Origin of the sequence: Marinobacter sp. MMG032 (genome assembly GCF_040112695.1) — a bacterium.
GTDB lineage: Bacteria > Pseudomonadota > Gammaproteobacteria > Pseudomonadales > Oleiphilaceae > Marinobacter > Marinobacter salsuginis.
This window is the reverse complement of sequence record NZ_CP157802.1, coordinates 1,261,252-1,373,877: the sequence shown is the minus strand read 5'-3', so window position 1 is coordinate 1,373,877 and position 112,626 is coordinate 1,261,252. Positions and strand designations below refer to the sequence as shown.

105 protein-coding genes, 3 tRNA genes and 1 pseudogene (2 of these 109 cut by a window edge) are annotated in these 112,626 nt (G+C 58.2%); 64 read left to right on the top strand and 45 right to left on the bottom strand.

What is annotated here, in order from left to right:
* Nucleotides 1-262, top strand: partial view of a thymidylate synthase gene (locus ABNF92_RS06355; RefSeq protein WP_136629752.1) — the 3' portion only. 578 nt of this gene lie to the left of the window's left edge; the window shows 262 of its 840 coding nt (coding positions 579-840); its start codon lies beyond the left edge, outside the window; the stop codon is at nt 260-262.
* A gap of 23 nt (nt 263-285) precedes the next feature.
* Nucleotides 286-795, top strand: a complete 510-nt coding sequence (locus ABNF92_RS06350; RefSeq protein ID WP_153634593.1) for a dihydrofolate reductase — start codon at nt 286-288, stop codon at nt 793-795.
* Here ABNF92_RS06350 and ABNF92_RS06345 read toward each other — a convergent pair.
* Nucleotides 792-2,306, bottom strand: a complete 1,515-nt coding sequence (locus ABNF92_RS06345) for a DEAD/DEAH box helicase (protein WP_069183977.1) — start codon at nt 2,304-2,306, stop codon at nt 792-794. The genes ABNF92_RS06350 and ABNF92_RS06345 overlap by 4 nt on opposite strands.
* A 197-nt stretch (nt 2,307-2,503) precedes the next feature.
* Between ABNF92_RS06345 and ABNF92_RS06340 the strand changes: the two genes are divergently transcribed.
* Nucleotides 2,504-3,292: a thioesterase family protein gene (locus ABNF92_RS06340; protein ID WP_349343751.1), complete on the top strand. Its 789-nt coding sequence runs from the start codon at nt 2,504-2,506 to the stop codon at nt 3,290-3,292.
* A gap of 13 nt (nt 3,293-3,305) precedes the next feature.
* On the opposite strand, the gene ABNF92_RS06335 is transcribed toward ABNF92_RS06340, so the two are convergent.
* From ABNF92_RS06335 to ABNF92_RS06325, 3 genes are all read right to left on the bottom strand, one after another.
* Nucleotides 3,306-4,205 (bottom strand): haloalkane dehalogenase, encoded by a 900-nt coding sequence (locus ABNF92_RS06335; RefSeq protein WP_349343750.1) that lies wholly within the window; start codon nt 4,203-4,205, stop codon nt 3,306-3,308.
* Between the two features lie 147 nt (nt 4,206-4,352).
* Entirely contained in the window at nt 4,353-4,601 is a 249-nt protein-coding gene (locus ABNF92_RS06330; protein ID WP_069183974.1) for a hypothetical protein, read from the bottom strand.
* 75 nt (nt 4,602-4,676) lie between these two features.
* Nucleotides 4,677-5,027 (bottom strand): hypothetical protein, encoded by a 351-nt coding sequence (locus tag ABNF92_RS06325; RefSeq protein ID WP_069183973.1) that lies wholly within the window; start codon nt 5,025-5,027, stop codon nt 4,677-4,679.
* Nucleotides 5,028-5,154: 127 nt separating this feature from the next.
* On the opposite strand from ABNF92_RS06325, the gene ABNF92_RS06320 reads away from it, so the two are divergent.
* Both ABNF92_RS06320 and ABNF92_RS06315 read left to right on the top strand, forming a co-directional pair.
* Nucleotides 5,155-6,270: an AI-2E family transporter gene (locus tag ABNF92_RS06320; protein ID WP_349343749.1), complete on the top strand. Its 1,116-nt coding sequence runs from the start codon at nt 5,155-5,157 to the stop codon at nt 6,268-6,270.
* A gap of 122 nt (nt 6,271-6,392) precedes the next feature.
* Complete coding sequence (locus ABNF92_RS06315) at nt 6,393-6,815, top strand: peptidoglycan-binding domain-containing protein (protein WP_069184017.1); 423 nt, start codon at nt 6,393-6,395, stop codon at nt 6,813-6,815.
* Nucleotides 6,816-6,888: 73 nt separating this feature from the next.
* Here ABNF92_RS06315 and ilvD read toward each other — a convergent pair whose 3' ends face one another.
* Complete coding sequence (gene ilvD / locus ABNF92_RS06310) at nt 6,889-8,724, bottom strand: dihydroxy-acid dehydratase (protein WP_349343748.1); 1,836 nt, start codon at nt 8,722-8,724, stop codon at nt 6,889-6,891.
* A gap of 160 nt (nt 8,725-8,884) precedes the next feature.
* On the opposite strand from ilvD, the gene ABNF92_RS06305 reads away from it, so the two are divergent.
* Both ABNF92_RS06305 and ABNF92_RS06300 read left to right on the top strand, forming a co-directional pair.
* Nucleotides 8,885-10,141, top strand: coding sequence for an HDOD domain-containing protein (locus ABNF92_RS06305; protein WP_349343747.1), 1,257 nt, complete (start codon nt 8,885-8,887; stop codon nt 10,139-10,141).
* Between the two features lie 49 nt (nt 10,142-10,190).
* Complete coding sequence (locus tag ABNF92_RS06300; RefSeq protein WP_136629760.1) at nt 10,191-10,769, top strand: LON peptidase substrate-binding domain-containing protein; 579 nt, start codon at nt 10,191-10,193, stop codon at nt 10,767-10,769.
* A gap of 3 nt (nt 10,770-10,772) precedes the next feature.
* Here the strand turns inward: ABNF92_RS06300 and ABNF92_RS06295 are convergent, their stop codons facing one another.
* Genes ABNF92_RS06295 through ABNF92_RS06285 form a run of 3 tightly spaced genes read right to left on the bottom strand, consistent with a single transcriptional unit; the run spans nt 10,773 to nt 14,232 of the window.
* Nucleotides 10,773-12,224, bottom strand: coding sequence for a bifunctional DedA family/phosphatase PAP2 family protein (locus tag ABNF92_RS06295; protein ID WP_291909824.1), 1,452 nt, complete (start codon nt 12,222-12,224; stop codon nt 10,773-10,775).
* Entirely contained in the window at nt 12,221-13,219 is a 999-nt protein-coding gene (locus ABNF92_RS06290) for a diguanylate cyclase (protein WP_069183967.1), read from the bottom strand. The genes ABNF92_RS06295 and ABNF92_RS06290 overlap by 4 nt, the downstream gene beginning before the upstream one ends.
* Nucleotides 13,216-14,232 carry a GGDEF domain-containing protein gene (locus tag ABNF92_RS06285; RefSeq protein WP_069183966.1) on the bottom strand — a complete coding sequence of 339 codons (1,017 nt, stop codon included), beginning with the start codon at nt 14,230-14,232 and terminating at the stop codon, nt 13,216-13,218. The genes ABNF92_RS06290 and ABNF92_RS06285 overlap by 4 nt, the downstream gene beginning before the upstream one ends.
* 186 nt (nt 14,233-14,418) lie before the next feature.
* Here ABNF92_RS06285 and ABNF92_RS06280 point away from each other — a divergent pair, with 186 nt between their 5' ends.
* The 10 genes and pseudogenes from ABNF92_RS06280 (at nt 14,419) to lipB (ending at nt 23,454) form a co-directional block, all read left to right on the top strand.
* On the top strand, nt 14,419-15,675 hold the full coding sequence (locus tag ABNF92_RS06280) for a glutamate-5-semialdehyde dehydrogenase (protein ID WP_069183965.1): 1,257 nt from the start codon (nt 14,419-14,421) through the stop codon (nt 15,673-15,675).
* Between the two features lie 5 nt (nt 15,676-15,680).
* Complete coding sequence (gene nadD / locus ABNF92_RS06275) at nt 15,681-16,331, top strand: nicotinate-nucleotide adenylyltransferase (protein ID WP_349343746.1); 651 nt, start codon at nt 15,681-15,683, stop codon at nt 16,329-16,331.
* A gap of 70 nt (nt 16,332-16,401) precedes the next feature.
* Complete coding sequence (gene rsfS / locus ABNF92_RS06270; RefSeq protein WP_064227041.1) at nt 16,402-16,752, top strand: ribosome silencing factor; 351 nt, start codon at nt 16,402-16,404, stop codon at nt 16,750-16,752.
* A 2-nt stretch (nt 16,753-16,754) separates the two neighbouring features.
* Nucleotides 16,755-17,225 (top strand): 23S rRNA (pseudouridine(1915)-N(3))-methyltransferase RlmH, encoded by a 471-nt coding sequence (rlmH, locus tag ABNF92_RS06265; RefSeq protein WP_069183963.1) that lies wholly within the window; start codon nt 16,755-16,757, stop codon nt 17,223-17,225.
* A gap of 9 nt (nt 17,226-17,234) precedes the next feature.
* Nucleotides 17,235-19,124: a penicillin-binding protein 2 gene (gene mrdA / locus ABNF92_RS06260; protein ID WP_209398857.1), complete on the top strand. Its 1,890-nt coding sequence runs from the start codon at nt 17,235-17,237 to the stop codon at nt 19,122-19,124.
* Nucleotides 19,124-20,266 carry a rod shape-determining protein RodA gene (gene rodA, locus ABNF92_RS06255; protein WP_153634581.1) on the top strand — a complete coding sequence of 381 codons (1,143 nt, stop codon included), beginning with the start codon at nt 19,124-19,126 and terminating at the stop codon, nt 20,264-20,266. The genes mrdA and rodA overlap by 1 nt, the downstream gene beginning before the upstream one ends.
* Nucleotides 20,267-20,390: 124 nt before the next feature.
* Nucleotides 20,391-21,284, top strand: coding sequence for a septal ring lytic transglycosylase RlpA family protein (locus ABNF92_RS06250; protein WP_349343745.1), 894 nt, complete (start codon nt 20,391-20,393; stop codon nt 21,282-21,284).
* Nucleotides 21,285-21,341: 57 nt separating this feature from the next.
* Nucleotides 21,342-22,510: pseudogene (locus tag ABNF92_RS06245) on the top strand (D-alanyl-D-alanine carboxypeptidase family protein).
* A gap of 30 nt (nt 22,511-22,540) precedes the next feature.
* Complete coding sequence (locus ABNF92_RS06240; RefSeq protein WP_069183958.1) at nt 22,541-22,810, top strand: DUF493 domain-containing protein; 270 nt, start codon at nt 22,541-22,543, stop codon at nt 22,808-22,810.
* Nucleotides 22,811-22,815: 5 nt separating this feature from the next.
* The gene (gene lipB, locus ABNF92_RS06235; protein ID WP_349343744.1) at nt 22,816-23,454 is read left to right on the top strand and encodes a lipoyl(octanoyl) transferase LipB; all 639 of its coding nucleotides are present in this window, start codon (nt 22,816-22,818) and stop codon (nt 23,452-23,454) included.
* A gap of 1 nt (nt 23,455) precedes the next feature.
* Here the strand turns inward: lipB and ABNF92_RS06230 are convergent, their stop codons facing one another.
* Nucleotides 23,456-24,547: a GGDEF domain-containing protein gene (locus ABNF92_RS06230; protein WP_349343743.1), complete on the bottom strand. Its 1,092-nt coding sequence runs from the start codon at nt 24,545-24,547 to the stop codon at nt 23,456-23,458.
* A 252-nt stretch (nt 24,548-24,799) separates the two neighbouring features.
* Between ABNF92_RS06230 and ABNF92_RS06225 the strand changes: the two genes are divergently transcribed.
* Nucleotides 24,800-26,245, top strand: coding sequence for an AarF/ABC1/UbiB kinase family protein (locus ABNF92_RS06225; RefSeq protein ID WP_069183955.1), 1,446 nt, complete (start codon nt 24,800-24,802; stop codon nt 26,243-26,245).
* On the opposite strand, the gene ABNF92_RS06220 is transcribed toward ABNF92_RS06225, so the two are convergent.
* Entirely contained in the window at nt 26,185-26,628 is a 444-nt protein-coding gene (locus ABNF92_RS06220; protein ID WP_064227051.1) for a YqaA family protein, read from the bottom strand. The genes ABNF92_RS06225 and ABNF92_RS06220 overlap by 61 nt on opposite strands.
* Before the next feature lie 60 nt (nt 26,629-26,688).
* Between ABNF92_RS06220 and ABNF92_RS06215 the strand changes: the two genes are divergently transcribed.
* Both ABNF92_RS06215 and ABNF92_RS06210 read left to right on the top strand, forming a co-directional pair.
* Nucleotides 26,689-28,815 carry a methyl-accepting chemotaxis protein gene (locus tag ABNF92_RS06215; protein ID WP_349343742.1) on the top strand — a complete coding sequence of 709 codons (2,127 nt, stop codon included), beginning with the start codon at nt 26,689-26,691 and terminating at the stop codon, nt 28,813-28,815.
* 118 nt (nt 28,816-28,933) lie between these two features.
* On the top strand, nt 28,934-29,188 hold the full coding sequence (locus ABNF92_RS06210; protein WP_064227053.1) for a GrxA family glutaredoxin: 255 nt from the start codon (nt 28,934-28,936) through the stop codon (nt 29,186-29,188).
* Between the two features lie 85 nt (nt 29,189-29,273).
* Here the strand turns inward: ABNF92_RS06210 and ABNF92_RS06205 are convergent, their stop codons facing one another.
* A complete protein-coding gene (locus tag ABNF92_RS06205) occupies nt 29,274-30,536 on the bottom strand; it encodes a 6-phosphofructokinase (RefSeq protein ID WP_069183953.1) in 1,263 nt (420 codons plus the stop codon).
* A 155-nt stretch (nt 30,537-30,691) separates the two neighbouring features.
* Here ABNF92_RS06205 and mpl point away from each other — a divergent pair, with 155 nt between their 5' ends.
* From mpl to ABNF92_RS06180, 5 genes are all read left to right on the top strand, one after another.
* Entirely contained in the window at nt 30,692-32,086 is a 1,395-nt protein-coding gene (mpl, locus tag ABNF92_RS06200) for a UDP-N-acetylmuramate:L-alanyl-gamma-D-glutamyl-meso-diaminopimelate ligase (protein ID WP_349343741.1), read from the top strand.
* A gap of 46 nt (nt 32,087-32,132) precedes the next feature.
* On the top strand, nt 32,133-32,780 hold the full coding sequence (locus tag ABNF92_RS06195) for a flavin prenyltransferase UbiX (protein ID WP_349343740.1): 648 nt from the start codon (nt 32,133-32,135) through the stop codon (nt 32,778-32,780).
* A 122-nt stretch (nt 32,781-32,902) separates the two neighbouring features.
* Nucleotides 32,903-34,042: an acyl-CoA dehydrogenase family protein gene (locus ABNF92_RS06190; RefSeq protein ID WP_069183950.1), complete on the top strand. Its 1,140-nt coding sequence runs from the start codon at nt 32,903-32,905 to the stop codon at nt 34,040-34,042.
* A gap of 82 nt (nt 34,043-34,124) precedes the next feature.
* Nucleotides 34,125-35,867: a protein adenylyltransferase SelO family protein gene (locus ABNF92_RS06185; protein WP_349343739.1), complete on the top strand. Its 1,743-nt coding sequence runs from the start codon at nt 34,125-34,127 to the stop codon at nt 35,865-35,867.
* A gap of 115 nt (nt 35,868-35,982) precedes the next feature.
* Entirely contained in the window at nt 35,983-37,866 is a 1,884-nt protein-coding gene (locus tag ABNF92_RS06180; protein WP_349343738.1) for a hypothetical protein, read from the top strand.
* A gap of 113 nt (nt 37,867-37,979) precedes the next feature.
* Here ABNF92_RS06180 and ABNF92_RS06175 read toward each other — a convergent pair.
* Nucleotides 37,980-38,066: transfer RNA gene (locus ABNF92_RS06175), tRNA-Leu, on the bottom strand.
* A gap of 252 nt (nt 38,067-38,318) precedes the next feature.
* On the opposite strand from ABNF92_RS06175, the gene rnr reads away from it, so the two are divergent.
* The 8 genes from rnr to alr all read left to right on the top strand — a co-directional run bounded on the left by rnr (nt 38,319) and on the right by alr (nt 46,643).
* Nucleotides 38,319-40,895, top strand: coding sequence for a ribonuclease R (gene rnr / locus ABNF92_RS06170; protein ID WP_349343737.1), 2,577 nt, complete (start codon nt 38,319-38,321; stop codon nt 40,893-40,895).
* Between the two features lie 15 nt (nt 40,896-40,910).
* The gene (rlmB, locus tag ABNF92_RS06165; RefSeq protein WP_349343736.1) at nt 40,911-41,648 is read left to right on the top strand and encodes a 23S rRNA (guanosine(2251)-2'-O)-methyltransferase RlmB; all 738 of its coding nucleotides are present in this window, start codon (nt 40,911-40,913) and stop codon (nt 41,646-41,648) included.
* A gap of 246 nt (nt 41,649-41,894) precedes the next feature.
* The gene (gene rpsF, locus ABNF92_RS06160; protein WP_069184037.1) at nt 41,895-42,311 is read left to right on the top strand and encodes a 30S ribosomal protein S6; all 417 of its coding nucleotides are present in this window, start codon (nt 41,895-41,897) and stop codon (nt 42,309-42,311) included.
* 25 nt (nt 42,312-42,336) lie between these two features.
* Nucleotides 42,337-42,567: a 30S ribosomal protein S18 gene (gene rpsR / locus ABNF92_RS06155; RefSeq protein ID WP_007154918.1), complete on the top strand. Its 231-nt coding sequence runs from the start codon at nt 42,337-42,339 to the stop codon at nt 42,565-42,567.
* A 26-nt stretch (nt 42,568-42,593) separates the two neighbouring features.
* Nucleotides 42,594-43,460 carry a hypothetical protein gene (locus ABNF92_RS06150; protein WP_349343735.1) on the top strand — a complete coding sequence of 289 codons (867 nt, stop codon included), beginning with the start codon at nt 42,594-42,596 and terminating at the stop codon, nt 43,458-43,460.
* A 20-nt stretch (nt 43,461-43,480) separates the two neighbouring features.
* The gene (gene rplI, locus ABNF92_RS06145; RefSeq protein ID WP_064227062.1) at nt 43,481-43,927 is read left to right on the top strand and encodes a 50S ribosomal protein L9; all 447 of its coding nucleotides are present in this window, start codon (nt 43,481-43,483) and stop codon (nt 43,925-43,927) included.
* Between the two features lie 233 nt (nt 43,928-44,160).
* Nucleotides 44,161-45,567 carry a replicative DNA helicase gene (gene dnaB, locus ABNF92_RS06140; RefSeq protein WP_041644976.1) on the top strand — a complete coding sequence of 469 codons (1,407 nt, stop codon included), beginning with the start codon at nt 44,161-44,163 and terminating at the stop codon, nt 45,565-45,567.
* Complete coding sequence (gene alr / locus ABNF92_RS06135) at nt 45,567-46,643, top strand: alanine racemase (protein ID WP_349343734.1); 1,077 nt, start codon at nt 45,567-45,569, stop codon at nt 46,641-46,643. The genes dnaB and alr overlap by 1 nt, the downstream gene beginning before the upstream one ends.
* 17 nt (nt 46,644-46,660) lie before the next feature.
* Here alr and ABNF92_RS06130 read toward each other — a convergent pair whose 3' ends face one another.
* Complete coding sequence (locus tag ABNF92_RS06130; RefSeq protein WP_136629773.1) at nt 46,661-47,017, bottom strand: hypothetical protein; 357 nt, start codon at nt 47,015-47,017, stop codon at nt 46,661-46,663.
* A 149-nt stretch (nt 47,018-47,166) separates the two neighbouring features.
* On the opposite strand from ABNF92_RS06130, the gene ABNF92_RS06125 reads away from it, so the two are divergent.
* Nucleotides 47,167-48,048 (top strand): sugar nucleotide-binding protein, encoded by an 882-nt coding sequence (locus tag ABNF92_RS06125; protein ID WP_069184040.1) that lies wholly within the window; start codon nt 47,167-47,169, stop codon nt 48,046-48,048.
* A 24-nt stretch (nt 48,049-48,072) separates the two neighbouring features.
* On the opposite strand, the gene fnr is transcribed toward ABNF92_RS06125, so the two are convergent.
* The 3 genes from fnr to ylqF all read right to left on the bottom strand — a co-directional run bounded on the left by fnr (nt 48,073) and on the right by ylqF (nt 51,245).
* Nucleotides 48,073-48,822: a fumarate/nitrate reduction transcriptional regulator Fnr gene (gene fnr, locus ABNF92_RS06120; RefSeq protein ID WP_349343733.1), complete on the bottom strand. Its 750-nt coding sequence runs from the start codon at nt 48,820-48,822 to the stop codon at nt 48,073-48,075.
* 139 nt (nt 48,823-48,961) lie between these two features.
* The gene (fabB, locus tag ABNF92_RS06115; RefSeq protein ID WP_209398845.1) at nt 48,962-50,170 is read right to left on the bottom strand and encodes a beta-ketoacyl-ACP synthase I; all 1,209 of its coding nucleotides are present in this window, start codon (nt 50,168-50,170) and stop codon (nt 48,962-48,964) included.
* Nucleotides 50,171-50,306: 136 nt separating this feature from the next.
* Nucleotides 50,307-51,245 carry a ribosome biogenesis GTPase YlqF gene (ylqF, locus tag ABNF92_RS06110; RefSeq protein WP_349343732.1) on the bottom strand — a complete coding sequence of 313 codons (939 nt, stop codon included), beginning with the start codon at nt 51,243-51,245 and terminating at the stop codon, nt 50,307-50,309.
* Nucleotides 51,246-51,487: 242 nt separating this feature from the next.
* On the opposite strand from ylqF, the gene ABNF92_RS06105 reads away from it, so the two are divergent.
* Nucleotides 51,488-51,952 carry a Spy/CpxP family protein refolding chaperone gene (locus ABNF92_RS06105; protein ID WP_349343731.1) on the top strand — a complete coding sequence of 155 codons (465 nt, stop codon included), beginning with the start codon at nt 51,488-51,490 and terminating at the stop codon, nt 51,950-51,952.
* A 415-nt stretch (nt 51,953-52,367) separates the two neighbouring features.
* Here the strand turns inward: ABNF92_RS06105 and ABNF92_RS06100 are convergent, their stop codons facing one another.
* From ABNF92_RS06100 to ABNF92_RS06085, 4 genes are all read right to left on the bottom strand, one after another.
* Entirely contained in the window at nt 52,368-54,872 is a 2,505-nt protein-coding gene (locus ABNF92_RS06100; protein WP_349343730.1) for an MMPL family transporter, read from the bottom strand.
* A 48-nt stretch (nt 54,873-54,920) separates the two neighbouring features.
* A complete protein-coding gene (locus tag ABNF92_RS06095; RefSeq protein WP_349343729.1) occupies nt 54,921-56,141 on the bottom strand; it encodes a methyl-accepting chemotaxis protein in 1,221 nt (406 codons plus the stop codon).
* Nucleotides 56,142-56,150: 9 nt separating this feature from the next.
* The gene (gene lipA, locus ABNF92_RS06090; RefSeq protein ID WP_222466233.1) at nt 56,151-57,203 is read right to left on the bottom strand and encodes a lipoyl synthase; all 1,053 of its coding nucleotides are present in this window, start codon (nt 57,201-57,203) and stop codon (nt 56,151-56,153) included.
* A gap of 129 nt (nt 57,204-57,332) precedes the next feature.
* On the bottom strand, nt 57,333-58,610 hold the full coding sequence (locus tag ABNF92_RS06085; protein WP_222466234.1) for an aminotransferase class I/II-fold pyridoxal phosphate-dependent enzyme: 1,278 nt from the start codon (nt 58,608-58,610) through the stop codon (nt 57,333-57,335).
* A 486-nt stretch (nt 58,611-59,096) separates the two neighbouring features.
* Between ABNF92_RS06085 and istA the strand changes: the two genes are divergently transcribed.
* The 4 genes from istA (at nt 59,097) to ABNF92_RS06065 (ending at nt 63,610) form a co-directional block, all read left to right on the top strand.
* A complete protein-coding gene (gene istA / locus ABNF92_RS06080) occupies nt 59,097-60,641 on the top strand; it encodes an IS21 family transposase (protein WP_349343554.1) in 1,545 nt (514 codons plus the stop codon).
* 14 nt (nt 60,642-60,655) lie between these two features.
* Nucleotides 60,656-61,411 (top strand): IS21-like element helper ATPase IstB, encoded by a 756-nt coding sequence (gene istB, locus ABNF92_RS06075; RefSeq protein ID WP_349343555.1) that lies wholly within the window; start codon nt 60,656-60,658, stop codon nt 61,409-61,411.
* A 562-nt stretch (nt 61,412-61,973) separates the two neighbouring features.
* Nucleotides 61,974-62,717 (top strand): transporter substrate-binding domain-containing protein, encoded by a 744-nt coding sequence (locus tag ABNF92_RS06070; protein WP_349343728.1) that lies wholly within the window; start codon nt 61,974-61,976, stop codon nt 62,715-62,717.
* Between the two features lie 149 nt (nt 62,718-62,866).
* Entirely contained in the window at nt 62,867-63,610 is a 744-nt protein-coding gene (locus ABNF92_RS06065; RefSeq protein ID WP_349343727.1) for a transporter substrate-binding domain-containing protein, read from the top strand.
* Nucleotides 63,611-63,688: 78 nt separating this feature from the next.
* On the opposite strand, the gene ABNF92_RS06060 is transcribed toward ABNF92_RS06065, so the two are convergent.
* From ABNF92_RS06060 to ABNF92_RS06020, 9 genes are all read right to left on the bottom strand, one after another.
* A tRNA-Met gene (locus tag ABNF92_RS06060) sits at nt 63,689-63,765 on the bottom strand.
* Nucleotides 63,766-63,856: 91 nt separating this feature from the next.
* Nucleotides 63,857-64,948 carry a redox-regulated ATPase YchF gene (gene ychF / locus ABNF92_RS06055; RefSeq protein ID WP_305966632.1) on the bottom strand — a complete coding sequence of 364 codons (1,092 nt, stop codon included), beginning with the start codon at nt 64,946-64,948 and terminating at the stop codon, nt 63,857-63,859.
* A gap of 36 nt (nt 64,949-64,984) precedes the next feature.
* Entirely contained in the window at nt 64,985-65,572 is a 588-nt protein-coding gene (gene pth, locus ABNF92_RS06050) for an aminoacyl-tRNA hydrolase (RefSeq protein WP_349343726.1), read from the bottom strand.
* A gap of 30 nt (nt 65,573-65,602) precedes the next feature.
* Nucleotides 65,603-66,253 carry a 50S ribosomal protein L25/general stress protein Ctc gene (locus ABNF92_RS06045; protein ID WP_136630231.1) on the bottom strand — a complete coding sequence of 217 codons (651 nt, stop codon included), beginning with the start codon at nt 66,251-66,253 and terminating at the stop codon, nt 65,603-65,605.
* A gap of 166 nt (nt 66,254-66,419) precedes the next feature.
* Entirely contained in the window at nt 66,420-67,370 is a 951-nt protein-coding gene (locus ABNF92_RS06040; RefSeq protein WP_008176348.1) for a ribose-phosphate diphosphokinase, read from the bottom strand.
* Nucleotides 67,371-67,422: 52 nt separating this feature from the next.
* Nucleotides 67,423-67,497 (bottom strand) — tRNA-Gln (locus tag ABNF92_RS06035).
* Nucleotides 67,498-67,516: 19 nt separating this feature from the next.
* A complete protein-coding gene (gene ispE, locus ABNF92_RS06030; RefSeq protein WP_153634558.1) occupies nt 67,517-68,380 on the bottom strand; it encodes a 4-(cytidine 5'-diphospho)-2-C-methyl-D-erythritol kinase in 864 nt (287 codons plus the stop codon).
* Nucleotides 68,377-69,009, bottom strand: coding sequence for a lipoprotein insertase outer membrane protein LolB (lolB, locus tag ABNF92_RS06025; RefSeq protein ID WP_153637261.1), 633 nt, complete (start codon nt 69,007-69,009; stop codon nt 68,377-68,379). The genes ispE and lolB overlap by 4 nt, the downstream gene beginning before the upstream one ends.
* The gene (locus tag ABNF92_RS06020; protein WP_349343725.1) at nt 69,006-70,754 is read right to left on the bottom strand and encodes a tetratricopeptide repeat protein; all 1,749 of its coding nucleotides are present in this window, start codon (nt 70,752-70,754) and stop codon (nt 69,006-69,008) included. The genes lolB and ABNF92_RS06020 overlap by 4 nt, the downstream gene beginning before the upstream one ends.
* A gap of 247 nt (nt 70,755-71,001) precedes the next feature.
* Between ABNF92_RS06020 and hemA the strand changes: the two genes are divergently transcribed.
* From hemA to ABNF92_RS06000, 4 genes are read left to right on the top strand one after another with little or no spacing between them, the layout of a single operon-like run.
* Complete coding sequence (gene hemA, locus ABNF92_RS06015; protein WP_153634555.1) at nt 71,002-72,291, top strand: glutamyl-tRNA reductase; 1,290 nt, start codon at nt 71,002-71,004, stop codon at nt 72,289-72,291.
* Nucleotides 72,288-73,376 (top strand): peptide chain release factor 1, encoded by a 1,089-nt coding sequence (gene prfA, locus ABNF92_RS06010; RefSeq protein ID WP_069184058.1) that lies wholly within the window; start codon nt 72,288-72,290, stop codon nt 73,374-73,376. The genes hemA and prfA overlap by 4 nt, the downstream gene beginning before the upstream one ends.
* Complete coding sequence (gene prmC, locus ABNF92_RS06005) at nt 73,366-74,262, top strand: peptide chain release factor N(5)-glutamine methyltransferase (protein ID WP_349343724.1); 897 nt, start codon at nt 73,366-73,368, stop codon at nt 74,260-74,262. Before prfA ends, prmC begins: the two co-directional genes overlap by 11 nt.
* Nucleotides 74,252-74,998, top strand: coding sequence for a molybdopterin-synthase adenylyltransferase MoeB (locus ABNF92_RS06000; RefSeq protein ID WP_349343723.1), 747 nt, complete (start codon nt 74,252-74,254; stop codon nt 74,996-74,998). The genes prmC and ABNF92_RS06000 overlap by 11 nt, the downstream gene beginning before the upstream one ends.
* Nucleotides 74,999-75,067: 69 nt before the next feature.
* Here the strand turns inward: ABNF92_RS06000 and phrB are convergent, their stop codons facing one another.
* Nucleotides 75,068-76,471 carry a deoxyribodipyrimidine photo-lyase gene (gene phrB / locus ABNF92_RS05995; protein ID WP_349343722.1) on the bottom strand — a complete coding sequence of 468 codons (1,404 nt, stop codon included), beginning with the start codon at nt 76,469-76,471 and terminating at the stop codon, nt 75,068-75,070.
* 165 nt (nt 76,472-76,636) lie between these two features.
* On the opposite strand from phrB, the gene ABNF92_RS05990 reads away from it, so the two are divergent.
* The 11 genes from ABNF92_RS05990 to ABNF92_RS05940 all read left to right on the top strand — a co-directional run bounded on the left by ABNF92_RS05990 (nt 76,637) and on the right by ABNF92_RS05940 (nt 89,869).
* The gene (locus ABNF92_RS05990) at nt 76,637-77,446 is read left to right on the top strand and encodes a hypothetical protein (protein WP_291909903.1); all 810 of its coding nucleotides are present in this window, start codon (nt 76,637-76,639) and stop codon (nt 77,444-77,446) included.
* A gap of 51 nt (nt 77,447-77,497) precedes the next feature.
* On the top strand, nt 77,498-78,358 hold the full coding sequence (locus tag ABNF92_RS05985; protein WP_136630237.1) for a mechanosensitive ion channel family protein: 861 nt from the start codon (nt 77,498-77,500) through the stop codon (nt 78,356-78,358).
* The gene (locus ABNF92_RS05980) at nt 78,339-78,836 is read left to right on the top strand and encodes an ATP-dependent zinc protease (protein WP_349343721.1); all 498 of its coding nucleotides are present in this window, start codon (nt 78,339-78,341) and stop codon (nt 78,834-78,836) included. The genes ABNF92_RS05985 and ABNF92_RS05980 overlap by 20 nt, the downstream gene beginning before the upstream one ends.
* Nucleotides 78,833-79,741 carry a 30S ribosomal protein S6--L-glutamate ligase gene (rimK, locus tag ABNF92_RS05975; protein ID WP_069184064.1) on the top strand — a complete coding sequence of 303 codons (909 nt, stop codon included), beginning with the start codon at nt 78,833-78,835 and terminating at the stop codon, nt 79,739-79,741. The genes ABNF92_RS05980 and rimK overlap by 4 nt, the downstream gene beginning before the upstream one ends.
* 3 nt (nt 79,742-79,744) lie before the next feature.
* Nucleotides 79,745-80,809, top strand: coding sequence for a succinylglutamate desuccinylase/aspartoacylase family protein (locus ABNF92_RS05970; protein ID WP_069184065.1), 1,065 nt, complete (start codon nt 79,745-79,747; stop codon nt 80,807-80,809).
* 14 nt (nt 80,810-80,823) lie between these two features.
* On the top strand, nt 80,824-81,249 hold the full coding sequence (locus tag ABNF92_RS05965) for a secondary thiamine-phosphate synthase enzyme YjbQ (protein ID WP_069184066.1): 426 nt from the start codon (nt 80,824-80,826) through the stop codon (nt 81,247-81,249).
* A gap of 234 nt (nt 81,250-81,483) precedes the next feature.
* On the top strand, nt 81,484-82,461 hold the full coding sequence (locus ABNF92_RS05960) for a TAXI family TRAP transporter solute-binding subunit (protein ID WP_069184067.1): 978 nt from the start codon (nt 81,484-81,486) through the stop codon (nt 82,459-82,461).
* 89 nt (nt 82,462-82,550) lie between these two features.
* Complete coding sequence (locus ABNF92_RS05955; RefSeq protein ID WP_069184068.1) at nt 82,551-84,740, top strand: TRAP transporter permease; 2,190 nt, start codon at nt 82,551-82,553, stop codon at nt 84,738-84,740.
* A gap of 123 nt (nt 84,741-84,863) precedes the next feature.
* On the top strand, nt 84,864-86,675 hold the full coding sequence (locus tag ABNF92_RS05950; RefSeq protein ID WP_349343720.1) for an ATP-binding protein: 1,812 nt from the start codon (nt 84,864-84,866) through the stop codon (nt 86,673-86,675).
* A complete protein-coding gene (locus ABNF92_RS05945; protein WP_349343719.1) occupies nt 86,672-88,024 on the top strand; it encodes a sigma-54 dependent transcriptional regulator in 1,353 nt (450 codons plus the stop codon). The genes ABNF92_RS05950 and ABNF92_RS05945 overlap by 4 nt, the downstream gene beginning before the upstream one ends.
* Nucleotides 88,025-88,174: 150 nt before the next feature.
* Nucleotides 88,175-89,869, top strand: a complete 1,695-nt coding sequence (locus ABNF92_RS05940; protein ID WP_349343718.1) for a methyl-accepting chemotaxis protein — start codon at nt 88,175-88,177, stop codon at nt 89,867-89,869.
* 77 nt (nt 89,870-89,946) lie between these two features.
* Here the strand turns inward: ABNF92_RS05940 and ABNF92_RS05935 are convergent, their stop codons facing one another.
* From ABNF92_RS05935 to ABNF92_RS05925, 3 genes are all read right to left on the bottom strand, one after another.
* A complete protein-coding gene (locus ABNF92_RS05935; protein WP_069184072.1) occupies nt 89,947-91,302 on the bottom strand; it encodes a PhoH family protein in 1,356 nt (451 codons plus the stop codon).
* A 54-nt stretch (nt 91,303-91,356) separates the two neighbouring features.
* Nucleotides 91,357-91,848, bottom strand: coding sequence for a CBS domain-containing protein (locus tag ABNF92_RS05930; protein WP_008176308.1), 492 nt, complete (start codon nt 91,846-91,848; stop codon nt 91,357-91,359).
* An 82-nt stretch (nt 91,849-91,930) separates the two neighbouring features.
* Entirely contained in the window at nt 91,931-92,665 is a 735-nt protein-coding gene (locus ABNF92_RS05925) for an START domain-containing protein (protein ID WP_069184074.1), read from the bottom strand.
* A gap of 137 nt (nt 92,666-92,802) precedes the next feature.
* Here ABNF92_RS05925 and ABNF92_RS05920 point away from each other — a divergent pair, with 137 nt between their 5' ends.
* Nucleotides 92,803-93,810 carry a DUF2804 domain-containing protein gene (locus ABNF92_RS05920; protein WP_349343717.1) on the top strand — a complete coding sequence of 336 codons (1,008 nt, stop codon included), beginning with the start codon at nt 92,803-92,805 and terminating at the stop codon, nt 93,808-93,810.
* A gap of 51 nt (nt 93,811-93,861) precedes the next feature.
* On the opposite strand, the gene minE is transcribed toward ABNF92_RS05920, so the two are convergent.
* The 5 genes from minE to ABNF92_RS05895 all read right to left on the bottom strand — a co-directional run bounded on the left by minE (nt 93,862) and on the right by ABNF92_RS05895 (nt 96,426).
* A complete protein-coding gene (gene minE, locus ABNF92_RS05915) occupies nt 93,862-94,113 on the bottom strand; it encodes a cell division topological specificity factor MinE (protein ID WP_064227083.1) in 252 nt (83 codons plus the stop codon).
* 3 nt (nt 94,114-94,116) lie between these two features.
* A complete protein-coding gene (gene minD, locus ABNF92_RS05910; RefSeq protein WP_069184076.1) occupies nt 94,117-94,929 on the bottom strand; it encodes a septum site-determining protein MinD in 813 nt (270 codons plus the stop codon).
* Between the two features lie 77 nt (nt 94,930-95,006).
* The gene (gene minC, locus ABNF92_RS05905; RefSeq protein ID WP_349343716.1) at nt 95,007-95,762 is read right to left on the bottom strand and encodes a septum site-determining protein MinC; all 756 of its coding nucleotides are present in this window, start codon (nt 95,760-95,762) and stop codon (nt 95,007-95,009) included.
* Nucleotides 95,759-96,148 (bottom strand): HopJ type III effector protein, encoded by a 390-nt coding sequence (locus ABNF92_RS05900; RefSeq protein ID WP_153634546.1) that lies wholly within the window; start codon nt 96,146-96,148, stop codon nt 95,759-95,761. Before ABNF92_RS05900 ends, minC begins: the two co-directional genes overlap by 4 nt.
* Complete coding sequence (locus ABNF92_RS05895) at nt 96,148-96,426, bottom strand: DUF1244 domain-containing protein (RefSeq protein ID WP_069184079.1); 279 nt, start codon at nt 96,424-96,426, stop codon at nt 96,148-96,150. The genes ABNF92_RS05900 and ABNF92_RS05895 overlap by 1 nt, the downstream gene beginning before the upstream one ends.
* Before the next feature lie 115 nt (nt 96,427-96,541).
* On the opposite strand from ABNF92_RS05895, the gene dinB reads away from it, so the two are divergent.
* Entirely contained in the window at nt 96,542-97,606 is a 1,065-nt protein-coding gene (dinB, locus tag ABNF92_RS05890) for a DNA polymerase IV (RefSeq protein WP_209398756.1), read from the top strand.
* Here the strand turns inward: dinB and ABNF92_RS05885 are convergent.
* A complete protein-coding gene (locus tag ABNF92_RS05885) occupies nt 97,603-98,151 on the bottom strand; it encodes a phosphatase PAP2 family protein (RefSeq protein WP_209398755.1) in 549 nt (182 codons plus the stop codon). The genes dinB and ABNF92_RS05885 overlap by 4 nt on opposite strands.
* Nucleotides 98,117-99,325 (bottom strand): glycosyltransferase family 1 protein, encoded by a 1,209-nt coding sequence (locus tag ABNF92_RS05880; RefSeq protein ID WP_349344065.1) that lies wholly within the window; start codon nt 99,323-99,325, stop codon nt 98,117-98,119. Before ABNF92_RS05880 ends, ABNF92_RS05885 begins: the two co-directional genes overlap by 35 nt.
* 126 nt (nt 99,326-99,451) lie before the next feature.
* On the opposite strand from ABNF92_RS05880, the gene ABNF92_RS05875 reads away from it, so the two are divergent.
* The 4 genes from ABNF92_RS05875 (at nt 99,452) to ABNF92_RS05860 (ending at nt 103,857) form a co-directional block, all read left to right on the top strand.
* The gene (locus ABNF92_RS05875) at nt 99,452-100,489 is read left to right on the top strand and encodes an NADP(H)-dependent aldo-keto reductase (protein WP_349343715.1); all 1,038 of its coding nucleotides are present in this window, start codon (nt 99,452-99,454) and stop codon (nt 100,487-100,489) included.
* 224 nt (nt 100,490-100,713) lie between these two features.
* Nucleotides 100,714-101,037, top strand: coding sequence for a hypothetical protein (locus ABNF92_RS05870; RefSeq protein WP_069184083.1), 324 nt, complete (start codon nt 100,714-100,716; stop codon nt 101,035-101,037).
* 139 nt (nt 101,038-101,176) lie between these two features.
* Nucleotides 101,177-103,387: an acetyl-CoA hydrolase/transferase C-terminal domain-containing protein gene (locus ABNF92_RS05865; RefSeq protein ID WP_349343714.1), complete on the top strand. Its 2,211-nt coding sequence runs from the start codon at nt 101,177-101,179 to the stop codon at nt 103,385-103,387.
* Nucleotides 103,387-103,857, top strand: coding sequence for a peptidylprolyl isomerase (locus tag ABNF92_RS05860; protein ID WP_008176279.1), 471 nt, complete (start codon nt 103,387-103,389; stop codon nt 103,855-103,857). The genes ABNF92_RS05865 and ABNF92_RS05860 overlap by 1 nt, the downstream gene beginning before the upstream one ends.
* On the opposite strand, the gene ABNF92_RS05855 is transcribed toward ABNF92_RS05860, so the two are convergent.
* Entirely contained in the window at nt 103,775-104,635 is an 861-nt protein-coding gene (locus tag ABNF92_RS05855; RefSeq protein ID WP_349343713.1) for a lysophospholipid acyltransferase family protein, read from the bottom strand. The genes ABNF92_RS05860 and ABNF92_RS05855 overlap by 83 nt on opposite strands.
* Nucleotides 104,636-104,652: 17 nt before the next feature.
* Nucleotides 104,653-105,414, bottom strand: a complete 762-nt coding sequence (locus tag ABNF92_RS05850) for a GNAT family N-acyltransferase (RefSeq protein WP_069184087.1) — start codon at nt 105,412-105,414, stop codon at nt 104,653-104,655.
* A 247-nt stretch (nt 105,415-105,661) separates the two neighbouring features.
* Here ABNF92_RS05850 and ABNF92_RS05845 point away from each other — a divergent pair, with 247 nt between their 5' ends.
* The 3 genes from ABNF92_RS05845 (at nt 105,662) to glpK (ending at nt 109,781) form a co-directional block, all read left to right on the top strand.
* Nucleotides 105,662-106,399: a response regulator gene (locus tag ABNF92_RS05845; RefSeq protein WP_069184088.1), complete on the top strand. Its 738-nt coding sequence runs from the start codon at nt 105,662-105,664 to the stop codon at nt 106,397-106,399.
* A gap of 22 nt (nt 106,400-106,421) precedes the next feature.
* A complete protein-coding gene (locus ABNF92_RS05840; RefSeq protein ID WP_349343712.1) occupies nt 106,422-108,041 on the top strand; it encodes an ATP-binding protein in 1,620 nt (539 codons plus the stop codon).
* 258 nt (nt 108,042-108,299) lie between these two features.
* Nucleotides 108,300-109,781, top strand: coding sequence for a glycerol kinase GlpK (gene glpK / locus ABNF92_RS05835; protein WP_136631311.1), 1,482 nt, complete (start codon nt 108,300-108,302; stop codon nt 109,779-109,781).
* Between the two features lie 9 nt (nt 109,782-109,790).
* Here the strand turns inward: glpK and ABNF92_RS05830 are convergent, their stop codons facing one another.
* Together ABNF92_RS05830 and argF are read right to left on the bottom strand one after the other, a co-directional pair.
* A complete protein-coding gene (locus ABNF92_RS05830; RefSeq protein ID WP_136631310.1) occupies nt 109,791-110,864 on the bottom strand; it encodes an ABC transporter ATP-binding protein in 1,074 nt (357 codons plus the stop codon).
* A 3-nt stretch (nt 110,865-110,867) separates the two neighbouring features.
* The gene (argF, locus tag ABNF92_RS05825) at nt 110,868-111,782 is read right to left on the bottom strand and encodes an ornithine carbamoyltransferase (RefSeq protein ID WP_349343711.1); all 915 of its coding nucleotides are present in this window, start codon (nt 111,780-111,782) and stop codon (nt 110,868-110,870) included.
* A gap of 238 nt (nt 111,783-112,020) precedes the next feature.
* Here argF and grxD point away from each other — a divergent pair, with 238 nt between their 5' ends.
* Nucleotides 112,021-112,347 (top strand): Grx4 family monothiol glutaredoxin, encoded by a 327-nt coding sequence (gene grxD / locus ABNF92_RS05820; RefSeq protein ID WP_008176261.1) that lies wholly within the window; start codon nt 112,021-112,023, stop codon nt 112,345-112,347.
* A gap of 12 nt (nt 112,348-112,359) precedes the next feature.
* On the opposite strand, the gene ABNF92_RS05815 is transcribed toward grxD, so the two are convergent.
* On the bottom strand, nt 112,360-112,626 hold the 3' portion of the coding sequence (locus ABNF92_RS05815; RefSeq protein ID WP_349343710.1) for an energy transducer TonB. 486 nt of this gene lie beyond the right edge of the window; the window shows 267 of its 753 coding nt (coding positions 487-753); the start codon falls outside the window, past its right edge; it ends in the stop codon at nt 112,360-112,362.

Below are 112,626 nucleotides of genomic sequence, written 5' to 3'. Positions count from 1 at the left end.
CTATGCCTTGCTGACGCACATGATCGCTCAACAGTGCGATCTGGAAGTGGGGGAGTTCGTCCATACCTTTGGTGACTGTCACCTGTACCAGAACCATCTGACCGATGACATCGTCTTTGAGCAGCTCAAGCGCGAGCCGCGGGGCTTGCCGACGCTGGTGATCAAACGCAAGCCCGAGAGCATCTTCGAGTACGAGCTGGAGGACTTCGAGTTTGCGGGGTATGACCCGCATCCGGGCATCAAGGCGCCGATTGCCATCTGATTCAATTTCAAACAGGCGAGTCCATGAGAAAAGCACTGATTGTCGCCATGTCCCGCAACCGGGTCATCGGCCGGAACAACAAATTGCCCTGGTATTTGCCGGGTGATCTCCGTTATTTCAAACAGGCCACCATGGGTAAGCCCATAATCATGGGGCGGAAAACCTGGGACTCCATCGGTCGACCGTTACCGGGCAGGATGAACGTGGTGATTTCCAGGAACGAAACCTGGGAAGCACCAACCGGAACGGTCGCCGCCAAGTCATTGCCCGAGGCGCTGGTGAAAGCTGAAGCCCAGGCCGAGCTTGAGGGTGGCGACGAGGTGATGATCATCGGTGGCGGGCAGATCTACGCCGAGGCATTGCCGATGATTGATCGGATGTACATCACCCAGGTGCACGCTGAGGTGGACGGCGATGCGTTTTTTCCGGAAGTGAACTGGGATGAGTGGGAGGAAATCGGACGGGAGGATTTCTCCGCGTCCGATAACAACCCTTACGACTACAGCTTCGTGGTCTATCAGCGCCAGGCTTAAGCCTGGCGAGGTGGGCGCTTGCCAGCGGGCTTGCCGCCCTTACCGGGAGACTTGCCTTTGGGCCCCGGGCCGCCGCGTCCCTTCGGTCCTTTCTTGAATCCGCCTTTCGGGCCTTTGCGGTTATCGCCCGGGCGGCCACCCTTGCGGTCGCGACGCGGCGGAGGCGTGGCGGAGACCACCGGCAGTGCCTCGGGCTGCTCCAGAGGCAGGGAACCGGGTTGGGCCGCTTCCATCCAGCAGGCCAGGGCACCCGCCACCATGGCCATATCCATCTCGTTGCGCTCGGCGATCTCGTCCAGCAGGGCCATGGTCTTGGCCAGCTTCTTGTCTTCAGCGAACGCCAGCAGCTGGGTTTCAAACTGCTGCTCGCGCATTTTCTTCAGTTCAACCGGTGACGGCAGCTCATAGGCCTGCATAGGGGAGTTGGTGGCACGTTCCAGCGTGCGCAGCCAGCTCCGCTCCCGAGGCGTGACCAGCAGAATGGCCTTGCCTTCCCGACCGGCGCGGCCGGTACGGCCAACACGGTGGATGTAGGCTTCGGTGTCGTAGGGCACATCGTAGTTGATCACGTGGGTAATGCGCGGCACGTCCAGACCGCGGGCCGCCACGTCGGTCGCCACGATAATGTCTTTCTTGCTGCGCTTGAGATCTTCAACGGTCTGCTCGCGCTGGCGCTGGTTCAAATCGCCGTTCAGTGGTGCCACCGCGTGCCCGCGTGCCGACAGTTTCTCGGCCAGCAGTGTGGTTTCCGCCTTGGTGCGCACGAAGATGATGGAGGCGTCGAACGGCTCCACTTCGAGAATCCGTGTCAGGGCGTCGAGTTTACGCTCGGCGTAGACCGGCAAAACAAACTGGGAGATGCGCTCGACCGTGCGGGTTTCGCTTTCAATGCGAACTTCCGTGGCGTTGCGCAGGTAAGTCTGGGCCACTTTCTTGATTTGCGGCGGCATGGTGGCTGAAAACAGGGCGCGTTGGCAGTTCTCCGGTGTTTTCGCCAGGATCGCTTCCACGTCGTCGATAAAGCCCATGCGCAGCATTTCATCGGCTTCATCCAGAACCAGCGCCTTCAGGCCGTCCAGTTTCAGAGTGCCTTTGCGCAGGTGGTCGAGCATGCGGCCCGGGGTGCCCACGACGACCTGGGCACCGCGGCGGAGGCCCTTGATCTGGGGGTAAAAATCCTGGCCGCCGTAGATGGGCAGCACATGGAAATTCCGGAACTTGCTGGCATAGGTGGTAAAGGCTTCAGCCACCTGGATGGCCAGTTCCCGTGTTGGTGCCAGCACCAGAATCTGGGGTTCGGTAACAGAGGCGTCAATCCGGCTCAGCAGGGGCAGTGCAAATGCCGCGGTTTTACCGGTACCTGTCTGGGCAACACCCAACAGATGGTTGCCGGCAAGCAGCGCGGGAATAGACTGGGCCTGGATGGGAGACGGGGTTTCGTAGCCAACGGCGGACACAGCTTCAAGTACGGCTGGATCCAGCCCCAGTTCGGCAAAGGACAATTCAGACATTGATTCACTCGGAATTCGGGAGGTAGAGCATTGCCGGGCAATGCATGATGTGCGGGCATTATAGCGGTTTTGTTGATGTTTTAATACGCAAAACCCCGGAGGCGCTGTAGGTACTTGCCGGGGACCGGTTATTGCGTTGCCGTCCGATCTTGGGCAGGCTTCGTATTATCCCGATAGGTTGCTAACAGGAACTTGAGATGACCTTTGACGAATTATTGCGGGCGGCCCGTGGCAGCGAGGAACTGATCATGCCCGGCAGCTGGTCCCAGGGAAGAGCTACATTCGGTGGTCTTACGGCTGCATTGATGTTCGAGAGAATGGAGATGCTTGTTGCCGAGGGCCGCGCCATGCGGTCATTGCAGGTCTCCTTCGTGGGACCGGTGGAGCCCGAAGTGCCGGCCAGATTCGAGGCCGAGATTCTGCGTGAGGGAAAAGCAGTCAGTCAGGTGCAGGGGCGCATTGTCCAGAAAGGAGAAACCCGGCTGGTCTGTCTGGCCAGCTTTGGCGGCGACCGGGAGTCGGAGGTACAGGTGGACGCGCTTCCTGCGCCCGAGGCACCTCCGATCGGTCAATGTCACGGGCTCGACTATATCGAGGGTGTGACACCGGAATTCATCCAGCAGATTGAGATGCGATGGGCGTTCGGAAACCTGCCGTTCAGTGGCAAAGGCGGTCGTGAACTGGGCGGTTGGATGCAGTTCCGGAAAACTCCGGAGTCGTTCTCTGACGCCCATATCGTTGCCCTCGTTGATGCCTGGCCCCCGGCAGTACTGCCGTATGTCAAGCAGCGGGTACGAACCAGTTCCCTGAGCTGGGCTCTGGACATCGTGCATCCCAGGCCGGCCATGGAACCGGGAGACTGGCTGTTGTACAAGGTCTCTATCGATCAGGCGGGTGCCGGTTACGGTCATACCCAGGCCGGTATATGGACTGCCAAAGGCGAGCTTGTGGCTTTGAGCCGCCAGACGGTGACCGTGTTCGGGTGATGGAAATGGCGGCTCAGGCCGCCATTTCCGATTTCAGGGCATCGATGATAATGCGGGCGAAGTCTTCCGGTGAATCTTCCTGCAGGAAGTGCCCGCCCCGGAGCGTGATGTGGGGTTGGCCATGGGCACCGGGAATCCGACGCTGCATATGCCTGTCGCCGCCCCGGGTAATAGGGTCGCCACTGCTGAAACAGGTGATAAACGGCTTTTTCCAACGTTCAAGCACCTGCCAGGCGGCCTTGTTTGCATCGCTGTCCGGTGTGCCAGGCTCAGTTGGAACCAGCTTCGGAAACGCCCGGGCTCCGGCCTTGAACTCTGCTGATGGAAACGGAGCTTCGTAGGCGGCCAGTTCAGCCTTGCTCAGCGTGCGATCGGTGCCCAGCTGCACAATGCGCCCAACCGGAAACCAGGGGCTGTGTGTGGCAAAGGCTTTCCAGACTGAGAATACCGCAGGCACAGGCGCCTCCCCGGTTGGCAGCATGCCATTGCCCACGATGATGCGACTGAAGCGCTGTCGGTGTTCTGCTGCCAGACGCAGGCCCAGCAGCGATCCCCAGTTCTGGCACACCAGGGTGATGTTGGTGAGGTCCAGCTGTTCCAGCCAACTAGTCAGCCATGCCAGGTGGCGGCCATAACTGTAGTCGGTCACCGAGGCCGGCTTGTCGGATTTGCCAAAGCCGATCAGATCCGGAGCCAGTACCCGATGTCCGGCGATTGCCACGAGGGGAATCATGTGCCGGTAAAGGTAGGACCAGGATGGTTCGCCGTGGAGCATGATTACCGGCGACGCGCCTCGCGGGCCCTCGTCAACGTAGTGCATCCGGAGCCCGGGTTCTACGTCGAGATGGTTTGGAGTAAAAGGGTAATCCGGAAGACCTGCGAAGCGGGCTTCATCGGTTCTCAGAATACGCATGCCATCGACTGTCCTGACTGATTGGTTGCGTGATTGCCGGGCGGCATCCGGTGATCAGAATGCCCTACTACAATCGTCGAATATCAGGATAAAGCAGATGGAAAATTTGTGTGTTTGAGTTGCGTAACAGAGCGTTGCCGCTTTGAATCAGGACGCGATGCCGAACAGGCGTTCGGGGTTGTCAACGCGGGCCAGAGCCTCGTCGCAGCAATTGACTGCACCGCAATCGTCAGCTGAACAAAGGCCAATGGTGCGGCATTCCATGTCCTGCTGGTGGTCACCCTGATTGTTGAAAATCCGGGCCCTGGAGAGAATCGAATGGCAGTGGCCGCACAGCAGGGTAGGAACCGCGCTGCCCTCAGCCAGAAGTGCCGTGTAATGCTGTGTTTGAGTCATAAATATCCTCCTGATACTGCCCAACATATGGGCCAAGTATGACATTTCAAAGTCGGGTTGCCGGATTTATACGGCTTAACTGTCTGGATCGACCAGTGGCCGACGGTTGGATCGCTTGTCATCCCAGTCCAGCTCCTTCGGGTCATACCAGCCAATCGCCTCCAGAACTCTTTCCCGTGTCTGTGGCGACAGTGTGGGCCAGAGCTCCTGGAAGTCCTCCAGGCCAAGGTCCCGCTGCTTCTGTTGCTTGCTCTGAAGTCGGTTGATGATACGTGGCAACTGCAGGGCTTCGCCAAGCTGACCGGGCACCACGACTTCCTGGCCCATCACCTTGCGCCGGTGCGTTCTGGCGGCCAGTACCTTGCGCAGCTCGGTGGCCGCGTCCAGGGCTGTTTCGACAGTGAAGGTTTCCAGTTCCAACAACATGACCTGTCTATTAGTTGAACAACAACCGTCCACTATAACCCGAAGAGAGCTACAGTGGCCACGCCAGCGTGGTAGGGTAGAATGCATTCGTTAACATGCAGAACCACATCAGGGAACCGCAAAAATTATGTACGCAAAACTTGAAACACGGACTTTTCTGGCGTTGCTGGTCGGCGTTTCCCTTGCCTTTGTATTTCTGATGAAGCCCTTCTTCGGGCCCATATTCTGGGCGGTCGCCATCGCCCTGATTTTTCACCCGGTGCAGCAACTGCTCGTACGTAAACTGGGTGACCGGCCAAACATCAACGCGCTGATTACCCTGTGCATCTGCATGTTCATTGTGGTTATCCCGGTTCTGGTTCTGGTGACATCTCTGGTTGCAGAGGGCGTGGCGCTCTACCAGCAGATCCAGAGTGGCGACATTCGGCCCGGGGAATACATCGATCGGGTCAATCAGTCTTTTCCGGCTATTCAGGCGTTCCTGGCACAGTTTGACATCAGCTTTGCCGAGCTGAGGGACCGGGCGGTGAGTATTTTTGTCGGCGGCAGTCAGTTCCTTGGCAAGCAGGCCCTGGGCGTTGGCCAGAACACCTTCCAGTTTTTCCTCGGCCTGGCCTTGATGGTGTATCTGGCGTTCTTCCTGCTGCGGGATGGTAGTGCACTGGTGGAGTTGATCATCCGGGCGCTGCCACTGGGCGACGAACGGGAGCGGTTGCTGTTCGCCAAGTTTGCAGAGGTAACCCGGGCGACCGTCAAGGGAAACCTGCTGATTGCAATCATCCAGGGGGCCCTGGGCGGGCTGATTTTCTGGGTCCTCGGGATCTCCGGGGCCCTGCTCTGGGGTGTGGTCATGGCGATCGTATCGCTGTTGCCGGCGGTTGGTGCCGCTTTGGTCTGGGTGCCCGCTGCCATCTACCTCGCGGCGGTTGGAGACGTGATCGAGGCGGCGGTTCTGACGGCCTTTGGAGTGGTGGTCATAGGGCTGGCGGACAACCTGTTGCGCCCGGTACTGGTTGGTCGCGATACCAAACTGCCTGATTACATTGTCCTGCTGTCGACTCTTGGCGGCATCGTCATGTTCGGCATCAACGGGTTCGTGATGGGGCCGTTGGTGGCAGCCCTGTTCATGGCGTTCTGGGGGATTTTCATCCGCGAGTTCAGCGAAGAGGCCCACCGCCAGTCGGCCACTGTGGAAGATGAGGCGCATGAGTCTGACAGGTCAACGGGACATGATGTCCGGTAAGGCGACATACGACAAAAGTATGGTAGGCTTTTAACCGTTTGCCCCAGCCTGTGGAGATAGGCACCACATAACAAGAAAGAAACGGATATCGAAGAGATATCAGGAGTTAGCAGGTGAGTACCATGAAAAAAGCAACTTCCCGACTGGGACGCCTGACCGCCGCGGCCGGACTGGCGGTCACACTGGGCTTTGCCCCTGCAGCCTTCGCTGATGAGATCGTTGCACTCAAGAATGCACTTTATGGAGCCGGGTACGATATTAACAATGTCAGCCCGCAGATGGACGACTCTACCCGGTCTGCGTTGACCCGGTTCCAGCAGGATAACGGTCTCCAGTCTACCGGTATTCTGGACGACCCGACCAAGGAAGCCCTGGGCATGATTTCGGTTCAGGTGGCTGCGTCGGCGCCAGCACAGTCCACCGGAACCAGTAGCGCTCCGGCTCAGGAGTCAGCGTCTTCCGCAGCGGAGGAGACTTCGGCCCCGGAGCCTGAGCAGGACGACGCCATTGAAGAAGATGACGACGGCGGCTGGTCGCTCTGGTAATCGGAGTCTTCTGGACAGAAAAAGCCCGCCGGGTTCCCCGCCGGGCTTTTTTGCTGGCCAGCGATCAGGATTTTCAGTCGAGCTTTTCCAGATCCCGAACGGCACCCTTGTCGGCACTTGTGGCCAGTAGCGCGTAGGCTTTCAGGGCTGCAGATACCTTGCGGTCCCGCGGCAGTTCCGGTTTCCAGCCCTTGGCATCCCGGGCTTCCCGGCGACGATCGAGCTCGCGCTGGTCGACTTCAACGTTGATGCTACGGTTCGGAATGTCGATGCGGATTGTATCGCCGTTCTCGATCAGGCCAATGGCTCCACCGGCGGCTGCCTCCGGCGACGCGTGGCCGATGGACAGGCCCGAAGTGCCGCCTGAGAAACGTCCGTCTGTCAACAGTGCGCAATCCTTCCCGAGGCCCTTGGATTTCAGATAGCTGGTCGGATAGAGCATTTCCTGCATGCCCGGGCCACCACGGGGGCCTTCATAGCGGATGATCACAACCTCACCCGGCTTGACCTCGTCTGCGAGAATGCCGGCAACGGCAGAATCCTGGCTCTCGAATACCCGGGCCTTGCCTTCGAATACAAAGATGCTTTCGTCCACCCCCGCGGTTTTGACCACGCAGCCGTCAAGGGCAATATTGCCGTAAAGCACCGCCAGGCCGCCCTCGGAGCTGTAGGCGTGCTCAACCGAGCGTATGCAGCCGGTTTCCCGGTCGCCATCGAGTGTTGGCCAACGGGTGCTCTGGGAGAAGGCCGTCTGGGTGGGAATGCCGGCCGGCCCGGCTTTGTAGAACTCGACCACTTCGGTGGTCGGCGACCTCATGATGTCCCAGGTCTCCAACGCTTCTTTCATGGTTTTGCTGTGCACCGTCGGAAGATCGGTGTTGATCAATCCGCCTCGTTCCAATTCGCCGAGAATACCCATGATGCCACCTGCACGGTGCACGTCTTCCATATGGTATTTGGGCGAGTTGGGCGCGACTTTGCACAGCTGCGGAACTTTGCGCGACAGCTGGTCGATTTCGTTCAGGGTGAACGGAACGCCGCCTTCCTGGGCGGCCGCCAGCAAGTGAAGGATGGTGTTTGTCGAGCCGCCCATGGCGATGTCCATAACCATGGCATTCTCAAAGGCTGCCATTGAGGCAATGCTCAGAGGCAGTACGCTGGCGTCGTCTTCCTCGTAATAGCGCCGTGCATTCTCCACAATCTGTCGACCGGCCTTCAGGAACAGTTGCTCCCGATCGGCGTGCGTTGCCAGGAGTGAACCGTTGCCGGGCAGTGCCAGACCGATGGCTTCGGTGAGGCAGTTCATGGAGTTGGCGGTGAACATGCCGGAACAGGAGCCGCAGGTGGGACAGGCGCTGCGCTCATACTCTTCCACCTGTTCGTCGGAGGCGTTGGGGTCTGCAGCAATGACCATGGCGTCCACCAGATCGAGCTTGTGCTCGGACAGTTTGGTCTTGCCTGCTTCCATGGGGCCGCCGGAGACGAAGATCGTGGGGATGTTCAGGCGCATGGCGGCCATCAGCATGCCCGGGGTGATCTTGTCGCAGTTGGAAATACAGACGAGAGCGTCGGCGCAGTGGGCGTTCACCATGTACTCTACCGAATCCGCAATGATTTCCCGGGATGGCAGGGAGTACAGCATGCCGTCGTGGCCCATAGCGATGCCGTCGTCGACCGCGATGGTGTTGAATTCCTTGGCAACACCCCCGGCGGCCTCGATTTCGCGGCACACCAGCTGACCGAGGTCTTTGAGGTGCACATGGCCCGGCACGAACTGAGTGAAAGAGTTGGCAACCGCGATAATGGGTTTGCCGAAATCTCCGTCTTTCATACCGGTAGCGCGCCAAAGGGCACGGGCGCCGGCCATGTTGCGACCTGCGGTGGATGTCCGCGAACGATACTGAGGCATGGTGTTCTGTTCTCTCTGTTGTTACCTGATGACGGTGATCAAAAAAACAGAGGATACCAGATTAGACTCGAGGCGCATGGTTGTTTTCAGAGTCGCTGTTTACAATAGTTAACACAATTGCCAACTTATTTTCCGGTTTGAACCGACAAGGAGTATGCCTATGGCCGGCCAGGAAAGCCTGCCGCTTCGTCGCCTGAAAGAGTTTCAGCCATTAAACCGGCTGACCGATGATCAACTGGTCCTGCTTGCCAGCCGCGCCGAGCGACGGACTCATGGGCCCGGACAAAGGGTTCTGGAGCGGGGTGTCCGGGATGGTCTGGACTTTTTCCTGGTAGCGGGAAAGATCGAACTTGAATCCGTGGATGGCCGGAAAACAATCATCGAAGCTGAAACCGAGAAGGCCCAGAACCCCATTGCCCGGCTCCAACCCCGTATGTATGACGTTACGGCTGTCAAACCCTCTGAATTCCTGGTTGTCGAGCAGGAAATCCTCAACCAGCTGCTGCGCTCTGCGCCAGTGGAGCAGGTTGAGATGGATTCCGGTGAGAGCACTGGCGGTATAGATAGCGAGGAGCATCATCTGTTGATGGAGTTCCTGTCGGAGTTGAGGTCGAACCAGGTCAAGCTGCCCAGTGTGCCGGATGTGGCGTGGAAAGTTCGGCGTGCGGTCGATCGAGAGGAATCAACGGCGGATCAGGTAGCGCTGGCGGTGTCAGCGGACCCGGCTATGGCGGCCAAACTGGTTCGTGCCTGTAACAGCCCTCTGTACAGAGGATTCAGCGACGTCCGGAACGTCCGGGAAGCCGTGGTTCGCCTTGGCATGCGAACCACCCGTCAACTGGTGACGGTGTTTTCAATGCGGGAGGTGTTCAAGACCCGCCAGGCGTCACTTCAGAAAGAGATGGAAAAGCTCTGGCGGCATTCCCGGGAGGTGGCAGCCCTGTGCTGGGTGCTGGCGGATCACGCCACAAAACTGAATCCGGAAGAGGCGTTGCTGGCGGGCTTGCTCCACGATATCGGCGTGGTGCCGATACTCGTCCAGGCTGAACACCATGTGAACCTCTTTGCCGATGAGGCCAACCTGAGTCATGCGATCAGGGAACTCAGGGCAGACGTCGGAACGGCGGTACTCGAGAACTGGTCCTTCCCGCCGGCCTTTGTGGAAGCGGTCCGCCATGCCGAAGACTGGGGTTATGAATGCCGCGAGACGACGCCCCAGCTCGTGGATGTCGTTATCGTGGCGCAATTGCATTCGATGATAGGTTCCAGCCAGAATGCCGAGCTGCCCCCGTTCGATCAGGTGCCGGCGTATCGGCGTCTGGGTGAACTTGAACTCAATGCCTCCCGCAGTTTGCAGCTCCTGACGGAGGCCAGGGCCCGGGTCGAAGAAGTACAGCAATTGTTAGCCATCCGATGATCCGGGCCGTGTAAACTGTGGAGTCTGCTTTCCGGTGACTGTTGCGCTTATGAATGTACCTTTGTTCCCCCTGAATTCCATCGTCCTGCCCAGGGGGAGGATTCCATTGCAGCTGTTCGAGCCGCGCTACATCGACATGCTGACGCGTTGTCTCAAGGAGGATCGCGGGTTCGTTGTGGTGCTGTTGCAGGAAGGCGGAGAGACCGGGCGCACCGCAGCCTTTTACGACATTGGCACCTATGTGCGAATTATCGATTTCCAACAGCTTGATAACGGCCTTCTGGGGATTACTGTTGAGGGCGAATCCAAGGTGTCGGTGGTCCGGAGCTGGCAACAGGAAGACGGGCTGAATGTTGGCGACGTGGAGTGCCTGCTGGAAGAGGCAGAGAGTGAGGTGCCGGCGCGCTATAGCGAACTGCCCTCCGTGCTCAAGGCGCTGTTCCGGCATCCGGTCATCCGCGATCTGAACATGGACATTGATTATGGCGATGCCCGGGATGTTGGCTGGCGGCTTACGGAGCTATTGCCTCTGGACAAACAGGAAAAGCAGAAACTGGTAGAGTTGCAGGACCCGCTGGAACGGCTCAGCCGACTTCAGGAGCTTCTGGAAGCGCTCGAGGAGGGCTAGGTTCTAGCCGATCGGACGGAAATTCAGTACGGCTTCGTCCCATGACAGCACGATATACCCGCAAGCAAATACCGCCCATACAACTGCTGCAGCCACGATGGTTATATCCGGTGCCAAAGGGACCTTGTCGTACCGGCTGTAGCTCGCCCGTACGGCTCCGGTGACAGCCAGCGCCAGTAGCAACCCGCCAATCACGTCAGTGAACCAGTGAACCCCCAGGTAAAGCCGGCTTAGAGCCACAGGAACCAATGGGAGAGACAGCAGGACATAGTAGTGCCAGCGCTTTCGGTGCCGGCTTTCACCGGCAACGAAGCTTGCCAGCAGGGTAACCAGCAAGGTAATACCTGCCGTATGGCCGCTCGGGAAGGCGCCGGAATTCGGTGGCCCCATGACTTCTTCCGGCCGGGGAACGCCGAGCAGAGATTTCAGGGCCCAGACCAGAACCACCGTTAAAACGACGGCCACCACAATATGGACAGCAGCGGCGTAGTAGCCTCGGAACATCAGTGCTGCGCATGCCAGGGCACCGGCAGCCACAAGTACCGGGGCGTCACCAAGCAGCGTGATGGCAATGAAGGGACCGTCCAGCAGCGGCTGGCGGAGTTGCTCGAACCAGAGAAGAGTCGCCCGGTCGAACCCATCAAGCAGGTGAGTCGCTGTGGCCAGTTGTCCCCAGAGTAACAGCAGGGCGGAAGCGCCCAGTGCGAGCATGAATGAGGCCAGCGGAAATTCACCTTCCCGGGCCGGGCGCTGATTGGTATACAGGCGCCAGAATCGGTGAGTGGCGTCGTACTGTGCCATCCACTGTTTCAGCCATTGGTAGAAGCGGCTGCTTTCGCCAAGCCCCAGCTGGAACCGCAATAGCACGAAATAGACCACGGTCAGGGCCGCGAGGCTGATGCCGATCACCGCATAGAAGTGCGCAGGCGGCCTGATCTCGCTAGCCAGGGCACTGCCCACGAGAAATCCCGGGAAGATATAAACCGGTGCCCAGGCGATCGCCGAGCCGATGTTGAAGGCCAGAAAGCGACGCCAGGACATCATCAGGGCCCCGGCCACGAGTGGAATAACCGGTCGTACCGGCCCGACAAAGCGACCTATGATCACGCTTTTGCCACCGTGACGGTTAAAGAAGCGCTCTCCAGTGCTTATGATTTTGGGGTAACGGCTCAGCGGCCAGGACGTTGTGAGGCGACCCTGCAGCAACCGCCCGAGACCGAAGCTTGCCGTATCGCCTGCAATGGCGCCCAGTCCCGCCCAGAGCAGTGCTTCTGGCAAGGGCATCCCGGTTTCACCGGCCAGCACAGCGACGGCAAACAGGATGGCAACACCCGGGACAATAATGCCGGCGATGGCAAGGGATTCGATAAAGGCGGTTGTAAACAGCGCCGTAGCAAGCCAGCCGGGATGCAGGCTCAGCCATGCCGACAGGTCATTCAGCCAGGCACTGCTCATGTTTCGATGGTTTCTCCCGGGCTGAACCAGACCGAATCCGTGCCGCGTCTGCGAGCTTCCTCCATGGCCTGGTGGGCCCGATTGCGGAGTGTGTCGGTTCGGGTGTCGCCGCTGCCCCGGGTGGTGCAGCCCAGGCTGACAGTAGCTTTGCCTACCACAGGCCAATGGTGTTCAGCGATGGTCCGGCGAATCCGCTCGGCTATCACCCTCACCCCTTCCTCCGGCGTAAATGGCAGGATCAGGAAAAACTCGAAGTCTTTCAGGGTATACAGGGTGTCACCGGCACGAATCACGCCAAAGAGGTGTTCGGTCATATCCCGGAACAGGCCCTGGACCTGATCTCTGCCGTGGAGGTCGGCTACCTCATCCGCGTAATCGATGCTCAGGTCGATCACTGAGAGGCAATGGCCGGTGGCTATGGCGCGGCTGATTTCTTTCTGCAAGGTTTCATCGAGGAAGCGCGCGTTGTGGGCGCCGGTCACCGGATCGGTGATGGCCAGATCCTCGGCCGACTGTGCCATATGATCGTAGTGCCAGATGTACAGGGCGGCGACCGCCAGAAGAATAAACAGCCCCCCGGTAATGGCAATGGCGTCAGCCGGCGCCTGTTCCAGGAACAGGAGGATCGTCATGGGCACCAACAGCAAAAGGGAGAGCCCCACACCCTGCCGCAACGGCAGGATCAGCAGGTTCAGTACGAGCAGGGGCATTGCCCAGTGGCTGATGCCGGGTGCATCCATGGTCAGCAGTGCTGCCAGCATGCCGCTGTTCAGGCCGGAGAGAATGATAAGGTGCCCTGGCGCTGACAGTTGGTGCCGGCGACAGATAATGGTGTAAATGGCGCCAGCCAGGGTCAGGACCGCCATCCCGGAGGCCAGATAGAAAAGCTCGTAGAAGCCGTAACGCAGGTTCTGCATGGCCAGGGTGAAAATGAACAGGCAGGCGATGCCATAGCCGAAGGCGTGGGTCCAGGTTCGGAGTCGGGTCTCTGTCATGATGCCGGTCCCTGTGCCTGAGGTTGGCCCGGTTGCGCCGGCTGCGACCATGAACTGTAGGCCTGGCTCCGGTTGCCACCCTGCTGCTGGGCCCGGCGCAGGGCATTCGCTGCGCTTTGCTGAAGGCTGTTGGCATCGTCACCGATATTCAGGCCGGCGATCCCGGTGCTGACAGTGAGGTTCATGCCGTGGGACTCGAGAAGTGTTGCCAGGCCCTTGCGGATCGTCTCGGCACGGGTGATGGCGTCGCTGGTGGAGATGCCTGGCAGGATCACCAGAAACTGAAGATCGGCCACCCGGTAATAGGTATCGAAGTCACGGATCTGGGAGTGCAGGTAGCGACCAATGCGAGGAAGTATCGAGCGTATGTCTTCGTCGGGATCATTGTCGCTGAGGTGGGTGTCCAGTCCGATCATGATAACGGACATGTCCGTACCTTCCCGCTCGCTGCGCTGGATTTCCTTGTGCAGATCAGCGGAAAGATATTCCCGGCTGGCAGCCTGGGTAAGTTCATCGGTCCGACGCAACGGGGCCAGTTGCCGGGCTTTGTAGTCGCGAAGGAAGACCAGCAGCGCAGAGAGCAGCATGGTGAGCAGAAAAGCGCTGATCATTTGGTGGCGGTCGGCAAGGCCAACGGCCCATTGTGTCGCGATCATCGCCAGAACAGCGATCAGCAGCGTCACCAGTACAGCGGCCGCGGGCGGAACCAGTGCGAAAGCGGCCAGTGGAAGTGCGTAGAGCCAGTGGCTAAGCACCCAGGGGCCGGTCCAGAAGCCGGCCAGAAGAATCAGCAGAAGAATGGCAAAAAAGACCTGCTGGACTCGGGGCCAGGGCTGATTCACCCGGCTGGGGTGGAAGGTTTTGCCAGAGATTACAATGCCTGAGGCCGCAGCTGCGGCTGCTGCAACCATGGGCTCTCCCAGCAAGGCACAAAGCGTCGCAATGGCGATCAGGGCCGCGAAACCTGCCCGTGACAATTTGCTTAACAGGAATTTTTCGGCCATCTGGGCCATGGTGTCCTTCCTTTTCCTGAGCTCCCTGAAAAAAAACGTCCCCGGGGAGTTGATCAAAAGCTCCTTCAGGATCCGAGTATGGCATATCGCAGCGGTATAATATCTGTTTGGGATGCGTACTTGAAACGGGAAAGGTAAAGTTAGGCACTTATTCCTGATTCCGCTTGAAAACAGAAAGGTATTTGAATGGATATTGCAGCGTACATGGCTGAGGTTGGGCAGCAAGCCCGAGCAGCGGCAACCGGAGTGGCTCGTTCGACCACGGCCGTGCGTAATCAGGCGCTCCTGGCGACGGCCGAGGCTCTGGATGCAGCCCGGGAAGAACTGGGCCTGGCCAATGGCAAAGACCTGCAGAGGGGTCGTGAAAATGGCCTGGATGCGGCGATGCTCGATCGTCTGGAGCTCACGCCCCAGCGAATCGATACGATGATCGAGGGCCTTCGTCAGGTCGCGTCGTTGCCGGACCCGATCGGTGCCATTACCGACATGGCCTACCGTCCCTCCGGTATCCAGGTGGGCAAGATGCGTGTTCCGCTTGGCGTCATCGGTATCATCTACGAGTCCCGCCCCAACGTGACCGTCGAGGCTGCCAGTCTGTGCCTCAAGTCGGGCAATGCCACCATTCTTCGGGGCGGCTCCGAGTCGATCCATTCCAACCAGGCGATTGCCCGCTGTCTTTCCGAGGGGCTTGCAAAAGCAGGGCTGCCCGAGAACGCGGTGCAGGTGATAAAGACAACCGACCGTGCGGCAGTGGGTGAGTTGATCACCATGCCGGAATACGTTGATGTCATTGTGCCCAGAGGTGGCAAGGGGCTGATCGAACGCATCAGTCGAGATGCCCGGGTGCCGGTCATCAAGCACCTCGATGGTGTCTGTCATGTCTACATCGACAGCCACGCCGATCCGGAAAAGGCGTTGAAAGTGGCGATCAATGCCAAAACCCATCGGTACGGTACCTGCAACACCATGGAAACCCTACTGGTCGACAGTGAGATCGCAGAAGACATGCTGCCCCTGCTGGCTCAGGCTTTTATTGAAAAAGGCGTGGAACTGCGAGGCTGTGAACGAACCCGGGCCATCGTAGACGGTGTGGCAGAAGCCACCGAGGCGGACTGGGAGGCCGAATACCTGGCTCCGGTGCTGGCGGTGCGCGTGGTTGACGGGCTGGATGGCGCCATTGAGCATATCAACCGTTACAGTTCCCAGCATACCGACAGTATCATCACCGAGAACTACACGCGGGCGCGTCGGTTCATCACGGAGGTGGATTCCAGTTCGGTGATGGTTAATGCGTCCACGCGCTTCGCGGACGGCTTTGAGTATGGTCTGGGGGCTGAAATCGGAATCTCCACTGACAAGATCCACGCCCGTGGTCCGGTGGGGCTCGAGGGGCTCACGTCCCAGAAGTACGTGGTCTTCGGTGACGGGCATATCCGGACCTGATGCCCATGCATGTCATTTATGGCGGAACCTTCGATCCGGTGCATCATGGCCACCTGAGGCTGGCCCTTGAAATCAGTGACCGTCTTGGCGTGGAGTACGTCAGCCTGGTGCCCTGTCATATTCCGCCGCATCGGGGCCAGACCGGGGCTTCGTCTGGCCAGCGCCTGGCGCTGCTGAGGCTGGCGGTGGCCAACGAGCCCCAGTTACGGATTGACGACCGGGAACTGGCGCGGGAGGGGGCCTCCTACACGGCCGATACCCTGCGTCAGCTGAGGGCCGAGCTGGGACCCCGTGAGCCCCTGGTGATGGTGGTTGGCACCGATGCCTTTGCCGGGTTCGATCGCTGGCGGGAATGGCAGCAGATTCCGGAACTGGCCCACGTGGTGGTAGTCCGCCGGCCCGGTCCGGCACTGGACGCCGCGGGCGAACCTGCCCGGATGCTCGCTGAACGGGGCGTGAGCGGTCCCGAGGCTCTGCACGAGAGGGCCTTTGGCCATTTCCTCGAGCTGGATCCACCACTCTTGGATATTTCCGCCACCGGCATCCGGGAACGGATTGGTGACGGGCGGTCGCCACGCTACCTGATGCCGGATCCCGTATGGGCAGAAATTCGTCGCCTGGGGCTCTATGGTGCATGCCCCGACGGGAACTTTTAGTGCTACAATCGCGTCTGAATATGACATTTCGGGCGGCCATACCGGCAAACGCCCGTCCAACAGGGTGATTATGCAGGCAGAGCAACTGAAAGATCTGGTAATTAATGCGCTTGAAGATGTGAAAGCACAGGACATCAGCGTGATTGATGTCCGTGACCGCACCAGTGTCACCGACTTCATGGTTCTGGCATCCGGAACGTCCAATCGACATGTAAAATCTCTCGCCGACTCCGTGGTTATTGAAGCCAAAGAGCAGGGTGTGCGAGCAAGCAATGTTGAAGGCGCTGGCGTCAGCGACTGGATCCTCGTGGACCTGGGCGATGTGGTTGTTCACGTAATGATGCCTGCCACACGGGAGTTTTACGATCTGGAGCGCTTCTGGCGCGATGCTCCCGATCTTGGTGTTGCGGGCAGCGAATAATCATGCGGTTACGTCTGATCTGCGTGGGGCAGAAAATGCCCGACTGGGTCAGTACCGGATTCGGAGATTACGCTCGCCGCATGCCGCCGGAGCTACCCGTGGAACTGGTTGAAATTCCCGTCGCCCACCGGGGCAAGAATCCCGACATTCCCAGACTGATGCAGCGTGAAAGTGACGCCATCCTCGCGGCGACTGGTCCGAAAGACCGGGTGATCGCACTGGAGGTTGGCGGTCGCCCCTGGTCGACGGAAAAACTGGCGACCCAACTGGAAAACTGGCAGCAGGATGGCCGAGATGTGAGCTTTCTGGTTGGCGGACCAGACGGCCTTGCCGAAGATTGCCGGAAGCGGGCCGACCAGCAGTGGTCGCTGTCCGCGCTCACCTTGCCCCACCCGCTGGTACGCATTGTTCTGGCAGAACAGCTGTACCGGGCCTGGTCGATCACCCGCAATCACCCGTATCACCGGGCCTAGGGGCTAGTTATGCCATGGGGTGAATTCAAGGATACAGCGGCAGAACGCCGGCTCTTCCAGCGCCGGACCCTGGTAATGCTGGCTTTTGTAATGCTGGCGATTGGCGGCCTTATTGCGCGGATGTACCAGCTTCAGGTCGTCGAACACGAGGTATACACCACCCTTTCGGACAAAAACCGCGTCCAGGTTCAGTCAGTGCCACCCCCGCGGGGGCTGGTGTACGATCGTAATGACACCCTGCTAGCCGAGAACCGGCCCGTTTTCAGCGTAACGCTCGTTCCTGAGCGGGTGCAGGGCATGGATGATACCCTGGCTCAGCTTGGCAAAATCCTGGAGATTTCCGACGAAGACCGCGAACGTTTCCAGCGCCGGCTTCAGGAACCCCGTCGACCCTTCCAGGAAATTCCCCTCCGCTACGACCTGAATGAACAGGAGATGGCCCGTCTCGCTGTGCATCGTCATGAGCTTCCTGGGGTAGAGGTCAAGGCTGAGCTTGTTCGTTTCTACCCGCACAGTGAATTGACGGCCCATGCCCTTGGCTTTGTCGGGCGTATCAACCGCGACGAGTTGCAGCGGATCGATCCGGTCAACTATGCCGGCACCAACTACATCGGCAAGTCGGGCATCGAACGTTTCTATGAAGAGATCCTTCACGGTCAGGTCGGCTACCAGCACGTTGAAACCAACGCACGGGGTCGAACGCTGCGAGTTCTGGAGCGGGAAAACCCTGTGCCTGGAGAAGATCTGCAGCTGCACCTGGATCTAAGGTTGCAACAGCGCGCTCACGAGCTATTGGACGGTCGCAGGGGTGCCATTATTGCGATTGAACCTGATACCGGTGGCATTCTTGCCCTGGCCAGTGTGCCGGGTTTCGACGCCAATAAATTCGTTACCGGGATCAGCGTCAACGACTATCGGGAGCTGAGCGACAGTAAGGACAAGCCTCTGTTCAATCGGGCGCTGCGGGGGCAGTACCCTCCGGGTTCGACGGTGAAACCGATGCTCGCAGTAGCCGCCCTCGATAGCGGGGCCACCACCCGGGATTACACCATCTGGGATCCCGGGCATTTTCGTCTGCGTGAAGGCGGCCGGCTATGGCGGGACTGGAAGCGTACCGGACATGGCTGGGTTGATCTGAAGGATGCGGTGGCCGAATCCTGCGACGTTTATTTCTACGAGGTGGCCGTGGAGATGGGTGTGGATACTATGCACAGTTATCTGTCCCATTTCGGTTTCGGAGAAGACGCTACTCTCGATGTCTCGGGTGCCCTGAGCGGTTTGCTGCCTTCCCGGGACTGGAAACGGGCGGTCCGGAATGAGCCCTGGTATCCGGGGGATTCCGTCAATATGGGCATTGGTCAGGGTTTCATGTTGGCTACACCCTTGCAGTTGGCCACGGCAACCGCCTTGATAGCCAACCGTGGCCGATGGGTAGAGCCAAGGCTGCTGAAAGACATCAAAGGGGACCGGCCGGTCGAGGAATTCCTGCCTGCCGAGACTCACGAACCGCTCAATCTCAAGAACCCCGACGACTGGGAATACGTCGTCGACACCATGGTTGAGGTCATGCATGGGCCGAAAGGAACGGCACGCTCTGTCGGCCGGGGTGCGTCTTACAAGATGGCGGGCAAGACTGGTACAGCGCAGGTTTTCAGTCTTGCAGAAGATGAAGAATACGATGAAGAGGAAATCCGCGAGCGGCTCCGGGATCACGCGCTTTTTGTCGGTTTTGCGCCGGCGGATAAACCGGAAATCGCGGTTGCTGTGATTGTCGAAAACGGGGGCAGCGGCAGTGGTACCGCCGCGCCGGTGGCCCGGGCCCTGTTTGATTCCTGGCTGCTTGAGTACAACCAGGCCGATGGCGCACTGGTCAGTGGGGTTGGTGAGGTGGCCAACTGATGGCTTTCAAGGCGTTACTGGATTCAACCGCGAGCAATCCACTTGGCCGGCACCGAAGTATCTGGACCGCGCTGCATCTGGATCCAATTCTTTTGCTCCTGCTGCTTCTGCTGGTTTCCGGCGGGCTGTTCGTTCTGTACAGCGGCGCTGACCGGAACTTCGAAGTCGTCAAGGCCCAGGGCATACGCCTGGGTGTCGCGTTTGTGGTGATGCTGGTGTTTGCCCAGCTGGATCCTTCGGTGTTCCGCCGATGGGCGCCCTGGCTATACGCAGCGGGCATTGTTGCATTGATTGCCGTCATGCTGGTTGGTGTCGGTGCCAAGGGCGCTCAGCGTTGGCTGGCGATACCGGGGCTGCCTCGTTTCCAGCCCTCGGAGCTTATGAAACTGGTGGTTCCCATGATGGCGGCCTGGTACCTGTCCAGGCATTTCCTGCCACCGAGGTTCCGGCATGTAGCTGTGGGGCTCGCGATCGTTCTTGTGCCCATGATCATGATCATGCAGCAGCCGGATCTGGGGACGTCCCTGCTGGTGGGCATGGCGGGCATTTTCGTGGTGTTTTTCGCAGGCATCAGCTGGAAACTGATCACCGCTTTTGTTGCCCTGGTGTCCGTGTCGGCTCCGCTGATGTGGTTTTTCGTCATGAGGGAATATCAGAAACAACGGGTACTGACACTCCTCGATCCGCAAAGTGACCCCCTGGGTGCTGGCTGGAACATCATCCAGTCCAAGACGGCGATTGGTTCCGGGGGTGTGGACGGGAAAGGCTGGCTGCAAGGGACCCAGTCACACCTTGAGTTTCTTCCGGAGAGCCATACCGATTTTATCGTTGCGGTGCTGGCGGAGGAATTCGGTTTTGTAGGTATGCTGATCCTGATGACGGTGTATTTCCTGATTATCCTTCGTTGCCTGTACATTGCCGTCACGGCTCAGGACTCGTTCAGTCGGCTGCTGGCCGGTGCGCTCACCATGACGTTCTTTATCTACATCTTCGTGAATGTCGGGATGGTGAGCGGACTTTTGCCCGTTGTTGGTGTGCCATTGCCCCTGATCAGCTATGGTGGCACTTCGGGTGTGACCCTGATGGCAGCGTTTGGCGTTCTGATGTCGATCCATACGCATCGACGAATGATTGGTGCCTGACCGGTGGTCAATCGAACCATGGCGGTCGGGTAATGGTGATTGCGGCGCAGAACCCGTTACAATGATAGCCAGAGCGCCGAACACCTGACGGCGGTGCCAGCGAAGTGAAGAGGAACTCCGGACAGTGAACTTCAAGCCCTCATTCTTTCTCCTGCTGACGGTTGTGGTGTCCGTGATACTCGGCGGCTGCGCGTCAGCTCCGGAAACCGACCACTCCTCTCGCTATACCCTGGCGACCGACAGGGCGCCCTCGGGCAATTTTGATGTCTCCGGGCTTGATGATGCGGTCCCGGTTTATGAGGCGCCCCGCAGGGCCGGTAATAAATCGCCCTACAAGGTCTGGGGAAAGCAGTATCACGTCCTTGACAGCAACGACGGTTATGTTGCCCGGGGTACGGCCAGCTGGTACGGCGAAAAATTCCATGGCCACAAGACGTCCAATGGCGAAACCTTTGACATGTATGCCATGTCCGCCGCGCACAAATCCCTGCGGATTCCTGGTTTTGCCCGGGTAACGAATCTGGATAATGGCCGCTCGGTGATCGTCCGTGTCAACGATCGTGGGCCTTTTCACAGCGACAGAATCATCGATCTGTCCTACGCTGCCGCTAAAAAGCTGGGCTACCAGGCCCGGGGCACGGCGAGGGTGGAAGTCGCCGCCATTACGGTCAGGCCGGATGGAGCCATGTTCATCGCCGGCCAGCCCTTTTCTCCGGGAGACGCGACCCCATCCGCAGAAAGCCGGGTGAAGGCGAGCGGCGACATGGCGATGAGCAACCGGTCATTGTTTGTTCAGCTGGGCTCCTTTAGCAGCCGGGACCCGGCCGAGAAGCTGCTCAGCCAGGTAAGGTCGGTGCTGGAAAATCCGATGCGTGTTCGGGCTGTTGATACCTCCTCGGGGCGATTTCACCGGGTTCAGGTGGGCCCGTTCAGCGATGAAGACAGCGCCAGGCGCACCCAGAGCCTCCTGGAAGCTCGGGGTTTCGATCAGTCCATCGTGCTGACCGATACGCACTGAGCATGGCAAACAAGACACCTTCATAAGAAACACACTTAACGACGAATGAATGGACCCATGGCCTTAAACTCTGTTTTTCGAACCCTATCTATTGTCTTTGTGTTGATGCTTGCTCTGACAGGCAAGGCGATGTCCCAGGCGGTACTGATTCCGTCGCCGCCGCAGATTGCTGGCAGCTCTTATGTCCTGATGGATCCCAAGAGCGGACGGATCATCATGGAGGAGAACAGTCACGAGCGTTTGCCGCCCGCCAGTCTGACCAAAATGATGACCGCGTATATCGTTGAGCGGGAGCTTGATGAGGGCCGGATCGCCATGTCCGACATGGTTCCGATCAGCGTGAATGCCTGGAAAACCGAGGGGTCCCGAACCTTCGTCCGGGAAGGCACTCAGGTGTCGGTTGAGGATCTGCTCAGGGGCGTGATCATTCAGTCGGGCAACGATGCCTCAGTCGCCCTTGCGGAATTTGTTGCCGGTAGCGAAGACGCCTTCGTTGATATCATGAACCAGCAGGCCCAGTTGCTGGGCATGAAAGACACCAACTTTGAAAACGCTACCGGTCTGCCGTCGCCGGATCATTTTTCAACGGCCTATGACCTGGCCATGCTGGCGCAGGCAATCATCAATGATTACCCGGAAAACTATCCGCTGTACGCTGAAAAGCACTTCACCTATAACAATATCCGCCAACCGAACCGGAACAGCCTGCTCTGGCGTGATGACAGCGTCGATGGTCTGAAGACCGGTCACACCGAGGAAGCTGGCTACTGTCTGGTTGCTTCGGCCAAGCGCAACGACACCCGCCTTATTGCGGTCGTCATGGGTACCAACAGCTCAGAAGCTCGGGCTCAGGAAATCCAGAAGATGCTGAATTACGGCTTCCGCTACTACGAGAGCGAACGCCTGTTCCAGTCCGGCCAGGAGCTGATTGAAGCCCGTGTCTGGGGTGGCCAGACTGACCAACTGTCAGTCGGCATGACCGAAGACGTCTATGTCACCATCCCTCGGGGTTCAAGAAACGATCTGGAGTCTACGGTTGACCTTGATTCTGTGATCAAAGCACCCATCAAGGTCGGGGATGAGCTGGGCCGGGTCAAGGTGTGTCCTATAACGGTGAGGTACTGGTTGATCAGCCGGTGCTGGCCCTGACCGAAGTTCCGGAGGGCGGATTCTTCAAACGCATCTGGGATGCCATTAAGCTCTTTTTCGTTCAGTTATTTCAGTAGGGTGATGTTGATCCCGGGGAGTAAAGCGGCATGAGTCAGCCGAAAGCACCAAAAATTGAGTTTCCTTGCGACTACGTGATCAAGGTGATCGGCAATGCAGCGCCGGATTTCACCGAGTTCGTGGTTGAGGTTGTGGAGCAGCATGCGCCCGGGATCAGCGAAACCGACATTACGGTTAACGACAGCAGCAAGGGCCGGTTTTCCTCGGTCCAGCTCAAGATTGTGGCAACGGGTGAAGCACAGCTCAAAGCCCTGTTCGAAGATCTCAAGGCCAGCGGCCGCGTGCACATGGTGCTCTGAGCCCGATGCCTGACCTGATTGTTCGATCCCTCGGGGAGCAGCCCTACCTGGAAACCTGGGAGGCCATGAAAGCGTTCACCGCCGACCGCGATGACAGCGTGGCGGACGAGTTATGGTGCCTTGAGCACCCCCGGGTCTATACCCAGGGCCAGGCGGGTAAGGCGGAGCATATCCTCGCTCCGGGCGATATTCCGGTGATCCCGGTTGATCGGGGCGGGCAGGTGACCTATCACGGGCCCGGTCAGTTGGTGATTTACCTGATGATCAACCTGACTCGAAAAAAAATGGGTGTGCGTTCCCTGGTGGATGAGATTGAACAGTCCATAGTCCGCACCCTGGCCGATTTGGGTATTGAGGCCGCCCCCAGGCCCGATGCGCCCGGTGTTTACGTGGGAGATGCCAAGATCGCTTCCCTCGGCCTCAGGGTTCGCCGTGGTTGTTCTTTCCACGGACTGGCATTGAACGTGGATATGGACATGGAACCCTTCCAGCGGATTAATCCCTGTGGCTATGCCGGCATGGCCATGTGCCAGGTGCGGGACTTTGTTCCGGGTATAACCCTGGCCGACGTGCAGCAACGACTGTCAGAGCAACTCGTCAACGGCCTGGCCCGCGGGGATGTCGAGTTCTGCCAGGGTTGGTAGTTCAGGCCGCCGCTTCATCCTCATAACCGCAGGCACGGTTTCGGCCCTCGGATTTGGCCCGGTACAGGGCTTCATCTGCCCGCTGAAGGAGGCGGTCGATGGACTCGGATCCCCGGATTGATGCCACGCCCACACTGATCGTGGCCTGCACCTGACCCTGCTCGGTGCTGACGGATCTTACGGAAAACGCTTCCCGGATCCGGTTGGCAGAGGACATGGCCTCCTCGGTGGTTGTCTCGGGCAGCAGTACCAGGTATTCCTCACCGCCCCACCGGGCCAGGGTGTCAACCTTGCGACATTGCTCCCGCAGTGTTCTGGCAACCAGGGTGATCAATTCGTCGCCGACGTGATGTCCGTAGTTATCGTTGACGCTCTTGAACAGGTCGATGTCCATCAGCAGTACAGAAAACGACCGGGCGTTGCGAAGGTAGCGCTGGTATTCGATGTCCAGCTGCTCGAGGGCTTCCCGTCGGTTGGCAAGGCCGGTGAGTGCATCATGCTTGGCCGCATACTCGAACTCTGCGGCCAGCTTCAGCAGGCCCAGTTTGCTGCGCCGGCGGCTCTGGTCAAGGATGTAGCAGGTGACCATTTCAAAGCCCAGTACCGCCACCATGGTAATCCGGAAGCTGGCGCTGTGAGGAGGCTCGAACAGCAGGTCTCCCAGCGGGCTGAACAGCAGAATGACGGCGGCGAAGCCGCCGCTGCAGGCGAGTACGCCAACCCGGGATTCGCTGATGTAGAAAATAATGGGGGGGTAGGCGAACAGCCAGATAATGGCGGACCCGTCCTCAACCGCATGGATCGCCAGGTAGGTGAACAGCACCGTGATAAGGGTAATAAAAGCCCGGCGTTGCAACGTTCTGTTGCCAAACAGTAAATAGGTCAGAGAGTTGGCCGTCAGAAGCACGGCAAAGCCAATCAGCAATGGCGGTGTAATCGGGTCATTCTGCAGGCTTGAGCGCCAGGCGAAGAAGAACAGCAGGGGAACGGCAACGGCAGTCAGCCAGTTGATCAGAATCGGGACAGGAATCTCGCCGTTGACCCGGAACTGGGACAGTTCCGTATCCGGCGTTTTTCTGGCGGATTGCGGCATGTTCGGATCTTGTTCTTGTGATAATCGTTGCTGGACCTTACGTATGTAGAAATACTAGACCGGTTTCCTGCCAGAAACTGTGTCGAAACGTAAACGATCCGGTTGCCCAGATGTAAACCGGGGGCGGTGTTGGCACATTGGCCCCGTGGCCGCAGATAGCCGGTCGACTCGGTTAGGTCAGCTTCCCTGACTATCCGTATAATGGCGTTAGACGCCAAACTTGGTGAAATTCTCTGATCCGAACAGGTCATTATGTCTTCCAGACGTTCAGGAAATTCGGTTTCCCGCATCAAGACAGGCAGTTTCGAGCGCAGGTTGAGCCTGACCCGTGCCGGGTTGTTTGCGGGTACCCGTATGGCTTCTCATATGGCAACCAACTGGTTCAGCAGCCGGGAAAACCGGGAGAAGCGGCACCGCGCCATGCTCTCTAACCAGGCGCGGTTCCTGGTGGATGAGCTGGGGCAACTGAAGGGTAGCGTGGTCAAGATCGGCCAGGTCATGGCCCTGTATGGCGAGCATTTCCTGCCCGAGGAAGTCACTGAAGCCCTTCACACCCTGGAAGACCAGACCACGTCACTGGAATGGCCGGCCATTGAGCGCGTTCTTAAAGACGAGCTGGGAGCAGATCGCCTGGCTCAACTGGATGTGGAACCCGAACCCATTGGGGCTGCCTCGCTGGGGCAGGTGCACCGGGCCTGGCGCAAAAGCGACGGCCTGGAGCTGGTGCTGAAGGTTCAGTACCCCGGCGTTGCTGATGCGGTTGATAGCGATTTGAATGCGGTTGCCCAGTTGTTACGGGTGGCAAGGTTGGTCAGTTTTGGCCCGGAATTCAATGACTGGCTGGAAGAAGTCCGGCAGATGATGCACCGGGAAGTGGACTATCGTCTGGAGGCGAAAACCACCGAGAAATTCCGCACCATGCTGGCCTCGGATCCGAGGTTCATCGTACCCAGGGTGCTGCCGGAATTCTCAACGGCGCACGTGATTTGTTCGACCTACGAACATGGCCATTCGGTCAGTTCCCAGGCGGTAAAAGACCTTCCTCTGGAGCGTCGGAGCGCCCTGGGCAAGGCTGCCCTGGAGCTGTTCTTCCGCGAGCTGTTCGTCTGGGGTGAGATACAGACCGATCCGAACTTCGGCAACTACCGCATCCGGATTGCTGGCGAAGAAGGTGATGACCCGGGTTACGACCGCATAGTCCTGCTTGATTTCGGGGCTGTTCAGGCCTACTCGGATGACTTCCTCAAACCGGTTATCCAGATGATCAGGGCGTCCTATGAGAACGATCTGCAGGCGGTGATTGATGGAGGTGTCAAGTTGCGCTTCATGAGCACCGAGTGGCCCGACGAAGTGCTGGAGAAATTCGGCCAGGTGTGTATGTCGGTGCTCGAGCCGCTATCCAGTGACAAGGACGCCTGGCCGGATTATGCGGTAAACAGCCACGGCGAATATCGCTGGAAGCAGAGTGAGTTGCCGTCCCGGGTAGCAAGACAGGCCGCCCGATCGGCTATCAGTCGCTATTTCCGTGTGCCTCCGAAGGAATTTGTTTTCCTTAACCGGAAACTGATCGGGGTCTACACCTTTGTTGCGGTGCTGAATTCCGAGTTCAACGGAGAGCCACTGCTCAGGAAATACCTCTACGGTGAGGGTGATGACGCGCCGGATGCCTCGGCAACAAGCCAGAGCACGAAGGCGTAGCGGGCGCCCTTGCCAATCCCCACCAGAATGACAAAGTTGAGCCAGGGCACGCGCATGATCCCGCCAACGAGGGTCAGCGCGTCACCCCCCAGGGGCAGCCAGCCCATCAACAGTGACCACTGGCCATAACGGTTAAATCGGTTCCGCGCCTTGTGCAGCTGCATTTCGCTGACCGGAAACCAGCGCTTATGCTTAAAGCGATCCACCTGCCGGCCGATAACTCCATTAACGACCGAGCCCAGCGTGTTGCCCAGCGTTGCCCAGAACCAGAGCCACCACCAGGAGTAGCCCTGGGTTATCAGGGTGCCAAGCAGGACTTCCGAGTAGGCAGGCAGCAGCGTGGCGGCAGCGAACGCGGTCAGAAATAGCGTCAGGTAGGCCACCGTGCCCTCCGTGCTTTAAGATGAAACGAACCTCCAACATTCCGCAGGTCCGGCCTTACCATGAAACAGTTATCGCTGCGCTTCAAGCTCTATGCCCTCGTTGTGTCACTGCTCCTGATCATGGGCATCAGCATTGTAGTCACGGCCCAGTTATCCCTCGGCGACATGGAAGAAAGACTGACGGCAGAAACCCGGGATACGGTGCAGGGTATTGTGATGGATCAGCTCGGCGCAACCGCCGGCAAATATGGTGAGCTGGTCAGTGGCCAGTTTGCGACCGCTTTTCGCACGCCGGAAGTCGTTCGCAACGTTATCATCCGCAATATTCAGGCCGACAGCTCCGGGCGTATCAGCCGGTCAGCCCTTCAGGAGACCGTTGGCGCGGTTCTGGAGGAGCAGAAAAGCCTGAGCTCGATCTACGCCCAGTTCGAACCGGATGGCTACGATGGCCAGGATCGCTATTTCACCGGTGGTGTTGAAGAGCACAGCAGCGACGAGGGCACCCTGGAGATTTACTACTACCGGGAGCCGGACGGGCAGGTCCAGTTCAGCCGCACAGAGGACCCCTCCACCAAGTATCTGGATAACCTCAACGAATTCGGGATCAGGGAAGCCGAGTGGTATCTCTGTTCGAGGGACACCAAAGCGCCTTGCATTATGGAGCCCTACGAATATGAAATCAGTGAGGGCTATTCCGAGCTGATGACCAGTCTGGTGGTTCCGATTCTGGATGACGGAACATTCGCCGGTGTGGTGGGTGTCGATATCAATCTTTCGACCCTGCAAAAAACCATTGCCGGTGTCAGTCAGGAGCTGTTCGGAGGCCAGTCCAGGGTCACGCTGATCAGTGAACAGGGGCTTATCGCGGCCTCCAGCCATTATGAGTCGCACCTTGGCCGGCCCCTGCAGGAAGCCGTGCCCGATCACGGCAGCACCTTCGCAGGGCTGCACCAGGGTAAGGGCACCTTTGATGACGGTCAGACCCTGGCCGTGGCCTATCCCGTGGAGATCCGGTTGCCGGATGCCGAGTGGTCGCTGCTGATCGAGTTGCCCCGGGATGCCGCGCTGGCAAGCGTTTCGGAAATTACTGGCCTGTTGTCGGACGAAGTTGCCGCCACCGCCACTCGCCAGAGCCTTGTGGGTATCGGTGTGGTTGTCCTGGCCATTGTGGCCCTGGTGCTGCTGGTGCGCTCGGTGACCCGCCCGCTGGATGAAATTCGGGATCGGATGAAGAACCTGGCCAGCGCCGAAGGAGACCTGACCCGTGAACTGGAAATCGACACCCACGCCGAACTGATCGAGCTGGCCGGCGGGTTCAATGCCTTCCTGGCGCGTCTGAGAGAGATGATCAATGATCTGAAGGACGTGAATGTAAAGGTCCGCGAACAGGCCGGGGATGTAGGCAGCATTGCGGTCGAGACCGATGAACAGACAGGTCGACAGCACCAGGACATCGACAGCGTGGTCACCGCCATGAACGAAATGTCCGCCGCTGCAGGAGAGGTGGCAGGGTTTGCCGGCGAAGCGGCCGATAACGCCCGGATGGCCCAGGACGGCATCCGGTTTACCCAGGATACGCTGTCATCGGCGGTGAATGGAGTAAGCGCGGTGGCCAACGATATGGGCGAGGCCAGTACGGCAATCGGGCAGGTGGCCAATCGCAGCGAGGATATCAATCGCATCCTGGATGTCATCCGAGGCATCGCCGAGCAAACCAACCTTCTTGCCCTCAACGCTGCCATCGAGGCCGCCAGGGCTGGCGAACAGGGACGCGGATTCGCCGTGGTTGCCGATGAGGTCCGCACGCTGGCCTCCCGCACTCGGGAATCCACCGATGAAATCAGTACCATGATCGACGGCCTCAAGCAGGATGTGAACGGTGCCGTTTCGGTGATACAGAGCGGCGTTGATCGCGCCACCTCGGCGGTTGATGGCACCCAGGAAGCGGCCCATTCGCTGGCCACGGTAGTCGACCGGATCGGGACCATCGTGGAGCATGTAACCCAGGTGGCCACTGCGGCGGAAGAACAGAGCTCGGTGAGCGAGGAAATCAACCGCAACCTCACTCATATCGGCGATGCGGCCAACGATCTCCGGGAGCTTGCCGGCAGGGTCAAGGGCAGTGGTCAGGCCCTGGACCACGAGGTGCAGGTTCTGGAGCGTGAGCTCAGCCGGCTCAGAACATGATGGCTCGCTACTATGGCGGCGATTCAAAGCATCAATTTTCAATTACCGGGTGCCGTGTCATGATTCGCTCATACGATTTTAATCCCGGAATTTACCGCCAGAGATCTTGGAGGTGTTTATGGAGCAGGTCACGATTTACGGCCGCTCAAGTTGTGGGTTCTGTGTGCAGGCCAGGCACCTGTGTGAGGCCAGAAACATTCCCTATGTGTGGGTCGATATGATCGAGAAGGGTATGAGTAAGCAGGATATTGCCGACAGGATCGGCCGGCCAGTTTACACAGTGCCGCAGATTCTTGTGGGGAGCCAGTATGTGGGAGGTTTTGATCAGTTCTACGCCTATGTTCGAGACCATCAGGCGGAATTGGCTCGCTAGCACACAGCGATGACTCTTCAAGCAACCAAAAAAGCCTGACAGCGTAAACTGTCAGGCTTTTTTATTCGCTGAGTCCTGCAGTGGACTAGAGTTCAAAATCCGTTTTCAGCTTCTTCTCGGTCAGCGTGTTCTGGAGCCTGGCAACCCGAGGCAGGCCATTATCGAACGGCGGGAAGCTCTCTCCGGCAATGAGGGGCTCCAGGTAGTCCCGGCAATCCTGGGTGATGCCAAAGCCATCATCGGTGATGAAGTGGATCGGCATCTTCTTTTCCTGGTTTGCCACCTCACTGAGGGGCGCTTCGCCAATCTTCCAGCGGTACGGCTTTGCCTGCTCGCGCACGATGGTGGGCATCAGCGCCTGTTTGCCTTCCAGGGCCATTTCCACCGCTGCCTTGCCAACCGCATACGCCTGTTCAACGTCGGTAGCGGCGGCAATGTGGCGGGCGCTGCGTTGCAGGTAGTCGGCAACGGCCCAGTGGTATTTGTGGCCCAGGGCCTGCTTGACCATGTTGGCCAGGGCGGGGGCAACACCACCGAGCTGGGTGTGGCCGAACGCGTCCTTGGCTCCGGCATCTGCCAGGAAGCGGCCATCTTCATACTGGGCACCTTCGGAGGCGACGACAACACAGTAGCCGTATTCCTTCACACAGTGGTCTACGCGCGCCAGGAAAGCGTCGCGATTGAAAGGAATTTCAGGGAACAGAATGATGTGGGGCGGCTCGCCCTCGCCCTGTCCCGCCAGGCCGCCGGATGCGGCAATCCAGCCGGCATGACGGCCCATCACTTCCAGGATGAACACCTTGGTGGACGTCTCGCACATGGATTTGATGTCGAGGCTGGCTTCCAAAGTGGACGTGGCAATGTACTTGGCAACCGAGCCGAAGCCCGGGCAGCAGTCGGTGAACGGCAGATCGTTGTCCACGGTCTTGGGCACGCCGATACAGGTAATGGGATAACCCATCTTGTCTGCGATCTGGGAGACCTTGTAGGCGGTATCCTGTGAATCCCCGCCGCCGTTATAGAAGAAATAGCCAATGTCGTGAGCCCGGAATACCTCAATCAGACGCTCATACTCGCGGCGGTTTTCGGAAATGTTCTTGAGCTTGTGGCGACAGGAGCCGAAAGCGCCGCCCGGGGTATGAATCAGTGCCTGGATGTCATCGTCGCTCTCGAGGCTGGTATCAATCAGTTCTTCCTTCAGCGCCCCGATAATGCCGTTGCGTCCGGCAAACACTTTGCCGATTTTGTCCGGATGCTTGCGGGCAGTCTGGATGACGCCACAGGCACTGGCATTGATGACGGCGGTGACACCGCCGGACTGAGCGTAGAATGCGTTCTTGATGGCCATCTCGGGCTGGAGCCTCCTGCTGGTTCGACAATGGCGCAGATGATACGCCAATCGCCGGCAATTTTCATGAGCAGGATTGCGGATAGCATGGCTCTTGACGGGGTGGGGCGGATACGGGAGGCTTGTCGGGTTTCAACTCAGAGGACAGTTGCCGAATGCACATTCATATACTCGGAATCTGTGGCACCTTTATGGGCAGCCTGGCCGTTCTTGCCCGGGAGCTTGGCCACACCGTGACTGGCTCTGATCAGGGTGTCTATCCGCCCATGAGCACACAGCTGGAGGCTCAGGGTATCAGCCTGATGGAAGGTTACAGCGCGGATCACCTTGAGCCCAAACCGGATCTGGTTCTGATCGGTAACGCCATGTCCCGGGGCAATCCGGAAGTCGAAGCGGTGCTTAACCGGAACATTGACTACATGTCCGGGCCCGAGTGGCTGAGCCGCGAGGTGCTTCGGCATCGTTGGGTGATGGCGGTGGCCGGTACCCATGGCAAGACCACAACCACGTCCATGCTGCTCTGGATCCTGGATCAGGCCGGGTTCGAACCGGGTTACCTGGTGGGCGGTGTTCCCCGGGATTTTCCCGTCTCGGCACGGCTGGGCAACAGCGATTTTTTTGTGATCGAGGCGGATGAATACGACAGCGCCTTCTTCGACAAGCGCTCCAAGTTCGTTCATTACCGTCCCCACACCCTGATCCTGAATAATCTGGAGTTTGATCACGCGGATATTTTCGACAACGTCGAAGCGATTGAGCGACAGTTCCATCATCTGGTTCGGACTGTCCCCTCCCAGGGCCTGATCATTCGTCCCGCAGTAGATCGCCACCTGGATAATGCCCTGGAATTGGGCTGCTGGAGCCCGGTCCAGGACACCGCCATTGGCAGCGAGACTCCTCGCATGTCGGATTGGCGCGCCGAGCTGCTCTCGGAGGATGGCAGCCGGTTTCTGGTTATTCACCACGAGCAGCCGGTGGCAACGCTGAAGTGGGATCAGACCGGTCTGCACAATGTCCGAAATGCCCTGTCTGCCATTGCTGCTGCCCGCCACGTGGGTGTCACTCCCGATCATGCCGTGGCGGCACTTTGCCGGTTCTCTGGCGTCAAGCGGCGCATGGAGTTGCTGGCAGACATCGACGGCGTGCGGGTCTACGATGACTTCGCCCATCACCCGACCGCCATTGCCACCACCCTTGAGGGTTTGCGTAATCAGGTGGGTGAGGAGCCTATCCTGGCGTTGATTGAACCGCGCTCGAACACTATGAAGCAGGGCGTTCACCAGCAGACGTTGCTGCCAAGTGCAGAAACCGCCGATCGGGTTCTGTGGGCCAACCTGAACAATATGGACTGGCTGCCGGAACTGATTGCCGGATGGCAGGCGCTCAACGCTGGCTCCGAGAGGCACAGGGTAGAGGCCTCGGTGGAAGACTTGCTGGCACGTACTCTGGAAGATCTGCCCAGCCCCTGTCACATTGTGATCATGAGCAACGGTGGCTTTGGCGGTATCCACAGTAAACTCATTGCCGAGCTTGAGCGTATTCGTGGCTGATCCGGCGTGGCCGGTGACTTTTCCTGACTGACAAGTGGCGACATCCATGAGCAACGACCAGAACCGGCCGTCAACCGTCAACCTGGCCTTCACAGGCGCCTCGGGCGCCCAGTATGGCCTGCGCCTGCTGCAGTGCCTCGTGTCAGCGGGTTGCAGGGTGAATGTGATGGTCAGCCGCGCTGCGCAGGTGGTGATCGCCACGGAAACCGACCTTAAGCTGCCGGGAACCCCGCCGGCAATGCAGGAAACCCTGTCTGCCTATGCCGGCGCGGAGCCGGGCCAGGTTCTGGTGTTTGGCCGGGAAGACTGGTTTGCACCGCCGGCCTCCGGCTCCGGGGAAAAAGCGCCGCTGGTGGTTTGCCCCTGCAGCACCGGCACGCTCTCGGCTCTGGCAACCGGAGCCAGCAACAATCTGATCGAGCGGGCCGGCGATGTGGCCCTGAAGGAACGTCGCCCGCTGATTCTGGTACCCCGGGAGGCGCCATTCTCTGAGGTGCATCTGGAGAACATGCTGAAACTGACCCGCATGGGTGCGGTCATCATGCCGGCGAGCCCCGGCTTCTACCACAAACCCCAGGCAGTCGAGGACCTGGTGGACTTTATTGTTGCCCGAATCCTTGATCATCTGAATCTGCCCCAGGATCTCATGCCCCGGTGGGGCGAAGCCCGAGCCCAGGACAAGCGCAAGGGCTGACCCTGCTCCGGGCGATGGTTTTGGTCAGCCCGATTGATGCTTTTCATCATTGAGCAAACCGGGCTCCGGGCAGAGACTTGGTGAACGACAATCACAACACAGGTCATTCACCGAGGTTCACCATGATTCCACGTACTCTCTTCGACGCCGACCTTGAAGGCTTCCGCGATTCTGTCCGCAAGTTTCTGGAGCAGGAGGCTGCGCCTTACCATGATCAGTGGGAGAAAGACGGCCAGGTCAGCCGCGAACTCTGGCAGAAGGCCGGCGAGCTGGGTTTTCTGTGTCCCTGCCTGCCGGAGGAGTTTGGCGGTGTAGGCGCGGACTTCCGGTACAGCGCGGTGTTGATCGAAGAGGTCGCCAGGGCCGGCTTGACGGGGATAGGCTGGGGCCTGCACTCTGACATTGTTGCGCCTTACGTGCTCAACTACGGCTCGGACGAGCTGAAAAATCATTATCTGCCCAAACTGGCCAGTGGTGAAATGATTGGCGCCATCGCCATGACCGAGCCGGGGGCCGGCTCGGATCTGCAGGGTGTGAAAACCACGGCGGTCAAGAACGGCGATCATTACGTTCTGAACGGTTCGAAAACCTTTATTACAAACGGTCAGCTTGCCGATGTGGTTATTGTGGTCGCCAAGACCGACCCGAAGGAAGGCGCCAAGGGTATCAGCCTGTTCATGGTGGAGACCGCCTGGGAAGGGTTTGAGAAAGGCCAGAACCTGAACAAGGTGGGTATGAAGGCCCAGGACACCTCCGAGCTTTTCTTCCAGGACGTAAAAGTACCTGAGAAGAATCTGATAGGTCCGGGCGAAGGCCAGGGCTTTTTCCAGCTCATGCAGGAGCTGGCGGCCGAGCGCCTGCAGGTGGCGCTGGGGGCTGTTGCCGCCGCTGAAGCCGCCTGGCAGTGGACCCTGGATTACGTCAAGGAGCGTAACGCCTTCGGGAAACCGGTGATTGCGTTTCAGAATACCCGCTTCAAGATGGCGGAAATGAAGGCGGAAATTACCGCTGCCCGGGTGTTCACCGATCGGTGCCTGGAGCTGCATCTTGACAAGAAGCTCGACATCCCCACCGCGGCGATGCTCAAGCAGCTCACTACAGACCTGCAGTGCAAGGTAATGGATGAGTGCGTGCAGCTTCACGGGGGCTACGGCTACATGTGGGAGTATCCGATCGCACGGGCCTGGGCAGACTCGCGGGTGCAGCGGATCTACGCCGGCACCAATGAAATCATGAAGGAAATCGTTGCCCGCTCATTCTGAACCCTCGCCATATGGGCTGGTCATAAGGGCAACGAAGGGCAGTGCTGGCGCTGCCCGGTTCCTTTGATCAAGAGAGGCACAGATGAACAAGCCGTTGGGGCGAGAAACCCGTTTCGATGTGAGCAACCTCGAAGAACTTGCACCGATGGCTGACTATTCGCTCATGGATAGTCTGATCTGCGATCCGGATGCCACGTCCGATGGTGTTGATCACCGGCCAAGGCAGGTCTTTTCGGGGCATTATGTCCCGGTCAGGCCCACGCCCATCGAAACCCCTGAATACGTTGCCCACAGTGAGGATTTGTTCCGCGAACTGGGTTTTGCCGACAGCCTGGCCCAGTCCGACGACTTTATCCGGATGTTCTCCGGAGACCTCACACAGGTGCCGGCGCCCATGAGCAATGTTGGCTGGGCCTGTGGCTATGCCCTTTCCATCTACGGCACCGAATACACCCAGCAGTGCCCGTTCCAGACCGGTAACGGTTATGGCGACGGTCGTGCCATTTCGGTGCTGGAAGCTGTTCTGAATGATCAGCGTTGGGAAATGCAGCTCAAGGGGGGCGGACAGACGCCGTATTGCCGTGGTGGTGATGGCCGTGCGGTCCTGCGTTCCAGCGTTCGTGAATTCCTGGCCCAGGAGCACATGCACGCATTGGGTGTGCCCACCTCCCGGTCGCTGAGTCTCTACGCTTCGAAAACAGAGAGAGTGCGGCGCCCCTGGTACTCTCCGGGCTCCCATTCCCTGGATCCGGACCAGCTCATTTCGGAGCCGGTTGCCATCTCCACACGTGTCGCCCCGTCCTTCATTCGGGTGGGCCAGCTGGAACTTTTCGGGCGCAGGGCTCGAAAGCAGGAGCACCCCCGCGCCCATGAAGAACTCGAACAGCTGGTGCTGCACCTGATTGATCGGGAGTACCACGGCGTTATTGACCAGTCCCTCGATACGCCCACAAAAATCGTGATGCTCGCGCGGGAGTTTCGCGGCCGCCTTGCCTCGCTGGTGGCGAACTGGATCCGGGTTGGTTACTGCCAGGGCAATTTCAACAGCGACAATTGCGCCGCTGGCGGTTTCACGCTGGATTACGGGCCTTTTGGCTTCTGCGAACTATTCGAGCCGTTCTACCAGCCCTGGACCGGTGGCGGGCAGCACTTCTCTTTCCTTAACCAACCCGCAGCGGCGGAACGGAACTTCAAGAGTTTCTGTTCGGCCCTTCAGCCGCTGCTGGCAGATCACGAGAACGAACAGGCGCAACTCCAGGAGATTCACGCTGGATTTGCCAAGGTAATGCAGGCTGAGCTGGAAATGATGTGGGCAGCGAAGCTGGGCCTTGGCACTTTTGACGCCGAACTCTTCAGGGAACTGATTACGCTGATGACCCGGACCCCAGTGGATTATACGATGTTCTTCCGGGAGCTTTCCTCCCTACCCGAAGACATCGAACCCCTCAAAAACAGCTTCTACAGATCATTGGATGAGTCAGCAGCGGCCGATCCGGAAGGGCTACTCAACCGCTGGTCAGAGTGGTTTGCCAGATGGAAATCGCAGATTGGGATCGATGGCTCTACTGGCAGCTCCCAATTCCGTGAGGAGCTATCCCGGAACATGAAGCTGGTGAACCCCAAATACACCATGCGTGAGTGGTTTGTGGTTCCTGCCTATCAGCGAGCAGCAGAGGGCGATTACCAGCCCCTGCGTGCTTTGCAGGGTATTTTGACGCAACCCTACGCAGAGCAGTCGAATGCTGTTGAGGCGCAATACTACCGGCTGAAGCCGTCGGAGTTGTTCAATCTGGGTGGGGTTTCACACTACAGCTGCTCGTCGTGACTGAAGCCCCGCCTGGTTACCAAACTTTACAAATTGCCAAACCTATCAAGGTCTACAGCCACCACATCCCCTAAAGTAGCGGCACAACCTCTAACAAGGATAAACGGTTGCCGCGATGAAACGCCTGATTGGTCTGCCTGTTACTGCTGTCTCCCTCATCCTCGCCGGTTGCGGTGAGGAATCCGACCAGTTGCCCGTGGGCGGGCGGGATTTCGATGGCGTGGAATACAGCGAACCTGCGCCTTACACGGGTAAGGTCATCGACGGCTACCTGAAGAACGCCCGGGTCTGGCTCGACATGGATGGGGACAGTCAGTTCACCCCGGGGCCTCTGGTTATCGAGCTGGATAATGGCAGGGAGGTTACTCTTGCCTCGGGGGAGCCCACCGCCATGAGTGGTGCCGGCGGTCGTTTCGCGATGGATATTTCGGAACTGGTCCTGGATCCTTCAGTGGGGCCGGATCTTGATCCACGGGATTATGCGCTGCATGCCGTAGCCCTTCCGGGTAAAACCCTTGAGGAAACGCGCAACGGGGAAGTTCCGGTGGTCAGTGCCTACCTGATGTCGGCGCCTCCGGGTGTCCGCAATATCACGCCATTAACCACGCTGGCCCGTTACCGGGGCATCGTCGGCCTTGGTGCCTTCCTGCAAACACCTTCCGGCGCGGCAGCGAGCCTGGCGGACCTGAATCTGGTGCGGGACTATATCCTCGCCCAGGACGAGCGCTCACATGCCTATGCCCGGGCACTGGCAAGGTTCATGGCCAGCCAGATTCCCTCTGCCTACAACGACCTGCTGGCGGCCGGAGACAGTGACGGCACGGAGCGATTCCTGAGCAGGGAAGCGGCGTTTCTATTGGGCGTATCGCTGGTGCAGAACGCTGCGGATGTGATCGCGGTGGTTGATGATGTCGCCCAGGGTGATTTTGCCAATGTCGATGTGGACGCCCTGGTGCTCCCCGAAGTGGATGTGGAATTGAGCGACCCGGTGCTGCTGACCAGCCAGAAGGTATACGCCGAGCCCTCCAATCAGGACAGCCTGCCTGCCAACCGCTCCGGCCTGCAGATCTCCGCCGAGCTGGCATTCGCTTACAGTGAGAGCGGGCGCCTGCTATCCGTCTCCGCGAACGGCTGCCTGTCACCCTCCATGCCGGAGCTGGCACGACTGATCGGTGTTAACGGCTACATGGCGGACCTGGAAACCCAGTGGTTGCCCTCCGCCGCGCTTTCGGAGCAAAGCCGTCTGAATTTCGACGAAGAGGGCACGGATGAGCGGCTGGTTTTCGATTGGGGCAATCGCCGCATTCACTTCGAGACCAGCACCACCTGTCATGAACACAGGGGAATTGCAGCGGATTCAACGGAATTGGGCGGCCCTCCAGAGGTCACCTACAGCTGGACGACGGACAGCGGCGATCTGGTGGAACTGGTTGCTGAGACCAGCGGTGGCGCAAGGCGCACGCTGGTTCCGGAAACCGACAATTCCTCGTCCGTTTTTCCCGGATACCGGATTTCAGAGCAGGGCGTTGAGGTGGAGGCCGTAACCTTTTCGGCGGGTATAGACAGCTGCGCTCCACAGCAGGATGCTGTCGACGCAAGTCAGGTCGTGACAGGCGTTCAGGCGTACCAGTTTTCCGGCTATGATCCCCAGCCTGCGGGTTTCACCGATCCGGTGCTTGAATTTGATCGACGGGAGTTTTCGGGGCCCGAACAACCGAATCTCCGGCTGTTGCGCTATGGATTTCTGGATCCGGATCTTCTACAGCTGCCCCGGGTGACTGGCGATGACAGTTTCGAGTGGGCGATAAACTATCCGCCAGCAGACGGGCCAGGCTTTGTTGCAGAACAACCGAATCTTATCCGCGATGCCTATCTGAAAAACTACAATTCGTCCGGAGAATGCGGCCGCGAGTTTGAGGGTGTGCCCAATTCAGCTTATGCGAAGGTAGAGTTTGGTTACCAGAGGTTGTCTGAGTATCTGGTGGGGCTGCTGGAATAGACGCGATCAGTGGCAACCTGGCTTCTGGCAAGAAGACTGCGCGGATCGGATGCTATTTGAGGAAATTAACGACTTCGCCGGTTGGCTGTCTTGCCATTTCCTGAGGGAGGAAATGGTGCCGAGGAGAGGACTTGAACCTCCACGGGGTTGCCCCCACTAGCACCTGAAGCTAGCGTGTCTACCAATTTCACCACCTCGGCAGGTGATTTGCAGAAGCTTAGCTTGTTGAAAACTAAACGTTTCTGCCAGCGTTGAGGTGTGTCCCTCAACCGATGGCGCGTACTTTAATAATTCCCGCCGAGGCTGTCAAACATTTTTTCGCAAAAAGAATGGCAGGTATTTGTGCCTATTCCTTGCAGGTTGATAGGCAGGAGCTCCGTCCCAACGTTATACTCCATTGCAAACGAATCTGAACTGTGCCGCGTTGGTACAGCCTCTTAACAAGGATCCGAATGGTTTCCAGGAAGAAAAACGACCGGGATCCTCACGCCAGCCGTGAGGCCCAGAAATACGAAAATCCTATTCAAAGCCGGGAATTTATCCTCGCGCATCTCAAAGAGCGTGGCGCTCCCGCAACCCACGAAACACTGTGTTCAGAACTTGGTCAGTCGTCAGAGGAGGGCATTGAAGCCCTTCGTCGGCGATTGATTGCCATGTGTCGGGACGGGCAGTTGATTTGTAACCGGCGTGGCGCCTATCTTCCCATTGAGGAAGCCGACCTGGTGACGGGGCGGGTGATTGGGCACAAAGATGGCTTCGGCTTTCTGGTGCCGGATGACGGGGGCTCCGATCTGTTTCTAACTGCCCGACAGATGCGTCAGGTGTTTCATGGGGATCGGGTGGCCGCTCGGGTTGATCGGGTTGATGATCGAGGCCGGCGCGAAGGTGTGATCGTTGAAGTTCTGGAATACCGGACCAGCCAGACGGTGGGACGCTTTTTCCAGGAAAGTGGTATCAACTTCGTTGTTCCTGAAAACGCGCGGATCAATCACGAAGTACTGATTCCCCAGGAGAATTGCGGCAATGCCCGCCACGGCCAGTATGTTGTGGTGGACATAGTTCGCCAGCCCACCGTGCGCACTCAGCCACTGGGCAAGGTTGTTGAGGTGCTTGGCGAACACATGGCACCAGGGATGGAAATTGACGTTGCCATCCGTTCCTATGACATTCCCCACAGCTGGCCGCCCGCTGTCGGTGAGCAGACGGCACAGATTCCGGAAGAGGTCACTGAGAAAGACAAGGCTAATCGGAAGGACATCCGAAATCTCAGGCTGGTAACCATCGATGACGAAACGGCCCGGGACTTCGACGATGCTGTCTATTGCGAGCCAAGGCCTCGTGGTGGCTATCGCCTGATCGTTGCGATTGCCGACGTGTCCCACTACGTCCGGCCCGGTTCCCCACTGGATGAAGAGGCGTTAAACCGCAGTACGTCGGTTTATTTCCCCGACCACGTTGTGCCAATGCTGCCAGAAAAGCTGTCCAATGGCCTTTGCTCGTTGAATCCTGGCGTCGATCGCCTCTGCATGGTGGCCGATATGACCATTAGCGCCGCCGGTAACATCAGCAGCTACAACTTTTATCAGGCGGTCATGTTCAGTCATGCGCGGCTTACCTACAACAAGGTAAGTACCATGCTGGAGCATCCGGACACCGAGCAGGGCTATAAGCTGTGCGAGCAATACGCCAACGTGCTCCCGCAGTTGCACAATCTTTATGGTCTCTACCAGTTGTTGCGCAAGGCGCGTACCGAGCGTGGTGCAATTGATTTCGAAACCACCGAAACCAAGATCGTGTTCGACGCCGACCGGAAGATAGAAGAGATCGTGCCGGTACAGCGTAACGATGCCCACAAGATCATCGAGGAGTGCATGCTGTGTGCGAACGTTGCTACAGCGCGATTCCTGAAAAAACACAAACTGCCTGCCCTGTATCGGGTGCATGATGGCCCGTCAGAAGAGCGGCTCAATGCGGTTCGTCTGTTCCTGGGTGAGCTGGGTCTGCAACTGGGCGGCGGTGATAACCCCACGTCTGCGGACTACCAAGAGCTTCTGAACAGTATCAAGGACCGCTCGGATGCCAATGTTATCCAGACGGTGATGCTGCGTTCACTCAGCCAGGCCGTTTACAGCCCTGAAGAGGGCGGCCATTTTGGCCTTGGTTATGCGGGTTATGCTCACTTCACGTCGCCAATCCGACGTTATCCGGACCTGATCAATCACCGGGCCATCAAGTCGGTTATTCACGGAGGGAAGCCTTCCAAGGATGTGGTTCCGCCTCCCAAACCGGATCCCGAGCTCGCCGAGTACCCCTATGATATGGCCCGGATGGAGCAACTGGGTGAGCATACTTCAATGGCGGAACGCCGTGCCGATGATGCCACCCGGGATGTCATGGCCTGGCTGAAGTGTGAGTACCTCAGTGATCATGTCGGTGAGGAGTACGATGGCGTCATTGCCTCCGTCGTGCCCTTCGGTTTCTTTGTGGAGCTTTCTGGCGTCTACATAGAAGGTCTGGTGCACGTGTCGACGCTAAGCGGTGACTTCTTCCATCACGATTCAGCCAAGCATCGCCTCATCGGTGAGCGCACAGCAATGAGTTTCCGGCTCGGGGATGAGGTCCGTGTGAAGGTCGTTCGGGTTGGAATGGAGGACCGCAAGATCGACCTGGAGCTGATCAGCGAACCGGTCCACCGACAGGCTGATCGCGACGCGCTTGCGGTTCCTGATAAAGGCGAGCGAGGAAAGGCCAGGCGTAACTCCGGCAAAGGCGGCAAACCGCCGGGCAAAGCCAAGCCTGCACGAAAGAGTGCATCATCCGGCGAACCTGGCCTGAAGCGCCCGAGGAGGCGCCCGGCGTCGACGTCATCGAAGAAAAAGGGGCCTGAGGCCTTCGATGATAATGAAACGCCTTCTGCCAGGGATGAGCTGGTTGCGAAGGCTGCGAAGCTCGCCCTGAAAAAAGGCAAGAAGGGCAGCGGCGCTGGCAAAGGCGACAAGAAAGGCAAGCCGCGCAAATCAGGCAAGTAACAGGAAGCAGAATCAGTGTCCGGAGAATTTGTGTTTGGCTGGCACGCGGTTGAGGCTGTCCTCAAACGCGAGCCTGGGCGTCTGCAGCAGGTCTGGATCCAGACCGGCAGGCAGGATAAGCGGGTCAAGAGTATTACCGATACCCTGGATAGCCTGGGTGTGCGATGGAAGGTTGTGCATCGCAGAGAGCTCGACGAGCGGGTGTCCGGTGTTCACCAGGGTATTGTCGCGGCCGTAAGTGAAAGCCGGGAATGGACCGAAGACGATCTGCTGGCGCAGTTGGCCGGCAGTGACAAGCCGCCTTTCCTGCTTGTGCTTGATGGTGTGACCGATCCCCATAATCTTGGCGCCTGCATGCGCACCGCCGATGCTGTGGGTGTTCAGGCGGTCATTGTTCCCAAGGACAAGTCCGCTTCGCTGACTCCGGTTGCCCGCAAGGTTGCCTGTGGTGCTGCCGAGACGGTGCCCTTTGTACGGGTCACCAATCTCGCACGTTTTCTGCGCAGTTTGCAGGATCAGGGTGTTTGGCTGATCGGTACTGCCGGTGAGGCAAAGGCAACGCTATACCAGGCCGATTTCAAGGGCCCGGTGGCGCTGGTGATGGGGGCCGAAGGCAAAGGGATGCGCCGACTGACCCGGGAGCACTGTGACCAGCTGATCAATATCCCTATGCTCGGCCATGTCGACAGCCTTAACGTGTCCGTGGCTACGGGTGTTTGCCTATACGAAGCCCTGCGCCAACGGCTTGGTTAACCCTTGCACACAAGGGCTTCCCCGCCTAGAATACGTGACCCCTTTTTTAAGGGGTGGTTTTGTATTGTCTGAATACCGGCAATCCGAAGCCAAGCTTTTGATCAAGCCTTTCTTGTAAAGCCTTATTGATAAAGCAAAAAGAAACCGGCAGCAGAATGCTGTCAACTCCTTGCTTTCATGTTTGTCGGTCGCGGGTTCAGATCCGTGCCGGGAAAAAGGAAGCTGTTTAAACCGTAGGGAGAACTCATGCGTCACTACGAAATCGTTTTTATGGTACATCCGGATCAGAGCGAGCAGGTGCCCGCGATGATCGAGCGTTATACCGGCGTCATCACTGAAGATGGCGGCAAGGTGCATCGCCTGGAAGATTGGGGCCGTCGTCACCTGGCATACCCGATCAACAAGATTCACAAGGCTCACTACGTACTGATGAACGTTGAATGTTCACAGGCCGCAATGGACGAGCTGACTCACAACTTCCGTTTCAACGATGCAATCATCCGCGACATGATCCTGCGCCGCGATGGTGCGGATACAGAACTGTCCCCGATGAAAGCTTCCGAGTCCCGTGAAGACCGTCGTGGCGGCGATGATCGCCCGCGTCGTTCAGCCGAGTCTGACGAGCCACGTCAGCGTGCTGAAACCCAGGACGAAGAAGAGTAATTAACCGGAGTTGAGGAGTTAAGTTATGGCTCGTTTTTTCAGACGTCGTAAGTTCTGCCGCTTCACGGCAGAGGGTGTCAAGGAGATCGATTACAAAGATCTGGACACCCTGAAAGGCTACATCACTGAAACCGGCAAAATCGTGCCCAGCCGCATCACCGGCACCAAAGCACGTTATCAGCGTCAGCTGGCTACCGCTATCAAGCGTGCCCGCTACCTGGCACTGCTGCCGTACTCGGACAGCCACGATAACTAAGTAACAGAAACACAGGACTTGGGACCATGCGTGCACTTGCACAGTATGTAATGCGCGGTCCCCTCCAGGCCGGTGGGGTAGCAGCAGTCACAACTGCCGTACCCTTGTTGTTCTGGATTGGCGCAGCCGTTGTTGGCCTGGTAATTCTCAGGCTTGGCATCAGTCAGGGGCTCAATATTGGGCTCTGGGCATTACTTCCGGCGCTTGGCTGGAGCATTTTCGGGCAGGACCCGACCGCTCTGGCTGTGTTGCTTCAGGTGATGCTTATGGCGTCATTGATCAGGACAACGCTGTCCTGGGAAAAAGCTCTGCTTGCGGGAAGTTTTCTCGCAATCGTCACGGGCCTGATGTTGCCTGTGGTGTACCCGGGGCTGCTGGATGATCTGGTCCAGGCCGGGGTGAGTTTTTACCAACAGTACAATGCCGAAATTGCGCAGAGTCTGGGCGATGACCTCGACAGGGTGATCCGGGACACGATGAATGCGAGCATGGCGGGCACTTACCTGGCAACGGGTGTAGGCATGACCATGCTGGCGCGGGCCTGGCAAGCGGGGCTTTATAACCCCGGTGGATTCCGCAAGGAATTCCATGGCCTGAGGCTATCACCGCCTATTGCGGTGTTGTGCGCGGTGACCATGGTAGTCGGTCCGTTCCTCGGGCTGAATTCCATGCTGCTGGCCTGGGCCGCGGGAACGCCGCTGTTTCTGGCCAGCCTGGCGCTGGTGCACGGCGTTGTTGGTTTGAAAAAGCTCAGTGGGAACTGGTTGGCGATGTTCTATGTAGCGCTGATCCTTCTGGGCCCAAGTCTGATGATTCTGTTAGTGGTTCTGGCTTTTGTGGATAGCTGGCTGGATATCCGGAGGCGTATAAGCCCTGCCGGGCCGGCTGAATAAAGCACGAAGAGGTTAACGAGATGGAAGTTATTCTGCTCGAGAAAGTTGCAAACCTTGGCTCACTGGGTGACAAGGTGAAGGTTAAGGCCGGTTACGGTCGTAATTTCCTGCTTCCTTATGGCAAGGCTGTACCTGCCACCGAAGCAAATCTGAAAGCGTTCGAAGAGCGTCGTGCCGAGCTTGAGAAAGCGGCTGCTGAGAAGCTGTCTGCTGCCCAGGCCCGCGCCGAGGCCCTCGAGGGTGCTGCTTTCACCATCAGCTCCAAGGCCGGTGAAGAAGGCAAGCTGTTCGGCTCTATCGGTGTCCGCGACATTGCTGACGCGATCACTGCCGGTGGTACCGAAGTCGAGAAGAGCGAAGTTCGTCTGCCGGAAGGCCCGATCCGGGTGACTGGCGAGTACGAGATCGAGCTTCAGCTGCACTCCGACGTTGAAGTTACGGTCAAGCTGGCGGTCGTTGCCGAGTAAGCCGTTTTCCCTGAAAACGGCGTCGGGGTTGCCCGGCTCTGGTAATACGCTGGTGGCCCTCGCTGTCTCTGTATAAGGTCCAGCGCTGGCCAACCTGACAGGCCCGAACCGCATCTCGCGGCTTTCGGGCCTGTTGCTTTCTGGTATGCTGTTAAGTCCCTGTAACCCTCTCCCATTGCTGCGACAGGTCGCTTAAACTGTCGTGGTTGTGATGTGCAACTGAAGATGTGTTCATGGCCAAGCCCAATCTGAAGCCCGCGAGTACTGATCTCGAAACCAGCCGTATCAAGGTGCCTCCCCACTCTGTGGAAGCAGAGCAGGCGGTATTGGGCGGCCTGATGCTGGATAACCGCCGGTTCGACGAGATCTCGGAAGTGATTTCGGCCGCCGATTTCTATCGGCAGGACCACCGCCTGATTTTTGGCGCCGTGGAGCGTCTTGCCAGTGAGAGCGAGCCACTGGATGTTGTTACCCTGGCGGAATTCCTGGAGCGCGCCGGCGATATTGAGGATGCCGGTGGCTTGTCCTATCTGGCGGAATTGGCTGAGAAAACTCCGGGCGCGGCAAACATCCGTGCCTACGCGGATATTGTCCGCGAGCGGTCCATTCTGCGACAGCTGGTGGAAGTGTCCGGCAAGATTTCCGATTCGGCTTTCAACCCGCTCGGCAGGAACAGTAATGAAATTCTCGACGAGGCCGAGCGAAGCGTCTTCCAGATTGCTGAAGCGAGGGTCAAGGAAGGTTCCGGGCCGCAGGCAATCAACCCCATACTGGCCAAGACCCTCAGCCGTATCGAGGAATTGTTTGAGTCTGGCGAGCAGACCACCGGACTGACGACGGGCTTCAAGGATCTGGACGAACAGACCTCGGGCATGCAGCCCTCGGATCTGATCATTGTGGCGGGTCGTCCCTCCATGGGTAAGACGACTTTTGCCATGAACATCGTGGAGAATGCCCTGATCAGCACCGGAACGCCGGTGCTGGTGTTCAGTATGGAAATGCCGGCGGATGCCCTTGCCATGCGGATGCTCTCGTCGCTCGGGCGCATTGATCAGACCAAGGTCCGTGGCGGTAAGTTGGAAGAGGACGACTGGCCCCGGCTGACGTCGGCGGTGAGTCTGCTCAAGGACAAACCTCTTTATATCGACGATACGCCGGGTCTGAGTCCCACGGAAATGCGCTCCCGGGCCCGACGCATTGCCCGGGAAAACGACGGCAAGATAGGCCTGATCATGGTCGACTACCTGCAGTTGATGCGGGTCCCCGGCAACACCGAAGGCCGGACGGCCGAGATTTCGGAAATCTCGCGGTCCCTGAAGGGCATTGCCAAAGAGCTTAGCTGCCCGGTGGTGGCGCTGTCCCAGCTCAACCGGAGTCTTGAGCAGCGGCCCAACAAGCGCCCGGTTAACTCGGATCTTCGGGAATCGGGCGCCATCGAGCAGGACGCCGACGTCATCATGTTTGTATACCGGGATGAGGTCTATAACGAAGACACCCCGGACAAGGGAATTGCCGAGATCATCATTGGCAAGCAGCGGAACGGCCCCATCGGCACTATCCGCCTGGCCTTTATCGGCAAGTACACCAAATTCGAGGACCTGGCCCACGGCGATTACAGCGATTATGGCGGGGAGTATTGATGCCCCGCAGCACTGTTGCCCGGATTGATCTCGACGCCCTTCGCAGGAACTACCTTACAGCCCTGAATCGGGCCGGCGGGGCGCAGGTGATGGCCGTGGTCAAGGCCGACGGCTATGGCCACGGCATAGGGCCGGTGGCCTCGGCCCTGGATAGCCTGGCCCCGAAGTTTGCGGTGGCGTGCATCGAAGAGGCGGCGGCCATACGGGAAACGGGCCTGACACAGCCGGTAGCCCTGCTGCAGGGAGTGCACGCCGAAGCGGATATTGATGAGTGCGCCCGGCAAAGGTTTGAGCCGGTTTTCCACAGTTTCCAGCAACTGTCGTGGCTGGAGCGCCTTGAAGCACGACCGGCGTTCTGGCTGAAAGTGAACAGCGGCATGAACCGTCTGGGCTTTCATCCGGACGAGCTGGCCGGAGTTATGAGCCGACTCCAGGCCATGAGTGCGGAGAAGGGACTGCTGGGCTTTGTGACCCACTTCGCCTGTGCCGACGATCCGGATAGTGCCATGACGGCGCAGCAGACATCGGTGTTTGAGAAGGCTACCTCTGCGTTTCCCGGGCTGATGAAGAGTGTGGCCAATTCGGCCGCCCACTTTCATCCGGGCCAGCCGATGTTTGACTGGAGCCGACCGGGCATCATGCTGTATGGCGGTTCGCCAATGGTTGGCAAAACCGGCCCGGAGCTTGGTCTGGAACCGGTGATGTCGCTGGAGGCACCGTTGATCAGCACCCGACTGGTGCCAGCGGGAAAGTCTGTTGGGTACGGAGCCGGCTGGGTCGCCGATCGGGACACCCGGATGGGTATGGTGGCCATTGGTTATGGCGATGGTTATCCCCGGCATGCGGGCACCAACACACCGGCGGCGATCAATGGACAGCGGATCCGGCTCATCGGTCGGGTATCCATGGATATGCTGGCGGTTGATCTCACCAATGCTCCGGATTCGAAGGAGGGCGACACTGTCGAACTCTGGGGGCGCACAGTTGGTGTTGATGAGGTGGCGACCTGTGCCGGCACCATCTCCTACGAGTTGATGACCGGCATCACCGGGCGGGTACCGCGGCAATACCGGTAGCATTCAAGAGCGCCTCGTCAGCCCGCTTCCGGTTCGTGAATGATTTCCTCGATAAAGTCGAGGATGGCAGCGAGGCTGCGGTCGTCCAGCTTTTTGAGCACCTTGTGTACGACCATCTTGCTGCCCTTGAGCATGCTGCTGATGCCCATTTTGGCCATGCCCATCATCATGTTGCTGGCATGGAGGCGGCGAAGCGGCTCCAGGAAAAAGAAGTCCAGACCTTCTTCGGTCATGTCCACAATCAGGTTGAAGAGCTTGTCGATGGCCTCCTTGTCGGCCTTGCCCCGCTCGCGCAGTTCGCCGACGGTGTATAGGGCCCGGGTTCGCAACTCGTCGGGGATCGGCGCCACAATGTGGCTCTGTTGTTTCAGCATGAAAGTTCCTGTTGTTGTATGCTCTTGAAAGAAATAGCAAAGCATTAAGTTCAGACTGCATCAGTGTAGGCGCCGGAATCCAGAAGCCATTGGCCAGACCGGTTCCGAAATACCGTCACATAAGTGATACCAGGAGGCATTGAATCCTCGTGCATGTACTTGTTGTCCACGATTACGGCCCTTTGGGGAAGGTTCTGCTGGAGCGTTTGCGGGCTACGCACCTGCACGTCAGCCCATTGCTTGTCAGTGACCCCTCCAATGCCGACCTTGATGCACTGGAGAACTGGATTCCCGAGGATACCGATCTGATTGTTAACGCACTCTGGATGGCCGATCCCGAGGTCGCCGAGAAAGACCCAGAGGGCGTCCACATGGCTGCGTTTTCGCTACCCCTGGCCATGGCGGAGTTTGCCCGTGATCGCGGTATGGCGCTGCTACAGCTTTCCTCCTGTTACGTATTCGATGGCCGTAAGCAGAGTGGATATATCACCTCTAACCCCGGGCAGCCGGTGAACGAATTGGGGAACTGGCAATGGGAGTGCGAGCAGGCTTTGCGCACCCTGCTGCCGAGACACATTATCCTGCGAACCGGCTGGAGCCTGGCGCGATTTATACGAAAGGTTCAGGCCAGCACTGCTGCCGGTGAGGTGCTGTCATTACCTGGGCGGTGCCGTGGCCAGCCTGTGGCGGTTCGGGATTTGGCCCGGGTGATCGAGGCGGTGGTTCTTCAGCTTGATTGTGGGGCCGAAGTGTGGGGCACCTATCAGTACGCCGGCGCCGAGGAAATCAATCTCTACGAGCTCGGCCTGGCAATCGCCGGCCTTCCAGGGATCCCGGAAGGTATTCGGGTCGTGGATGAGGTGCCGGAGTGGGGGCATCTTGAACCGGTGAATACCACGCTGATCTGCACCAAGATCCGAAACACATTCGGGATCAAACAGATGCCATGGCGTTCGGGCCTGGTGGATGAGCTGGCCATGTTGAAAAAGAATAACGGGAGGGAAGTGGAGAGCGAGCCCGCCGGTTCATGAAACCGACGGACACAAAGCAGCTTCTCAGTTATTGCACTGGCGAGAAAATTCCCGGCTGACCATCTGCAGGCCTTCGATATCCATGAGTTCGACTTCCCGGCCCCTGGCCTTGATGAGCCCCTGATTCTGGAAACGCGTGAAGACCCGGCTCACGGTTTCGACAGCCAGTCCCAGGAAGTTGGCGATGTCGTTACGTGCCATGGGCAGACTGAAGTTGGTCGGAGACATGCGTCGGCGCTGGAAGCGGCTGGACAGCGATAACAGCAGTGCGGCAATGCGCTCTTCGGCGGTATTCTTGCTTAGCAGCATGGCCAACTGGTGACTGTTCTGGATCTCCTGGCTCATCAGGTGATACATGTGATGCTGCAGTTCCGGCAGCTTGCCAGTGAGCTCCTCCAGTTTGTCGATCGGAAACTCGCAGATGCTGGTCCGCTCCAGAGCCTTGGCGGTGCACGCATAGTTCTCACTGCCAATGCTGTCCAGACCCACCAGTTCACCGGGCATGAAAAAGCCGGTTACCTGTTCTTCGCCACTCTCGGTGATAATCGACGTCTTGATGGAACCACTTTTCACCGCAAAGCACGCGCGGTAGGGCGTGCTCTGGTCAAAGATATGTTCGCCGCGGTTGAAGATTCGCCCCTGCTGGACAATGTCTTCCAGCCGATCAAGGTCGTTCTCTTCAACTGCCAGGGGAAGGCAAAGATTGCTCAGGCTGCACTGGTGGCAAGAGGCCTTGAGGGGAGAAGCCTGACGAAACGGAATTGCTTGAGCCATACGTGATGATCCGTCCGATTTGATCCATATCAACTATGTACCTTAATACGGATAGCGGTCTTTGCCAATAATCAAGCTTAATGATCTGAGAATATAATTGTTAAAAATAAGGGCCCGAAGGCCCTTGTGCCACTCATGCTTACAGTTTTTCAAATACCAGAGACGCGTTCGTCCCACCAAAGCCGAAACTGTTGGACATCACGGTGTTCAGTGCGCCTTCGCGACTTTTCGGGCCGACTAACGGCATGTCGCTGATTTTCTCGTCCGGATCGCTGAGGTTTCTGGTGCCTGCAATGAAGCCATTCTGCAGCATCAGGAGCGAGTAGATCGCCTCCTGCACGCCTGCAGCACCAAGGGAGTGGCCGGTCAGTGATTTGGTAGATGAAATGGCGGGGATGTCGGAACCAAAAGTTGAACGCACCGCGCCCATCTCGGCAACATCGCCAACCGGGGTGCTGGTGCCGTGCGCGTTGATGTAGTCGATCTTGCCACGGATCGTGGCCATCGCCTGTTTCATGCAGCGCTGGGCGCCTTCGCCCGAGGGGGCGACCATGTCGTAGCCGTCTGAGGTGGCGCCATAGCCGGTAAGTTCGGCAATGATGTTGGCACCGCGTTTCTTCGCATGCTCCAGCTCTTCCAGTACCATCATGCCGCCACCGCCGGCGATCACGAAACCGTCTCGGCCGGCGTCGAAGGGGCGCGAGGCTGTCTCGGGAGCGTCGTTGTACTTGGTGGAAAGGGCGCCCATGGCGTCGAACATCATTGTCAGGCTCCAGTCCTCTTCTTCTCCGCCGCCGGCGAACACGATGTCCTGCTTGCCCGCCTGGATCTGCTCCATGGCATGGCCGATGCAGTGGGCACTCGTGGCGCAGGCCGAAGACATGGAGTAGTTCACGCCGCGGATTTTGTATGCTGTGGCCAGACAGGCGGAAACCGTGCTGGTCATGATGCGGGGCACCATATACGGCCCGATGCGCTTCACGCCTCTCTCACGCATGATGTCGGTGGCTTCAACCTGGCTGGAACAGGACGCGCCGCCTGAGCCCGCGATCAGACCGGTGCGGTCATTGGAGATCAGCTCCTCGGTCAGCCCTGCCTGGGCAATGGCCTGCTCCATGGACAGGAAACTGTACATGGCCGACGGGCCCATGAACCGGCGGATCTTGCGGTCGATAACGGATGTGTCGACATCCACCGAGCCTGCAATCTGGCTGCGAAAGCCCATTTCCTTATAGGTTTCGTTGAAACGGATGCCGGACTTTCCATTTTTAAGGCTGTCCCTGACTTCATCCAGTGAATTGCCAATGCAGGACACAATGCCCATACCGGTGACGACGACGCGTCTCATAAGTTCCTCCTTACCGACCGGCCGATGCGGCCGACCTTGCGATCAATAACGTTATTTAACAGTCTAGGCGCTTTGGCCCGGATACGATATTTGACCTTGGTAAGGGGAGAAGGCCGGATAAAGCCCCACAGAGTGTTCAGCGCTTGCCGCTTCGACCCTTTCTGGCGCCCTTCTTTGCGCCGCTGGCCTCCTCGCGAGCGGCTTTCTCAGCCGCGGCTGCCTCGGCTTCCCGGGCTTCGCGCTCGACCATCTCAGGGGTTTCCAGCGAGATGCGTCCCAGAGTTCCGGCCCGGAATTCGTTGAGCAACACCTCCGATACTTTGTGCAGATCCGGGATGCCACCGCGGCCGAAGAATCTCCGCTTCTCGGCAATTCCGTCCATCAGCGCCAGGGCACCTTTCGGTAGTTCCTCGAAGCCGTAGCGGGTTTTGACCAGCTCTGGATAGGCTTCCAGAAGGTACTCGGCCTCGAACATGGCCACATCCTCAAAGTCCAGCACCGCGCTCCGAATCGCCCCGGTTACCGCCAGACGATAACCACAGGCTTCGGGAGACAGTTTTGGCCAGAGGAAGCCGGGCGTGTCGTAGAGCAGAATGTTGTTGGGCAGTTTGATGGCCTGTTGCGCCCTGGTTACGGCTGGCTCGTTCCCGGTCTTGGCCGCAGGGCGCCCTGCCAGGGTATTGATCAGGGTGGATTTACCGACATTGGGAATGCCCAGAATCATCACCCTCAGTGCACTCTTCTGGCGATCATGATCGGGCGTCATCTCCTCCGCCAGTTTGAGGATAGCCAGCGCTTCATTGCGTTGGTTGTGGGTAAGCGTAATGGCGCGGACGCCACGCTCTTTTTCGAGCCAGGCTAACCACTGCTCAGTGATTTCTGGATCTGCCAGGTCGCGTTTGTTCAATACCTTGATCAGCGGGGTATCACCGCGCAGGGCAGGTACCAGCGGGTTTTCGCTGCTGAAAGGAATGCGCGCATCAACCACTTCGATGATGAGATCCATCTGTGGCATGACTTTTTTGATCTCCTTGCGGGCCTTGTGCATGTGCCCTGGAAACCAGTTGATGGCCATCGTATCTGCTCCGGATTGGTTTGAACGGCGCCATTATGAAGGGGAATGACCAAACTTTCACATTTGTTTGAATCCCCGTGTGTGGCGGCTTTTGGCGTGGAAGACTGAGAAGTATGTACAAAAAGAGGGCTGATCGGGGTGAAAAACCGTATCCGTATGTTTTAGGGTGTAGTCCCTGAACGATGAAACCAATGTATGTCGGTGGTATTTCAATTGTGGCCACCTTGTTTATGGAGAGAGTTATGAAGCTTGCAAAATTGTTTGGTACTGCCCTGGTTGCCCTGAGCCTTTCGGTCCCGGCCGTGGCCCAGCAGTCCGGCGGCCAGCCTGATCAGGTTGACCAGTTGGCCCAGATGGTAGGGCTGACCGAAGAGCAGCAGACCGAAATCCGCGCCATCATCGACGAGATGCAGGTCGAAATCGGCGAGCTCCGCCAGGAAGCCCGCGCGCTGCAGCAGCAGATGCAGGGTGAGATCAAGTCAGACTTTGATGAAGCTGCGATTCGCGAGCAAGCCAAAGAGCTGGGCGAAGTGACCGGCGAGATCGCGGCGCTGTCCACGCTGATGCAGGCGAAGGTAGACAGCGTGTTTACCCAGGAGCAACGCGACGAGCTGGATAAGCGTATGCAGCAGATGCAACAGCAAATGCAGCAGCGTCGTCAGATGCAACAGCAGATGCAGCAGGGGCAAGGTCAGGGCATGCAATGATCCTGCTTTCCCTCTGACTTTGTTGGAGAAGGGCCGCATCCTTGGGTGTGGCCCTTTTTTTGGTCTGTAGCCTGCTGGTTTTGGGGGAGGAACAGTGGCGTGGCGCCCTCCCAAAAACCGCTACGAGCACATCCATGTGCGCTTGGCTGTGGCCATCCTTGGCCACAGACATTTTTGGGAGGGCACCACACCCCTGTTCTTCGAACGGTTCAGTAATCGGCTACTGATCATAAGGTTGGCTGAAAGATTTGGCGCGGAGTGTCTTCCGATAACTCCTATTTCTGAAGCTTGGCGGGTGTGGGCCTTTGACAGAATGTCGGCGGCCAAGGATGGCCGACGTCAAGCGCACATGGATGTGCTCGTAGCGGTTCTGGCAAAGGCCTACACCCGCCGAGCCACCCCCGAAACCAGAAGGCTAGGAGCCCAAGCCCGAAGCCCCGCTAGAGCCAAAGGGTTTAACCAGAACAATAAGCCGGGGAAGCAGGGTAAGCGCCCCCACCAGAGCCATGAACATGGCAAACCCGGTGAACAACCCGAAGTAGATGGTCGGGATGAAGTTTGACAGCACCAGTATCGAGAACCCGGAGATGATGGTCAGCGAGGTGAAGAACATGGCCTGGCCGATGCTTCGGTGGCACCGGTGCATGGTGGCGATGTAGTCGCCGTCTTTCTGGAACTCGGTTTTGAACCGATGAATATAGTGGATGGTGTCATCCACGGCGATGCCCACGGTGATGGCCGCCACGGTGATGGTCATCATATCCAGGGGGATGCCCATCCAGCCCATCAGGCCGAGTACGGAGCCTGCGGCGATCAGGTTGGGGGCGATGCCGATCAGGGCCAGTTTTAGCGAGCGGAACAGGATCAGGAACATCGCCATGATGGCGGCGAAGACCACGCCGATGGTTTTGATCTGGGAATCGAACAGGCTTTGCAGCATGTTGTTGTACATCACGGTCATGCCGGCAAAGAGCACCTGGTCTTTCGAGTAGCCCAGTTCCGTGGTCAGGTGTTCGTGGATGCGGTTCAACAGCTCCTGTCGACGCAGTTCCGGCATGGTCTCCAGGATCCGGATGCTGAATCTCGCCTGGTCGTGCTCCTCGGAGATGTAGGGCGTCAGCAGGGTGTCCTGCAGGTCGTCCGGCACGGCCGCCGGTACAAACGCCAGCTCCAGGGCGTCCAGAGGCTCGCCCTGGTTGATTCTGGCGAGGATCTCCAGGGTGGTGTTGATGGACAGTACCTTGCCGGTTTCGGGTAATCCGTCCAGATACTCATGAACGGCTTCCAGTTCCTCCATTTTCTGGTAGGTGTACCAGGTATCCCGGTATTCCTCGCCGGCGCCGCAATCCTCCACAAACGGATCACAGTCGCTGGCAAACGGGTCGCCGCCGTTCGCGCCTTCTGGTGGAGGGTCGTCGGTAATCACTACGTCCAGGGGGGTAGTACCGCCCAGGCGGTTGTCGATGGTGATCATGCCCTGGTGGATTTCGGTGGAGGATTTGAAATAATCGATGAAGCTGTTTTCCACCGTCAGCTTGCTCAGGCCGACCACGCAGAGCACCGCAATCACGCCGGAGCCGACCAGTACCGTTTTGCCGAAGTGCTCCGTGAAGCGGGCAAAGGCATCGGTGAAGGGAACCCGATCAGAGGTTACCCGGCTATCCAGTGGTGGCGGCACCAGGATCAGCAGGGCCGGGAATATGACGAAGGTAATGAGGAAGGCCACCGTCAGCCCCAGGGTCATCATCCAGCCAAAGTCGATGACCGGGCGAATGCCGCTGAAGGTAAGGGACCCGAAGGCGACAATGGTAGTGATGGCCATGTAGAAGCAGGGTTTGATCATCGCCATCACGGTGTTGCGCAGAGTGTCTCTGGGGCTGGCGTCCGGTTCGTCGTGCTGGAATTCCCGGTAGCGTACGATCAGGTGAATGGTGAGCGACAGGGTCATGATCAGCAGCAGGGAAATGAAGTTGGAGGAGATTACCGTCACCGGCCACTGGGCCCACCCCAGAAAGCCAATCATCAGCCAGACCGTAAAGCCGCAGCACAGCAGTGGCACCAGCACCCAGCGCCATTGCCGGAAGATAATGGCCAGGGTGAGTAGCAGAAATGCGAGCACGCCCAGCCCGAAGGTCGAGAGGTCGTTTTCGATAAACCGGATCATGTCCGCCACAATCATGGGCACGCCGCCCAGGTGGATCTCTGCGCCATCCCGGTACTTGTCCAGTATGGAGCGAACGGTGCGGATGGTGGCATCGCGTTCCACACCGAGGGTTTCGGTAAAGTCGATGAACTCCTGCTTTACATGCTCCAGTTCTGCCAGCTCGGCTTCGGAGGCTTCGCCAGCGTCGGCCTTGTCTCTCAGGTCGTTGCGTTTTCTCAGCAACTCGAAATATCGATCCGGCGTGGGCAGGTTGACCTGTATCGCCGTGGTGCGGCCATCTTCACTGATCAGCAGGTTGGGGTAGAGCGGGTTGTTCAGCAGCGCCTCGCGGGCCGTCTCTGGGGCCACACCGTGTTCGTCGAGGGTCTTGATCTCGCTGTCCACGGTGTCCAGCGTCAGATTCGGGCTATGCAGGAGCGGCACATTCAGGATGCTGTTGGTGGAGCCTACTGCGTCCAAACTCTGCAGCTCATCTCGCAACGCGCCCAGCCGGGCGAGGCCCTCTTCCGAGAACAGTTCACCCTCGGGGGTATAGGTGACGATCAGGAAATCATCCGAGGTGGTGAAGCGGCGGTTTACCTGACGGTATTGCTCCAGGGAGCGGTCGTTTTCGAGTACCAGGGATTCGGCAGAGGCATCCAGCCGGAACTCGCCGAATTTGATAGCGGCGAGCGCCAGCAAAACAGCAAAGGCCGAGAGGATGATAAACGGGTGTGGAAAAACCAGGCGATCATACAGGGCGCGAAGACGATTCATGAACAACTACTCTGCCAGTTCAAACGAGTGCAGAGTGTGCCACAAACCTCAGTGAACCGTGACCTTTGACGAGGCTTCTTCCAGGGAATCGATCAGCATTTTCAGGCGTCGGCTCATTTCCGCGCTCTCGGCGAGCTGGGTCACCATGCTCTGGGTGGTTTCGCGAATGCCCTGCACGTTGGCTAGCACGTCGTCGGTGCCAGCGGTCTGTTCCGCGGAAACATTGGCGATTTCCTGGTTGGTATGATCGATTCGACTGACCACCTCGTTGATGGCTTCGAGGGCACGGCGGCCTTCTTCGGATTCCTCGACGCAGCGGGTGGCGTCATCGGAGCTGCCGGTCATCTGGTTTACAGCCGTGTTAATGGCATTGAGAAGTCGGTCGATGGTGCCCTGAATCTGATCAGTGGAGTCCTGAACCCGTTGAGCCAGTTTGCGTACTTCATCAGCCACCACAGCAAACCCTCGGCCCTGTTCGCCGGCCCGAGCGGCCTCGATGGCTGCGTTCAGGGCCAGCAAATTGGTCTGTTCGGCAATACCCCGGATCTCGGTGATGGCGTGGCTGATTTCATGGCTGTTCTCGGCCAGGGCTTCGACGCTGCTGGCGGAGTTGCGCACCACGTCAGCGAGTTTTCGGATGCTGTCGGCGCTCTGGCCGACTTGGGTGCTGCCGTCACGGGCCGCATCGCTTGCTTCGTGGGAGAGGGTCTTGGCAATGCCGGCCTGTTCGGCAATGCCGGTGAAGCTCTGCAGCATGGTTTCGATGACCTCCGCGGACCGGTCGGCGCCTTGCTGTTGACGGCCCAGATCATCCCGGCGGGCTTCGGCAGCCGAAGTGAGTTCTTCAACTTCGCGATGCAGCCGATCGATGGCTTCCTTCATGCTGCGTACTACTGCCACGGTGCGGTCCTGCATGGCATTGAAGGCGCTCGCCATTTCGCCGATTTCGTCGTTGGAGTCCACCACTGCCCTCTGGCTCAGATTGCCCGAGGACTGAACGTCGACCATGGTGTTTTTCAGGCGATTCACGTGGCGCTCGATAAACGAGATCAGCAGTTGGGAGCCGGCCATCTCCAGCACCATGAGTACCGCAACCACCAGCGCAAAGCCGGGCGCTGTATCAGCGAAGACCTGGTCGAAACTCTTGCCGGTCTGCCCCGCAATGGTCTGCATGGCGTAAAGAACCAGCAAACAGAGAACTGCAAAAACGACAATGTTCAGCAACCAGAATTTGTACTTCAGCCGGGCATTTCGCAGCAGTGTCAGCATGAATCGTTCTCAGTCGATGGCCTTCACCGGAATCTGCATGGCATTGGAGGTCTGGGGAACCTCAGGCACGGCGAGGCCAAGATTGTTTTTATCGAATACCTTATCGGCCCGGTAGCTGGAGCGGACCATAGGGCCGGAGGGTACTTCCATGAAGCCCTTCTCCAGGCCGATTTCCCGGTAACGGTTGAATTCTTCCGGAGTGACGTAGCGTTCCACCGGCAGGTGATTCGGGGTGGGGCGCAGGTACTGGCCCAGGGTCAGGATATCCACACCGATGGCGCGCAGGTCGTCCATGGTTTCCAGGATTTCCTCCTCGGTTTCACCCAGGCCCAGCATCAGGCTGGTCTTGGTGAGCACATCCGGGCGGTGCTTTTTGGCATGTTCGAGAACCCGCAGGGTTTTTTCATACCCGGCGCGCGGGTCCCGGACCCGGCTGGTCAGCCGTTTGACGGTTTCCACGTTCTGGGCAAAGACATCCAGCCCGGAATCCACCACCTTCTCAACGTCAGACATGACCGCGTCGAAATCAGGCGTTAGCGCCTCAACGGCGACTTCGGGGGTGCGCTGTTTGATGGCCGAAACGCAGGCGGCATAGTGGGCAGCGCCACCGTCGTCCAGGTCGTCACGGTCTACCGAGGTAAGCACGATGTAGCGAAGGCCCATGAGCTCCACGGACTTGGCCGTGTTCTCCGGCTCTTCATGATCCAGCCAGCCTTTCGGGTTGCCGGTGTCTACCGCGCAGAATTTGCAGGCGCGGGTGCAGACAGACCCCATCACCATGATGGTAGCCGTACCGGCAGTCCAGCACTCACCGATGTTGGGGCAATGGGATTCCTGGCAAACGGTGCTCAACCGGTGCTCAGTGACGTTCTTGCGCACCGCTTCATAGCGTTCACCCCCGGGCATGCGTGCCCTGAGCCATTTTGGCTTCGGCTCTCGCTTTTCCGCGGTTGTGGCTTCCTGCTTCGACGACCGCTTGACGCCATCCTTGATGGCTGAGAAGCCATGTTCATTGCGGAATTTGGAACCACTGGTAATGCGGGTTTTTGCGCTGTCGCTCATTGCAACCGGACTCTCGATTCGGGCATGGGGAACACTAAAGAGTAATGGGCTGGCGGGGGAGTTACAAGACAGATAGGGGCAATCACGGGGGTGCCGGGCACGACATTGGTCGTACCCGGTTGACCCTTATCAAGCCTGGGCTTTGTCCAGGGCCTGACTGATGTCGGCAATGATGTCGTCGACATGTTCGATGCCGATGGACAGACGCACCAGATCCTCGCTCACCCCGGCACTCTTCAGTTCCTCCGGGTTCAGCTGGCGGTGGGTGGTGGTGGCCGGATGGCAGGCCAGGGACTTGGCGTCACCGATGTTCACCAGACGCAGGATCATATCCAGGGCATCAATGAACTTCGCACCGGCTTCCCGGCCACCCTTGATGCCAAAACTCAGGATGCCAGACGCCTTTCCACCACAGATCTTGTCGCAGGTCGCCTTGTAGGGGCTGTTGGCAAGAGTCGCGTAATTCACCCACTCCACAGACGGGTGATCCTGCAGGAAGTTGGCGACTTTCTCCGCGTTCTCGCAGTGACGTTCCATGCGCAGCGCCAGGGTTTCCAGGCCCTGCATGATCAGGAACGCATTAAACGGGGCCAGGGCAGCACCGGTATTACGCAGCGGCACTACGCGGCAGCGGCCGATGAAGGCGGCAGGGCCCAGGGCGTCGGTGTAGACCACGCCGTGGTAGGATGGGTCCGGCTCGTTCAGCATCGGGAATTTGTCGGCGCTGGCTTTCCAGTCGAACTTGCCGGAATCCACTACTACGCCAGCGACGGTAGTGCCGTGGCCACCGATGTACTTGGTGAGCGAGTGGATAACGATGTCGGCACCGTGCTCAATCGGGCGGCACAGGAAGGGGGTGGCTACCGTATTGTCCACCATCAGCGGAATACCGTGCTTGTGGGCGATCTCGGCCCAGCGCTGGATGTCGACCACATTGCCCGCCGGGTTACCGATGGACTCGCAGAACAGGGCGCGGGTGTTTTCATCAATGGCCTTTTCCACGGCATCGAAATCGTCGTGGGCGACCATCTTGCACTCAATGCCCTGGTTCGGCAGCGAGTGGGCAAACAGGTTGTAAGTGCCGCCGTACAGCTGGCTGGTGCTGACGATGTTGTTGCCCACCTTGCAGATAGTCTGCAGGGCATAGGTGATGGCCGCCATGCCAGAAGCTACGGCCAGGGCTCCAACGCCGCCTTCCAGCTCCGCCATCCGCTCTTCCAGAACCGCATTGGTGGGGTTCATGATGCGGGTGTAGATATTGCCCTGAACCTTCAGGTCGAACAGATCGGCACCGTGCTGGGTGTCGTCGAAGGTGTAGGACGTGGTCTGATAAATCGGCGTGGTCGCCGCCCGAGTAGTGGGATCGCTTTTGAAGCCTGCGTGCAGCGCGAGGGTTTCCGGTTTCATGTCAACGGTCCTTGCTGGTGTGTTGTTCTTTATGGGTTTCAGCCCGTGAGTATGCCACAGAGTTTCTTGTGAGAGGATCGTTGGAGCTTGGAAGGAAAAGAATCGGGGTGAGGGGTGGTCCCGAAGCACACTAGTCGTCGCGCTGCCTGCTTTTAGCCTTCAGAAAGTCGCTGATGGATGGATAGAAAAAGATCCCCAGGCAAGCCCAGAAAACGCTGATCGACACGATGGCCGCCTTCACGCTCGCGCCGGCTGCATATTCCGGCCCATCGTGACCGGCCATTCCGTTTGAACGTGACCGCCTGTTCCGGGTGATCGTGACCGCTCATTCCGTTTTATCGTGACCGATTTTGGACATTTTTCCGGAATCGCCGGTCACGATGCCGGAATCATCGGTCACGTTCCTCCGGAATCACTGCCAACACGCTGGAATTCTTCCACTTTATCCGGCATACCCCTTCCTTTTTCTATCACGAGGAAGGGTGGATGCCGGCAGCGAGGATTTCCATGCGACAAATCATCGAGGTCTTGCGCCTCAAGTACGAAGCGGGCCTGAGCCATGAGCGCATTGCACGCGCCTGTGGCCTTTCCAAGGGTGTGGTCGGTAAATACGTCAGCCTGGCCACCGCTCAGGGCATCACCTGGCCGTTGCCGGAAGGCACGGACGAAGCACGGCTGGAAGCCCTGCTGTTCCCGGCCAAGACGCCGCCTGCACGCTTTGCCGAGCCCGACTACTTCCAGGTCCATCAGGAGCTGAAGACCAAGGGCGTCACCCTGCAACTGTTGTGGGCCGAGTACGTGGAGCGCCACGGCGACAAGGCCCGCCGGTACAGTCAGTTCTGCCATCACTACCGGCTCTGGCGCGGCCGGCAGAGGCGCAGCATGCGTCAGGTTCATCGGGCCGGGGAAAAGATTTTTATCGACTACTGCGGCCCCACCGTGCCGGTGGTGGACCGCAGCACCGGTGAGATGCGTAAAGCCCAGGTCTTTGTGGCCGTGCTGGGCGCGTCCAGCTACACCTTCGCCGAGGCCACCTGGAGCCAAAGCCTGCCGGACTGGATCGCCTCCCACCAGCGGATGCTGGCGTTCTACGGTGGGGTGCCGGAACTGCTGGTTCCGGACAATCTCAAGGCAGCGGTCACCAGGACAGACCGATACACGCCCCAGATCAACGAGACCTACGCGGAACTGGCGGCCCATTACCAGACGGCGGTGTTGCCGGCACGTCCCTACAAGCCCAAGGACAAGGCAAAGGCTGAAGCCGCTGTGCTGCTGGTTGAACGCTGGATCCTGGCGCGGTTGCGGCACCGAACGTTCTTCTCATTGGCCGAACTGAACTCGGCGATTGCAGACCTGCTACCGGCACTGAACCAGCGCCCGTTCCAGGGACGCTCCGAGAGCCGCCAGAGCCTGTTCGAAGCGCTGGACCGACACGCGCTGAAGCCACTGCCGGCAACGCCCTACGTCTATGCCGAGTGGCGTAAGGCACGGCCGGGCATCGACTACCACATCGAGATCGACAAACGGCTGTACAGCGTGCCTCACGCTCTCGTGGGCGTGAAGCTGGAAGTACGGGTGACCGACACCGCCGTGGAAGTCATGCACAAGGGCCAGCGGGTGGCGTTGCATCCCCGCCACGGCAAGAACCGCTTCGTCACCCTGACCGAGCACATGCCCAAATCCCACCAGGCCCATCAAAACTGGTCACCGGGCCGGTTCCTGAACTGGGCCGCGGACATCGGCCCCGCCACGCTCGATGTGGTGCAGCAACAGCTTAAGGATCGCCCCCATCCCGAACATGGCTACCGGGCCTGCCTGGGGCTGTTGAACCTGAGTCGACGGTACAGCCGTGACCGGCTGGAGCAAGCCTGTGCCCGGGCGCTGTCCATCAACTCGGCCAGCTACCAGAGCATCACCTCGATCCTGAAGCAGGGCCTGGATCAGCTTCCCCTACCACTGACCGAGGAAGAACCGGAACTGGCCGATCTGCCCGTTCACACCAACGTTCGCGGCCCCCGCTACTACCACTGATCCCGGAGAAACTGATGTTGACTCAAAACACCCTCGATACCCTGCGCCAGCTCAAGTTGACCGGCATGTGCGATGCCCTGGAACAACAACGGGCACAGCCCGACACCCACGACCTGGCGTTTGAGGAACGCCTGGCCTTGCTCATCGACCGGGAGGTGCTGCATCGGGAAAATCGCCGATTAGAGCGGCTGCTGAAGGCGGCCCGGCTGCGGGTGCCGGCCTGCGTGGAAGACATCGATTACCGACATCCACGGGGGCTGGAACGCTCCCGCATGGCGGGCCTGGCCAGCTGTGACTGGATCCGCCAATCCCTGAACCTGTGCATCACCGGCCCGACCGGTTGCGGCAAGACCTGGCTGGCGTGCGCCCTGGGCAACCAGGCCTGCCGGCAGGGGCTCTCGGTTCGCTACCTGCGAGTACCGCGCCTGTTCGAACAACTGCGCATCGCCCACGGCGATGGCAGCTACGCACGGCTGATGAACCAGTTGCTGAAGACCGACCTGCTGATCCTGGACGACTGGGGTATGCAGAAGGTCACGGCGCAACAACGGCAAGACCTGATGGAGGTGATCGAAGACCGGCACGGGCGAGGCTCAACGCTCATCGCCAGCCAGTTACCAACCGAACACTGGCACGACTACATCGGCTCCGCCACGCTCGCCGACGCCATCCTGGATCGGCTCCTGCACGGCGCTCATCGACTCAATCTGAAGGGGGAATCACTGCGAAAAGCGAAAACACAAAAGACGGAACCGGTTGACCCATCGTGACCGCTCAGAGTACAAAATCGACTCCAGCGTGATGGCCGTGTGCAAATCGGTCACGATCCCCGGAATGACCGGTCACGTTCGCCGGAATACGCACCGGCGAAGCCAAGGGCAATGGGAACCAGTATAACGGCCAGGAACACCGTAAGTGCATGGCGAGACTTCATGATGCGATACAGCCTTGAAACGCATTGGGGCGAAGTCTCTATCTTATCCGACTCTCGGCCCCGGGATTGTCAAAGTTTGTTTAAGTGGCGTTGGGTTTCTTGGCGTCCGTGTCAGGAAATATGGTGCCGTAACACCAGGTGAATACGAACGCATGCACCAGATAGAACACCACGAATGCAACATCCAATGTCCGCGCACAAAAGACCATGAATTTCGACAGTCAAAGCCCGTTTAATGACGCAGAACATGAAAAAATGGCCAGAAAATGGGCAATTTGTCTGTTTGATCACTATCCTTGTGCGTAGTGGTGATCTGTCTACCATTGAATGACAGCGTTTTAGCGACTTGATGCAGTCAAAAAGCACGTACCGGAACCGCGTGCTTCGGAGGTGGAAACATGGATCGGCTTCTTTCACCCAAACTTATCCAGTTTGTTTGGTTGTCCTTATTTTCCCTATCCCTGTTTGCTGACTCGAAACGCCCCCATGTCATTGGGGTTTTCGAAGGTATCGATAGGGAAATAGCTGTTGAAGATGGCGAGCTCGTGGGACGGTTTGCGCCTTATTATCAGTGTGTTTTTAGCCGAGTGCAGGGCGATTTCCAATTCGTTGAAATGCCATTGGCCCAGATGCTTTACCGCTTGGAGAAAGGTGGTATTTCTGCTGGTTTGCCGATGGTTCAGACGGCCGAGCGGGATGAATACGCTGATTTTGGTGGGCTGCTGTTCCAGACGGAGTACGTCTATCTGTTGCTTCAGGATTTACCTCCCCTCGATAGTCTGAGTGGCCTCAGGTTCGCCTTTGTCCGGCAGTTCGTTGGAGACAAGCTCTTGAGAGGCGCTGATCCCCAGGTGATTCATGTCTCTGACTGGGGGCAGGCCGTGGAGATGCTCAAGCGTGGTCGTGTGGATGTTGTTGTTCTCCCCTGGGTTCTCATCGACACCTATATAAAGGGGTATGACAAGCCATACTTCGATAGGACCGCCGCCTGGGTGGACCTCTCTATGTATATTTCACATCGATTGGACGATAGTGATTTGACGGAAGATCTCCGAAAGGCAATCAGAAAATGCCGGTTTATTGCGGAGCAGAACCAGGGAGGCTGGGATATTCCTGTCAGACGTCAGGATCTGAAAAATTGACCATGATGCAGTCAAATAGATGAGCGCAGTGCCGATACGACAGCTACCATGAAGAGAGCGTTTTAAGCTAAGGATTAGTTAACTTTCACCGTTGTTCGCTTGAATGCTTTGGATAGTGCGCACTGTATTCGCACGATTGGGAGGGAGGCATGCGAAGGCTGGTATTGCCCAAGCTTCTGAATTTCTTTTTATTTCTGTTTTTTTCTCTATCCCTGTCCGCCGATTCAAAACGCCACCACATTGTGGGAGTCTTTGCCGATATAGAGCGCGAAATTTCGGTAGAAAATGGAAGGCTCGTGGGTCGTTTTGCGCCTTACTACCGGTGTGTTTTTAGCCGCGTAGATGGGGAATTCAAATTCGTTAACATGCCACTGGCCCAGATACTTCGACAGCTGGAAAAGGGTGGTATTTCGATTGGATTGCCGTTAATTCAAACGGTAGAAAGGGACCAGTATGCGGACTTTGGTGGTCCGTTGTTCCAACTGGAATATGTGTATCTCATGGTTCAGGATTTGCCGCCTTTGGAGAGCATGACGGGCCTCAGGTTTGGATTTGTCCGAAAATTTGCTGGTCTGGATCTTTTAAAAGGCGATAGCCCTAACGTGATACATGTCTCTGATTGGGCGCAGGCGGTCGAAATGCTAAGGCTCGGTCGTGTGGATGTCGTGGTTCTACCTTGGATGATGCTGGATCTCTATCTCGAAGGTTATGGCGGGCCACATTATGAACGGACCGCCGCCTGGATAGATTTATCCATGTATATTTCCCACAAAGTGAAGGATAGCCGGCTCAAGGACGACTTCAGGGATGCAATACGAGCCTGTCGCTTGATTGGCGAGAAGAGTCATGATGCCTGGGATATCCCCGGGAGACAGCGAGATCCGGAAGGCTGACTTGGCGTCGATGGGTTGTCTGCCGACCTTTCAGGCATTAAAAAAGCCCGACTCTCGCGAGCCGGGCTTTCTAAATACTGGTAGCAAGGGGCGGAGTCGAACCGCCGACCCCAGCATTATGAGTGCTGTGCTCTAACCAACTGAGCTACCTTGCCATTTCGCTTTGGGTATCGCCCCAAACGAGGCGCGTATTTTCAGTAAATGGGCCCTTCCTGTCAAGGCTTGGGCGCAGTTTTTCCTGAAAAATTACACGTTGAAGCGGAAGTGGATAACGTCGCCGTCTTTGACGACGTAGTCCTTGCCTTCCAGACGCCATTTGCCGGCATCCTTGGCCCCGGCTTCACCGTTGTACTGAACGAAATCGTCGTAGCTCACTACTTCTGCCCGAATGAACCCGCGTTCAAAGTCGGTGTGGATTACACCGGCTGCCTGGGGCGCTGTGGCGCCGATTTTCACGGTCCAGGCGCGGACTTCCTTTACCCCGGCGGTAAAGTAGGTCTGCAGGCCCAGCAGGCCGTAGCCGCCGCGAATTACGCGATCCAGGCCAGGCTCTTCCATGCCCATCTCCTCCAGGAACATGGATTTTTCATCGTCTTCCAGTTCGGAGATTTCGGCTTCGATCTTGTTGCAGATGGGCACAACCACGGCATTTTCCGACTCGGCGATCTTGCGCACCGTGTCCAGATGCGGGTTGTTCTCAAACCCGTCTTCGCTGACGTTGGCAATGTACATGGTGGGCTTCACGGTCAGCAGGCAGAGCTCCCGGATCAGCGCCATCTGGTCCTTGTCGAGGTTCATGCTGCGCACCGGCTTACCCTCGTTGAGCACGGGCAGCAGTTTCTCGAACATCTCCAGCTGGGCCTTGGCTTCTTTATCACCGCTCTTGGCGACGCGCTGAACCCGCTTGATGGCCTTTTCGACGGTTTCCAGGTCGGCCAGGGCCAGTTCGGTGTTGATCACCTCGATGTCGGAGGCTGGGTCTACCTTGTTGGCCACATGAATGACGTTGCCGTCTTCAAAGCAGCGGACCACGTGAGCGATGGCATCGGTCTGGCGGATATTGGCCAGGAACTGGTTGCCCAGGCCCTCGCCCTTGGACGCGCCTGCGACCAGGCCGGCGATGTCGACGAATTCCATGGTGGTAGGCACGACCCGCTCCGGCTTTACGATCTCCGCCAGCTTGTTGAGGCGCGGATCAGGCATGGCGACAACGCCAGCGTTGGGCTCGATGGTGCAGAACGGGAAGTTCTCCGCGCCAATACCCGATTTGGTCAGTGCGTTGAACAGGGTGGATTTGCCGACATTGGGAAGGCCGACGATGCCGCAGTTAAATCCCATGGAGTGCCTCTGCTGGTACTGGAAAATTTGGGCGGATTATACCGGTTTGAAGCTGTGCAGGCGATTCATGGCGGCTGGTAGTTTGCCGCTGGCTGCATTCGGTAATACCCGCATGACTTCGTCGATTATGGCGTTTAGTTCCTCGGTTTCCTGTTTGCCCAGGCGGCCGAGTACGTAGCCTGTAACCCTGCGGCTGTCGCCGGGGTGGCCAATGCCGATACGCAGTCTCTGAAAATCGTTGGTGCCCAGGTGGGCGATGGTGTCACGTAATCCGTTATGTCCGCCGTGGCCACCACCTTTTTTCAATTTGGCGGTACCCGGTGGCAGGTCGAGCTCGTCGTGGGCAATCAGGATCTGTTGGGGCTGAATCTTGAAGAAGTCTGCCAGCGCCTTGATGGCCAGGCCGCTGCGATTCATGAAGGTCGTAGGATTCAGGAGGTGCAGGTCCAGGCCCTGCCATTGAATGCGGGCGTAGAGCCCGTGGTATTTCTTTTCGGGGCGGAGCGTCTGGCCCGCACTGCGGGCCAGAGCTTCGACGAAAAGGGCGCCGGCGTTGTGGCGGGTATTCTCGTAGTCAGCGCCGGGATTTCCCAGTCCAACCACCATGACAATATCCTGCGCCATTCGCCATTGCCCTCCTCAAGCCAGGAGTGATTACTCCTTGTCTTCGCCGCTTTCTTCGCCTTCTTCGCCGTCTTCGGCTTCGTCATCAACCTTGGCGCCACGCGGCTTGTGGATAGCCACAACCGGCAGGTCGTGATCTTCACCCTGGAGCAGGGCGGCGATCTTGACGTCTTTCGGCAGCTTCAGGTCGCTCAGGTGAACTACCTGGTCCATCTCGACAGTGGTCATGTCCACTTCGATGAACTCGGGCAGGTTCTGCGGCAGACAGATCACTTCAACTTCGTTGATCTGGTGGTTCGCTACGCCGCCGTGGAGCTTGATAGCCGGTGCGGTATCTTCGTTGATGAAGTGCAGCGGTACGTTGACGTGGATCTCGTGGTCCTTGTCAACGCGCAGGAAGTCAGCGTGGGTCAGGATCGGCTTGTACGGGTGACGCTGCAGATCCTTCAGGATTACGCTTTCTTTCTTGCCACCGAGCTCGATGGTCAGGATGTGAGAGAAGAAGGCTTCGTTTTCCAGGGCCTTTTTCAGCTCGTTGTGCCAGATGGCAACCGGAGTAGCGTCTTTTCCGCCACCATAGATGATGGCCGGAATTTTACGCTCCTCACGACGCAGGCGGCGGCTCGCACCTCTCCCCTGATCGTCGCGAGGAAATGCTTCTATAACAAATTCCTGAGACATGGTAATAACCTCATTCGTCACCTGAACTGCCCGCGACCAGGCGTTGGATCAGGTGATGTTTCTGAAAAGCCGGATTTTTCCGGCTGACTAAAAGAGTCGGGAGCCTGTGTAGGCTCCCGACCCGGTAACTGCTTGTAATGCCTTGATATTACGACCGTCAGGTCACTCAGGCATTCTCGAACATGGCGCTGATGGACTCTTCGTTGCTTACGCGGCGAATAGACTCCGCGAGCAGCCCGGCCATTCCGAGGACGCGGATTCTATCACAATTATGTGCTTTGTCACCCAGCGGGATGGTGTCGCAGACTACCAGTTCGTCCAGCTGAGAGGCATTGATGTTATCAATGGCCGGGCCGGAGAGAACCGGGTGGGTGATGTAGGCAACCACGCGGGCCGCGCCGTGCTCTTTCAGGGCGTTGGCGGCTTTGCACAGAGTGCCGGCGGTGTCGATGATGTCGTCTACCAGAATACAGGTCTTGTCTTTGACATCACCTATGATGTGCATGACCTGGGAAACGTTCGCTTTCGGGCGGCGCTTGTCGATGATCGCGAGATCGGCGTCGTCCAGACGCTTGGCCACGGCACGGGCACGGACCACGCCGCCAACGTCCGGAGATACCACTACGAAGTTCTCGAAGCGCTGCTTGAAGATGTCTTCGAGCATGACCGGCGTGGCGTAAATGTTGTCCACCGGAATATCGAAGAAGCCCTGGATCTGATCAGCGTGCAGGTCGACGGTCAGAACCCGGTCCACGCCGATGCTGGAAATCATGTCGGCTACTACCTTGGCGCTGATGGCAACACGGGTAGAGCGTACCCGACGATCCTGGCGCGCATATCCGTAGTAGGGGATAACGGCGGTGACTCGTGTAGCGGAAGCACGGCGAAGTGCGTCGGCCATCACGATCAGTTCCATCAGGTTATCGTTGGTGGGGTAGCAGGTCGGCTGGATGATGAACACATCATGGCCGCGGACATTCTCATTGATCTCGACGGTGGTTTCCCCGTCGCTGAAACGGCCTACAGTAGCCTGACCCATGGGAATGTGGAGTTTGCGGGCAATCGCCTGAGCCAGTTCAGGGTTGGCGTTACCAGCGAAGATCATCAGTTTGGACACGACGGCATCCTTCTCAGTATCGGCGTTTGATTCAGAAGAAGCGGGAGAAAGGTGGCTGGGGTGGCAGGATTCGAACCTGCGCATGACGGGATCAAAACCCGTTGCCTTACCACTTGGCGACACCCCAGTATCGTGCTTTTTTGGCATCATTTCAGCTCTGTTAGCTTTTTGTGTAGAGGTGATATGTTCACCCCTTTAGCTACGAACCCCGTGACGCCGGAGGGTTTGCTTTCCCAGATGATCCGGGCTGCGGATTCTGTCGGGAAACGTCCAAATATGCAAGCCCCGGTTCCGGTTAATCTTGCAGGTCCGAATTGTGAAAGCCATTCCAGGCTCTGGTTAACCTCAGGATACAGTTTGCGAACTACATCCTCACAGTCGTTTCGGTACCTCGAGGCGTCTCCCTCAAAAGCGGGCGCTATTTTGATTCTCGGGGTGTTCCTTGTCAACCCTTGCTCGGAAAAAATCTTGCCAGTGTTTATGTTGCAGCCAGGCTTGAGAACAACAAACCAGTCTTCCGGCGGATTGGCATTGGTCAGTGTTTCACCAACACCTTCACCGAAGGCGGCATGGCCACGGACAAATACGGGAACATCGGCGCCCAGCCTCAGGCCGATCTCTGCGAGTTCATCGGTGCTCAGCTCGAGTCGCCAGAGATGGTTGAGTCCCAGCAGGGTGGTTGCGGCGTTGGAGCTCCCGCCGCCAAGACCGCCGCCCATGGGTAGCCGTTTGTTAATGCCGATGGTGACTCCGGGCAGCTCGCATCGGGCCCGTTCAAGAAGGGCCCGAGCCGCGCGGATGATGAGGTTGTCCTCGTCGTTAACACCAGGGACGGGCTCCGCGAGCCTTGTGCCGGGCTCTCCGGGCGTGAGGGTGAAGCTCAGATCGTCACCGTAGTCGAGAAACTGGAACAGGGTCTGGAGCTCGTGATAGCCGTCGTCCCGGCGCCCTACAATGTGCAGAAACAGATTCAACTTGGCTGGTGATGGCAGTATCAGGTCGGGTGTCATTCAGGCTGCTCCTGCCAGTCGCTCACCACCAATCGAACCCGTTTTTCTTCCTTGAGTGCGGTAATGCGGGCGGGGAGTGCGGGATAGCTGGAGAGAAAGGCCTGCCAGCGGTCGTAGCGGATCTCCCAGCCGTTCTGGCGGATGATGGCGAGGGTGCCCTGATCATCAAACAGCAGACGGTAGTCGCTGGCCGGTGATGGCAGGCCGCGAATCCACCAGGTCAGGTTCTCCAGGGGCAGTTGCCAGCCCGTGGCAGCCTCAACCAGTGCTTCCGGCTCGCCCGATCGGTAGGTTTCGCCATTTGGCAGGGTCAACTCAATAAAGCCGGGCACGCCTTTGAGGGTTGTGCTGCCCATGCCGAGAAAGGACGAGGAAAGAGCCAGGTCGTAGGCCTCGCCGTCCTGAATCCAGTGATTGATGATGGCGGTGCCGCTGTCGGAAGGTTGTCGGACGGCCAGCTTGCCCGTCAGCTTCCAGTGATCGAGCTCACCGAGACTGGCGGCGCGAGTGGTCCAGCCCGCCGGAGGCTGGTCGGTCATGCCCTCCGGCAATGGCTCGATCTGGATCGTGGTGCAGGCGCCGAGGCTGGCAAGCACTGTCAGTGTCGCCAGGATTCGGGCCAGTCTCATTCCGACTCACCCCCGTTGGTCAACCGGTCGATGGTTTCCCTGAGTACTTCGTGGTCGCTGTCCTGCTCCAGACCTTCCTGCCAGATGATCCGGGCCTGCTCTTCGGCGCCGTTCATCCAGAGTGCCTCACCGTAGTGGGCGGCAACTTCGGGGTCCGGGAAGGCGGCCCAGGCGCGGGACAGGTAGTCGAGCGAAGGTTCAATCTGGCCCTCCAGGAAGAGGACCCAGCCCATGCTGTCGAGGATGGCCGGGTTATCCGGGTCCAGTTGGAGCGCTTTCTCGATATAGCCGCGGGCTTCCCTGAGCCTGTCGGTCCGGGTGGTCAGGATGTAGCCCAGGGCATTCAGGGCCACGGCGTTTTCCGGCTCCTGCTCAATAATCTGCCTGAGGTCGGCTTCGGCGTCGGCAGTCTGGCCAATGCCGTCGTACAGCATGGCCCGAGCGTACCGTATCTCAATATTGTCCGGATGCGCTTCGAGGGCTTCCGTGGCGGTACTCAGGGCCTCCTGTTGCTGTTCCTGATCCAGAAGCAGGTTTACCTCCAGCAGCCAGAAGTTCTCTGCCTGCCGGGGGTTGGCTTCGCGGAGCCTGCGGATGCGGTCAGTGGCGTCTTCGAGCCGGCCGTTCTCGGCCAGCAGGGAGCTGGCGCGGGCCAGGGCCGGGAAATAGTAGTTGCCCTGTTCCACGCTCTGGTAGTAGCCAATGGCCTGCTCGGTGTTGCCCGCCTGGTCCTCGATGCGACCCAGATAGTAATGGGCTTCGCTGGTGTGATGGCCCTGTTCGGCCAGTTTTGTCAGTTCTTCCCGAGCAAGGTCGGTCTGTCCATTCTCAAGGGCAACCAGGGCGTGGGAAAGCCGCAGGCCCGGCGTTTCAGGGTATCGCTTGACCAGTCTTGCAAATTCATCCTGGGCAGCCTGTAATTCGCCTTCATTTATGAGCATGCGGCCGTAAAGCGTGCCCATCTGTCGGTTGGCAGGAAATCGGCGAGTGTTGGTCAGCAGGTAATCCAGGGCGCTGCTTTTCTGGCCAGTCTGATAGAGCAGGTCACCCTTGAGAATGATGGCTGGCTGGAAATTCGCATTCTCCTCCAGGAGCGGTTCAAGCCTGTCGAGCGCTTCCTGCGGCTGCCCCGTGACTTTTAGTAGCAGTGCGATGCTGTATTCGAGTTCCGGTGTGTCGGGATGGCGGCCCGACATTTCTTTGTAAAGTGCCAGCAGCTCCTGCTGTTGTTCCGGTGGCAGGTTTGCGGCCATGGCCGCCAGGCTGTCAAAGTCAGCATCGCCCCCCTGATCCATGATCCGTTCCATGTGATGGATGGCGGTCTGGAGGTCGTTTCCTTTTACGGCCTGGATGGTAGAGATCCGATGTGCCTGGAGGTTGTCCGGATCGATTTCCAGCCAGAGTTCGGCCAGCTGCTTCTGGGCGTTATCGCCGTTCAGGGACTGGGCAATTCTCATGGCCCGTTCGATAACCGCCTGGTCGCGGGACTGCTTGGCAGCTTTCAGGTAATTAACGAGGGTAATGTCGTAGCGGCCGCGCTGGGCCGCAATTTCGGCAGACAGTAACAGATAAAGGGTTTCGGGCTCGAAATCGGCGTATTCAACCGGCAGCTGTGGCCCCGTTTTCGTCTCGGTGGCGGCTTTTTCGCCAGGAGCAGGCGCTTCCTCAGTGCCGGTAAGGCTGGCACACCCTGCCAGTGTGAGGCCAAGCAGGCAGGTAACCAGAAACGGTACGGACTTGTGCATGCAACTTCCCATGGTCTGTCGAAAACGCATCAATAATAACCACGCTCCAGCCCCTTTCTTGAGGTAGATCGGGTCCCGGCCTCGGCCGAATCCCTATAATGGCATAAGCGTCTGTTCTTGCCCAACCTGTCCGCACTTGCCGAAGCGATGGCGGTTTCGGGTGGCAGCTCAGGCCGCTGACCGTTAAAATGTCCAGTAATTGCGCGTATCTGCACCGCTCATCGGCAAAGGGTTGTAAAACCACGAAATGGCACTGGTAACGCTGGGAATCAATCATCGCACGGCCCCCGTTGAATTACGGGAGCGAGTTGCGTTTACGCCTGAGCGTATGGCGGAGGCCTTTGCCGAGCTAAGGGCAACCTCTGGCGCCTCCGAGGCAGCGATCCTGTCCACCTGTAACCGGACCGAGCTATATCTGGCGGGCGATGACGACTGCGCACCCATGGTGTTGCGCTGGATGGCAGGGTTCCACGGCCTGGATGCCGCAGAGCTGGAAGATGCGTTGTATGTGCACCGGGATGGTGATGCCGTCAGGCACATGATGCGCGTGGCCGCTGGCCTGGACTCCATGGTGCTGGGCGAGCCGCAGATTCTCGGGCAGTTGAAGGATGCCTACACCCTGGCCCGGGAGCACGGCGCCAGTGGCTCGTTCCTGTCCCGGCTGTTTGAACACACGTTCTCGGTCGCCAAGCGCGTGCGGACCCAGACTGCTATTGGCGAGAATCCGGTCTCCGTTGCTTATGCAGCGGTGAGCATGGCGCACCATATTTTTGCCGATATGTCCCGTAACAAGGCTCTGCTGATTGGTGCCGGCAAAACCATTGAACTGGTAGCCCGGCATCTTGCAGATGCAGGCGTGAAAGATTTCCTGGTGGCCAATCGTACTCTTGAGCGGGCGCAGGCATTGGCTGAATCCCGTGGCGGCAAGGGCATCGTGTTGTCCGAGATCCCCGAGCACCTGGCGGATGTTGATATCATTATTTCCTCCACCGCCAGTCCACTGCCGATTCTGGGTAAAGGCGCCGTTGAACGGGCACTGAAGAAGCGCAAGCATCGTCCCTATTTTATGGTGGATATTGCCGTGCCCCGGGATATCGAGCCGGAAGTCGCCTCACTGGACGACGTCTATTTATACACGGTTGACGACCTGCGCCAGGTTATTGAAGAAAATATACGATCTCGCGAGGGCGCGGCCCGGGAAGCGGAGAACCTGGTGGCGTCCGGGGTGCAGGATTTCCTGAACCAGTTGCGGGCGCTGGATGCGGTGTCCACCCTCAAACAGTTCCGTCAGCGGGCCGAATTGCTGCGCGATGCCGAGACCGAAAAAGCCCTGCGCGCCCTGCGTAACGGCACAGATCCCGAAACCGTGCTGCGCAGTATGGCGCGCGGCCTCACCAACAAGCTCCTGCATGAACCCTCTGTGCAGGTTCGAAAGGCCACTACAGAAGGTCGCACCGAGGTGACAGAGTGGCTGCGTGAGTTGCACCAGCTGGATGCACTGGACGCGGACACGACGACTACCCCGGAAAAACTATGAAGCCATCGATCCAATCCCGCCTCGAGCAGCTCACCGACCGCTTCGAGGAAGTCAGCGCATTGCTCAGTGACTCTTCCATTATTTCCCAGCAGGACAAGTTCCGGGACCTTTCCCGGGAGTTCGCCGAGATTGAACCCATCGTTCAGTGCTTTCAGGCCTGGCAGCAATCGCTCGATGACATCGAGGCCGCCCGTGAGCTGGCGAAAGATGGCGACGCCGATATGCGGGAAATGGCCGAGGAAGAGCTGCAACTGGCCGAGCAGAAAAGCGAGGAGCTGGATGAAGAGCTCCAGCGCCTGATGCTGCCCAAAGACCCGAATGACGGCAAGAACGTTTTCCTGGAGATCCGTGCAGGCACCGGCGGTGATGAAGCCGCTATCTTTGCCGGCGATCTGTTCAGGATGTACCTGCGCTATGCCGAGCGGCGGCGCTGGCAGGTCGAAGTGCTGAGCGAGAGCGAAGGTGAGCACGGGGGCTACAAGGAGCTGATTGCCCGTGTGGCTGGCGATGGGGTGTACGGTGCCCTGAAGTTCGAGTCCGGGGCCCACCGGGTGCAACGTGTACCGGAAACCGAATCACAGGGGCGTATTCACACCTCCGCCTGTACCGTGGCGGTGATGCCGGAGGCCGATGAAGCCGAAGCCATTGAACTGAACAAGGCAGACCTGCGGGTGGACACCTTCCGCGCGTCCGGTGCCGGCGGTCAGCACGTCAACAAGACTGACTCTGCAATCCGGATAACTCACCTGCCAACGGGCATTGTGGTGGAGTGCCAGGAAGAGCGGTCGCAGCACAAGAACCGGGCGAAAGCTCTGAGCCTGCTGGCCTCGCGTCTGCAGAACGCTGAGACTGAGCGGCAGCAGAAGTCCATGGCCGAAACTCGCAAGAGCCTGGTGGGCAGTGGCGACCGGTCTGAGCGCATTCGCACCTACAATTTTCCCCAGGGGCGGGTCACGGATCACCGTATTAATCTGACCCTATACAAACTCGACGAAGTTATTGCCGGCGATCTGGACGCTGTGGTGGTGCCCTTGCAGCAGGAGCATCAGGCCGAGTTGCTTGCCTCCCTTGCCGATGACCAGTAAATCCTCACTGACCTGCGAAGCCCTTTTGCGAGATGCCTTGGCTCGAATTAAGAGTGATTCACCGAGGCTGGATGCCGAGCTTCTTCTCAGCCACGTAACCGGGCTGAGTCGGACCAGTTTCCGGGCCTGGCCAGAACGGGAGATTCCCAATGCTCACGCCGAGGCCTTTGAGGCGCTTTTGCAGAAGCGGGTGGCCGGCCGACCGGTGGCACACCTCTTGGGGCAGCAGGAATTCTGGTCGCTTCCGCTGAAAGTCAGTGCCTCAACCCTGATCCCGAGGCCCGATACCGAATGCCTGGTGGAAGTTGCTCTGGGTTTGTCGTTGCCCAGGCACGCCCGAGTACTGGATCTGGGGACGGGAACCGGTGCCATCGCCCTGGCGCTCGCCAGCGAGCATCCGGACTGGCAGATCACTGCCTGCGATGCGGTGGCTGAGGCCGTTGAGCTTGCCCGTGAAAACACCGAAACACTGGGTCTGGCAGTTTCCGTGGTTCAGAGCTCCTGGTTTTCCGAGCTTGAGGCTGGCCGGTTTGATCTGATTGTTTCCAATCCGCCCTATATTCCGGATAGCGATCATCATCTGACGGAAGGTGATGTCAGATTCGAGCCTGCCTCGGCCCTGGTTTCCGGCAGCGATGGCCTGGATGACCTCAGGCTCATTGTTGATCAGGCGCCAGACTGGCTGATTGAAGACGGGTGGCTTCTGGTGGAGCATGGTTTTGACCAGGCGGAGGCCGTCGCAGGGTTGTTCCATGCCCGGGGCTTTAAAGACGTTGAGACCCGCCAGGATTATGGCAACCGGGACCGGATGACGCTTGGGCGATGGAGCTCCGGTGCTGCGGTCCCTGATCCGGCATTAAACAGGGGAGATGCAGATGCTCAGTGACGACGAATTATTGCGCTACAGCCGGCAGATCCTGATGCCACGGTTCGACATTTCCGGCCAGGAAAAGCTGCAGTCTGCCCGGGTTCTGGTGCTGGGTGCGGGTGGCCTGGGATGCCCCGTCGCTCTCTATCTCGGTGCCGCCGGCGTCGGGACGCTGACCCTGGTGGATGATGACAGTATTGAACTGGCCAACCTCCAGCGCCAGATCGGTTTCGAAACCGCGCAGTTGGGGGAGTCAAAGGCGGAAAGCCTCGCCGACCGGATTCGGCGGATCAATCCTCTGGTATCCGTGAATGCCCTGAATCAGCGCCTTGAGGGTGAGGTTCTGGCGCGCATGGTTGCAGAGGCGACCCTGGTGGTCGACTGCACGGATAACTTCAACACCCGCTTCGCTTTGAATCGGGCCTGCGTGGCTGCAAAAGTGCCGCTGGTGTCCGGTGCGGCCATCCGTGGTGAAGGCCAGGTTTCTGTTTACGACAGCCGGCGTGAGGACAGCCCCTGTTATCACTGTCTGTATCCGGAGCAGGGCAATGAGGATCTGACCTGTTCAGAGGCGGGGGTGATTGCGCCTCTGGTTGGGATGATTGGGGCGACCGAGGCCATGGAGGCGATCAAGGTGATTTCCGGGGTGGGGACGCCGTTGATCGGGCGGTTGCTGATTCTGGATGCGTGGGAGATGCAGTGGCGGGAGATGAAGTTGGCTCGGGATCCTTCCTGTCCGGTTTGTTCTGGCTGACTTTGGTGCTGGCGGGCTTGGGAGCTTTCGGGCTGCAGCGCCTTGGAGTAGCCCGCCCCGTTGTGTTCCTCAGTTTTTCAATTCCTGAAACTTCGCTATAGCTTCTTTCCTGCTTTCTTTCAGATCAACGATCTGGCGCGGATATCCCTTCGGAATCACGCCCCCTTTCGCCCCCGGATCGTGAATCCGTTTGCGATCCAGTCTCGCTAGCTCTGGTACCCACTCCCGGATGAAATCCCCATCGGGGTCGAAACGTTCGCTCTGGGTAACCGGGTTGAAAACCCGGAAGTAGGGCGCTGCGTCGGTGCCGGTGGAGGCGCTCCATTGCCAGCCGCCGTTATTGGAGGCCAGGAAGCCGTCGATCAGTTTTGACATGAAGTAGGCTTCGCCCAGGCGCCAGTCGATGAAGAGGTTTTTGGTCAGGTACATGGCAGTGACCATGCGCAGGCGGTTGTGCATCCAGCCAGTCTGGTTGAGCTGGCGCATGGCGGCGTCGACGATGGGGACGCCGGTGTTGCCGGTTTTCCAGGCTTCGAACTTGTCGCCCGGGGTGTTCCATTCCAGAGCTTCGGTTTCCGGTTTGAAGGCGCGGTGCATGCTGACCCGGGGGTAGTGATACAGGATGTTGATGTAGAAATCCCGCCAGGCGATTTCGGTGATCCAGGTTCCCAGGCCTTCCTGGTTGCCGCCTGCGCCCTGCGCCTGTCTGCCTGCTATCAGGCACTGCCGGCCTGAGAGAACGCCGTTGGCGAGGTAAGGGGATATCAGGCTGGTGCCGTCGATTGCCGGGAAGTCCCGTTTTTCCTTGTACGCGCCTCCGCGTTCGTCCAGGAAGCGTTCGAGCCGGTCGTGGGCAGCGCTTTCACCGGTTGCCACCAGGGGTTCCGGGGCGTCTTGAAAGGCATCCGGTATGGTGTCTATCTGTTCCGGGCTTACTGCGTTGCCCCTGGCTTTCGGGGCCCGAAACAGGCCTGGATGGGTCTCGTCTATCCAGCTGCGCCAGCGTCTGGAGAAGGGCGTAAATACTGAATAGGGTTCGTCCTGTTGGGTGAGGATTTCGCCTACCGGCGCAACCGTCTGGTCCCGGTATTTGCGAACGGCTATTCCTAGCTCGTCAAATCGGTATTTGACGGCTTTGTCGCGTTTGCGTTCGTTGACACCATACTCCTCGTTGAAGTGCAGTGTTGTCACCTTGTGTTCTTCACAATGGCTCTGCAGTTTCCCGATACTGTCGTCGAAGCGGTTGGCGTAGATAAAGGACAGCGGAATGCCGAGCCGGGCCAGTTCTTCCGCCAGGGCATTGGCGTGGGCGACGACGAACTGCACTCGGGCAGGAGACCAGTCGTGTTCCTGCCATTGGTCCGGGGTGAGAATAAAACAGGCTCGCACTCCTTCGCTGCTCTCGCAGGCGGCGGTGAGGGCGGGGTTGTCGGCAACCCGGAGATCGTTTCGGAACCAGACCAGTTGTGTCATCCGTAATCCATTGTCGTCTGAGGGATTGATATAAGTGTAAATACAGCCCGGTGTTTCAATAAAATCACCAACTTGGATATTCGCCCGAGCTGCCTGATTGGATTATAGTTAAGGCACTTTTACAGCAAATCAGTCGACCGATCTCGAGGGAGTTCTGTGGCAGGAATGGAGAACAATACCGAAGGTCGTCGTGATGGCGTGTGGGCCCAGCCGTACGTTCTGGCTTCCGGCCAGACCCAATTTCATGAGTTGGGGCATATTCGTTTATGGGTCACCCTGCTGGATCAGGAATGGCAGATTCGTTCCGAAATGCTGGACCTGGATACGGACCCAGCCAGCTGGACAGAAACCATCGGCCATACTTTGCCATCTGCGTCTGTTCCGCTGCAGCGGTTCATTCGGGAAAACCAGTCATCAACCGTCATGTTCCTGCCGGCTCTCGCTAACCGGCCTACCGTCATTCGGCCATTCCAGCCACTGACTATTCCCGCTGGCGGGCGATGCACAATCTATGTGGGAACCCTGCTCTGGATGAAAGTTTGCGTCGGCGACAAGCAAACCGTTCTGACGGAGATTCCTCTGGCGTCGCCGTCCATGACCTGGGTGGGCCGGACTACCATGGAAGGCGAGCTTTGTTATGCCTCGCCCAGTTTTGCCAGATTAGTCCTCGAGGCCGTACCCAAGCGTCCCTGGCGAGCAGTTACCCCGGTCACGCTCATCAACCGTCGGGAAGAGCCCCTGTTGCTGGAGCGGTTCAGTCTGCCAACACCGTTGCTCTCATTGCACCAGAATGAGCGAGGGCAGCTTTGGACGCCCGGTGTAACGGTTGAAGTAGAGACCGATATGAATTCCGCCAGTCTGCATGTGGAGCCGTCATTGTTGGCTGCAGCCGGTGTTTGCAAGCATGTGGCGGATGCCCGTGAGAAGGTTGCCCGTGGCCGGTTGGTGCGCGCTTTTGACCGGATGTTTGGCTGAAATGGACCAGAGGGAGTCGATGCTTTGCTCGAAACAATAGAGACCGGTGTGATGAAGGTGTTTACCGATATCGCCTGGGGGCAGTGGATCAGTTCCGCTTTTCTTGTCGTGCTCGGGCTGTTTCTTGGTTCCCTGGCCGCCCGCAGCGTTGGCCGTTTCATGGCCCAGCGCACGTCCCGCCACCATACCGTCATGGTCCGGCGGCTGGTGTTCTATGTCATCGTTCTCTTGTTTTTCGTGGCGGCACTGCGGGAGGCCGGGTTCTCCCTGGATGTGGTGCTTGGAGCTGCCGGTATCCTGACCGTTGCCATCGGCTTTGCCTCCCAGACCTCCGCCTCGAACATGATCAGCGGCTTGTTTCTGCTGGTGGAAAAACCATTCGAAATCGGTGACTTCATTGAGGTAGATGCCACCATCGGCGAGGTAGTCGCAATCGATATGCTCAGCGTGAAATTGCGCACTCCAGACAACCTGTACGTTCGGATTCCGAACGAAACCCTGATCAAAACCCGGGTTGTCAATCGTTCCCGGTTTCCAATCCGCCGGCTCGACCTGACCGTGGGAATTGCCTACGCTGAAGATGTAGAACGTGTAGAAAGCCTGCTGCTGGACCTTGCGGAAAAGAACCCGGTCTGTCTCGAAGAGCCCAAGCCGTTCACGCTGGTAACAGCGTTTGGCCCCTCCTCTGTGGATTTGCAGTTCTCGTATTGGGTGCCCAAGGAAAAGGTGCTTGAGGGGCGAAGCGGTATGATGGTTGCGATCAAGAAAACCCTGGATCGGGAAGGCATTGAAATTCCGTTCCCGCATACCAGCGTGTATGCGGGTAGCCATTCAGAGCCGTTCCGTGTTCAGCTGTTGGGGCCGGAAAAAATCACTGAAAAGGATCTCCCGGATGTCGACAAAGACAGCTGAAGTTATCAAAACCATCCCGCCGACCCCAGCCGAGAACAAGATGAGTCTTGGCTGGCGTGAATGGGTGGCGTTGCCGGATCTGGATATCAGCCGTATCAAGGCGAAAATTGACACGGGAGCTCGAACTTCCTGCCTCCACACATTCCGGACCGAGCCCTACACAGAAAATGGTGAACGTCGCGTACGCTTCTGGGTGCATCCGGTGCAAAACGATTTGCATCAGGTTGTCGAGTGCGATGCCAAGGTGCTGGACGAGCGGAACGTCTCCGACTCCGGTGGCCACAAGGAAATGCGCCTGGTTATCGGAACCACGCTGCTGATTGGCGGCCAGCAATGGCCCATTGAAATGACGTTGACCAACCGAGATTCCATGCGGTTCCGGATGTTGTTGGGCCGCACGGCTATGTCCGGGCGCTCACTGATCTATCCCGAAGCTTCTTATCTTGCCGGCGAACCGGCCTTAAGGACTGAAAAATGAAAATTGCGGTACTGTCGCGAAACCGTCATCTCTACTCGACCCGTCGGCTGGTAGAGGAAGGCATCAATCGTGGCCACGAAGTGAAGGTTATTGACTGCCTGCACTGCTCCATGAACATCACATCCGCCAACCCCCAGATCCACTATCACGAGGAGGTTCTGGAGGATTTTGATGTGGTGATCCCCCGTATCGGCGCATCGGTGACCTTCTACGGCACGGCGGTATTGCGCCAGTTCGAGATGATGGGCGTGTTTCCAGTGAATGAGTCCGTGGCCATCAGCCGTTCCCGGGACAAGCTGCGCTCGCTGCAACTGCTGGCCCGGAAGGGTGTGGGTATGCCGATTACCGGTTTCGCGAACAAGCCGGACAACGTTCCAGAGTTGCTACAGATGGTGGGCGGGGCGCCGGTAGTGATCAAGCTGTTGCAAGGCACCCAGGGCATCGGTGTGGTGCTTGCAGAAACCCGCAAGGCTGCGGAAAGTGTGATCGAGGCTTTCATGGGCCTGAAGGCGGATATCCTGGTGCAGGAATTCATCAAGGAAGCCGGCGGCGCTGATATCCGGTGCTTCGTAATTGGCGACAAAGTGATTGCCGCCATGAAACGTCAGGGTGCTGAGGGCGAGTTCAGGTCGAATCTTCACCGGGGAGGCACCGCTTCACTCATTCGCATTACCCCGCAGGAACGCAGTACTGCGATCAAAGCCGCCAAAGCCATGGGGCTGAACGTTGCCGGTGTGGACCTTCTGCGCTCCAGCAGGGGGCCGCTGGTAATGGAGGTGAACTCATCGCCGGGACTGGAAGGTATCGAGAATGCTACCGGCAAGAACGTGGCGGGCATGATCATCAACTGGACCGAGAAAAATCAGAAGCCCTGGAAAACGGGCACCAAGGGCGGGAGAGGCTGACCGATGGCCCGAGCGCCCTTTGAAATTGCTGGCACCGAGATTAAGGCAGGCACCCGTCAAACCGTGGAAGTGCCGGTGGCTAAGCTCTACACCCACACTCCCCTTCACATTCCAGTGGAGGTGGTACACGGCCGCCGGAACGGTCCGGTCCTGATGGTTTGCGGCGCGATTCATGGTGATGAGATCAATGGCGTCGAAATCGTCCGTCGGGTGCTCACCAATTCGGCACTGAGGCATCTTCGCGGTACCTTGGTTGCGGTGCCAATCGTCAATATATTTGGATTCGTGCAACGCACCCGCTACCTGCCCGACCGGAGGGATCTGAACCGCTGTTTCCCTGGCAGCGAGACCGGGTCTCTGGGCGGGCGCATTGCCTATCTGCTGCGCACCCAGATCATGGAGCGGGTAACCCACATCATCGACTTGCACACCGGCGCGATCCACCGGTTCAACCTGCCACAAATACGTGCCGAGCTGAAGAACTCGGAAACTGTGCGGATGGCCGAGGCTTTTGGTGCACCGATCATTATCAATTCCGGGCTGCGCGAGGGCAGTCTTCGTGCGTACGCCGATTCACAGGATATTCCGGTGATCACCTTTGAGGGGGGCGAGGCGCTGCGCTTTGATGATGTCGTGATTGGCAGCGGTGTGAAAGGCGTGATCCGGGTTATGCGTGAGCTGGAAATGATTCCGGCGAAAAAAGGGCCCAGGGCACCGAGAAAACGGTCTGAAACCGCTGCCAACTCCCAATGGGTGCGGGCAGATATCGACGGCATCATGCGGCCGGTTGCCCGGTTGGGCCAGAAGGTGCGCAAAGGCCAGAGGCTGGCGATGGTGGCGGACCCCTTCGGCGAATCAGAAACCGCAGTGGTGTCGCCCTGCTCGGGTATCGTAATCTGCGTCAACAACCTGCCACTGGTGAACGAGGGCGAGGCCATTTATCACGTTGCCCGGTTTGACGAGCTGAGCGAGGCGGAAAAGGCCATGGATTATTTTCGTAGCAGCTATGAAGGCGATGTCGGCGACGACGTTGTTCCGGTTCACCCCTGGGATGATCGGCAGAAATAGACGGGAGGGTCACCATGATCTGGGATCAGTCGTTGATCGAATTGGCGCCTCTGCCCAGGGGCTTCCATCTCGTAACCAATGAAATCGTGGCCCAGGCGCCGGATATGACCAACTGCGAGGTTGGGCTACTGCACCTTTTTATCCAGCACACGTCTGCCTCCCTGGCGGTGAATGAAAATGCGGACCCGGATGTACGAGGCGATCTGGAACGCCATTTCAATGTCATGGTTCCGGAGAATGCGCCGCATTATGAGCATGTGATGGAAGGGCCGGACGATATGCCGGCCCATATCAAAAGCATACTGATCGGTCCCTCCCTGACCCTGCCGGTCAGTCATGGTCATCTGGCCCTGGGAACCTGGCAGGGGCTTTACCTCTGCGAGCACCGGGACCGGGCCGGAAGCCGACGTATCGTGGCAACCTTGCAGGGACGCTGGTAACCCTGCGCTTGTGCTGCCCCGATGCCGTGGAACGTGTTGGTCTTCACCCATTGGCTCTTGCTGATGGGTGGATATCCACCCATTTTCAGCCCTGAATCCTCTCCTGAATTCACTAATGCTCTGTTTTAAATAATTAATTCGGAACTGGTCTGCTCCTTGCTCTTGGGAGTACCCACCGAGGCAACATAGCTTCGTTGAGCACCCAACAAACAAAATGAAACGGGAGCATTCTCTATGAAAACCCAAGCCGTAATGGCGGTAGCATTCGCCTCCACCTTCGCCGTCGCAACCCCCGCAGCAGCCCAGGACCGTTCAGACTGGCCCACCAACTTCACCGTTGGTACTGCCAGCCAGGGTGGGACCTACTTTGCCTATGGTTCCGGTTGGGCGAACTTTGTGGCTGAAAACCTGGGCGTCTCCGGTGGCGCAGAAATCACCGGAGGTCCGGTGCAGAACATGGCGCTCGTGCATACCGGCGACCTCAAATTCGGCCTGACCACCATGGGTCCCGCCCGTGAGTCCATGGAGGGTAATAGCCCGCTGGCTCCGGGTATGATGATGGACAATGTCTGCGCCATGTTCCCGATGTACGAGACGCCGTTCTCGGTAACCGCGCTCTCCAGCTCCGGCATCACCTCCATTGCTGATATTCCGGATGGCGCGACCATAGGCTTCGGACCGGCCGGTTCCACCTCCGATACCTACTTCCCGCGCATGATGGAAACCCTGGGTGTGAACTTTGAGCGCCGTAACGGCAGCTGGTCCGATCTGGGTGGTCAGCTCCAGGATGGCCTGATTGACGTGGTGGCTTTCGCGGCAGGTATCCCTATTCCGGCGGTCAGCCAGCTGGAAGTCCAGACTGATGTGAATATCATCGGTATGACCGATGCCGAGGCAGAAACCATTATCAATAACTTCCCGGTCTCCGAATTCATCATCCCTGCGTCCACCTACCAGTCCCTGGATGCACCTTCCCGCGTGGTGTCCATGTGGAACTTCGCGATGGTTAACTGTGATGTGTCCGAAAGCTTCGTGTATGAGATCACCAAGCTGACCATGGAGAACAATGACAAGATGGTTTCCATCCACAAGGCGGCCCGCAATTCGGTTCCCGAGAACTACACAAAGAACAACGTTCTGCCCTGGCACCCGGGCGCGGCACGTTGGTTTAACGAGAACGGTTACCCGATCGAAGACAGCAAGATCAAGTAACAGTGCTCAGGCGGGGGGCGGCCTGGCGGCCCCCGCAAATTAAGACCAGCAGGGTTCTGGTCCCGATTTGCCTGCAAGCAGGGTGTGTCATGACTACCGAACAAAACTCGAAAGATCTTCCGGACATCGAAGTGGGCGAGGACCATGTGCTCGCACACAACGTGGATGATGAGCCGGTCGAAGCCAACCGTCGCCTGTTTGAAGGCGGCTTGCTGAAATTTGTCGCCATGCTGGCGATCGCCTATTCAGCCTTTCACCTGTATTCCCTTAACATAGCGCCCCTTGAGACCTGGTCGTTCCGGATCGTTCACATCGCCGGCGCTCTGGTACTGGGTTTCGTGCTGTTTGCCGGCGCCCGGTTCGTATCATCCGAAGAGGGTGGTGCCCGCCATCGGTGGACGACCTGGATCAGTGCTGGCGCCATGCTGCCGGCTCTCTATGTGTTGTATCAGACGTTCTCGTTCTGGCAGATGGTCCAGAATGGCGCCATGCGAATCCCTGCTGAACTTGAGGTGTGGCACTTTGGCTGGCCTTTGCTGGCGGCAACCGGTGCCGGCATTGTCATGAGCTGGTTTCACCAACGCGAGCGATCGGTGTTCAGCGTTCCCGATCTGGTGCTGATCGCCTGCTCGCTGGCCGTTGCCGCTTACTTTCTGGTGGTCTACAACACGTCTATGCGTATGTCGACCGGTACGTCCTTCGCGCCGGTAGGTATTTCCTTTGCCGCTATTGCGGGTACCGCCTTGATCATGGAGCTGACCCGGCGTGTTGCTGGCATGGCGCTGGTGATCATCGGCCTGGTTTTCCTGGCTTATGTGTTCGCCGGCCCTTACCTGCCGGGTTTTCTTGGCTACCCCGGTCTTTCCGTACAGCGGTTCTTCAGCCAGGTCTACACGGACGCCGGGATTCTCGGGCCAACCACCGCAGTGTCCTCGACCTACATCATTCTCTTCATTATTTTTGCCGCCTTCCTGCAGTCCTCGAAGGTGGGCGACTACTTCGTGAATTTTGCATTTGCTGCGGCTGGCCGTTCCCGGGGTGGCCCGGCCAAGGTCTCGATCTTCGCGTCCGGTTTGATGGGTATGATCAACGGCACCAGTGCCGGCAACGTGGTCTCCACGGGTTCACTGACGATTCCGTTGATGAAAAAGGTGGGCTATAGCAAACAGTCTGCCGGCGCTGTCGAGGCGGCTGCGTCTACTGGCGGGCAGATCATGCCACCGATCATGGGCGCCGGTGCCTTTATCATGGCTGAGATTACCGGCATTCCCTACACCGAGATTGCTATTGCGGCGATTATCCCGGCGATCCTGTATTTCGCCTCGGTCTACTTCATGGTGGATTTTGAGGCCGCCAAGACAGGTATGCGCGGCATGCGTGAAGATGAGCTGCCGAAGCTCAAAACCATGATGAAGCAGTGCTACCTGTTCGTGCCGATCATCATATTGATCGTGGCGCTGTTCATGGGTTACTCGGTGATCCGGGCAGGTACCCTCGCGACTGTTTCTGCCGCTGTGGTGAGCTGGTTGTCTCCCAACAAGATGGGCCTGCGGCAAATCCTTCAGGCGCTGGAAATCGCGTCCTACATGGCAATCCAGATTATAGTGGTGTGCGCCGCGGCCGGGGTTATCGTGGGCGTAATCTCCCTGACCGGAGTTGGTGCACGCTTCTCTGTGTTGTTGTTGGATGTTGCTGCCACCAGCCAGCTGCTGGCTCTGATTTTCGCCATGTTCATCTCCATTCTGCTGGGTATGGGAATGCCCACCACGGCGGCTTATGCGGTTGCTGCCTCGGTGGTAGCTCCGGGCCTGGTACAGTTGGGGATTGAGCCGCTGACCGCTCACTTCTTTGTGTTCTACTTCGCTGTGGTGTCGGCGATCACGCCACCGGTTGCGCTTGCGTCCTATGCTGCGGCAGGGATTTCCGGCGCCAACGCGATGGAAACCTCCGTGGCCTCGTTCCGGATTGGCATTGCAGCCTTCATCGTGCCCTTCATGTTCTTCTACAACAGTGCTCTGTTGATGGAAGCGGGGTGGTTCGAGATCGCAAGGGCGCTGGTAACCGCAACGTTTGGTGTCTACATGCTGTCTGGCGGTGTGCTTGGCTGGTTTGCGAGGGTTTCTGCTTCCTGGGTAACCCGAGTCCTCCTGATTGCCGCCGCGCTACTGATGATCGAGGGCGGGCTCTGGACAGACCTTACCGGTATTGCCCTGGCGGTTCTGGCCTTCGTCATCCAGAAACAGCGGAAAGCTCGCCTTGCCACGGCAGGTGTCGTGTAAAGAGGCATGGCTGCGAGGATCTGCGACAGAACAACCGTACCCTGTTAGCCAGGGTACGGTTGTTCTGGCTTCAGCCTGCCTATACTCTAGCGGCTTTCCGCGGTTGTTCAGGAACCGGATGCTATGTCCTACCGGATCGGTGCTGTTCTTGTTTTCGTTGCCACACTGGTTGTGTCCTGGCTGCTTGGAGGCTGGGTCGGATACCGGCAGGTGGAGCAGGAGAGCCTGGAAGAGTCGTTCCGTTACCGGCAGCTGGTTGCCAATGAGTTGAACCGGTATCTGCCGGTCCCCGAGTTGATGGCAGAGCACCCGCTGCTTGAACGGGCACTGACTGACCCAGGTAATCCGGACGTTATTCTCGAGGCCAACGAGCAGATGCAGCGTATGGCCACCATTGTGGGTAGCTCCGACGTTTACCTGATGGATGTAAACGGCCTAACCATCGCCGCAAACAACTATCAGCAAGCCGACAGCTTTGTCGGCAGCAACTACGCTTTCCGGCCCTATTTTTCAGAAGCAGTGTCTAATCGGGATTCGGCCATCTATTTTGCTTTGGGGCTTATGTCGGGAGTCCGCGGCCTGTACTTTTCACATCCTGTCATCGACGACTCGGGCCGTCTTCTCGGAGTGGTGGCCGTGAAGGTTCTTGTTCATGAGCTGGAATCCCAGTGGGATCGGCCTGCTTCCCTCAGGGAAGCTGAAATGGTCGTGCTGGATGACGCTGGTATCAGTTTTCTGGCAAGCAAACCCAATTGGTTGTATCGGAACTTTTCAAATGCGGGGGTGGCCCCGGACGCGGCTTCCCGTCAGCGTTATCCGGACCCCGACCTGAACCCCATCGAATTCGATAACCTGGGTAAGCCCTGGGGCTTGTCGGAGAATTCCACTGCCATCAATATTCTTGAAAACGGCGAGGTCAGAGAGTATCTCAGCGTTCGAACGCCGCTGCCGAAACTGGACTGGAATCTGCAGGTAATGGTGAGCACGCGCTCTGTGGTCTGGACCCGGCTTGGATTTCTGGTTGGTGGCACCGCGCTGTTTTTTGGTGGTCTTCTGACCTGGCTTTATCTGCGCGAACGCTACCGGCGCGAAGCTGAACTTGCCCTGCGAGGCGAGCAACTGGAGCGCAGCGTGGCCGAGAGGACCGCAGACCTGGAGAACTCCAACCGCAAGCTGGTGGAAGAAATTCGGGAACGTGAACGCACCCAGAACGAACTTCGGGAAACCCAGCAGGAGTTGATTCAGGCGGCAAAACTGGCGGTGCTCGGACAGATGTCGGCAGGGCTCAACCATGAAATGAACCAGCCTCTGACGGCCATCCAGACCTACGCACGAAACAGCCGGCGCTTCCTTGAGAAAGGCGCAAGCGAGATGGTCGATGCTAACCTTTCAGAGATCATCGTCCTGTGTGACAAGATGGCGGAGCTGACCAGGCAGTTCAAGGTGTTCGCGCGCAAATCCGAGGGCCCGCCTGCGGTGGTTGATCTCCGGCAACCGATTGATGCTTCGCTGAAAATCATCGTCGCCCAGCAATCGAGCTCAGAAATCGACATCCAGTGGCGCCGCCCGGAGGCGCCGGTGATGTGCCACGGCGACTTGATCCGGATAGAGCAGGTCATGGTCAACCTGATGGCCAATGCGGTTCAGGCGGTCGAGGGTGGCGAGCGACCGGAAATCCGGATCGATATAGAAGAAACCGAACATTGCTGGAAATGTCTGGTCCGTGACAATGGGCCCGGGTTGCAGGGCGACACCGAACAGATCTTCGAGCCCTTTTTTACCACCAAGTCGGTCAAACAGGGCCTGGGCCTGGGGCTTTCCATATCGCGCCAGATCGTGGATGCGCTGGGTGGCAGCCTGATCGGTCGCAATCGCAAGGACGGCCCCGGCGCTGAATTCGTTGTAACCCTCAAGAAGCGGGAGGCCACGGAATGACAGAATCTTCGGTAATCTTTGTGGACGATGATCCACACATCCGCCAGGCCATTGCCCAGACGCTGACCCTGGAGGACCTTCCGGTCAGCTGTTTCGAGGGGGCGCCGTCGGCACTCAAGCACATCAATGCCGAGTATGACGGTGTGGTTCTGTGTGATTACAACATGCCGGATATGAACGGCCTGGAGATGCTGGACCGGATCCGAACGATTGATGACACCATTCCGGTTATCATCCTTACCGGCCAGGGGGACATAAGCACCGCCGTTACGGCAATGCAGCAAGGGGCGTACGATTTCATTGAAAAGCCCTTTGATCATGACGAGCTGATTGAGCTGCTTCGCCACGCCCTTGAGAAACGACACCTTGCCCTCGAAAACCGCCGTCTCAAGGCCCAGTTGCGTCACCTGGCCAGGCCGGGCCCCCGGATGCTTGGCGATTCGCCGTCCATGCGGAAAGTCATGGCCACTATTGATCCGATTCTTGATATCTCCGCCAATATTCTGCTGCATGGAGAGACCGGGTCGGGCAAGGACGCGCTGGCCCGGTATATCCATGAGAACAGTGGCCGCAGTGCCCATAATTTTGTTGCAATCAACTGTGGGGCAGTCCCCGAGAACCTGATCGAGAGCGAACTGTTTGGCCACGAAGCCGGTGCCTTCACCGGAGCGGAGAAACGCCGTATCGGCAAGATCGAGCATGCCCACAAGGGCACCCTGTTCCTCGATGAAGTGGAAAGCATGCCCATGCCGTTGCAGGTTAAGCTGTTACGGGTGCTGGAGGAACAACGGGTAGAGCGCCTGGGTAGCAATCAGGTGCAGGAAGTGGACGTGCGCATCATTGCTGCCACCAAGGCCGACCTGAAAAAACTCAGTGACGAGGGCGAGTTCCGGTCTGATCTCTACTACCGTCTAAACGTTGTGAAAGTGGATATTCCGCCGTTGCGAGAGCGCAAGGAAGACGTGCCGATGCTTTTCCACCACTTCGTACTCATTGCGGCCGCTCGCTACGATCGTGAAAGCATTCCCCTGGATGCCGGCCAGGCGGCCCGGCTGATGCAGCATTCCTGGCCCGGCAATGTTCGTGAACTCAGGAACCTGGCGGAGCGCTATGTGTTATTGGGGCCTGCAGCACTGGACGAGAATGAGCCGTCGGATGCCGGCAACGTAGCGGGCCGCCAGACGCTGGCTGAAATGATGGATGGTTTCGAACGCTCTGCTATTGTCAGCGCCCTCAACGCCAGCCACGGCAGCATCAAGGACACCATGGTGCAGCTCGGTATTGCCCGTAAAACCCTGTACGACAAGATGCGCAAGCACGGGCTGGATAAAGCCCAGTTCAAGGACTGAGCTACAAAATTTTACCGTCTCGGTTACCGGGCAGAAACAAACTACGCATTATCATCAATAATAATTCCGGCGGGTTTTTCGTAGTCTTGCGGGTTTTTCCGTGCCGGGCCACCCGGCTCCCTGATTGTTCAACCTGAAAGACGACCAGCCATGAAAAACCTGACCATCCAGACACGGGTGCTATTGCTGGCCCTGGTGCCGGTGATTGTCCTTACCGCATTCCTGACAAGCTACAACCTGAATCAGGCCAGATTTATTGGCGAGGAGGCCGTTGCCGGCTTCTCCTCCGATATGGAGGAGAGCAAGCGGCAGGAGCTGCAAAATTATCTGGCCGTCGCCAAGTCCTCTATCGCGCATCTCTACAATCAACCGGGCTCCGCGGACGATCTGGAGGTTCGCGAAAAAGCCTGGGAGATACTCCGACAGCTTCGCTTCAACGATTCGGGAAGTACTGGTTATTTCTTTGCCTATGACACCAAAGGCGTCAACGTAATGCACGGTGTTAACCAGTCGCTCGAGGGCAGGAATCTCTGGGATTTCCAGGACCCGAATGGGACCTATCTCATCCGTGAGTTGGTGAAGGCGGCGCGTGGTGGCGGCGGCTACGTTCCCTATGGCTGGAAGAACAGCGATACCGGGGAAGTAGCCCCCAAACTGGGTTACGCAGAAATGCTGCCGAAGTGGGGCATTATGATCGGGACCGGATTCTGGGTTGATGGCCTGGAAACGCAGGTCACCGAGATGGAAAACCATGTCGGCGATTCCTTGCGCGATGCGATCATCGGGTCAGTCACCACTTCACTGATTGCACTGGCGCTGATCGTCCTGCTTGCACTGGTTGTGGTTCGCAGCATCATTCGTCCCCTGAAATCTGCGGTTTCAGCGATGAACGATATTGCCAGTGGTGATGGCGATCTGACCCGGCGCCTGGACGTTTCCGGCAAAGATGAGCTTGGACAGTTGGCAACCGCTTTTAACAGTTTTGCCGACCAGGTCCATGGTCTGGTTGAGCGGGTACTGTCATCCACCCGGACACTGAACGAGGCCACGGCAGACCTTAATCAGGTCATGTCGGAAGCCGAGCAAGGTGTTGAGCGGCAGAAGTCCGAGAGTGATCAGGTTGCCACGGCCATGAATGAGATGACGGCTGCTGCCCAGGAGGTTGCCAGCAACGCCAGTGAAGCCTCCACGGCAGCCGACCATGCCAATGGGCAGGTCTGTGACGCCCAGGGTCTGGTGCACCAGGCTACCGAGGTCATTGGTGGGCTTTCAGAGCAGGTCAGTGAGGGGGTTCGCGTTATTGAACAGCTGGGCGCTGACTCCCGTCGCATTGACAGTGTGCTTGAGGTCATTCGTGAAATTGCCGATCAGACCAACCTGCTGGCACTCAACGCGGCGATCGAAGCAGCACGAGCCGGTGAGGCCGGGCGAGGTTTTGCCGTGGTTGCCGATGAGGTGCGCACGCTGGCTCGCCGGACCCAGCATAGTACCCAGGAAATCCAGGACATGATTGAACGGTTGCAGTCCGGTGCAGGCAATGCGGTCAAACTGATCGGCTCAATCAGTGAGCGCAGTGAAGCAACCGTTGAAGAAACCCGCCAAGTGAACGAGGCGCTGCAGCGCATTGGTCAGGCGGTGGCAACGATCACGGATATGAACACCCAGATTGCCAGCGCTGCGGAAGAGCAGACCAGTGTTTCTGAAACCATTAACCAGAATGTGCACGAGATTGTTGCCATTACCGAACAGACGGCCCAAGGCACTCGCCGAGCCGGTGACGCAACTCAGCGCCTGAAGAATCTGGCGTCGGAGATGTCGGATGAGGTTAGTCGCTACCGGGTCTGATTCCAGCCGGTAATCTCGGGGGAAAGGGCAGAACGCGCGTTCTGCCCTTTTTTGTATCTGTGTCCCGTCCTGGACTGTCAGAGATTGGCTTCGGCAAACTCCGCCAGGACCGAGCGGGGTACACCCTGCAGGTGGATGTGGGCGCCATGGCGGAAGCCCTTGAAGCGCTCGGTCATATAGGTGAGGCCAGAACTCAGGGCGCTCAGATAGGGTGTATCGATCTGCGCAAGGTTGCCCAGACAGATTACCTTCGAGCCATTACCTGCCCGGGTAATAATGGTCTTGATCTGGTGCGGCGTCAGGTTCTGGGACTCGTCTATGATGATCAGGCTGTGCTGGAAACTGCGGCCCCGGATGTAATTCATGGACTTGAAGTGCAGGGGTACCTTGCTGAGGATGTAGTCGACGCTGGCGGTCATGTTCTCGTCGTCTTCGTGGAGCGCTTCCAGGTTGTCGACGATGGCGCCCAGCCAGGGCTCCATTTTTTCAGCCTCGGTGCCGGGCAGGAACCCGATGTCCTCATCCAGCCCCTGGGTGGAACGGGTGGCGATAATGCGCTTGTAAAGCTTGCTGGCCACGGTCATCTCGATACAGGCGGCCAGGGCCAGGATGGTTTTACCGGAACCGGCAGAACCGGTGAGGTTGACCAGATGGATATCCGGGTCCAGAAGCAGGTTCAGCGCCATGGCCTGATAGATGTCCCGGGGTACCAGCCCCCAGACTTCCTCGTTCATCAGGTCGTGCTGATGCAGATCCTTGATAATCACCTGGGTGTCTGAAAGGTCTACCACCTTGCCGACAAAGCCCATTTCATCGATCACAAACTCATTGATGTTGAGCTTTGCCAGTTCTCCCTCGCGCTTGAGGATGTGCTCGGTGGTGCCTTCCCGCTGAACGGTCTCTACTTTCTCGATGGTGTCCCAGAAAGAGTTTGGAAATTCCCGATAGCCCTTGGGCAGAAGATCAATGTCATCAAGCAACTGGTCGTTGTGGTAGTCCTGCGCCTCCACGCCAAAGCCTCGCGCCTTCAGGCGCATATTGATGTCCTTGGACACCAGGATAATATCCCGGGACTTGTGGCGGTTCTGGAGCGCGGCCAGGGTATTGATGATCTTGTTGTCGTTCAGGTGCTCGGGCAGCGAGTGGTTGCCGCTGTCACCGGTGCTCATCAGGATCGAAAGACTGCCCAGGGGCTCGGCCTTCTTGCCACGTACAATGGGTACACCCTTTTCGATGACTTTCGGGCTGGCATCGCCCAGCAACTTGTCGATGTTGCGAATCGCCTGCCGGCAGTCAGCGGCCACGGCTTGTTTGCCGGATTTGAGGCTGTCGAGTTCTTCGAGGACCGTCATCGGGATGATGACATCATGTTCTTCAAAGTTGAGGAGGGCGTTCGGGTCGTGGATCAGGACGTTGGTGTCGAGGACGTACATCTTTCGGCGAGCTTGCGGTGCTCTGGGCATAGGTGGCGCTACCTCTCTGGTGGCTCAGTCGTTATCGGCGCAGCGTTGCGTGAGTTCCTCATCCGAGATCACTTTCAGCATATCGTAAGTCGTTATGATGCCGGTAATTTTTGAATCATTGGTGACAAAGATCCGGTGCAGGTGCTCGCGCATCATGATATTGGCAATGTCGCGCACCGGCGTCTTCTCGTCAACAGATAAAACGATCGGGGTCATGATGTCACGAACTTCTACCGGCACCTTTCCCATTTCTTCAAAGATTACCATCCGCAGACGACGGGCTTCCTCGCGTTCCTCTGGTGTCAGATGCCTGTCGGCATCGGAGCGAGTGGCGTTCCAGCGGAATTCGGTGATGTCTTTCAGAGTGGCAATACCGACAATCTCGCCATCGTCGTCGGTGACAGGGCTGCCGGTTATTTCGTTGTCGGTGAGAAAGCGTGCCAGGCGGTCCATGGTCCAGGATTGGGGAACGGCCTTTATACTGGGTGTCATGATCTCGTAGGCGAGAACGGTCATTGATCTGGGCTGCCTTATGAAGTCCTTTCCGAAAGCTTAGCGCGTGATCCCTTGCGCGTCATCCCTTCACAGGTCTGACGGGTCAGGAACCGGGCGGACTGATGCCAATGAGTTGGCCATCCTCATCGTAGACCAGTTGATAGCCGCGATACTTGTCCCGGTTGGCAACGCGTTCCAGCTCTTCCATGGAGCGCACCGGAATATCCACCAGCAGCGAGTTCACCAGCCATCCCGGAAGTGAGCCATTGGGATCCGTGTGCTGAACCCAGACCATCCTGGTTTTGTCTCCTTCCGGGGTGAAACGGTACAGGGTGTCGGACCGGTCGACCCTGACCCGGCTGCTGCTCTCTGCCCGCTGATCGGGCATAGCGTTGAGATCCATGACAATCTCACCAGAAGCCCGGTCGCCCCGCGTCCGGATGCGCAGCACATAGTCCCGGTCGGTCACCGGCCATGGCATGTCATTCACCGAATAGGCAAAGCGATCATGGAACTCGCCATCGCCGAAGGCATAGGATTCAGAACAGTTGTGCACCCACTCAACACAGGAGCCGGGATTGGCCATGACGGCCATCAGGTTTTCGATGGGTGCATCGAGAACCGCCACGGCCTTGAAGGCCTTGAAGCTGGAGTCAGGCTGCTCGATGGTATACACCCGGATATGATCGGCTTCCTTTCGCAGTGTCCATTGCTCGTCGGTTTCAGTGGGCAGTTCAGCCCGGGCACTGGCGGCAACGGCAAATACCAGCAGTGCACAGACAAGCCCGCTGATGACCGAGGCCCAACCCGTAATGCCATGGGCTATGCTCTTTCTCATAGGGTACACTTCCTTGCAGATGGTGGGCCGAGTCTAGCATGAGGCTTTTACTGGCATGGCCACAGAAACAGTGGATTGTGAACCAGGTAGCGACCCGCTGATACGATTCACCGAATTGGCCTGATCTGACGACGACTATGACCATGGAAAAGCTGATCAACGGCAAAGGACAGATGGTTCCCGGGGTGCTCGATGAACCGGTCAAAGAGATTAACTACCTGGACTATGACCTGCGTACGGTAATGGACCGCCCCCGTTCACGGCTGGCCAGGCGGTGGCGCTTCAACCAGTTCCAGTTCGTCAGCGCCATGGGTCCGGGATGGGTGTTTGGCCTGGCGGTGGTGGATCTTAAACTGCTGGGAAACGGGTTCTTCTACCTTTACGATTTCGAGACCGGCCAGATGATGGAACAATCGTTCCTTCAGCCATTGGCCAGGCAGACCCGCATTGAACCGCTGCCAGAGGAGGGCGTGGCAACATTCAGCAAAGGCGAGGTCGACGTGCGAATCGCGCCAACAGCTGATGGCCGGACGATTGCGGTGTCCGCCCCGGGTGATATCCGTATCGAGCTTACTTTGAAAGAGGATCGGGACCCACTCCGCCTGGTGTGTCCGGCCGGTTACAATGGCTGGGTGTTTACCCGCAAGTCAGCTGGCTTGCCGGTGGAAGGGGAAGTGCGTTGGGATCACCGCATCTGGCGCTGCGACGAGGAGACCCGGGGCACTATTGACTGGAGCTGCGGCTTCATGCGCCGGGAAACCGCCTGGAACTGGGCCTGCCTGGCGGGTCAGCTTCCGGATGGCCGGTCCGTGGGTCTGAACCTGGCCGCTGGAGTTAACGAAACGGGGATGACGGAAAATGCGCTCTGGCTGGATGGTGTGTGCCACAAACTGGGCGCGGCAAGGTTCCGTTTTGATCGCTATCAGCCGGGCAGGGATTGGCATGTGACCACGGAGGATGGCCGGATTGATCTGCATTTTGTTCCGGCCGGTGTCCGCAAGGAAAAACTGAACGCCTGGGTGCTGGCATCCAACTTCCGGCAGTATGTGGGCACCTTCAATGGAACGGTGACGGATGAGGCTGGCGGGAAAATCGAGGTTAAAGGCCTGCGAGGACTGATGGAAGATCACTTCGCAAGGTGGTGAGAGATTGCCTGGCCCGCCCCATTCTATCCGGGACAGGCCAGATCACACCGTTTATCGTTCTGGTAGCGTGACGTTCAGCTCCAGTACCGAGCAACTTTCGTTACGGTCCACTTCAACCTGAACCATGTCGTCACTGATCTGGACGTACTTGCGGATAACCTCAAGCAGCTCCTGCTGAAGCTGTGGCAGGTAATCCGGTTGTTCGCGCTGGCCCCGCTCGTGGGCCACGATAATCTGCAGGCGCTCTTTGGCAACGCTTGCGGATTTGTTTTTCTTGCCCTTGAAATAATCGAGGAAACTCATCCTTTAGCCCCCCTTGAACATCCGTGAGAAGAAACCCTTCTTCTGGGACGTCATGAAACGGTGTTCCCGCTCCTCACCCAGCAGGCGCGCGACGGCGTCTTCATAGGCCTGGCCAGCATCGCTGTCCTCTTCGAGGATGACGGGCAAACCCTGGTTTGACGCATTCAGTACAACCTGGCTTTCGGGAATGACACCCAGCAGCGGAATTGCGAGGATCTCTTCAACATCCGCTACAGACAGCATCTCGCCCTTTTCAACACGGGCCGGGTTGTAGCGGGTCAGAAGCAGGTGTTCCTTGACCGGATCCTGGCCCATTTCGGCGCGGCGGGACTTGCTCTGCAGAATGCCCAGAATTCGGTCGGAATCCCGGACCGAGGACACTTCGGGGTTGGTAACCACAATCGCTTCATCGGCGTAATACAGCGCCATCAGAGCACCATGCTCAATGCCGGCGGGGGAGTCGCAGACGATGTAATCGAAGGTCTCGGAAAGCTCGTTGATCACCTTCTCGACGCCTTCTTTGGTCAGCGCTTCCTTTTCCCGGGTCTGGGAGGCGGGGAGAATGTAGAGGGTATCGACCCGCTTGTCGCGGATCAGGGCCTGGTTCAGGGTTGCCTCGCCCTGGATCACGTTGACGAAGTCGTACACCACGCGACGCTCGCAATTCATGATCAGGTCCAGATTGCGCAGGCCCACGTCAAAATCGATGACCACTGTCTTGTGGCCCCGTTTGGCAAGGCCGGTGCTGATCGAGGCGCTGGTGGTGGTTTTGCCAACGCCGCCCTTTCCTGAGGTAACGACAATAATTCTAGCCAAGGTTCTGTTCCTGTTTCTCGGTGGATTCGTCGTGTCTGCCGAATTGTCCGGTCAAGTTATTGTATTCAGCTTCAATATCAGGCCTTGTCCAGTGGCGTTACCACCAGCAGGTCGTCCCTGAGCTGGATTTGCACAGCGCTTTTCCAGCCATTGTCCTGAAGATCTTCGGAGATTTTATAGTGTCCCGCGATGGACACAAGCTCCGCCTCAAGGGATTGGCAGAAAATTCGTGCGGATTCTGCCCCATGGATGCCGGCCAGCGCCCGGCCCCGGAGCGGACCGTAAACATGGATGTTGCCTGCCGCCAGCACTTCGGCGCCTGCCTGTACCGGCGCCAGAATAACCAGGTCGCCTTCCGGTGCGTGGATCTGTTGGCCTGAGCGCACAGGCTGGGAGATGATTTTGGCCGGAGGTGGGTCACCGGCAGCGTTTGTCGGGGCCGCAACAACTGCCGCTTCCGCTTCGTCCGCCTGTTCGGCTTCATGGGTGCGGTCCCGCTGGCCGTTCCCCGGCAGCAGTGCCAGTGCGGCGCCCCGGGCGAGCCGACGCTGGTCGTCGGTACCACCGCGAACACCAATGACGTGGATGTTATTGCGCCGACAGGTACCGATGATCTTGAAGAAATCCAGTTCACTGTCCAGCCCCTGGTATTTCTCCAGACTGATGATGAGCGGAATGTCCTTGAAGAACCCCGGTGCCTGGCTGATCTTGTCTCGCAGTACGTCTTCGAACTCGCCGTCGTCAAAGTAGTAGAGCTCCAGGGCTGTCATGGACACGCTGGCGCTTTTTAGCTGAAAACCCTGTTTTACCCCGGAGGTGGCGGTATCGCTCATGAAGGAGTCTCTTCCCTGGTGATGTTGTCGGTTGGGTTCGGGCGTTGCCGGAGCGGCACGCCTTCAAATCGGATGCCTGACCATCCGGTGCTGATGAACTGTCGGATGTTGCCGTGGCTCTCACCGGTCGGGTCGTCCAGAACCTGCTGATAGTGCTCGGCAAACAGTTTCAGTGTGTCGACTTCACTCAAATTGCAGTACTGGCCCAGACCAAAGATCCGGCAGGACCCGGCATTCTCGCCTTCGGCGTTTACCAGCGGGCCGTTCCGGAAACCACAGGGCTGATACTCGAAGTGCTGTTCGATCAGGGCCAGGGAGTCTTTGAAGCTGGCATGACCAGCGTCCAGGGATGCCAGGTGAATCCTCACGGCATCGTTAACGCTCATTATTTGTGTTCCTGCTTGGGGCCTGTCTGATAGAGCGCCTTCCACTCCTCGTAGGGCATGCCGTAGATTTCTTCGCGGGCCTGGGGATCAGAGATCTCGAAACCCCGCTCATCCGCTTCTGCCCGATACCATTTCGATAGACAGTTACGGCAGAAACCCGCCAGGTTCATCAGGTCAATGTTTTGCACCTCCGTGTTCTCTCGCAGGTGCTTGACCAGGCGACGGAAGGCTGCGGCTTCAATTTCAGTGCGTTCTGCTTCAGGAATCGGATTGCTCATATTGGCCTCGCAATGGTTGATGCGCCGTTTATCAGGAATCCTGACATTCTCTGCATGTTAGCTTAAGATACAAGGCTGTATAAATGTACAGAGAATCGACGCGAGCCCCCTGATTATGCCACAACGCAAGATCATCCATGTGGATTGTGACTGCTTCTATGCGGCCGTGGAGATGCGGGACGATCCCAGCCTCCGGGAGGTGCCGCTGGCAGTGGGCGGTGATGGTGGACGGGGCGTGGTAACTACCTGCAATTACAAGGCCCGAGCTTACGGTGTGCGTTCGGCGATGCCCGGCAGCGAGGCACGTCGCCTTTGCCCGGGCCTGGTGACCGTCCCGACGGATATGGGACGCTACCGGGCGGTCTCACAGCAGGTGATGGCGATCCTGCGGGAAATGACGGATCTGGTGGAACCGCTCTCTCTGGATGAAGCTTTTCTGGACGTTTCCGATGTGACCGATCACAAGGGCAGCGCTACGCTAATGGCCCGACACCTACGGGAGCGGGTACGCAGGGAAGTGGGTATTACCATTTCCGCCGGCGTGGCGCCCAATAAATTTCTCGCCAAGATCGCCAGCGACTGGGAAAAGCCGGACGGGCTCTTTGTGATCCGCCCGGAGGACGTTGAAGGTTTCGTGCAGGGATTGCCGGTGGAAAAGCTGTTCGGGGTAGGGCAGGTGACGGCCTCGAAACTCCACGCACTGGGGGTCAAGACCTGCGGGGACATGCAGGCGCTTGGGGCTGATGTGTTAATCGAGCGCTTCGGAAAGCAGGGCTACCGCCTCCACGAGATGGCCCACGGCCGGGATGATCGGGCCGTCGTGGTGTCGCGGATCGCCAAGTCGGTCAGCGTCGAGCGGACCTTTTCCCAGGATTTGCCGGACATGGCCGCCTGCGAAACCGTTATGGCCTCCCTGGTAGCCGACCTCAACCTTCGTCTGTCGCGCAAGGCGCGCAGGAAGCCGATCCATAAACTCTTTATCAAGATCCGCTACAGTGATTTTTCAACCCATACCCTGGAGCGGGTCCGGGAACAGATCAAAGAGCCCACCCTGGAAGATTATCTGCCGCTGCTGGCGGAACTGGTGACCAACCGGGAGCGACCGGTTCGGCTGTTGGGTCTCGGTGTGCGTTTCCGCAATGATGACGCTCCGGTCACCCAGTTGCGTTTGTTTGATTAGAAGTGCAGCCAGTTCATGGCCATGTAACCCATCAGCCCGCCGATCAGAGCGCCCGCGGCGACGTCGCTGGGGTAGTGCAGCCCCAGGACTACCCGTGATGCGGCGACACTGAGGGTAAATGGCAGCACCATCATTGCCAGCGCCGGTTCGGCCACGGTCAGCATAACCTGGAAGCAGGCAGCGTGAAGGGTATGGCCGGAGGGAAAGCTGTAGCGGTCCAGGGGTGGTGTGCCGCAGTCGATGGCAGGAAAGGATATGAAAGGGCGTTCCCGGATTAGCCAGCGCTTCAGAAGCTTGTAGCTGACGGTACAGGCAAGGCCGGTCAGCGCCATGAGCAGCGCTAGCCCAGGCCCCGACTCCGGATAAAGAAAAGGGATCGACAGGATCAGGGCATACCAGAACCAGCCGTCACCCAGTCGGCTTACCAGCCGGAAATAACCAAGGGCTGGCCGGAAACGAACAGCGCGGTTGATAGACTGGCAGAAAGCGACTTCCCGCTGGTCTGCCAGTTCAAAGAAGCGAGACGCTTTGCTTGTTGATGGCATGGTATCCGGCCTTTGCGGGTTGATTGAAAACCAGTTGTTCAAACTGTTCGATCTGGGAATTCCAGCTCTGTTCCAGGGCGTCCAGCCTTGCCTGGGCCCTGATACGGTTCAGCAAGGTCGGCTGATCGGCCAGTCGGAGTGCACTGTCCACGTAAGCCTCGTCCTGATCCAGCGGCACCTTCATGCCGTTTTCCTCGTGGCGGATGTGTTCGGCTGCTGCCGCGTCGTCAAAGCTGACCACACCCAGGCCGCTGGCCATGGCCTCCAGTACCACGTTGCCAAAGGTGTCGGTCTTGCTCGGAAACAGGAACAGATCGCCCGAGGCATAATGTCGGGCCAGGTCGTCTCCCCGCCGGGTGCCGCAGAACACGTAATCGGGGTGGCGCTCGGCCAGTTGACGACGAAGCGGGCCGTCGCCAACAAGGATGAACCTGGCCTGGGGATGAAGGCCGCGGATGCGTTCAAAGCAAGCGACCGCCATGCGCAGGTTTTTCTCCGGCGCGAGCCGACCCACATAAAGGATGGCGCGGTCATTGGCCTGCAATCCCCAGGATTCTCGTAGTGCGCTGTCACGCTTATGGGGCGTGAAGCGGTGACAGTCGACGCCTCGACTCCAGAGACCGGTTGCCGGGATGCCCATGGCTTTTGTCGTCTGCTGCATTTTTCGGGTGGGCACCAGGGTGATGGCGGTGCGATTGTGGAACCAGCGGCCGTAGAGACACAGTAAACGCTCAAGCATGCCAACGCCGTAGTAGCGGCTGTAGCTGTGGAAGTTGGTGTGGAAGCCGGAGCTGACCGGAATGCCCGTCTGGCGCGCAGCTGATGTGGCAGCGACACCCAGTGGTCCCTGGGTGGCAACATAGACTGCGTCCGGGCGATCGCCGGCCAGGAGTTTTTTCAGGTGGCTGGTCCGGGCGAGGCCAAAACGCAGGTCCGCATAGCCAGGCAGAGGCAATCCGGTCACCACATGCTCACGGGTGAACAGGGCCTCGCCGGCGCTGGCAAAGTTGCCTTTGCGCTCATGCTGCTGCCGTGGCCGTATAACCGTCACCCGATGCCCACGCTGCATCAGCCCCTGGCAAAGATGCCTGAGCGTATTTGCCACACCATTGATTTCCGGCGGAAAAGTCTCCGAAACAATGGTAATGTGTTGTTGGCGCCGGGTGGCCTGCATGGTCTCGGTCACGGTGTTTCCTGTGCTTCCTTTGACATGCCCCTACTATGAAAAGCTGGCATGACAGTTATGCGACACTCCCGTGACATTCCCTTTACCCGTTAACCGAACCGAATCGGAGACGATATGCAAACGAGAAAGCTTGGCAAGACGGATCTCGACGTTACCCTGATTTGCCTGGGTACCATGACATGGGGTGAACAGAACACCGAAAAGGAGGCGTTTGAGCAACTGGATTACGCGGTAAACGAGGGCATCAACTTTATTGATGCCGCAGAGATGTACCCCGTTCCGCCCCGGGCGGAAACCCAGGGGTTGACCGAGACCTATCTGGGAAACTGGCTTGCCAGTAGAGGCAAACGCAACGACCTGGTGATTGCCTCCAAAGTAGCGGGGCCGGGCAATGGCCTGAAGTACCTGCGTAATGGCCCCCGCCTTACCCGCGATCACATTCATGAAGCCTGCGACGCCAGCCTCAAACGCTTGCAGACAGATTACATCGACCTTTACCAGGTGCACTGGCCGGATCGCAGCACGAATTTTTTCGGCAAGCTTGGCTATGAACACAACCCCGAGGAGTCCTTCACGCCCATCGAGGAAACCCTTGAGGCACTGGATGAACTGGTGCGCTCTGGCAAGGTGCGGCACATCGGGCTGTCCAATGAGACACCCTGGGGCACTATGGAGTACCTCCGCCTGGCTGGCCAGAAGGGCTGGCCGAGGGTGGCCAGTATCCAGAATCCTTATAATCTCCTGAATCGTTCATTCGAGGTGGGGATGGCGGAAATCGCCCACCGGGAGCAGACCGGCTTGCTGGCTTACTCGCCCCTGGCCTTTGGCATGTTGTCTGGCAAATACCTCGGCGGGAAGTGGCCGGAAAAAGCCCGCATGACCCTCTACGAACGTTTCAGCCGCTATACGAGTGGTCGTGGTATGGATGCCACCCGGGCTTACGTCGAGCTGGCCCGTGAAAACGGCTTGTCCCCTGTTCAGATGGCGCTGGCGTACGTTAACAGCCGCAGTTTCGTAACCAGCAATATCATCGGTGCCACGACCATGGAGCAGTTTCGGGAGAACATCGGGTCGGCGCAGATCTCTCTTGGCCCATCAGTACTCGAAGCCATTGAGTCTATCCATCAGGAGTTCACTTATCCCTGTCCCTGAGTTCGCTGGTTTTCGGCTTTTACCTCCGGTCATCAGGCGCTGGCCGGAGGCGCTGTTACACTCTGAAATATCGGGGATCATAAATTGACAAAAACATGCTGATCTCGTGACAAAAAGTCGGCGTCTTTGTGTGCAGATTCACATCTTTCCGGCCTGTAATCATTAGACTTAAGCCTAAGGTATCCGTAGACTCCCCTGTCGGAAAAAAGGTCTCAGGCAGTGTCATGATTATTCGCATCTTTGTCGCATTACTCGCTCTCAATCTCGTTGCTTTCGTCGTTCGCGCCGAAGCGTCCGAGCGCGTATTCGAGCAGGTCGAGAGCACGACAACCAGCGAGCAGATCTTCGAAGTGCAGGAACGGGTATCCGGCGATTTCGAAGAGGACAGTTCTGACGCCTTTACTGAAATCGGTTCCCGCTTGCTGAGCCTGACGCTTACCCGTTCCAAGCACTCCGGCAAACACTACGCATCTGATCCGGCACAGGCTGACCATGGCATTGCACTTCTGAATGAGGGCGCCTGCCTGAATCTGAAGTGGAACTTCTGAAACTCAAACCCCTGTTCTTCAGCCCCTGACTCCCCCAAATCGGACAAACCGCAGAATCATGATCTGGCGCATTGTCTGTGTCCGATCGACGTGTGATCATCGCCGTTAGCATGCTGATTAGCCGATAAGGAGCTTGGTAATGGCGGGTGATAGAGGGCAGTTATCGAATGATGTGAATGCCTGCGTTGATGAGGTGATTCGCCGGGTTGGCAAGGAAATCACACTGGGGTTGCCGCTCGGGCTCGGGAAGCCGGTCCGCTTCGTGAACGCGCTGTACCAACGGGCCAAGGACGATCCGGAAATTCGTCTGCGTATTGTGACGGCGCTGTCGCTGTTGGCGCCAAAGGGTGGTTCCTCACTGGAGAAGCGCTTCATGGGGCCATTTGTAGAGCGCCTCTATGGTCGAATCCCGGAACTGGCCTATGCCCGTGATGTCTCCGCCAATCGCCTTCCCCAAAATGTCCAGGTCTCGGAATTCTTCTTCAAGGCCGGTAGTTACCTGAACAATCGTTCCCAGCAACGGCATTATGTTTGTACCAACTACACCCACGCAGTTCGCGATCTGATGGCTGTTGGGGTCAACGTGGTCGCCCAGATGGTGGCGCCAGGCGAAGCGCACGGACAGCCCGGGCTAGTCAGCCTGAGTTGCAACCCCGACCTGACCCTGGACCTGATTCCGCTGCTGCGGGAGCGGGAAGCAGCCGGCTCGCCGGTTGCTCTGGTGGCCGAGATGAACAAAAACCTTCCCTGGTTAGGACACCATGCGGCCATCGAGGCAGACCGTTTCGATGTGCTGCTGGATCAACCCTCCAGCGATTACCCGCTGTTCTCGGCCCCCCAGATGTCGGTCAGCCCGGAAGACCACATGATCGGGTTTTATGCCAGTACCCTGTTAAAGGATGGAGGCACCCTTCAGGTTGGTATCGGCTCACTGGGCGCTGCTCTGGTCCACAGCGCGATCCTCCGGCACAGTCACAACGATGCCTGGCGGAAAGTGTTTGATCATCTGAACGTTGACCAGAAGTTTCCGGTGGTCAGGGAAGATGGTGGCACAGGGCCCTTCGAAAAGGGGCTATATGGTTGCAGCGAAATGATGGTGGATGGTTTTCTGTACCTGATGCAGGAAGGCATACTCAGCCGTGAAGTGTACGATCATGCTGGTCTTCAGGCGTTGCTCAATCGTGGTGACATCAGCGAGAAGGTTTCGCTTGCGACGCTGGATGTCCTCCGGCGGGAGAAGCTGATCGATAGCCCACTTCGGGCAAAGGATGTCCATTGGCTGGCCCGACATGGAATTTTCCGGGATTCCGTCGAATTCAAGGGCGGCCGGCTACGGGTTGGAGACCAGTCGGTGGAGGGTGACCTGGATAACCCGGAAGCCCGAGAGGCCATCGAAACGCTGATTCTTGGTGAGCGGCTGACGGGTGGTATCGCCATGCACGGCGGTTTTTACGTTGGTCCCGAGCAGTTTTACCAGTACCTCCGCGAGATGAACGACGAGCAGCGTGCAAAAATTTGCATGACCAGCGTGAATTTCATCAACCACCTGTACGATCACCCGTTTGGTGACCAGAAGCTGAAAGGCGCGCAGCGCGTTCATGGCCGCTTTATCAATTCGGCCATGATGTACACCCTCAACGGCGCCGGAGTATCGGATGGCCTTGAGGATGGCCGTGTGGTCAGCGGTGTTGGCGGTCAGTACAACTTCGTTGCCATGGCCCACGAGTTGCCGGGCGCCCGTTCGATCCTGTCGCTGCGTAGCACTCGCTCATCCCACGGCAAGGTGCTTTCCAATATTGTCTTCAATTATGGTCATTGCACCATTCCCCGGCACCTGCGGGATATTGTGATCACCGAGTACGGAATTGCTGACCTGAGGGGGCAGTCCGACGAGCAGGTTTTCCTTCGGCTGATCCGCATTGCCGACTCCCGGTTCCAGCAGGAACTCCTGAAAAAAGCCCAGAAGGCAGGGAAGGTGGATCCCGGGTTCAAGCTGCCTGCCGACTGGTGTAACAACACGCCGCAAGCAATTCGGCGCGCTGTTGCGGCTGCGGGGGATGCCAGCCTGTTCCCGCCGTTCCCGTTTGGCAGGGACTTTACCGACGAAGAGCTGACGTTGGGGAAAGCCCTTAAGGGGCTCAAGGCCGCAACGGCCACTCGTCGTGGTAAAATATCAACACTGTTACAGGCCCTCCGGGCCCGGGATGACGAAGGCCGTTATGGAGCCCTGCTTGAACGCATGGGGCTGAGCGACCCTTCAGGATTGCGGGACAAGCTGGATCAGCGACTGGTTATTCATGGCCTGCAGCAGCTCGAAACACCACCGGATACAGGAAACTCGAAAACCTGATGACAGCTTCACAAGCAAGACCCGACGTTTTTACCGTTCACTACGTACTGAAAAACAAGATCGGCGAGCTGGTTGATACTTCCGAGGGCAGTGAGCCTCTGCACTTTGTCTACGGCAGCCCTGAGATTATTGAGGGAATCCAGCAGGCGGTGAAAGACCGCAATGTTGGGGATTGCCTGGAAGTAACGGTGCCACCCGCCATGGCGTATGGCGAACACAAGCCGGAACTGGTGCGCAAGGTGCCGCGCTCATTGTTCGAGGGCATTGAGAACCTGCAGATTGGTATGAAGTTCCAGACCAATACCGGCGATGAAGCGCAGATCGTGCAGGTTGTCGGGATCGACGGCAACCTGGTAAAGGTGGATGCCAATCACCCACTGGCGGGATTCACCCTGTACTTCGATCTGGAGATCGTCGGCCGCCGTGAAGCGACGGAAGATGAGGTAGCCCAGGGACGTCCTCTGTTCTGAGCAGATTTGTTTCCTGCTGGTCGAACTTGCCACTGTAAACCCTCGTTAGGCCGTCGAGCACTGTTTGTCGCAGGCTGGCGGCCAGCTCCGCGGTCGGCACTTCCTCTGGCGATTGCACCGGTTCGTGGAAAACAACGTCGACCCGTGCAGAGGGCTGTCTGAGCATTCGCAGCAGGTGGCTGTGGAACTCATCCTCTCCGATAAAGGGAGCCAGATGGTCAGGTCGGTCGTCTCTGCGATAGGCAATGGTCACTGGCTGGATTGGTGTTTTGCTTTCCGGGGCGGCCCTGAGCAAGAGGCCATGGAAAGGCAATACGGTCAGGCCTGCGCTGGTGGTTCCTTCCGGGTATACCAGGACATTCTCTCCGGCCTGCAAATTCTCGATGATCTGTCCCCGAACGCGTCGAGCCTGGCCACCCCCGCGATGAATGAAGAGCGTGCCGGCCTGTCGAGCCAGCCAGCCAATGAGCGGCCACTGGCCGACCTCCGCTTTCGACAGGAAGCGAATCGGCGCGAGGCTCCCCAGAATCGGAATATCCGACCAGCTGATGTGGTTGCTGACGAAGAGTACGGTATCGTTCGATGGCGAACCGTGTTGATGAATGTTCAGTCCCAGACATCGGCAGGCCCATCGGAAGCAGAATCTTGCCCAGGGGGTACGATCAATGGTTTTGCGGGTAACCATTTCAGTGATCCGCAAACCGGCGGCCAATAGGGTGGTGGCCGCGAGAAAGGCCACAAAGGCCGTCACGCGAACGCAGAGTCTCAGCCAGTTCATTGATCAACCCCCAGGATTCAGGACGCCGCGCGCATGAAGTGCCGGCTGTAACGGCCGGCCAGTTTGCTGACTTCCAGCAAGACCAGCAAATCGGCACAACGAAAATCCGGATCCCAGCAGGGTTCACCGCAGACCCGGGCGCCGAGGCGCATGTAGGCTCGGATCAGGGCGGGGACGTCCACCGGGCGATCGTTGTCCCGGGTGTGGGTCAGGTGCGGCATTGCCCGGAGCGGTTTGACCAGAAAGGCCGGGTCGGCCAGGTATTCGTTCTGGAGATGGCGGGCGATGCGCCAGGCCTTCAGCCCTCCGTCGGACATACCGATACTCGCGCAGCCGATCATGTAGTCAACACCGCGTTCAACCAGATATTCGGCGACTGCCGACCAGAGCAGGCTGATGGTTGCACCGTTGCGGTAGTCCGGGTGAACGCAGGTGCGACCCAGTTCGGCGATGGTTCCAGGGAGTTTGTACAGGGCGCTCAGGTCGAACTCGCCGGCGGAGTAAAACCCGCCAACGGCTTGCGCGTCTGCCTGATGCAGGATTCGGGTGGTTGCGACCAGATCGCCGGAATCCAGGTCGGTTACGATCAGGTGATCACAGACGGTGTCGAACTCGTCGGCGTCGATTCCTGGCGTCTGTGCGCCCAGATCGCTGCCATACTCTTCCGAGAAGACCCGGTAACGCAGCCGCTGGGCGGCCTCAACCTGTTTCGGGCATCGGGTCATGTCGGTTTTCAGGCGACGGGCGCTGCGGCGGGCTTTCGCGGTTTGTGTGGTCATGGCTTCGTCTCTTTTGTTTCCATTTCCCGACAAGCCTATGAAGCCGGTATGACACATCGGTGACCACGACGTGACGTGTCTGTGACACCAGGGGGTGAATGGGCGTTTGCGAGAGCTGTGTCACAGGGTGTAACGAAGCACCGGTTCCATGTATATTTCTGAATAGCATGTATAATTGCTGTTACAGCAGGTTGCCTGTATTGTCAGGTACACAGAATGACCTGAAACCGGAATAACAAAACCAGAGATGGATGGCGTGGAACAGACAAACGAAAGTTGGCGAATTCTGATTGTCGAAGACGACGAGCGGTTGGCGGAATTAACCCGCGAATACCTTGAAAGCAACGGGTTGACTGTCTCCCTGGAAACTCACGGCGGCCCCGCAGTAGAGCGGATCCGTAACGAACAGCCTGATCTGGTGGTGCTGGATCTGATGTTGCCGGGTGAAGACGGGCTGTCTATTTGCCGTAGGGTGCGCCCCTTCTATTCCGGCCCAATCATTATGCTGACTGCCCGCACTGATGATCTGGATCAGGTGCTTGGTCTGGAAATGGGGGCGGATGATTACATCGGCAAACCAGTCAAGCCCCGGGTTCTGCTGGCACGCATACGTGCCATGCTGCGTCGGGTTACCGAGACCGGGCAGGGTGCGGGTGACGAGGCAGGCGGCGAAGAGCCGGTGCGTCTCCAGTTCAACGATCTGGTCGTAGACCGCTCCATGCGCGAAGCCTGGCTGAATGATGAAAGCATCGATCTGACCAGTGCCGAATTTGATCTGCTCTGGTTACTGGCGAGCAACGCCGGTCGCGTACTCAGCCGGGAAGAGATCTTCACCGCGTTGCGCGGCATTGAGTACGATGGTCAGGACCGTTCCATTGATGTTCGCGTGTCCCGGATTCGTCCCAAAATCGGCGATGACCCCATCCATCCGCGGCGCATCAAGACCGTTCGCAGCAAAGGCTATCTGTTCGTAAAGGAAGCCTGACGATTCAGTCTCTGGAGCCGGTGTGCCCCTCGCCCGCACGCCGGTGTTCCGTGCCAGGGTTGGTATCATGCCCCTGAAGTTCTTTCTCAAGCTCTACGCCCGCCTTGCCGGCCTGACTGCGTTGGTGGTCCTGTTATGTGTCCTGCTGTTCACCGGTATCAATACGGTACGCTCGCAGTTCTGGCACGAACGATTTCCTGAGCCCCTGATGCGCTGGTTGGCGACTGCTCCGGCACCCGTTCAACAGTATCATTGGCTTACATCGACGGTAGATCTTCGCGTCGGCGCCCCTTCCCGGTTCAACCTGTCCCCGGTGGCCCTGGAGCGGCTTGGTTACGGCCAGGTGGTTGGTATCGAGAGTGACGTGGGATACCGGGTACTGGTTACCGGGCTTGCCGGGGAGGTTTTGCAACTTCGTCTGAGCGAGCCATACAGGGACGTATCAGAGACCATAGGACTGATCTTCCGATGGCATCTCGATTCAGCCTCGGTGGACGATCGTCTGAATGTTGCCGCTCAGATGGCCCGGTCTCTCAACGTGGAAGTCTACCCTCTGGACGATGCCGACCTGTTACCGGACCCGGACGTTCTGGATCAGGTTGCCGAACGTGGTCTTGCCTTCTATACCGACGATTCGGACGGTTGTGGCCGGGTGATTGTTCAGCTTGCCGATGGCGAGCTGTACCGGATCGATATGCCCCCTGCGTTCAATGCCTGGGCATGGCCGGTTGTCCTGCTGCTGGTGCTGGTGCTGGGTGGGGTGCTGGCTGTCGCCCTGTTCCTCGCACTCCGGGAGGTTGATAGCAATCTCAGAACTGTCGAGTCTGTGGCGGTGCGAATCGCCCGTGGCGAAATGGGTGCCCGGGTCCAGACCGGCGAAGGGACGCTGGTGACGCGTCTGGCCTCGTCATTCGACGGGATGGCCGAGCACATACAGCGCCTGGTACAGGTGCAGCGGGAAATGATCCATGCCGTATCTCACGAATTACGTACCCCGGTGGCCAGGATTCGCTTTGGCGTCCAGATGATTGAAGACTGCCAGGACCAGGCTGCGCTTCAGAAGCAGCTGGATGGCATTGATGGCGATATCCAGGAGCTGGACGAGCTGATCGACGAGATCCTGACCTACGCCCGACTGGAGCAGGGTGGTCCGGTATTTTCGCTTCAGGAAAATTCGGTCACCGATATTGTCCGTCAGGTGGTTTCTGAACAGCAGATGGTTCGGCCCGAGTTGGATATTGAGGGGAACATCGATGAGATCTCCGAGCGTTGGGCGTTGTCGGATATCGAGCCTCGGTACCTGCATCGGGCGATCCAGAATCTGGTGGGCAATGCCGGCCGCTATGCTGCGGGCAAGGTATTGGTAAGTTGCCACTTTGATGAGGACAACTGCCGCATCGACGTTGAGGACGATGGGCCCGGCATTCCCGAGGAAGACTGGGAGAAAGTCTTCACCGCGTTTGCCCGTCTGGATGACAGTCGCACCCGTACTTCCGGAGGTTACGGCCTTGGTTTGTCTATTGTACGCCGCATCCTCTACTGGCATGGGGGCCACGCTTTTGTCAGTAGAAGCGACACGCTTGGGGGCGCAAAATTCAGCCTGGTCTGGCCAAGAAAAAAACCTGTGGACTCAATTGTGTGATGCAGGGCTCATTGCCTCACCTGATGTAACAATGCGACTACACAAGCACTACGGAAGTTTTCCGCTGCCTGATGAATAATCGAAAGCGTAAGGGATGACTTTTGAGGTTGTAGTTCTTACGAACTTTCCTTGTTTCATTCGTCATTTGAGGGCCGGTTTTTCCGGCCCTTTTTTTATGGCTGTTCCCAAATTCCGTATCGGTCAACCTTTACCGGCTGCTCTGCTGTTAGAATCCTCGAAAACAACAGGAGGCCATTCATGACCCGTTATCTGCTTGCCATCGATCAGGGGACAACCAGTTCCCGAGCCATTGTCTTCGACCAAACGGGAAACAGCGTTGCCAGCGATCAGCAGGAATTTCACCAGTATTTCCCCAGAGACGGCTGGGTAGAACACGATGCTCGAGAGATCTGGGACAGCACCCTGGCGGTGTGTCGTGGAGCACTCGAAAAAGCAGGCATCGAAGCCTCAGAACTGGCGGGCATTGGCATCACCAACCAGCGAGAAACAACGGTAATCTGGGACAGGGCAACTGGCGAGCCGATCTACCACGCCATTGTGTGGCAGGATCGACGAACGGCGTCCTGGTGCACCAAGCTGAAATCTGACGGCCATGAGGACATGGTTGTCGACCGTACCGGGCTGTTGATTGATCCTTACTTCTCGGCCACCAAGATAGCCTGGATCCTGGATAACGTGGAAGGCGCGCGGCGTCGGGCTGAATCCGGTGACCTGGCTTTCGGGACCGTCGACAGCTGGCTGCTCTGGAACCTGACCGATGGCAAATCCCACTGTACCGATGCCACCAATGCGTCCAGAACCGCCCTCTTCAATATTCACGAGCAAGACTGGGATGACGACCTTCTGACCCTTTTCCGTGTGCCCCGCCCCCTTTTGCCAGAGGTTTTGGACAGCTCAGCAGATTATGGCACTGCTGAAACGCGGTGGTTAGGTGCTCCGGTGATGATTGCCGGTATTGCTGGAGATCAGCACGCGGCCCTGGTAGGGCAGGCGTGCTTTAGTCCTGGCATGGCCAAAAGCACCTATGGTACCGGTTGCTTCCTTATGCTCAACACCGGCGATGACGCCGTTCGGTCCGAGAACCGGCTGCTGACGACCATGGCCTATCGCCTGAACGGCAAGCCCTGTTACGCGGTGGAGGGCAGCATTTTTGTCGCCGGTGCTGCCATGCAATGGCTGCGGGACGGGCTCAAGTTGATCTCTCACGCCAATGAATCCTCGGCCCACGCGGAGGCAGTCGGAGTCGACAATCCGGTGTACCTGGTCCCGGCGTTTACCGGTCTGGGGGCACCTCATTGGGACCCGCACGCACGCGGCGCCATTATGGGCCTGACCCGGGATACTGGAATTGGCGAGATTGTTACCGCAGGCCTTCAGTCGGTCTGTTATCAGACGAAGGATCTGGTGCGTGCGATTCAGAACGATGGTGCCCGACTTGAATCGCTGCGCGTGGATGGCGGTATGGTGGTGAACGACTGGGTGATGCAGTTTCTGGCCGACATACTGAATGTCACCGTTGATCGGCCCCGGGTAACAGAAACGACCGCTCTTGGCGCGGCCTACCTTGCGGGGCTGCAGACCGGTGTTTTCGATAGTCTTGAACAGATTTCCGGGCTGTGGGAATGCGAGCGGCAGTTCCACCCCGAAATGCGCCCGGCTCTGAGAGAATCGCTTTATGCTGGCTGGCTGGATGCCGTTGAGCGGGTCTGCAACAACTAGTTGGTGGCCTCAGGAGGTGCGTTCGAAGGCGATCAGGTGATCAGCCTCGACTCGCACCGGAACATGCTCGCCCAGATTGAAATCCAGGTGGCTGCGGAACAGGGCCTCGAATTCCGTGTCTTCGGAGCACCGGAAACGGTACAGGGTTGAAGTGCCGGCAAAGGTTTTTTCAACGACCTTTGGCTGCAGATCCGAATCAGGGTCGTGGACAATGTCATCAGGGCGGATCAGCACGTCCACCAGGGTGCCGGGCTCCCATCGGTAGGCCCGGTTACCATGGATCACGCCCAGTTCGGATTCGATAGTGTCCGGCCCGAGGGCGGTGCCCGGGATAAAGCCGCCCTGGCCGACGAAACTGGCCACGAAACGATTCGCCGGTTCATGGTAGAGGTTGTAGGGGACATCCCACTGCTGGATCCTGCCGTTCCGCAACACCGCGACCTGATCGCACATCGCGAAGGCTTCCTGCTGGTCGTGGGTGACCAAGATGGCACTGATGCCCAGAGTCTTGAGAATTTCCCGTACATCCAGGCTCAGGCGCCGGCGCAGATCCGCGTCCAGGTTGGAAAAAGGCTCATCCAGCAGGATCAGGGTCGGTTCGGGTGCCAGGGCGCGTGCCAGAGCAACCCGTTGCTGTTGGCCGCCGGATAGTTCGTGGGGGTAGTTGTCGGCCAGGTCCTGCAGGTGCACAACATTAAGCAGCTCCATGACCTTTTGGCGCTTTTCTGCCTTTTTCAGGTTGCGCAGGCCAAACCCCACGTTGTCAGCAATGGTCAGGTGTGGAAACAGCGCGTAATCCTGAAACACCATGCCGATTCGCCGTTTTTCCGGCGGTAACGTGCGCCCAGGCAGGCTGATGGTCTGTGATTGCAGGCAGATTTCGCCACCGCTGAGCGGGAGAAAACCAGCGAGGGCGCGCAGTATGGTGCTTTTGCCGCAGCCGCTGGGGCCGAGAAGGCAGCCGATGTCGCCATGACTCAGGGCAAAGCTGACGTCCTTGACCACGGAATCCCCGCCGTAACCACAGGACAGGTTATTGACCTCAAGCAGCCAGTCTGCCGGAGATTGCGCGGTTATGCTCATGAATTAGTCCAGACGATTCAGGATGAGAAATTCAAGCAGGGCTTTCTGTGCATGCAGACGGTTTTCGGCCTCGTCCCAGACCATGGACGCGGGGTGTTCCATCATATCGGCGGAGATTTCCTCGCCACGATGGGCAGGCAGACAATGCATGAAGAGCGCATCCTTATCGGCCAGAGCAAGCAGTTCCGGGTTGATCTGATAGCCACTGAATGCTTTTTCGCGAGCCTTCTGCTCGTCTTCCTGGCCCATGGAGGCCCAGACATCGGTTACCAGAAGCTGGGCGTTGCGGGCTGCCTCTGCGGGATCCCGAACGACCTTGACCCGGTCTCCGTGGTCCTTTAGCAGTGCCTCGGCCGGTTCGTAACCTTCGGGGCAGGCAATGTTCAGGTTGAAATCAAACTGGGCGGCAGCGTTGATGTATGAGTGGCACATGTTATTTCCGTCGCCGATCCAGGCCACCGTGGCACCACGGATGCTGCCACGGTGCTCACGATAAGTCTGCATGTCAGCCAGCAGCTGGCAGGGGTGGAAATCGTCGGTCAGGGCATTAATTACCGGGACCCGGGATGCTGCTGCGAACCGCTCCACGGTTTCATGGGCAAAGGTGCGGATCATCACCGCATCCACCATGCTGGATATAACGATAGCGGAGTCTTCAATAGGTTCACCGCGGCCAAGCTGCGTATCCCTGGGCGACAGGAACATTGCGGAGCCACCAAGCTGGGCCATGCCGGCTTCAAAGGACACTCTGGTTCGGGTAGACGATTTCTCGAAGATCATCGCCAGCACCCGGTTTTTCAGGGAGTCCCGAACCTTGCCTTGCCGCCACTCGTTGCGCAATGCCGAGGCATGATCAACCAGGCTTTCCAGCTCGGTGGTTGTCATGTCATTCAATGTCAGAAAATGTCTTGCCGCCATGGGATGGCCCTTATCTCAACGAACCCCGCAGCTGGCGGGATTGCCTGAACGTTGGCTGAAAAAATGGGGCATCAAGTCTAGCCCTTCGAAGCAGGTATGACAACGCTGTAACAGGGCTGGAACTGCAGGCGTTGCGCGAGGTCAAATCAAGGTGTTTGGTGAGGGGTTCGGCACCCGTGTACAATATCTCCAGGAAAATAGCCGTGTGGCAAGACTGTTCCAACAGAGGTAAATGTTCATGGATATCAATGAAACTATCAAAAGCCAGCTCGAAGAGAATCCGATCATCCTTTACATGAAGGGTAGCCCTCAGGCGCCACAGTGTGGATTCTCTGCCAAGACGGTACAGGCAGTGATGGCTTGCGGCGAGCGCTTTGCTTTTGTGAATATCCTGGATAACCAGGAGCTTCGTGAGGCCCTCAAGGTTTACTCCAGCTGGCCGACCTATCCCCAGCTCTATATCAACGGTGAGCTGGTTGGTGGTTGTGACATCGTTCTGGAAATGTCCGAGAGCGGTGAACTGGCCAAGCTTGTAAAAGAGGCCGCGAAGCAGGCAGAAGCCTGATATCGTTGCTGATCAGAGCCGTTTCGGGGTAAATAACAGTTCGACCTCGAAGCGGTTTCGGTTTTCGCCATCTTTCGGTGGCTGGGGGTAGGGGCTCGCTGCCAGAGCCGCCCGATATCCAGCTTCGTCGATAGTCCTGATACCTGTAGAACTCAGCACCTTTGCCCGGGTCAGGGCACCATTTGCCAGCAGTTGCAGTTCCACTTCCATGGCCACTGTCTCGGTCAAATCCCTTAAAGCCGGTAATCTCAGTTTTTCCAGCTCCCGTGCCAGGTGGAT

Coding starts and splice junctions, on each gene's coding strand:
- ABNF92_RS06350 (WP_153634593.1), top strand. CDS start 286: ATGAGAAAAGCACTGATTGTCGCCATGTCCCGCAACCGGGTCATCGGC.
- ABNF92_RS06345 (WP_069183977.1), bottom strand. CDS start 2,306: ATGTCTGAATTGTCCTTTGCCGAACTGGGGCTGGATCCAGCCGTACTT.
- ABNF92_RS06340 (WP_349343751.1), top strand. CDS start 2,504: ATGACCTTTGACGAATTATTGCGGGCGGCCCGTGGCAGCGAGGAACTG.
- ABNF92_RS06335 (WP_349343750.1), bottom strand. CDS start 4,205: ATGCGTATTCTGAGAACCGATGAAGCCCGCTTCGCAGGTCTTCCGGAT.
- ABNF92_RS06330 (WP_069183974.1), bottom strand. CDS start 4,601: ATGACTCAAACACAGCATTACACGGCACTTCTGGCTGAGGGCAGCGCG.
- ABNF92_RS06325 (WP_069183973.1), bottom strand. CDS start 5,027: ATGTTGTTGGAACTGGAAACCTTCACTGTCGAAACAGCCCTGGACGCG.
- ABNF92_RS06320 (WP_349343749.1), top strand. CDS start 5,155: ATGTACGCAAAACTTGAAACACGGACTTTTCTGGCGTTGCTGGTCGGC.
- ABNF92_RS06315 (WP_069184017.1), top strand. CDS start 6,393: ATGAAAAAAGCAACTTCCCGACTGGGACGCCTGACCGCCGCGGCCGGA.
- ilvD (WP_349343748.1), bottom strand. CDS start 8,724: ATGCCTCAGTATCGTTCGCGGACATCCACCGCAGGTCGCAACATGGCC.
- ABNF92_RS06305 (WP_349343747.1), top strand. CDS start 8,885: ATGGCCGGCCAGGAAAGCCTGCCGCTTCGTCGCCTGAAAGAGTTTCAG.
- ABNF92_RS06300 (WP_136629760.1), top strand. CDS start 10,191: ATGAATGTACCTTTGTTCCCCCTGAATTCCATCGTCCTGCCCAGGGGG.
- ABNF92_RS06295 (WP_291909824.1), bottom strand. CDS start 12,224: ATGAGCAGTGCCTGGCTGAATGACCTGTCGGCATGGCTGAGCCTGCAT.
- ABNF92_RS06290 (WP_069183967.1), bottom strand. CDS start 13,219: ATGACAGAGACCCGACTCCGAACCTGGACCCACGCCTTCGGCTATGGC.
- ABNF92_RS06285 (WP_069183966.1), bottom strand. CDS start 14,232: ATGGCCCAGATGGCCGAAAAATTCCTGTTAAGCAAATTGTCACGGGCA.
- ABNF92_RS06280 (WP_069183965.1), top strand. CDS start 14,419: ATGGATATTGCAGCGTACATGGCTGAGGTTGGGCAGCAAGCCCGAGCA.
- nadD (WP_349343746.1), top strand. CDS start 15,681: ATGCATGTCATTTATGGCGGAACCTTCGATCCGGTGCATCATGGCCAC.
- rsfS (WP_064227041.1), top strand. CDS start 16,402: ATGCAGGCAGAGCAACTGAAAGATCTGGTAATTAATGCGCTTGAAGAT.
- rlmH (WP_069183963.1), top strand. CDS start 16,755: ATGCGGTTACGTCTGATCTGCGTGGGGCAGAAAATGCCCGACTGGGTC.
- mrdA (WP_209398857.1), top strand. CDS start 17,235: ATGCCATGGGGTGAATTCAAGGATACAGCGGCAGAACGCCGGCTCTTC.
- rodA (WP_153634581.1), top strand. CDS start 19,124: ATGGCTTTCAAGGCGTTACTGGATTCAACCGCGAGCAATCCACTTGGC.
- ABNF92_RS06240 (WP_069183958.1), top strand. CDS start 22,541: ATGAGTCAGCCGAAAGCACCAAAAATTGAGTTTCCTTGCGACTACGTG.
- lipB (WP_349343744.1), top strand. CDS start 22,816: ATGCCTGACCTGATTGTTCGATCCCTCGGGGAGCAGCCCTACCTGGAA.
- ABNF92_RS06230 (WP_349343743.1), bottom strand. CDS start 24,547: ATGCCGCAATCCGCCAGAAAAACGCCGGATACGGAACTGTCCCAGTTC.
- ABNF92_RS06225 (WP_069183955.1), top strand. CDS start 24,800: ATGTCTTCCAGACGTTCAGGAAATTCGGTTTCCCGCATCAAGACAGGC.
- ABNF92_RS06215 (WP_349343742.1), top strand. CDS start 26,689: ATGAAACAGTTATCGCTGCGCTTCAAGCTCTATGCCCTCGTTGTGTCA.
- ABNF92_RS06210 (WP_064227053.1), top strand. CDS start 28,934: ATGGAGCAGGTCACGATTTACGGCCGCTCAAGTTGTGGGTTCTGTGTG.
- ABNF92_RS06205 (WP_069183953.1), bottom strand. CDS start 30,536: ATGGCCATCAAGAACGCATTCTACGCTCAGTCCGGCGGTGTCACCGCC.
- mpl (WP_349343741.1), top strand. CDS start 30,692: ATGCACATTCATATACTCGGAATCTGTGGCACCTTTATGGGCAGCCTG.
- ABNF92_RS06195 (WP_349343740.1), top strand. CDS start 32,133: ATGAGCAACGACCAGAACCGGCCGTCAACCGTCAACCTGGCCTTCACA.
- ABNF92_RS06190 (WP_069183950.1), top strand. CDS start 32,903: ATGATTCCACGTACTCTCTTCGACGCCGACCTTGAAGGCTTCCGCGAT.
- ABNF92_RS06185 (WP_349343739.1), top strand. CDS start 34,125: ATGAACAAGCCGTTGGGGCGAGAAACCCGTTTCGATGTGAGCAACCTC.
- ABNF92_RS06180 (WP_349343738.1), top strand. CDS start 35,983: ATGAAACGCCTGATTGGTCTGCCTGTTACTGCTGTCTCCCTCATCCTC.
- rnr (WP_349343737.1), top strand. CDS start 38,319: ATGGTTTCCAGGAAGAAAAACGACCGGGATCCTCACGCCAGCCGTGAG.
- rpsF (WP_069184037.1), top strand. CDS start 41,895: ATGCGTCACTACGAAATCGTTTTTATGGTACATCCGGATCAGAGCGAG.
- rpsR (WP_007154918.1), top strand. CDS start 42,337: ATGGCTCGTTTTTTCAGACGTCGTAAGTTCTGCCGCTTCACGGCAGAG.
- ABNF92_RS06150 (WP_349343735.1), top strand. CDS start 42,594: ATGCGTGCACTTGCACAGTATGTAATGCGCGGTCCCCTCCAGGCCGGT.
- rplI (WP_064227062.1), top strand. CDS start 43,481: ATGGAAGTTATTCTGCTCGAGAAAGTTGCAAACCTTGGCTCACTGGGT.
- dnaB (WP_041644976.1), top strand. CDS start 44,161: ATGGCCAAGCCCAATCTGAAGCCCGCGAGTACTGATCTCGAAACCAGC.
- alr (WP_349343734.1), top strand. CDS start 45,567: ATGCCCCGCAGCACTGTTGCCCGGATTGATCTCGACGCCCTTCGCAGG.
- ABNF92_RS06130 (WP_136629773.1), bottom strand. CDS start 47,017: ATGCTGAAACAACAGAGCCACATTGTGGCGCCGATCCCCGACGAGTTG.
- fnr (WP_349343733.1), bottom strand. CDS start 48,822: ATGGCTCAAGCAATTCCGTTTCGTCAGGCTTCTCCCCTCAAGGCCTCT.
- fabB (WP_209398845.1), bottom strand. CDS start 50,170: ATGAGACGCGTCGTCGTCACCGGTATGGGCATTGTGTCCTGCATTGGC.
- ylqF (WP_349343732.1), bottom strand. CDS start 51,245: ATGGCCATCAACTGGTTTCCAGGGCACATGCACAAGGCCCGCAAGGAG.
- ABNF92_RS06105 (WP_349343731.1), top strand. CDS start 51,488: ATGAAGCTTGCAAAATTGTTTGGTACTGCCCTGGTTGCCCTGAGCCTT.
- ABNF92_RS06100 (WP_349343730.1), bottom strand. CDS start 54,872: ATGAATCGTCTTCGCGCCCTGTATGATCGCCTGGTTTTTCCACACCCG.
- ABNF92_RS06095 (WP_349343729.1), bottom strand. CDS start 56,141: ATGCTGACACTGCTGCGAAATGCCCGGCTGAAGTACAAATTCTGGTTG.
- lipA (WP_222466233.1), bottom strand. CDS start 57,203: ATGAGCGACAGCGCAAAAACCCGCATTACCAGTGGTTCCAAATTCCGC.
- ABNF92_RS06085 (WP_222466234.1), bottom strand. CDS start 58,610: ATGAAACCGGAAACCCTCGCGCTGCACGCAGGCTTCAAAAGCGATCCC.
- istA (WP_349343554.1), top strand. CDS start 59,097: ATGCCGGCAGCGAGGATTTCCATGCGACAAATCATCGAGGTCTTGCGC.
- istB (WP_349343555.1), top strand. CDS start 60,656: ATGTTGACTCAAAACACCCTCGATACCCTGCGCCAGCTCAAGTTGACC.
- ABNF92_RS06070 (WP_349343728.1), top strand. CDS start 61,974: ATGGATCGGCTTCTTTCACCCAAACTTATCCAGTTTGTTTGGTTGTCC.
- ABNF92_RS06065 (WP_349343727.1), top strand. CDS start 62,867: ATGCGAAGGCTGGTATTGCCCAAGCTTCTGAATTTCTTTTTATTTCTG.
- ychF (WP_305966632.1), bottom strand. CDS start 64,948: ATGGGATTTAACTGCGGCATCGTCGGCCTTCCCAATGTCGGCAAATCC.
- pth (WP_349343726.1), bottom strand. CDS start 65,572: ATGGCGCAGGATATTGTCATGGTGGTTGGACTGGGAAATCCCGGCGCT.
- ABNF92_RS06045 (WP_136630231.1), bottom strand. CDS start 66,253: ATGTCTCAGGAATTTGTTATAGAAGCATTTCCTCGCGACGATCAGGGG.
- ispE (WP_153634558.1), bottom strand. CDS start 68,380: ATGACACCCGACCTGATACTGCCATCACCAGCCAAGTTGAATCTGTTT.
- lolB (WP_153637261.1), bottom strand. CDS start 69,009: ATGAGACTGGCCCGAATCCTGGCGACACTGACAGTGCTTGCCAGCCTC.
- ABNF92_RS06020 (WP_349343725.1), bottom strand. CDS start 70,754: ATGCACAAGTCCGTACCGTTTCTGGTTACCTGCCTGCTTGGCCTCACA.
- hemA (WP_153634555.1), top strand. CDS start 71,002: ATGGCACTGGTAACGCTGGGAATCAATCATCGCACGGCCCCCGTTGAA.
- prfA (WP_069184058.1), top strand. CDS start 72,288: ATGAAGCCATCGATCCAATCCCGCCTCGAGCAGCTCACCGACCGCTTC.
- prmC (WP_349343724.1), top strand. CDS start 73,366: ATGACCAGTAAATCCTCACTGACCTGCGAAGCCCTTTTGCGAGATGCC.
- ABNF92_RS06000 (WP_349343723.1), top strand. CDS start 74,252: ATGCTCAGTGACGACGAATTATTGCGCTACAGCCGGCAGATCCTGATG.
- phrB (WP_349343722.1), bottom strand. CDS start 76,471: ATGACACAACTGGTCTGGTTCCGAAACGATCTCCGGGTTGCCGACAAC.
- ABNF92_RS05990 (WP_291909903.1), top strand. CDS start 76,637: ATGGAGAACAATACCGAAGGTCGTCGTGATGGCGTGTGGGCCCAGCCG.
- ABNF92_RS05985 (WP_136630237.1), top strand. CDS start 77,498: ATGAAGGTGTTTACCGATATCGCCTGGGGGCAGTGGATCAGTTCCGCT.
- ABNF92_RS05980 (WP_349343721.1), top strand. CDS start 78,339: ATGTCGACAAAGACAGCTGAAGTTATCAAAACCATCCCGCCGACCCCA.
- rimK (WP_069184064.1), top strand. CDS start 78,833: ATGAAAATTGCGGTACTGTCGCGAAACCGTCATCTCTACTCGACCCGT.
- ABNF92_RS05970 (WP_069184065.1), top strand. CDS start 79,745: ATGGCCCGAGCGCCCTTTGAAATTGCTGGCACCGAGATTAAGGCAGGC.
- ABNF92_RS05965 (WP_069184066.1), top strand. CDS start 80,824: ATGATCTGGGATCAGTCGTTGATCGAATTGGCGCCTCTGCCCAGGGGC.
- ABNF92_RS05960 (WP_069184067.1), top strand. CDS start 81,484: ATGAAAACCCAAGCCGTAATGGCGGTAGCATTCGCCTCCACCTTCGCC.
- ABNF92_RS05955 (WP_069184068.1), top strand. CDS start 82,551: ATGACTACCGAACAAAACTCGAAAGATCTTCCGGACATCGAAGTGGGC.
- ABNF92_RS05950 (WP_349343720.1), top strand. CDS start 84,864: ATGTCCTACCGGATCGGTGCTGTTCTTGTTTTCGTTGCCACACTGGTT.
- ABNF92_RS05945 (WP_349343719.1), top strand. CDS start 86,672: ATGACAGAATCTTCGGTAATCTTTGTGGACGATGATCCACACATCCGC.
- ABNF92_RS05940 (WP_349343718.1), top strand. CDS start 88,175: ATGAAAAACCTGACCATCCAGACACGGGTGCTATTGCTGGCCCTGGTG.
- ABNF92_RS05935 (WP_069184072.1), bottom strand. CDS start 91,302: ATGTACGTCCTCGACACCAACGTCCTGATCCACGACCCGAACGCCCTC.
- ABNF92_RS05930 (WP_008176308.1), bottom strand. CDS start 91,848: ATGACCGTTCTCGCCTACGAGATCATGACACCCAGTATAAAGGCCGTT.
- ABNF92_RS05925 (WP_069184074.1), bottom strand. CDS start 92,665: ATGAGAAAGAGCATAGCCCATGGCATTACGGGTTGGGCCTCGGTCATC.
- ABNF92_RS05920 (WP_349343717.1), top strand. CDS start 92,803: ATGACCATGGAAAAGCTGATCAACGGCAAAGGACAGATGGTTCCCGGG.
- minE (WP_064227083.1), bottom strand. CDS start 94,113: ATGAGTTTCCTCGATTATTTCAAGGGCAAGAAAAACAAATCCGCAAGC.
- minC (WP_349343716.1), bottom strand. CDS start 95,762: ATGAGCGATACCGCCACCTCCGGGGTAAAACAGGGTTTTCAGCTAAAA.
- ABNF92_RS05900 (WP_153634546.1), bottom strand. CDS start 96,148: ATGAGCGTTAACGATGCCGTGAGGATTCACCTGGCATCCCTGGACGCT.
- ABNF92_RS05895 (WP_069184079.1), bottom strand. CDS start 96,426: ATGAGCAATCCGATTCCTGAAGCAGAACGCACTGAAATTGAAGCCGCA.
- dinB (WP_209398756.1), top strand. CDS start 96,542: ATGCCACAACGCAAGATCATCCATGTGGATTGTGACTGCTTCTATGCG.
- ABNF92_RS05885 (WP_209398755.1), bottom strand. CDS start 98,151: ATGCCATCAACAAGCAAAGCGTCTCGCTTCTTTGAACTGGCAGACCAG.
- ABNF92_RS05880 (WP_349344065.1), bottom strand. CDS start 99,325: ATGCAGGCCACCCGGCGCCAACAACACATTACCATTGTTTCGGAGACT.
- ABNF92_RS05875 (WP_349343715.1), top strand. CDS start 99,452: ATGCAAACGAGAAAGCTTGGCAAGACGGATCTCGACGTTACCCTGATT.
- ABNF92_RS05870 (WP_069184083.1), top strand. CDS start 100,714: ATGATTATTCGCATCTTTGTCGCATTACTCGCTCTCAATCTCGTTGCT.
- ABNF92_RS05865 (WP_349343714.1), top strand. CDS start 101,177: ATGGCGGGTGATAGAGGGCAGTTATCGAATGATGTGAATGCCTGCGTT.
- ABNF92_RS05860 (WP_008176279.1), top strand. CDS start 103,387: ATGACAGCTTCACAAGCAAGACCCGACGTTTTTACCGTTCACTACGTA.
- ABNF92_RS05855 (WP_349343713.1), bottom strand. CDS start 104,635: ATGAACTGGCTGAGACTCTGCGTTCGCGTGACGGCCTTTGTGGCCTTT.
- ABNF92_RS05850 (WP_069184087.1), bottom strand. CDS start 105,414: ATGACCACACAAACCGCGAAAGCCCGCCGCAGCGCCCGTCGCCTGAAA.
- ABNF92_RS05845 (WP_069184088.1), top strand. CDS start 105,662: ATGGATGGCGTGGAACAGACAAACGAAAGTTGGCGAATTCTGATTGTC.
- glpK (WP_136631311.1), top strand. CDS start 108,300: ATGACCCGTTATCTGCTTGCCATCGATCAGGGGACAACCAGTTCCCGA.
- ABNF92_RS05830 (WP_136631310.1), bottom strand. CDS start 110,864: ATGAGCATAACCGCGCAATCTCCGGCAGACTGGCTGCTTGAGGTCAAT.
- argF (WP_349343711.1), bottom strand. CDS start 111,782: ATGGCGGCAAGACATTTTCTGACATTGAATGACATGACAACCACCGAG.
- grxD (WP_008176261.1), top strand. CDS start 112,021: ATGGATATCAATGAAACTATCAAAAGCCAGCTCGAAGAGAATCCGATC.